The 114,931-nt window shown below is 67.6% G+C and carries 110 protein-coding genes, 2 tRNA genes and 3 pseudogenes (1 of these 115 only partly in view); 65 read left to right on the forward strand and 50 right to left on the reverse strand.

The window, feature by feature from the left end; translation table 11 throughout:
• Positions 1 to 127 precede the first annotated feature (127 nt).
• The 4 genes and pseudogenes from R8G01_01610 (at position 128) to R8G01_01625 (ending at position 3,443) form a co-directional block, all read left to right on the forward strand.
• Positions 128 to 436: a transposase gene (locus tag R8G01_01610; GenBank protein MDW3212666.1), complete on the forward strand. Its 309-nt coding sequence runs from the start codon at positions 128 to 130 to the stop codon at positions 434 to 436.
• Between the two features lie 107 nt (positions 437 to 543).
• Positions 544 to 897, forward strand: a complete 354-nt coding sequence (locus R8G01_01615) for an IS3 family transposase (protein ID MDW3212667.1) — start codon at positions 544 to 546, stop codon at positions 895 to 897.
• Positions 898 to 1,403: 506 nt separating this feature from the next.
• Positions 1,404 to 2,852 carry a group II intron reverse transcriptase/maturase gene (gene ltrA, locus R8G01_01620; GenBank protein MDW3212668.1) on the forward strand — a complete coding sequence of 483 codons (1,449 nt, stop codon included), beginning with the start codon at positions 1,404 to 1,406 and terminating at the stop codon, positions 2,850 to 2,852.
• A 107-nt stretch (positions 2,853 to 2,959) separates the two neighbouring features.
• A pseudogene (locus tag R8G01_01625) lies at positions 2,960 to 3,443 on the forward strand (IS3 family transposase).
• Positions 3,444 to 3,551: 108 nt separating this feature from the next.
• Here R8G01_01625 and R8G01_01630 read toward each other — a convergent pair.
• Positions 3,552 to 4,433, reverse strand: a complete 882-nt coding sequence (locus R8G01_01630) for a PIN domain-containing protein (protein ID MDW3212669.1) — start codon at positions 4,431 to 4,433, stop codon at positions 3,552 to 3,554.
• A 371-nt stretch (positions 4,434 to 4,804) separates the two neighbouring features.
• On the opposite strand from R8G01_01630, the gene R8G01_01635 reads away from it, so the two are divergent.
• The 5 genes and pseudogenes from R8G01_01635 (at position 4,805) to R8G01_01655 (ending at position 8,470) form a co-directional block, all read left to right on the forward strand.
• Entirely contained in the window at positions 4,805 to 5,113 is a 309-nt protein-coding gene (locus R8G01_01635; GenBank protein ID MDW3212670.1) for a transposase, read from the forward strand.
• 44 nt (positions 5,114 to 5,157) lie between these two features.
• Entirely contained in the window at positions 5,158 to 5,583 is a 426-nt protein-coding gene (locus R8G01_01640; protein MDW3212671.1) for a hypothetical protein, read from the forward strand.
• Between the two features lie 506 nt (positions 5,584 to 6,089).
• Entirely contained in the window at positions 6,090 to 7,538 is a 1,449-nt protein-coding gene (gene ltrA / locus R8G01_01645) for a group II intron reverse transcriptase/maturase (GenBank protein ID MDW3212672.1), read from the forward strand.
• A 107-nt stretch (positions 7,539 to 7,645) separates the two neighbouring features.
• Positions 7,646 to 8,122: pseudogene (locus R8G01_01650) on the forward strand (DDE-type integrase/transposase/recombinase).
• A gap of 39 nt (positions 8,123 to 8,161) precedes the next feature.
• Positions 8,162 to 8,470 (forward strand): annotated as a pseudogene (locus R8G01_01655) (GNAT family N-acetyltransferase).
• A 232-nt stretch (positions 8,471 to 8,702) separates the two neighbouring features.
• Here the strand turns inward: R8G01_01655 and R8G01_01660 are convergent.
• A complete protein-coding gene (locus R8G01_01660; protein ID MDW3212673.1) occupies positions 8,703 to 9,377 on the reverse strand; it encodes a hypothetical protein in 675 nt (224 codons plus the stop codon).
• Positions 9,378 to 9,466: 89 nt separating this feature from the next.
• On the opposite strand from R8G01_01660, the gene R8G01_01665 reads away from it, so the two are divergent.
• Positions 9,467 to 11,272, forward strand: coding sequence for a type IV secretory system conjugative DNA transfer family protein (locus tag R8G01_01665; protein ID MDW3212674.1), 1,806 nt, complete (start codon positions 9,467 to 9,469; stop codon positions 11,270 to 11,272).
• A gap of 111 nt (positions 11,273 to 11,383) precedes the next feature.
• Complete coding sequence (locus tag R8G01_01670; GenBank protein MDW3212675.1) at positions 11,384 to 13,006, forward strand: hypothetical protein; 1,623 nt, start codon at positions 11,384 to 11,386, stop codon at positions 13,004 to 13,006.
• A 923-nt stretch (positions 13,007 to 13,929) separates the two neighbouring features.
• Here the strand turns inward: R8G01_01670 and R8G01_01675 are convergent.
• Positions 13,930 to 15,495 carry an amidohydrolase family protein gene (locus tag R8G01_01675; GenBank protein ID MDW3212676.1) on the reverse strand — a complete coding sequence of 522 codons (1,566 nt, stop codon included), beginning with the start codon at positions 15,493 to 15,495 and terminating at the stop codon, positions 13,930 to 13,932.
• A gap of 19 nt (positions 15,496 to 15,514) precedes the next feature.
• On the opposite strand from R8G01_01675, the gene R8G01_01680 reads away from it, so the two are divergent.
• The gene (locus tag R8G01_01680; protein ID MDW3212677.1) at positions 15,515 to 15,973 is read left to right on the forward strand and encodes a VOC family protein; all 459 of its coding nucleotides are present in this window, start codon (positions 15,515 to 15,517) and stop codon (positions 15,971 to 15,973) included.
• A gap of 36 nt (positions 15,974 to 16,009) precedes the next feature.
• Here R8G01_01680 and R8G01_01685 read toward each other — a convergent pair whose 3' ends face one another.
• From R8G01_01685 to R8G01_01705, 5 genes are all read right to left on the reverse strand, one after another.
• On the reverse strand, positions 16,010 to 17,053 hold the full coding sequence (locus R8G01_01685) for an amidohydrolase family protein (protein ID MDW3212678.1): 1,044 nt from the start codon (positions 17,051 to 17,053) through the stop codon (positions 16,010 to 16,012).
• Positions 17,044 to 18,612, reverse strand: a complete 1,569-nt coding sequence (locus tag R8G01_01690) for an amidohydrolase family protein (GenBank protein MDW3212679.1) — start codon at positions 18,610 to 18,612, stop codon at positions 17,044 to 17,046. The genes R8G01_01685 and R8G01_01690 overlap by 10 nt, the downstream gene beginning before the upstream one ends.
• The gene (locus R8G01_01695) at positions 18,609 to 19,961 is read right to left on the reverse strand and encodes an amidohydrolase (GenBank protein MDW3212680.1); all 1,353 of its coding nucleotides are present in this window, start codon (positions 19,959 to 19,961) and stop codon (positions 18,609 to 18,611) included. The genes R8G01_01690 and R8G01_01695 overlap by 4 nt, the downstream gene beginning before the upstream one ends.
• Positions 19,962 to 19,978: 17 nt before the next feature.
• Positions 19,979 to 20,881: an ABC transporter permease gene (locus R8G01_01700; protein ID MDW3212681.1), complete on the reverse strand. Its 903-nt coding sequence runs from the start codon at positions 20,879 to 20,881 to the stop codon at positions 19,979 to 19,981.
• A gap of 79 nt (positions 20,882 to 20,960) precedes the next feature.
• Entirely contained in the window at positions 20,961 to 22,091 is a 1,131-nt protein-coding gene (locus R8G01_01705; GenBank protein ID MDW3212682.1) for an ABC transporter substrate-binding protein, read from the reverse strand.
• 116 nt (positions 22,092 to 22,207) lie between these two features.
• Here R8G01_01705 and R8G01_01710 point away from each other — a divergent pair, with 116 nt between their 5' ends.
• Positions 22,208 to 22,879: a hypothetical protein gene (locus R8G01_01710; GenBank protein ID MDW3212683.1), complete on the forward strand. Its 672-nt coding sequence runs from the start codon at positions 22,208 to 22,210 to the stop codon at positions 22,877 to 22,879.
• Between the two features lie 43 nt (positions 22,880 to 22,922).
• On the opposite strand, the gene R8G01_01715 is transcribed toward R8G01_01710, so the two are convergent.
• From R8G01_01715 to R8G01_01745, 7 genes are all read right to left on the reverse strand, one after another.
• Positions 22,923 to 23,216 (reverse strand): thiamine-binding protein, encoded by a 294-nt coding sequence (locus R8G01_01715; GenBank protein ID MDW3212684.1) that lies wholly within the window; start codon positions 23,214 to 23,216, stop codon positions 22,923 to 22,925.
• A 103-nt stretch (positions 23,217 to 23,319) separates the two neighbouring features.
• On the reverse strand, positions 23,320 to 24,318 hold the full coding sequence (locus tag R8G01_01720; protein MDW3212685.1) for an LLM class flavin-dependent oxidoreductase: 999 nt from the start codon (positions 24,316 to 24,318) through the stop codon (positions 23,320 to 23,322).
• Between the two features lie 9 nt (positions 24,319 to 24,327).
• Positions 24,328 to 25,419 (reverse strand): M20/M25/M40 family metallo-hydrolase, encoded by a 1,092-nt coding sequence (locus R8G01_01725; GenBank protein MDW3212686.1) that lies wholly within the window; start codon positions 25,417 to 25,419, stop codon positions 24,328 to 24,330.
• Positions 25,416 to 26,621, reverse strand: a complete 1,206-nt coding sequence (locus tag R8G01_01730) for a CoA transferase (GenBank protein MDW3212687.1) — start codon at positions 26,619 to 26,621, stop codon at positions 25,416 to 25,418. The genes R8G01_01725 and R8G01_01730 overlap by 4 nt, the downstream gene beginning before the upstream one ends.
• Positions 26,615 to 28,201 carry a methylmalonyl-CoA mutase family protein gene (locus tag R8G01_01735; GenBank protein ID MDW3212688.1) on the reverse strand — a complete coding sequence of 529 codons (1,587 nt, stop codon included), beginning with the start codon at positions 28,199 to 28,201 and terminating at the stop codon, positions 26,615 to 26,617. The genes R8G01_01730 and R8G01_01735 overlap by 7 nt, the downstream gene beginning before the upstream one ends.
• Complete coding sequence (locus tag R8G01_01740) at positions 28,198 to 28,614, reverse strand: cobalamin B12-binding domain-containing protein (GenBank protein ID MDW3212689.1); 417 nt, start codon at positions 28,612 to 28,614, stop codon at positions 28,198 to 28,200. The genes R8G01_01735 and R8G01_01740 overlap by 4 nt, the downstream gene beginning before the upstream one ends.
• On the reverse strand, positions 28,611 to 29,810 hold the full coding sequence (locus R8G01_01745; protein ID MDW3212690.1) for a M20/M25/M40 family metallo-hydrolase: 1,200 nt from the start codon (positions 29,808 to 29,810) through the stop codon (positions 28,611 to 28,613). Before R8G01_01745 ends, R8G01_01740 begins: the two co-directional genes overlap by 4 nt.
• Positions 29,811 to 29,994: 184 nt before the next feature.
• On the opposite strand from R8G01_01745, the gene R8G01_01750 reads away from it, so the two are divergent.
• Together R8G01_01750 and R8G01_01755 are read left to right on the forward strand one after the other, a co-directional pair.
• On the forward strand, positions 29,995 to 31,107 hold the full coding sequence (locus R8G01_01750; GenBank protein ID MDW3212691.1) for an NAD(P)-dependent alcohol dehydrogenase: 1,113 nt from the start codon (positions 29,995 to 29,997) through the stop codon (positions 31,105 to 31,107).
• Between the two features lie 60 nt (positions 31,108 to 31,167).
• Positions 31,168 to 31,983, forward strand: coding sequence for an ABC transporter ATP-binding protein (locus R8G01_01755; GenBank protein MDW3212692.1), 816 nt, complete (start codon positions 31,168 to 31,170; stop codon positions 31,981 to 31,983).
• 51 nt (positions 31,984 to 32,034) lie between these two features.
• Here R8G01_01755 and R8G01_01760 read toward each other — a convergent pair whose 3' ends face one another.
• Positions 32,035 to 33,033, reverse strand: a complete 999-nt coding sequence (locus R8G01_01760) for a hypothetical protein (GenBank protein ID MDW3212693.1) — start codon at positions 33,031 to 33,033, stop codon at positions 32,035 to 32,037.
• A gap of 17 nt (positions 33,034 to 33,050) precedes the next feature.
• The gene (locus R8G01_01765) at positions 33,051 to 33,716 is read right to left on the reverse strand and encodes a GntR family transcriptional regulator (GenBank protein ID MDW3212694.1); all 666 of its coding nucleotides are present in this window, start codon (positions 33,714 to 33,716) and stop codon (positions 33,051 to 33,053) included.
• Between the two features lie 158 nt (positions 33,717 to 33,874).
• On the opposite strand from R8G01_01765, the gene R8G01_01770 reads away from it, so the two are divergent.
• The 9 genes from R8G01_01770 (at position 33,875) to R8G01_01810 (ending at position 43,162) form a co-directional block, all read left to right on the forward strand.
• Entirely contained in the window at positions 33,875 to 35,326 is a 1,452-nt protein-coding gene (locus R8G01_01770) for an aminobutyraldehyde dehydrogenase (GenBank protein MDW3212695.1), read from the forward strand.
• Positions 35,327 to 35,429: 103 nt separating this feature from the next.
• Positions 35,430 to 36,368: a ferritin-like domain-containing protein gene (locus tag R8G01_01775; protein MDW3212696.1), complete on the forward strand. Its 939-nt coding sequence runs from the start codon at positions 35,430 to 35,432 to the stop codon at positions 36,366 to 36,368.
• A 65-nt stretch (positions 36,369 to 36,433) separates the two neighbouring features.
• Positions 36,434 to 37,345, forward strand: a complete 912-nt coding sequence (locus tag R8G01_01780) for a hypothetical protein (GenBank protein ID MDW3212697.1) — start codon at positions 36,434 to 36,436, stop codon at positions 37,343 to 37,345.
• A gap of 8 nt (positions 37,346 to 37,353) precedes the next feature.
• On the forward strand, positions 37,354 to 38,178 hold the full coding sequence (locus R8G01_01785; GenBank protein MDW3212698.1) for a creatininase family protein: 825 nt from the start codon (positions 37,354 to 37,356) through the stop codon (positions 38,176 to 38,178).
• 46 nt (positions 38,179 to 38,224) lie between these two features.
• On the forward strand, positions 38,225 to 39,307 hold the full coding sequence (locus tag R8G01_01790) for a Zn-dependent alcohol dehydrogenase (GenBank protein MDW3212699.1): 1,083 nt from the start codon (positions 38,225 to 38,227) through the stop codon (positions 39,305 to 39,307).
• A gap of 130 nt (positions 39,308 to 39,437) precedes the next feature.
• Positions 39,438 to 40,910 carry an aldehyde dehydrogenase family protein gene (locus tag R8G01_01795; protein ID MDW3212700.1) on the forward strand — a complete coding sequence of 491 codons (1,473 nt, stop codon included), beginning with the start codon at positions 39,438 to 39,440 and terminating at the stop codon, positions 40,908 to 40,910.
• A 42-nt stretch (positions 40,911 to 40,952) separates the two neighbouring features.
• On the forward strand, positions 40,953 to 41,645 hold the full coding sequence (gene tenA / locus R8G01_01800; protein MDW3212701.1) for a thiaminase II: 693 nt from the start codon (positions 40,953 to 40,955) through the stop codon (positions 41,643 to 41,645).
• A gap of 46 nt (positions 41,646 to 41,691) precedes the next feature.
• On the forward strand, positions 41,692 to 42,102 hold the full coding sequence (locus tag R8G01_01805; GenBank protein ID MDW3212702.1) for a RidA family protein: 411 nt from the start codon (positions 41,692 to 41,694) through the stop codon (positions 42,100 to 42,102).
• Positions 42,089 to 43,162 (forward strand): putative sulfate exporter family transporter, encoded by a 1,074-nt coding sequence (locus tag R8G01_01810; GenBank protein MDW3212703.1) that lies wholly within the window; start codon positions 42,089 to 42,091, stop codon positions 43,160 to 43,162. The genes R8G01_01805 and R8G01_01810 overlap by 14 nt, the downstream gene beginning before the upstream one ends.
• Positions 43,163 to 43,801: 639 nt before the next feature.
• Here R8G01_01810 and R8G01_01815 read toward each other — a convergent pair.
• The 3 genes from R8G01_01815 to R8G01_01825 form a co-directional block, all read right to left on the reverse strand.
• Positions 43,802 to 44,254 carry a transposase gene (locus tag R8G01_01815; protein ID MDW3212704.1) on the reverse strand — a complete coding sequence of 151 codons (453 nt, stop codon included), beginning with the start codon at positions 44,252 to 44,254 and terminating at the stop codon, positions 43,802 to 43,804.
• Positions 44,255 to 44,797: 543 nt separating this feature from the next.
• Positions 44,798 to 45,898, reverse strand: coding sequence for a tyrosine-type recombinase/integrase (locus tag R8G01_01820; GenBank protein MDW3212705.1), 1,101 nt, complete (start codon positions 45,896 to 45,898; stop codon positions 44,798 to 44,800).
• 174 nt (positions 45,899 to 46,072) lie between these two features.
• Entirely contained in the window at positions 46,073 to 47,875 is a 1,803-nt protein-coding gene (locus R8G01_01825; GenBank protein MDW3212706.1) for a hypothetical protein, read from the reverse strand.
• Between the two features lie 156 nt (positions 47,876 to 48,031).
• Here R8G01_01825 and R8G01_01830 point away from each other — a divergent pair.
• The 5 genes from R8G01_01830 to R8G01_01850 all read left to right on the forward strand — a co-directional run bounded on the left by R8G01_01830 (position 48,032) and on the right by R8G01_01850 (position 50,610).
• Positions 48,032 to 48,105, forward strand: a tRNA-Gly gene (locus tag R8G01_01830).
• Positions 48,106 to 48,218: 113 nt separating this feature from the next.
• On the forward strand, positions 48,219 to 48,935 hold the full coding sequence (locus tag R8G01_01835) for a DUF2786 domain-containing protein (GenBank protein ID MDW3212707.1): 717 nt from the start codon (positions 48,219 to 48,221) through the stop codon (positions 48,933 to 48,935).
• Positions 48,932 to 49,402, forward strand: coding sequence for a hypothetical protein (locus tag R8G01_01840; protein ID MDW3212708.1), 471 nt, complete (start codon positions 48,932 to 48,934; stop codon positions 49,400 to 49,402). The genes R8G01_01835 and R8G01_01840 overlap by 4 nt, the downstream gene beginning before the upstream one ends.
• A gap of 45 nt (positions 49,403 to 49,447) precedes the next feature.
• The gene (locus tag R8G01_01845; protein MDW3212709.1) at positions 49,448 to 49,777 is read left to right on the forward strand and encodes a hypothetical protein; all 330 of its coding nucleotides are present in this window, start codon (positions 49,448 to 49,450) and stop codon (positions 49,775 to 49,777) included.
• Between the two features lie 185 nt (positions 49,778 to 49,962).
• Entirely contained in the window at positions 49,963 to 50,610 is a 648-nt protein-coding gene (locus tag R8G01_01850; GenBank protein MDW3212710.1) for an SDR family oxidoreductase, read from the forward strand.
• 79 nt (positions 50,611 to 50,689) lie between these two features.
• On the opposite strand, the gene R8G01_01855 is transcribed toward R8G01_01850, so the two are convergent.
• The gene (locus R8G01_01855) at positions 50,690 to 50,887 is read right to left on the reverse strand and encodes a cold-shock protein (protein ID MDW3212711.1); all 198 of its coding nucleotides are present in this window, start codon (positions 50,885 to 50,887) and stop codon (positions 50,690 to 50,692) included.
• Between the two features lie 137 nt (positions 50,888 to 51,024).
• Here R8G01_01855 and R8G01_01860 point away from each other — a divergent pair, with 137 nt between their 5' ends.
• Entirely contained in the window at positions 51,025 to 52,317 is a 1,293-nt protein-coding gene (locus R8G01_01860; protein MDW3212712.1) for a multidrug effflux MFS transporter, read from the forward strand.
• Between the two features lie 92 nt (positions 52,318 to 52,409).
• Positions 52,410 to 53,063, forward strand: a complete 654-nt coding sequence (locus tag R8G01_01865) for a DUF305 domain-containing protein (GenBank protein MDW3212713.1) — start codon at positions 52,410 to 52,412, stop codon at positions 53,061 to 53,063.
• Positions 53,064 to 53,131: 68 nt separating this feature from the next.
• Here the strand turns inward: R8G01_01865 and R8G01_01870 are convergent, their stop codons facing one another.
• The 3 genes from R8G01_01870 to R8G01_01880 form a co-directional block, all read right to left on the reverse strand.
• A complete protein-coding gene (locus R8G01_01870) occupies positions 53,132 to 53,596 on the reverse strand; it encodes a cupredoxin domain-containing protein (GenBank protein MDW3212714.1) in 465 nt (154 codons plus the stop codon).
• Positions 53,597 to 54,052: 456 nt separating this feature from the next.
• Complete coding sequence (locus tag R8G01_01875; GenBank protein ID MDW3212715.1) at positions 54,053 to 54,931, reverse strand: M48 family metalloprotease; 879 nt, start codon at positions 54,929 to 54,931, stop codon at positions 54,053 to 54,055.
• Entirely contained in the window at positions 54,928 to 55,287 is a 360-nt protein-coding gene (locus tag R8G01_01880; GenBank protein MDW3212716.1) for a BlaI/MecI/CopY family transcriptional regulator, read from the reverse strand. Before R8G01_01880 ends, R8G01_01875 begins: the two co-directional genes overlap by 4 nt.
• A gap of 127 nt (positions 55,288 to 55,414) precedes the next feature.
• Here R8G01_01880 and R8G01_01885 point away from each other — a divergent pair, with 127 nt between their 5' ends.
• The 3 genes from R8G01_01885 to R8G01_01895 are packed head-to-tail and all read left to right on the forward strand — an operon-like array spanning position 55,415 to position 59,490.
• Positions 55,415 to 56,911: a CopD family protein gene (locus R8G01_01885; protein MDW3212717.1), complete on the forward strand. Its 1,497-nt coding sequence runs from the start codon at positions 55,415 to 55,417 to the stop codon at positions 56,909 to 56,911.
• A gap of 34 nt (positions 56,912 to 56,945) precedes the next feature.
• On the forward strand, positions 56,946 to 59,096 hold the full coding sequence (locus R8G01_01890; protein ID MDW3212718.1) for a copper-translocating P-type ATPase: 2,151 nt from the start codon (positions 56,946 to 56,948) through the stop codon (positions 59,094 to 59,096).
• Positions 59,083 to 59,490 carry a heavy metal-responsive transcriptional regulator gene (locus R8G01_01895; protein ID MDW3212719.1) on the forward strand — a complete coding sequence of 136 codons (408 nt, stop codon included), beginning with the start codon at positions 59,083 to 59,085 and terminating at the stop codon, positions 59,488 to 59,490. The genes R8G01_01890 and R8G01_01895 overlap by 14 nt, the downstream gene beginning before the upstream one ends.
• Before the next feature lie 33 nt (positions 59,491 to 59,523).
• Here R8G01_01895 and R8G01_01900 read toward each other — a convergent pair whose 3' ends face one another.
• The 4 genes from R8G01_01900 to R8G01_01915 form a co-directional block, all read right to left on the reverse strand.
• Positions 59,524 to 60,924: a hypothetical protein gene (locus R8G01_01900; GenBank protein ID MDW3212720.1), complete on the reverse strand. Its 1,401-nt coding sequence runs from the start codon at positions 60,922 to 60,924 to the stop codon at positions 59,524 to 59,526.
• A 127-nt stretch (positions 60,925 to 61,051) separates the two neighbouring features.
• Positions 61,052 to 62,323, reverse strand: a complete 1,272-nt coding sequence (locus tag R8G01_01905) for a cation:proton antiporter (protein ID MDW3212721.1) — start codon at positions 62,321 to 62,323, stop codon at positions 61,052 to 61,054.
• A gap of 450 nt (positions 62,324 to 62,773) precedes the next feature.
• Positions 62,774 to 63,325, reverse strand: a complete 552-nt coding sequence (locus R8G01_01910; protein MDW3212722.1) for a DUF6036 family nucleotidyltransferase — start codon at positions 63,323 to 63,325, stop codon at positions 62,774 to 62,776.
• Positions 63,322 to 63,678, reverse strand: coding sequence for a helix-turn-helix transcriptional regulator (locus tag R8G01_01915; GenBank protein ID MDW3212723.1), 357 nt, complete (start codon positions 63,676 to 63,678; stop codon positions 63,322 to 63,324). The genes R8G01_01910 and R8G01_01915 overlap by 4 nt, the downstream gene beginning before the upstream one ends.
• A 388-nt stretch (positions 63,679 to 64,066) precedes the next feature.
• Between R8G01_01915 and R8G01_01920 the strand changes: the two genes are divergently transcribed.
• Positions 64,067 to 65,161 (forward strand): serpin family protein, encoded by a 1,095-nt coding sequence (locus tag R8G01_01920; protein MDW3212724.1) that lies wholly within the window; start codon positions 64,067 to 64,069, stop codon positions 65,159 to 65,161.
• 65 nt (positions 65,162 to 65,226) lie between these two features.
• Here R8G01_01920 and R8G01_01925 read toward each other — a convergent pair whose 3' ends face one another.
• Positions 65,227 to 65,508 carry a helix-turn-helix transcriptional regulator gene (locus R8G01_01925; protein ID MDW3212725.1) on the reverse strand — a complete coding sequence of 94 codons (282 nt, stop codon included), beginning with the start codon at positions 65,506 to 65,508 and terminating at the stop codon, positions 65,227 to 65,229.
• Positions 65,509 to 65,661: 153 nt separating this feature from the next.
• Here R8G01_01925 and R8G01_01930 point away from each other — a divergent pair, with 153 nt between their 5' ends.
• Positions 65,662 to 66,006 carry a helix-turn-helix domain-containing protein gene (locus R8G01_01930; protein ID MDW3212726.1) on the forward strand — a complete coding sequence of 115 codons (345 nt, stop codon included), beginning with the start codon at positions 65,662 to 65,664 and terminating at the stop codon, positions 66,004 to 66,006.
• Between the two features lie 79 nt (positions 66,007 to 66,085).
• Complete coding sequence (gene mobF, locus R8G01_01935) at positions 66,086 to 69,547, forward strand: MobF family relaxase (GenBank protein MDW3212727.1); 3,462 nt, start codon at positions 66,086 to 66,088, stop codon at positions 69,545 to 69,547.
• Here mobF and R8G01_01940 read toward each other — a convergent pair.
• Together R8G01_01940 and R8G01_01945 are read right to left on the reverse strand one after the other, a co-directional pair.
• On the reverse strand, positions 69,544 to 70,605 hold the full coding sequence (locus R8G01_01940) for a hypothetical protein (protein ID MDW3212728.1): 1,062 nt from the start codon (positions 70,603 to 70,605) through the stop codon (positions 69,544 to 69,546). The genes mobF and R8G01_01940 overlap by 4 nt on opposite strands.
• Positions 70,606 to 71,270: 665 nt before the next feature.
• Complete coding sequence (locus tag R8G01_01945) at positions 71,271 to 71,744, reverse strand: RNA polymerase sigma factor (GenBank protein MDW3212729.1); 474 nt, start codon at positions 71,742 to 71,744, stop codon at positions 71,271 to 71,273.
• 265 nt (positions 71,745 to 72,009) lie between these two features.
• Between R8G01_01945 and R8G01_01950 the strand changes: the two genes are divergently transcribed.
• Positions 72,010 to 72,462, forward strand: a complete 453-nt coding sequence (locus R8G01_01950) for a hypothetical protein (GenBank protein MDW3212730.1) — start codon at positions 72,010 to 72,012, stop codon at positions 72,460 to 72,462.
• A 171-nt stretch (positions 72,463 to 72,633) separates the two neighbouring features.
• Positions 72,634 to 73,326 (forward strand): hypothetical protein, encoded by a 693-nt coding sequence (locus R8G01_01955; GenBank protein ID MDW3212731.1) that lies wholly within the window; start codon positions 72,634 to 72,636, stop codon positions 73,324 to 73,326.
• Positions 73,327 to 73,353: 27 nt separating this feature from the next.
• Here R8G01_01955 and R8G01_01960 read toward each other — a convergent pair whose 3' ends face one another.
• Positions 73,354 to 74,715: a hypothetical protein gene (locus tag R8G01_01960; protein MDW3212732.1), complete on the reverse strand. Its 1,362-nt coding sequence runs from the start codon at positions 74,713 to 74,715 to the stop codon at positions 73,354 to 73,356.
• Between the two features lie 143 nt (positions 74,716 to 74,858).
• Complete coding sequence (locus R8G01_01965; protein ID MDW3212733.1) at positions 74,859 to 75,311, reverse strand: hypothetical protein; 453 nt, start codon at positions 75,309 to 75,311, stop codon at positions 74,859 to 74,861.
• A gap of 388 nt (positions 75,312 to 75,699) precedes the next feature.
• On the opposite strand from R8G01_01965, the gene R8G01_01970 reads away from it, so the two are divergent.
• Positions 75,700 to 76,848: an IS110 family transposase gene (locus R8G01_01970; protein MDW3212734.1), complete on the forward strand. Its 1,149-nt coding sequence runs from the start codon at positions 75,700 to 75,702 to the stop codon at positions 76,846 to 76,848.
• 182 nt (positions 76,849 to 77,030) lie between these two features.
• Here R8G01_01970 and R8G01_01975 read toward each other — a convergent pair whose 3' ends face one another.
• The 3 genes from R8G01_01975 to R8G01_01985 all read right to left on the reverse strand — a co-directional run bounded on the left by R8G01_01975 (position 77,031) and on the right by R8G01_01985 (position 79,688).
• Complete coding sequence (locus tag R8G01_01975; protein MDW3212735.1) at positions 77,031 to 78,155, reverse strand: site-specific integrase; 1,125 nt, start codon at positions 78,153 to 78,155, stop codon at positions 77,031 to 77,033.
• Between the two features lie 101 nt (positions 78,156 to 78,256).
• Positions 78,257 to 78,330, reverse strand: a tRNA-Pro gene (locus tag R8G01_01980).
• A 26-nt stretch (positions 78,331 to 78,356) separates the two neighbouring features.
• Positions 78,357 to 79,688 (reverse strand): alkaline phosphatase D family protein, encoded by a 1,332-nt coding sequence (locus R8G01_01985; protein ID MDW3212736.1) that lies wholly within the window; start codon positions 79,686 to 79,688, stop codon positions 78,357 to 78,359.
• A gap of 155 nt (positions 79,689 to 79,843) precedes the next feature.
• Between R8G01_01985 and R8G01_01990 the strand changes: the two genes are divergently transcribed.
• From R8G01_01990 to R8G01_02000, 3 genes are read left to right on the forward strand one after another with little or no spacing between them, the layout of a single operon-like run.
• A complete protein-coding gene (locus R8G01_01990) occupies positions 79,844 to 81,094 on the forward strand; it encodes a YncE family protein (protein ID MDW3212737.1) in 1,251 nt (416 codons plus the stop codon).
• Between the two features lie 26 nt (positions 81,095 to 81,120).
• Entirely contained in the window at positions 81,121 to 82,221 is a 1,101-nt protein-coding gene (locus R8G01_01995) for a hypothetical protein (GenBank protein MDW3212738.1), read from the forward strand.
• 10 nt (positions 82,222 to 82,231) lie between these two features.
• The gene (locus R8G01_02000; GenBank protein MDW3212739.1) at positions 82,232 to 82,666 is read left to right on the forward strand and encodes a hypothetical protein; all 435 of its coding nucleotides are present in this window, start codon (positions 82,232 to 82,234) and stop codon (positions 82,664 to 82,666) included.
• Between the two features lie 10 nt (positions 82,667 to 82,676).
• Here R8G01_02000 and R8G01_02005 read toward each other — a convergent pair whose 3' ends face one another.
• Positions 82,677 to 83,900: a saccharopine dehydrogenase gene (locus R8G01_02005; protein ID MDW3212740.1), complete on the reverse strand. Its 1,224-nt coding sequence runs from the start codon at positions 83,898 to 83,900 to the stop codon at positions 82,677 to 82,679.
• Positions 83,901 to 83,979: 79 nt separating this feature from the next.
• On the opposite strand from R8G01_02005, the gene R8G01_02010 reads away from it, so the two are divergent.
• Genes R8G01_02010 through R8G01_02035 form a run of 6 tightly spaced genes read left to right on the forward strand, consistent with a single transcriptional unit; the run spans position 83,980 to position 88,284 of the window.
• Positions 83,980 to 84,198 carry a hypothetical protein gene (locus R8G01_02010; GenBank protein ID MDW3212741.1) on the forward strand — a complete coding sequence of 73 codons (219 nt, stop codon included), beginning with the start codon at positions 83,980 to 83,982 and terminating at the stop codon, positions 84,196 to 84,198.
• Between the two features lie 21 nt (positions 84,199 to 84,219).
• A complete protein-coding gene (gene queG / locus R8G01_02015) occupies positions 84,220 to 85,281 on the forward strand; it encodes a tRNA epoxyqueuosine(34) reductase QueG (GenBank protein ID MDW3212742.1) in 1,062 nt (353 codons plus the stop codon).
• The gene (locus R8G01_02020) at positions 85,278 to 86,408 is read left to right on the forward strand and encodes a glycosyltransferase family 4 protein (GenBank protein MDW3212743.1); all 1,131 of its coding nucleotides are present in this window, start codon (positions 85,278 to 85,280) and stop codon (positions 86,406 to 86,408) included. Before queG ends, R8G01_02020 begins: the two co-directional genes overlap by 4 nt.
• Positions 86,409 to 86,418: 10 nt before the next feature.
• On the forward strand, positions 86,419 to 86,910 hold the full coding sequence (locus R8G01_02025; protein MDW3212744.1) for a hypothetical protein: 492 nt from the start codon (positions 86,419 to 86,421) through the stop codon (positions 86,908 to 86,910).
• Positions 86,903 to 87,337: an SRPBCC family protein gene (locus R8G01_02030; protein ID MDW3212745.1), complete on the forward strand. Its 435-nt coding sequence runs from the start codon at positions 86,903 to 86,905 to the stop codon at positions 87,335 to 87,337. Before R8G01_02025 ends, R8G01_02030 begins: the two co-directional genes overlap by 8 nt.
• Positions 87,334 to 88,284 carry an ROK family protein gene (locus tag R8G01_02035; protein ID MDW3212746.1) on the forward strand — a complete coding sequence of 317 codons (951 nt, stop codon included), beginning with the start codon at positions 87,334 to 87,336 and terminating at the stop codon, positions 88,282 to 88,284. Before R8G01_02030 ends, R8G01_02035 begins: the two co-directional genes overlap by 4 nt.
• Here the strand turns inward: R8G01_02035 and R8G01_02040 are convergent.
• Positions 88,266 to 88,772: an inorganic diphosphatase gene (locus R8G01_02040; GenBank protein ID MDW3212747.1), complete on the reverse strand. Its 507-nt coding sequence runs from the start codon at positions 88,770 to 88,772 to the stop codon at positions 88,266 to 88,268. The two genes, R8G01_02035 and R8G01_02040, sit on opposite strands and share 19 nt — an antisense overlap.
• A 37-nt stretch (positions 88,773 to 88,809) precedes the next feature.
• Between R8G01_02040 and R8G01_02045 the strand changes: the two genes are divergently transcribed.
• The 3 genes from R8G01_02045 (at position 88,810) to R8G01_02055 (ending at position 91,114) form a co-directional block, all read left to right on the forward strand.
• Entirely contained in the window at positions 88,810 to 90,015 is a 1,206-nt protein-coding gene (locus tag R8G01_02045; GenBank protein ID MDW3212748.1) for an aminotransferase class I/II-fold pyridoxal phosphate-dependent enzyme, read from the forward strand.
• A 68-nt stretch (positions 90,016 to 90,083) separates the two neighbouring features.
• Positions 90,084 to 90,716: a hypothetical protein gene (locus tag R8G01_02050; protein ID MDW3212749.1), complete on the forward strand. Its 633-nt coding sequence runs from the start codon at positions 90,084 to 90,086 to the stop codon at positions 90,714 to 90,716.
• A 101-nt stretch (positions 90,717 to 90,817) separates the two neighbouring features.
• Positions 90,818 to 91,114, forward strand: coding sequence for a hypothetical protein (locus tag R8G01_02055; protein ID MDW3212750.1), 297 nt, complete (start codon positions 90,818 to 90,820; stop codon positions 91,112 to 91,114).
• Positions 91,115 to 91,139: 25 nt separating this feature from the next.
• Here R8G01_02055 and glpK read toward each other — a convergent pair whose 3' ends face one another.
• The 3 genes from glpK to R8G01_02070 form a co-directional block, all read right to left on the reverse strand.
• The gene (gene glpK / locus R8G01_02060) at positions 91,140 to 92,639 is read right to left on the reverse strand and encodes a glycerol kinase GlpK (GenBank protein ID MDW3212751.1); all 1,500 of its coding nucleotides are present in this window, start codon (positions 92,637 to 92,639) and stop codon (positions 91,140 to 91,142) included.
• A 22-nt stretch (positions 92,640 to 92,661) separates the two neighbouring features.
• Positions 92,662 to 93,036 (reverse strand): hypothetical protein, encoded by a 375-nt coding sequence (locus tag R8G01_02065; GenBank protein MDW3212752.1) that lies wholly within the window; start codon positions 93,034 to 93,036, stop codon positions 92,662 to 92,664.
• 113 nt (positions 93,037 to 93,149) lie between these two features.
• Entirely contained in the window at positions 93,150 to 94,367 is a 1,218-nt protein-coding gene (locus R8G01_02070) for an IS110 family transposase (GenBank protein MDW3212753.1), read from the reverse strand.
• 246 nt (positions 94,368 to 94,613) lie between these two features.
• Between R8G01_02070 and R8G01_02075 the strand changes: the two genes are divergently transcribed.
• Complete coding sequence (locus tag R8G01_02075; GenBank protein MDW3212754.1) at positions 94,614 to 95,648, forward strand: 6-phosphofructokinase; 1,035 nt, start codon at positions 94,614 to 94,616, stop codon at positions 95,646 to 95,648.
• Between the two features lie 17 nt (positions 95,649 to 95,665).
• On the opposite strand, the gene R8G01_02080 is transcribed toward R8G01_02075, so the two are convergent.
• The 5 genes from R8G01_02080 to R8G01_02100 are packed head-to-tail and all read right to left on the reverse strand — an operon-like array spanning position 95,666 to position 99,523.
• Positions 95,666 to 96,256, reverse strand: a complete 591-nt coding sequence (locus R8G01_02080; protein ID MDW3212755.1) for a GerMN domain-containing protein — start codon at positions 96,254 to 96,256, stop codon at positions 95,666 to 95,668.
• A complete protein-coding gene (locus tag R8G01_02085; protein MDW3212756.1) occupies positions 96,253 to 97,722 on the reverse strand; it encodes a HAMP domain-containing sensor histidine kinase in 1,470 nt (489 codons plus the stop codon). Before R8G01_02085 ends, R8G01_02080 begins: the two co-directional genes overlap by 4 nt.
• Entirely contained in the window at positions 97,719 to 98,399 is a 681-nt protein-coding gene (locus tag R8G01_02090) for a response regulator transcription factor (GenBank protein ID MDW3212757.1), read from the reverse strand. The genes R8G01_02085 and R8G01_02090 overlap by 4 nt, the downstream gene beginning before the upstream one ends.
• 49 nt (positions 98,400 to 98,448) lie before the next feature.
• Positions 98,449 to 99,255 carry an inositol monophosphatase family protein gene (locus tag R8G01_02095; GenBank protein MDW3212758.1) on the reverse strand — a complete coding sequence of 269 codons (807 nt, stop codon included), beginning with the start codon at positions 99,253 to 99,255 and terminating at the stop codon, positions 98,449 to 98,451.
• Positions 99,242 to 99,523, reverse strand: coding sequence for a hypothetical protein (locus R8G01_02100; GenBank protein ID MDW3212759.1), 282 nt, complete (start codon positions 99,521 to 99,523; stop codon positions 99,242 to 99,244). Before R8G01_02100 ends, R8G01_02095 begins: the two co-directional genes overlap by 14 nt.
• A 63-nt stretch (positions 99,524 to 99,586) precedes the next feature.
• Here R8G01_02100 and R8G01_02105 point away from each other — a divergent pair, with 63 nt between their 5' ends.
• Positions 99,587 to 100,324: a polyprenol monophosphomannose synthase gene (locus R8G01_02105; GenBank protein MDW3212760.1), complete on the forward strand. Its 738-nt coding sequence runs from the start codon at positions 99,587 to 99,589 to the stop codon at positions 100,322 to 100,324.
• Positions 100,325 to 100,336: 12 nt separating this feature from the next.
• Here R8G01_02105 and R8G01_02110 read toward each other — a convergent pair whose 3' ends face one another.
• On the reverse strand, positions 100,337 to 101,125 hold the full coding sequence (locus R8G01_02110; protein MDW3212761.1) for an SDR family oxidoreductase: 789 nt from the start codon (positions 101,123 to 101,125) through the stop codon (positions 100,337 to 100,339).
• A 99-nt stretch (positions 101,126 to 101,224) separates the two neighbouring features.
• Here R8G01_02110 and dinB point away from each other — a divergent pair, with 99 nt between their 5' ends.
• On the forward strand, positions 101,225 to 102,517 hold the full coding sequence (gene dinB, locus R8G01_02115; protein MDW3212762.1) for a DNA polymerase IV: 1,293 nt from the start codon (positions 101,225 to 101,227) through the stop codon (positions 102,515 to 102,517).
• A gap of 34 nt (positions 102,518 to 102,551) precedes the next feature.
• Complete coding sequence (locus R8G01_02120; protein MDW3212763.1) at positions 102,552 to 102,872, forward strand: DUF3040 domain-containing protein; 321 nt, start codon at positions 102,552 to 102,554, stop codon at positions 102,870 to 102,872.
• 12 nt (positions 102,873 to 102,884) lie between these two features.
• On the opposite strand, the gene R8G01_02125 is transcribed toward R8G01_02120, so the two are convergent.
• Genes R8G01_02125 through R8G01_02135 form a run of 3 tightly spaced genes read right to left on the reverse strand, consistent with a single transcriptional unit; the run spans position 102,885 to position 107,393 of the window.
• A complete protein-coding gene (locus R8G01_02125; protein ID MDW3212764.1) occupies positions 102,885 to 105,194 on the reverse strand; it encodes a DUF3488 and transglutaminase-like domain-containing protein in 2,310 nt (769 codons plus the stop codon).
• Positions 105,191 to 106,384, reverse strand: a complete 1,194-nt coding sequence (locus R8G01_02130; protein ID MDW3212765.1) for a DUF58 domain-containing protein — start codon at positions 106,382 to 106,384, stop codon at positions 105,191 to 105,193. Before R8G01_02130 ends, R8G01_02125 begins: the two co-directional genes overlap by 4 nt.
• A gap of 49 nt (positions 106,385 to 106,433) precedes the next feature.
• Complete coding sequence (locus R8G01_02135) at positions 106,434 to 107,393, reverse strand: MoxR family ATPase (GenBank protein MDW3212766.1); 960 nt, start codon at positions 107,391 to 107,393, stop codon at positions 106,434 to 106,436.
• Positions 107,394 to 107,453: 60 nt separating this feature from the next.
• Between R8G01_02135 and R8G01_02140 the strand changes: the two genes are divergently transcribed.
• The 9 genes from R8G01_02140 to R8G01_02180 form a co-directional block, all read left to right on the forward strand.
• Positions 107,454 to 108,437: an ROK family protein gene (locus R8G01_02140; GenBank protein MDW3212767.1), complete on the forward strand. Its 984-nt coding sequence runs from the start codon at positions 107,454 to 107,456 to the stop codon at positions 108,435 to 108,437.
• 22 nt (positions 108,438 to 108,459) lie between these two features.
• Positions 108,460 to 109,680, forward strand: coding sequence for an acyl-CoA dehydrogenase family protein (locus tag R8G01_02145; protein MDW3212768.1), 1,221 nt, complete (start codon positions 108,460 to 108,462; stop codon positions 109,678 to 109,680).
• Positions 109,677 to 109,922 (forward strand): hypothetical protein, encoded by a 246-nt coding sequence (locus tag R8G01_02150; protein ID MDW3212769.1) that lies wholly within the window; start codon positions 109,677 to 109,679, stop codon positions 109,920 to 109,922. Before R8G01_02145 ends, R8G01_02150 begins: the two co-directional genes overlap by 4 nt.
• A 118-nt stretch (positions 109,923 to 110,040) precedes the next feature.
• The gene (locus tag R8G01_02155) at positions 110,041 to 110,538 is read left to right on the forward strand and encodes an HNH endonuclease (GenBank protein ID MDW3212770.1); all 498 of its coding nucleotides are present in this window, start codon (positions 110,041 to 110,043) and stop codon (positions 110,536 to 110,538) included.
• A 23-nt stretch (positions 110,539 to 110,561) separates the two neighbouring features.
• Complete coding sequence (locus R8G01_02160) at positions 110,562 to 111,215, forward strand: hypothetical protein (protein ID MDW3212771.1); 654 nt, start codon at positions 110,562 to 110,564, stop codon at positions 111,213 to 111,215.
• Positions 111,216 to 111,522: 307 nt separating this feature from the next.
• Positions 111,523 to 111,864: a division/cell wall cluster transcriptional repressor MraZ gene (locus R8G01_02165; GenBank protein MDW3212772.1), complete on the forward strand. Its 342-nt coding sequence runs from the start codon at positions 111,523 to 111,525 to the stop codon at positions 111,862 to 111,864.
• On the forward strand, positions 111,861 to 112,811 hold the full coding sequence (gene rsmH / locus R8G01_02170) for a 16S rRNA (cytosine(1402)-N(4))-methyltransferase RsmH (protein ID MDW3212773.1): 951 nt from the start codon (positions 111,861 to 111,863) through the stop codon (positions 112,809 to 112,811). The genes R8G01_02165 and rsmH overlap by 4 nt, the downstream gene beginning before the upstream one ends.
• On the forward strand, positions 112,811 to 113,293 hold the full coding sequence (locus R8G01_02175; protein MDW3212774.1) for a hypothetical protein: 483 nt from the start codon (positions 112,811 to 112,813) through the stop codon (positions 113,291 to 113,293). Before rsmH ends, R8G01_02175 begins: the two co-directional genes overlap by 1 nt.
• Before the next feature lie 332 nt (positions 113,294 to 113,625).
• Positions 113,626 to 114,931: the 5' portion of a penicillin-binding protein 2 gene (locus R8G01_02180; protein MDW3212775.1), read on the forward strand. Its footprint extends 506 nt past the window's final position; only the first 1,306 of its 1,812 coding nucleotides appear in the window; its start codon is at positions 113,626 to 113,628; its stop codon lies beyond the right edge, outside the window.

Consider the following 114,931-nt stretch of genomic DNA (forward strand, 5'->3'; position numbering starts at 1 on the left):
TTCGTTCGAACCGTCGGATGGGGTCTCCAAGGGCATGAGCATTGAACCGCCCTGGGTTGTGGTCTGCCCCGGGGATCGCGCGGGCGGTTGTACTTGAATCTCGGGCACTGATGATGAGGAGGTCATCGTGCCAAGGAAGTATCCGGCGGAGTTCCGTCGCAAGGTGTTGGATCTGATCGAGGCCGGCAAGTCGGTCGCTGAGGTCGCTGACCTGCTCGACGTGTCGGGCCAGACGATCTACAACTGGCGGAATCAGGATCAGATCGATCGCGGTCAGCGAGCCGGGGTGACGACGGCGGAGTCGGCCGAACTGGCGGCCGCCCGCAAACGGATCCGCGACCTCGAGACCGAACTCGCCGTGACCCGGCGTGCGAACGAACTGTTGAAGGCGCAGTCGGACCCAAAAGGCGGTGGGAGGTCGTCGCACAGGTCGTGAGCGAGGGTCTCCCGGTCGAGGTGACGTGCCGGGTGGTCGGCGTGTCGGTGTCGGGGTTCTATGCGTGGCGCAACCGCAAGCCCTCAGCGAGGGCGGTCCGTCACGAGATGATCGCCGACGTCATCCGCGAAGTCCACGACGATTCGCGCCAGACCTACGGCGCTCGCCGCGTGCATGCCGAGCTCGTGCTGGGGCGCAAGATGGTCGTGGCGCGTTGCACTGTGGAGCTCGTGATGCGCCGGCTCGGGCTGGCTGGGCTACCGGGGCGGCCGAGATACCGCAGGACCCCGAACACACCGACTGCCGAAGATCTCGTCAACCGAGACTTCGCCCGGACCGAGCCGAACCGCCTCTGGCTGACCGACATCGAGCGCCACGAGGCGCTTCCCAACCGTGTGGTGATGAAAGGACACCACCGTGTGCTCGTCGCAGCGGGCGCACCGAAGCTGAGGGCAGCCTGATCCGGGGAACGCCGGGGAGGGTGGACAGCAGCCCTGACAACGACGGAACGGGCCAGCACTGCCAGATGGTCCGGGTCCGGCAAGCAAGACGGAAAGGCGTACGTGAGGAACCAGCGACTGAACGCTCCTCAAGAGAGCCAGCAGCTCGAACCTGGTGGATCTGGGCTGCGTAGCAACGCGCACCCGCACGATGTGCGGGGAACTCTGCGGTCGGGTGATGTCGCCGGCCGGGAGGCCACGATGAAGGCCTGCGGCGTAGTCGTGGCGATGTTGCAGGGGCATAGCTGGACGCCGACCCCGTCGAACGGTTGGAGAGTGAACGTGGGAACCATCCCGCTGGTCCCTCCCCGCTGCCCAGCCAGGGTGGCGGGTGGGAAGGCCCGTTGCCGGTTGATGCCGGTGGGGTGGGGCGGAGGACCCGTAGTAGTCCGAGGCCGGGAAAGCCGGTCACATGGCGAAGGGGTCCAGCGTGTTCGCAGCAGACAAGCGGAGCGTGGAGGTCGCTGGTGAATACCGGCGCGCCGTGGCCGAGCCTCGAAGAGGCCGAGCTGCGGGTACGCGTGATGCAGACGAAGCTGCACCACTGGGCGAAGGCCGATCCTGGCCGTCGCTTCGATGACTTGTTCAACCTCGTGTATGACCCGGCGTTCCTCACCGTGGGGTGGCGTCGGGTGCGGGGCAACAAGGGCGCACGAACCGCCGGGGTCGACGGAATCGCACCGCGATCGGTCGTTCTCGGTGTCGAGGAACTGCTGACGGGCATCAGGGATGACCTGAAGGCCCGTCGGTTCGTTCCTCAACGGGTGCGGGAAAGGACGATCCCGAAGGGCAACGGCAAGGTCCGTGCCCTGGGGATCCCGACGACCGCAGACCGGATCGTGCAGTCCTCGTTGAAGCTGGTGCTCGAACCGATCTTCGAGGCGGACTTCAAGCCCTGTTCGTATGGCTTCCGTCCGAAGCGCCGAGCTCAAGACGCGATCGCCGAGATCCACTACCTCGCGTCACCGACCCGGAACTACGGGTGGGTGTTCGAGGCGGACATCGAGGCGTGCTTCGACCAGATCGACCACGCGGCCCTCATGGACCGGGTGCGGAATCGGGTCGGGGACAAACGCGTGCTGGGGTTGGTGAAGGCGTTCCTGCGAGCCGGTGTCCTCTCCGAGGACGGCGCCTGGCGGGAGACGATCACCGGCACACCCCAAGGCGGGATCCTCTCGCCGCTGCTGGCCAACATCGCGTTGTCCGTGCTGGACGAGCACTTCACCCAGAAATGGGACGCGCTCGGAGGGGAATGGACGCGTGCCAAGCGCCGTCGCGCCGGGGAACCGGTCATGAGACTCGTCCGCTACGCGGACGACTTCGTGGTCATGGTCCACGGCACCCGCGACGACGCCGAAGCACTCCGCGACGAAGTCAGCTCGGTGTTGGCCCCGATGGGCTTGCGCCTATCAGACGCCAAGACGAGGGTCTGCCACATCGACGAGGGGTTCGACTTCCTGGGATGGCGCATCCAGCGTCGCGCCTGGCGAGGCCGGACCGGCAAGACCGCTGTCTACACCTACCCGTCCAAGAAGAGCCTGCGCTCGATCATGGACAAGGTGCGACAGCTCACCCGCCGAGCGAAACATCGAACGCTCGCAGACCTGCTGCGCCGACTGAACCCGGTGCTGCGGGGCTGGTGCAACTACTTCAGGCACGGCGTGTCATCACGCACCTTCGGCTACCTCGACCACTTCGCCTTCTGGCGGATCGTCGGCTGGCTGAAGAAGCGACACCTCGGCTTGAACATGCACACCCTCATCCGGCGCTACGTCCCCAACTGGGAGATGCGCGCCGGCGGGATCGACATGTTCCGACCGGAAGCGGTCGCCATCGAGCGCTACCGATACCGGGGCACGAAGATCCCGACCCCATGGGACAGCGAGACCACAGGATCACCCGCACCAGCGGCATGAACACGTGGAGAGCCGGATGCAGTGGAAGCTGCACGTCCGGTTCGGAGGGCGGGCCGGAGAAACCCACCCACCGAAAGGTGGACAGGGCGCTCCGGTCCGACCCCTACACCGAACACCGCACACGCGAGGGCAAGGTCTACTGCGCCGTCGTGCTCGACGCGTTCTCGCGCCGCGTGGTCGGCTGGTCGATCGACTCATCCCAGACCGCCAACCTGGTCGTGAACGCATTGGGCATGGCGATCGAGAACCGTCAGGCCGACGGCGTCGTGATCCATAGCGACCACGGCACCCAGCCAGTACACCTCGTGGGCGTTCACCCGCCGCGCGATCGACTCCGGGCTGGTGCCCTCGATGGGTTCGATCGGGGACTGTTACGACAACGGCCAGATGGAATCGTTCTGGGCCCGCATGCAGGTCGAGCTACTGAACCGCAAGCGCTGGAACACCCGGCTCGAGTTGGCGAACGCGATCTTCGAGTACCTTGAGATCTTCCACAACCGGCAACGACGTCACTCGTCACTCGGCATGCTCAGCCCGATCGAGTACGAGCTCCGTCACGCCGACAACCTGGCCCGCGATCAAGCAAGCTGACCGCGCGAAACCCGGGGCACACGAGAGCCTCCATCAAAGCCAGGGCGGTTCAGCCGTCGGCCCTCAAGCGGAATATGTCGTCGACGTGGAGCCTTCCCGTCACGCTGTCTACGGCTCGTCGACATTGGGGATGCCGTTGAACTCCGCCTTTGTCGCGAGTCCGAGGTCGTTCGTGATCAACACCACGACCCTGTCGGGTTGAGATGCCTGAATGGTTAGCGTCGAGGCCAGCACTCGATCGTCGGGCGTGTTCGGGTCCAGCCAGGTCGGAAGCCTGGCGAAATCTGGTTCGACCGGCTCAATCCGTGCTGTGAGGCTGCCTTCGACGGTCACGCCCGCCAAGAGGGATCCGCGGTCGCGAAGCCCCTTGATCCGCTTTGCGGCCTTGGCGGCCGCAGCGCGAACCTCCTGCGATCGGCCGCGGTCCTTCAAGTCATCGAGCTCTCGGATGACGGCCGGCACGAAGACCAACTCGACCGGAACGCGATCGAAGGGCTTTGAGAATCGAGCGAGGTCCGGTTCGCGGAGCAGGCAGTTCGTGTCGATGATTGCGACAACGCCGCGTGTGCGGTCGGGTGCTGCTTGCTCGATGAGGTCGTCGATGGCCGCAGTGTCGCTTGTCGCCTTGTCGACCGCCTCAGCGATTGTCGTCGGGACCGACCAGTCATTGCTGTTCGATCGGTCGAGCCAGCCCCGTACAAGTTTATCGACGTCGCCGATGCGGCCATCGATCTCGGGAAGGGATGCCACGAACAGGAGTCTGAACCGCACGAGCCACCGGTCGTAGCGCACGAGCAGGTCGTGCCGGCGCTGTACAGCTGCTGGGGTGTCGTCGCTCCGGCGTCGATCTACGAACCCGATGAAGCCGACCGGCCAATCCACTCGCTCGATACTCGAGCTCTCAACCACGGCAACGAACGCCTCTCGAATCTCGTTCCACTCGGTGCTGAGCAGGTCTGCGTACGACCGCAAGTTCGAGACATCGCTCATGGATGAAGTCTCCCCCAACGGATCCCGCGAACACAGCATCGACCCGCGGGTGCCGCGAGCTGTTTGACCCGCTCTGTATTGACGGCGACCTCGCCACCAGACGACCGCTCGCGAACGGCACTTACGAGTGTGGCGAACCGACCCATAATGGTCACGAGTTCTGACGCCACTGGCCGCCCGGTCGCAGAATCTGGAGCTGATCGTTCGCGAGCAAGGTGGCGCAGCGCGCGCTGTAACACCCTTCGTTCAGACTGTGGCGATACCTCGCGGAGTGCGGTCGATACCCTCACCTGCTGACGCGCGGGTCTGCTGCATGAATCGGTGACATCTCATCTGGCTTGCTCGAGGAGCGGGCCTGGAAGGATGTTGCTATGCCGAAGCCGTACCCGAAGGAGTTCCGCGACGACGTCGTGAGAGTCGCCCAGAACCGTGAGTCGGGGGTGACGCTCGAGCAGATAGCGAAGGACTTCGGGATCCACCCGATGACCCTGTCGAACTGGCTCTCCCAGACCGCCATCGACGCCGGCACCAAACCCGGCAAGACCACCGCGGACAATGCCGAGTTGCGCGAAGCGAACAAGCGGATCCGTCTGTTGGAGCAAGAGAACGAAGTGCTGCGCCGAGCGGCTGCGTATCTGTCGCAGGCGAACCTGCCGGGAAAAGGATCTACCCGCTCGTGACGGAGCTCGCTGCTGATGGGATCCCCGTCACGGTGACGTGTCGGGTGTTGAAGCTCTGCCGCCAGGACTACTACCGATGGCTCCACGAACCCGTCACCGATGCTCTGCTCGACGAGGCGCACCTCACCAACGCGATCTTCGACGCCCACGTCGACGATCCGGAGTTCGGGTATCGGTTCCTCGCCGACGAGGTCCGCTCAGCCGGCTTTGACGCGTGCGACCGGACGGTGTGGCGGATCTGTCGAGACAACGGCTGGTGGTCGGTGTTCGGCAAGAAGAAGAGCAAAGCGGGCAAGCCGGGCACGCCGGCCCATGACGACCTGGTGAAGCGCGACTTCACCGCAGCGGGTCCTGACGAGTTGTGGCTCACGGACATCGAGCGCCACGAGGCGCTTCCCAACCGTGTGGTGATGAAAGGACACCACCGTGTGCTCGTCGCAGCGGGCGCACCGAAGCTGAGGGCAGCCTGATCCGGGGAACGCCGGGGAGGGTGGACAGCAGCCCTGACAACGACGGAACGGGCCAGCACTGCCAGATGGTCCGGGTCCGGCAAGCAAGACGGAAAGGCGTACGTGAGGAACCAGCGACTGAACGCTCCTCAAGAGAGCCAGCAGCTCGAACCTGGTGGATCTGGGCTGCGTAGCAACGCGCACCCGCACGATGTGCGGGGAACTCTGCGGTCGGGTGATGTCGCCGGCCGGGAGGCCACGATGAAGGCCTGCGGCGTAGTCGTGGCGATGTTGCAGGGGCATAGCTGGACGCCGACCCCGTCGAACGGTTGGAGAGTGAACGTGGGAACCATCCCGCTGGTCCCTCCCCGCTGCCCAGCCAGGGTGGCGGGTGGGAAGGCCCGTTGCCGGTTGATGCCGGTGGGGTGGGGCGGAGGACCCGTAGTAGTCCGAGGCCGGGAAAGCCGGTCACATGGCGAAGGGGTCCAGCGTGTTCGCAGCAGACAAGCGGAGCGTGGAGGTCGCTGGTGAATACCGGCGCGCCGTGGCCGAGCCTCGAAGAGGCCGAGCTGCGGGTACGCGTGATGCAGACGAAGCTGCACCACTGGGCGAAGGCCGATCCTGGCCGTCGCTTCGATGACTTGTTCAACCTCGTGTATGACCCGGCGTTCCTCACCGTGGGGTGGCGTCGGGTGCGGGGCAACAAGGGCGCACGAACCGCCGGGGTCGACGGAATCGCACCGCGATCGGTCGTTCTCGGTGTCGAGGAACTGCTGACGGGCATCAGGGATGACCTGAAGGCCCGTCGGTTCGTTCCTCAACGGGTGCGGGAAAGGACGATCCCGAAGGGCAACGGCAAGGTCCGTGCCCTGGGGATCCCGACGACCGCAGACCGGATCGTGCAGTCCTCGTTGAAGCTGGTGCTCGAACCGATCTTCGAGGCGGACTTCAAGCCCTGTTCGTATGGCTTCCGTCCGAAGCGCCGAGCTCAAGACGCGATCGCCGAGATCCACTACCTCGCGTCACCGACCCGGAACTACGGGTGGGTGTTCGAGGCGGACATCGAGGCGTGCTTCGACCAGATCGACCACGCGGCCCTCATGGACCGGGTGCGGAATCGGGTCGGGGACAAACGCGTGCTGGGGTTGGTGAAGGCGTTCCTGCGAGCCGGTGTCCTCTCCGAGGACGGCGCCTGGCGGGAGACGATCACCGGCACACCCCAAGGCGGGATCCTCTCGCCGCTGCTGGCCAACATCGCGTTGTCCGTGCTGGACGAGCACTTCACCCAGAAATGGGACGCGCTCGGAGGGGAATGGACGCGTGCCAAGCGCCGTCGCGCCGGGGAACCGGTCATGAGACTCGTCCGCTACGCGGACGACTTCGTGGTCATGGTCCACGGCACCCGCGACGACGCCGAAGCACTCCGCGACGAAGTCAGCTCGGTGTTGGCCCCGATGGGCTTGCGCCTATCAGACGCCAAGACGAGGGTCTGCCACATCGACGAGGGGTTCGACTTCCTGGGATGGCGCATCCAGCGTCGCGCCTGGCGAGGCCGGACCGGCAAGACCGCTGTCTACACCTACCCGTCCAAGAAGAGCCTGCGCTCGATCATGGACAAGGTGCGACAGCTCACCCGCCGAGCGAAACATCGAACGCTCGCAGACCTGCTGCGCCGACTGAACCCGGTGCTGCGGGGCTGGTGCAACTACTTCAGGCACGGCGTGTCATCACGCACCTTCGGCTACCTCGACCACTTCGCCTTCTGGCGGATCGTCGGCTGGCTGAAGAAGCGACACCTCGGCTTGAACATGCACACCCTCATCCGGCGCTACGTCCCCAACTGGGAGATGCGCGCCGGCGGGATCGACATGTTCCGACCGGAAGCGGTCGCCATCGAGCGCTACCGATACCGGGGCACGAAGATCCCGACCCCATGGGACAGCGAGACCACAGGATCACCCGCACCAGCGGCATGAACACGTGGAGAGCCGGATGCAGTGGAAGCTGCACGTCCGGTTCGGAGGGCGGGCCGGAGAAACCCACCCACCGAAAGGTGGACAGGGCGCTCCGGTCCGACCCCTACACCGAGCACTGGACGCGGGAGGGCAAGCTCTACATGTGTGCGATCAAAGACGTCTGGTCGAACCGGATTGTTGGCTACTCGATCGACAGCCGCATGAAGGCCCGACTCGCCGTCCAGGCGATCGACAACGCCGCTGCTCGACGCGGCGGTGACGTTGCAGGGTGCATTCTGCATTCGGATCGCGGGTCGCAATTTCGTTCACGAAAGGCGCAGCGAGCGCTGGTCCGCCACGGCATGGTCGGCTCGATGGGCCAGGTCGGCTCCGCAGGCGACAACGCCGCGATGGAATCGTTCTTCTCACTCCTGCAGAAGAACGTCCTCAACCGGCGCGCATGGGCGACTCGTGACGAGCTGCGCATCGAGATCGTCACCTGGATCGAACGCACCTACCACCGCCGGCGACGCCAGCCCCGCCTCGGCCGATTGACCCCGATCGAATACGAGACCATCATGACCCCGACCACCAAAGCCGCCTAACAAACCCCATCTGTCACCGAAACGTGCAGCAGACCCCGCCGAGATTGCTGGATCGCGCGGGCGGAGAGCGAGGCAGGTCTCGTGGGTTACGCGTGGGCATACCCGGTGCGCGAATGCAACTGCTGGATGTACATCGACGACGTCGCAGTACACGCCGACCACCAAGGCAACGGCATCGGAGGCGAGCTGATCGCTGAACTCGTCGCTTGGCTGCTTGAGTCCGGCGCAAGGCGCATCACCGGTCTCGCGATCGACGGACGAATGGCTCAGATCTTTGGTCGGCATCGGATCTCCGCCGCTCCGCCGACGGAAATATGCGAGCAAGAAGAAGTCGATGTTGATCGATGAGCGCTCCCGTCGCTGGGGGAATCGGCCGGTGATGGAGTTGTCCACCGAGGATCAGCGGTCTTGCTCGAACCGACCTTCACCGGCTGTCCGGTGATGCGGCGCCTGGCCCCGAGCCGGTCGAGCGCTTGCGCCGGCGCGATCGAGGAGACCTTGAACGGGCTCGCTGCTCGCCGCCGGACCACGGCGGTGTCACGATTGCCGTTGCGGGGAGGCATGTCTGGGCGTGGTGTTCCTACGCTGCGTCGGCGAGGGCGTGCCAGTCGGCGAGTCGTCGGCGGGTGCGCAGGACCGTTTGGCGTTGGCGCGCGTCGAGCGGGCCGTTGATCAGGCCGAGGCCGGCGGCGGTGACGAGCTCCCAGTTGTCGTCGCTGACGACGCCGTTGTTGACGGCGCCGGCGACGTGGACGAGGTCGAGTCGGCTGAGGGCTTCGTCTTCGGTGCGGGTGCAGCTTGTCGGGGTGTCGACGGTGAGCGCGGGCTGAACCCAGGTGGGGTTGAGTGCTCGCAGGTGGCGTTCGTACCGGTGCCGGGTTCTGGCGACGATCTTGTTGGCGAGGTGGGCAGGCGATTCTCGCTGGTCGATGTCGTGGATCACGAGGAAGGCGAGGCTGATGTACTCCTCGACCGCCTGGCGGCGGCGGATCTGATCGGGGATGGTGGTGACGATCGTGCCGGTCATCCGGGGGAGCAGCGCGGCGATCGCTGCCAACGCGGCGTTCTGGCTTCCGGCCTGCGCCGAGCGGACAAGCCGCAACAGCGCGTGCTCGTCCCCGGCAAGTACGTCGAGGATGGCGGTGCGGACCTTGTCGTCGCGGACGGCGATCGCTTCGGCGATGCGGCGAAGCTGTCTCGTCGCTGGTGTGTTGAGGACGCGCGAGTCGTTGATGAGCTGGTTGGTGGCGGTCATGCCACCAACGTCCGCGCGCGATGTCACGGACTACTACCCGAGTTCACTACCCGACCTGGTCGGGTAGTGAACCGTGAGGCGGTCGGGTGGTGAACGAGCGCCCGTCATCGATGTCCGCACCCGAGACATTGCTCCTGGTAGCGGCATGTGCGGTCGTCGCTTTGGGCGTGGTGGCGTGGAGCGGAGCCGCCCTCGCGGCGATGTTGAACGGCGAGCGCCTCGACGGTGGTTTGGCCGCCGCGATGCGGGCGCTCACCCGGCTGCCCGATCATCTCGGTGACCCGCGGATGGCGTGGCGAGCGCCCGAGGACCGCGCCGCGCTTCCCGGACCGACGTTGTATTGGGCGGCGACAAGCTGCGTGCTGCTGGCGGTGCTCGGTGTCGTGTGGCTCGGGCTCTGGGTGTGGCGTCGCAGCCTGGATCGGGGGCGGGTTCGCCTCGGAGTCGAGACGCGCGCCCGGTTCGCGACGACCCGGGACTTGGCTCCGTTGGTCGTCGAGCGACCGGTGCCGACCGGCCGGTTCGTACTCGGTCGAGTGCACGGCCGGTTCGTCGCGACCGAGGACCGGCACGCGGCGGCGCCGATGCGATCGCGGCGGGTGCGGGTCCGCCAGGGTGACCGTGGTTCAGTCGCAGTGATCGGCCCGTCACGGTCGGGCAAGACCGCCAACGTGATCGCTGGGCTGCTCGACTGGGACGGTCCGGCCGTGGTGGTGAGCATCAAGCGTGACCTGATCGACGCCACCCGCGAAGCCCGCCAAACGAAGGGGGCCACCAAGGTGTTCGACCCGTCTGGAGTATCCGGGCTGCCGCCTCTCGAGTTGGGACGCTGGACACCGCTGCGGGCGGCGCGCAGCCCGCGCGGTGCGCAGAAGGCAGCGTCCGCGCTGGCGGCGTCGATCCCGCGGTCGGGTGTCGACGGGGGAGCGGACTACTGGGTGAAGCAGGCCGAGATCCTCCTGACCGGCCTGCTCGGCGCCGCCGCACTCGCCGACGACCGCACGATGCTGGATGTCGCCCAGTGGGTGTTCACGAAGTCAATCCCGGTCAAGAAGCGGCCCAACGAGATCATCGACATCTTGCGTCGAGCCAAGCAGCGCGGCACGGCCGCCGAGCGGGAGGCGGCGGGCGCGGCGATGCTGCAACTCGACGCGGTGTGGAACCTCGACGAGCGGGTCCGGTCGTCGGTGTACGCCACCGTGCAGACCGTCGTCCAGGCGTGGCTCGACCCCGCCGTGGATCTTTCGTCCACTCTCGACCGGTCCGGGCAGCGGTTCGTCGATCTCGACTGGCTCACGGATCCCGGGCGGGCCAACACGCTCTACCTGGTCGCGCCGCTCGACGACCAGGATCGCCTCGCGCCGGTCCTCGGCGGGCTACTCGGTGACCTCAAGGACCAGGCATATCAGCGCGACGTCGCCGGTGTGGGGCTCGAGCGGCCGCTGCTGATGGTGATCGACGAGGCCGGCAACATGCCACTGGCCTGGTTGCCCGAGGTCGCCGCGACCTGTGCTGGGATCGGGATCCTGCTGGTGACGATCTGGCAGTCGAAGGCGCAGCTCGACGCCGCCTACGGCCGGCTGTCCGACAGTGTGCTGACCAACCATCTCACCAAGGTCGTGTTCTCTGGTTGCTCCGACCCGGCAACGCTCGACTACGTCAGCCGCCTGCTCGGTGACGAGGAGGTGCAGCACCGGTCATTGTCGTACGACCTCGGCGGAGGGTCACGACGCAGCGTCTCCGAGTCGAGCCACCGCGAGGCTCTCACTCCGTTCCACCTGCTGCGCCAGGTCCGCCCCGGCGAGGCGGTCCTGATCCACGGCACCCTGCCGCCGGCCCATTTGATCGCCCGCCGCTGGTGGGAAGAACGCCCGGCCGGCCAGAAGGCAGCCTGACGATCCGACCATGTAGAGGTGTATGCGCTTTGACTGCCCAGCCAGGTCGGGTAGTCGGCCGCCGTGGTGGTCGGGTAGTAGTCCGTGACACTGGGTGTTCAGGGTCGGGCCATGGACATGGCTCACGGAACCCACGAGGAGCGGCTCGCTGCCGCACACGCCACGCTGCGCGAGGGCGTTGCTGCGCTCACGTCGAGCGAGGACTGGCAGAACCTGCTCAAGATGGCGGGCTCGTTCCACCGGTATTCGCCGAACAACCAGATGCTGCTCGCCGTCCAGGGCGCCGATGGGCTGGTGGCGTCGTTCCACACGTGGAAGCAGATCACCGCCGAGGATGGCGAGCCGTGCCGGATCCGCAAGGGCGAGACAGCCCTGCGGGTGTTCGCGCCGATCCGAGCACGCAACCGTGAAGTCGACCCCGAGACCGGGCTACCGACCGATCCCGAGATCGTGGGCTACAAGCTCGTGCCGGTGTTCTGTCAGACCCAGCTGGTGTCGCCACCCGACCTGCCTGCGCAGCCGAAGCTGCTCGGAGGGCAGGGCCTGCCCCCGGAGTTGTGGGAGGCGGTCGCCAGCCAGATCTACGCGGCCGGGTTCACACTGCAACGCGGCCAGATCGACGGCGTGCCCGAGGCGAAGGGAATCACCAAGTTCGTCGAGCGGACGGTGATCGTCCGTGATGACCTGTCGCCACAGCAGGCCCTCAAGACCCAGATCCACGAGCTCGCCCACGTTTTGATGCACGACCCGTCGCTGGGGGAGAACGGTGGCAAGCTGCGCGAGCGTGTTGAGGTCGAAGCCGAGTCGGTCGCGTTCGTGGTGTGCGACATGCTCGGTGTCGACTCGGCCGAGTACTCGATCCCGTACGTGGCATCGTGGGCCGCCGGCGACCCGGACCGCGTCCAAGAGACCGTCCAGTCAGTCCTGACGGCATCCCGCAAGATCGTCGTCGGGATCGAAGCCGAACTCGACGTCGACCTCCGACCGAACCCGATCGCCGACGCGGTCGGCAAACACTCCCCAGCACCGGCTCCCGCGCGAACGACCGAGCCCGCAGCCGCGCCAAGCGTTGCCGTAGCGGCCGACCAGGCATCGCCGGTTGTGCGTCAGGCCGGCCGCGGGACCGCCGACGAGATCATCTACCGACACCTCGAACAGGGCGGCGTCGACTGGAAGCGACTCGCCAACGAGCTGCCAGGCGTCGACGAACACGGCGCCGCTACCCGCAACGCCGACGGCAAACCCGGCGCGCAGGCGATCGTTTTGTCCTACGCCGGTGCATCCGCCGAAGCCAACGTCGCGGTGATGCGCGCCCACGGACTTGATGACCGCGATGTGCGCGCCAACCTCACCGTGTCGTTCCTCGACTCGCTCGGCAGCTACGGGCCGCTCTACCACCCGGACGAAGTGAAAGAAGCCCTCGAAGCTCCGCGACCCGTGAAGTCAGTGGCGCACGAACTAGTCGCCGACCTACTCGTCTCCGCAGGCAAGCACCCCGCCGCAGTACGTCACCTCGTCGAGACCAGCGGTGTCCCCGACAACGTCGTCAGCCTCGTCGAGGAACGCCTCAAGCGTTCCGGCCACCCCTCGACCATCGGCGTCGACCGCCGAGCCGATCGCGGTCTGAAGCTCATCGACGAATGGAGCGGCCCCGATGCGGAGCCCGCCGCGCGACCGGTGCCGGCGGCGACGCCGCCCGTCGCTCCGCCCGAACCTCCGACCCCCGCCGCGTAGCCATCCCCGGGTCGATGGACGCCTGTGACTGGACCCGCGCTGTGGTGCGTGCGGCCCTCTTGACGTTGATGCGGATTCAGCAGGGCCGGTTGAAGTCGTCACTTACGTCGCTCCGATCTGCCTCGATGGCGCCAACGACCTACCGTCATCTCGCGACCAGGGTACGGTTGAATGACGTCGGAATCGGGTGGACTTGGGGTTCGAGTCCCGTCGTCTCCGAACGTTGTGCAGGCACAACGTTCCCCAAGCCAGGCGCAATCCTGGCGGTGGGCCGAGAGGCAGTCAGCGCGGAGCGACGAAGGCGACGCCCTCGCCGAGCAGCGCCCTCGCCGAGCAGGGCCCGCCAGCAGCATCGGTCGCGCTGAGGGATCAAGACCCACTTCACGACCAGGCCGCTGCCCTTGAAGTCGACGAGCCCGAGGAACTCACCGGCCACACGGCGCATCGCCCGCCCATGATCGCGTTCTCCTCAACCTGGGTCGTCGAGTTGAAGCTCCTCGACGTCGCGCAGTCCATCTGAGCACACGCGCAGCCAGCCCCGCATGCGTCGCAGATCTGGTGCCCGGTCTACCTGGTAGCTCTAGTGCGATGATACCCGCATCTTGAGCTGTCAATATGATGGATATGGTGCGGGAGAACATGTTTGGCGAACAGGATCAGCCCAACAGAACTCCGCGGGTCGCCCTCCCGAATCGTGAGCGAAATGCGGTTAGCGACGCACTCGGCACACCATACATCCCACTGTCCAACGTCTGGCTCGGGCCCACGTACGGTTGTCTCGGTGCAACCGGTCGTGGAGCCTGCGTCGCTCCGGTTCGTTCCAGTTTCGTGGCTGCGACCCACGGAGTCAGGGTAGTCATGTGATTGGGCCTTCGCTGCCGAGGTCGTCGAGAGAGTGAGTCTCCCCAGGCGGTGTCGTCGTTTCATCCGTCGGACGCTCCTGGGATCGATCGGGTGTTGAAAATCGACGCCGGCTGATCAATTGGACGCGAGTACCACTCGCCGCTGGTGCGCTCGACGAGGGGACGTACCATGGCGGCCAGCTCGCGGCGGCGGGCGGCCTCTGGCGTAGGGCGATACAGCTCGTCTTCGATCTCATTGATCCTGTCGACGACCTTGTCCTCGTCGACGGTGAGGACCGTTCCCTGCTCTACGACCAGTCGTCCTCCGATCATGACCGCTGTGATGTCACTGTGGTCGGCTCGGTCGATCACCACATCGAGGATGCGGTCGTGGTGGTACCGGGTTCTCGGGAACATCACCCGGCTGGTGTCGATGCAGACCAGGTCCGCTGCCTTGTGGCGCTCGAGGGTGCCGACCCGGCTGCCGAAGCCAGCCGCCTGCGCGCCTTGGCGCGTCGCGGCATCGAGTACCGCGAGCGAGTCGATGCGGTGCTCGTCGAACCGGTCCGGCATCCGCTGCATCGTCGTCCCCGCTCGGATCTCGGCCAGGAAGTCCTCTCGGTCTCCGAGCGAGGCGCCGTCGGTACCGAACGCCAGCGAGCCGCTGGCGGCGAGGATGTCGCGGACTCGGCACAACCCGACAGAGGTCCGCATGTTCGATCCGAAGCAATGGACCATCGTCACGCCGTGGTCGACGGCGATCCGGATGTCGTCGTCGGTGGCCCAGACGAAATGGCTGAACGACACGTCGGGACCGAGCACACCGAGATCGGCCAGTCGTCGAACCGCTGACCCGCCGACGTTGTCGGCGTTCCACATCAACTCCGAACGGGTCTCGAGGACGTGGGAGGTCATCGGTGTGCCGTAGTCGTCAGACAGGCGGCGGCACAACCGGTACAAGTCGTCGGAACACGCCGGTGTCCAATCGGGGGCGGTGATGACGCGAAACCGGCCGTCGCGGCCGTCCCACCGACGGTGCAACTCGCCGAAGATCTCGACCATCTGGTCCGTCGGCCACGCGTAACCCAGCGGTGAGGCGCGGATCTCGGCGGCGATGTCGGGTGGGAACGTGGCCAGCACCTCGTCGTCGCTCATGTGCGCGTAGCGGTTCTGGTCTCGGAACGACACCCCGAGCGCCGTACGCATCCCGATCCGCTCGTAGGCCGCTAGGACCGCTTCGGCTCCGAGCAGGGGCAGGGTCGGGCGGCCGTAGAAGGCGTCGATCGTCGTGGTCTGACCGCCCTTGACCGCCTGGATCAGGCCATAGGTCGCGAGCAGGTCGATGATCTCATGGTCGGTATCGATCATGCTCGAACCGACGTAGAGATTGCCAAGTTCGAAGATCTCGTCGATCAAGCCCGGGGCCGTCCAGCATTCGGTGTGGTAGTGCGCGTTCACGAAACCCGGCACGACCATGGTGTCCGGGCCGCCGATCCGGTCGTCGAACGGGCCCCTCGCCTCCAGGTCGGCGCGTGGGCCGACGTCGGCGACCTCGCCGTCCTCCACGATCAGCGCACCGTCGTCGATGCATCCGATCGACCCGCCGGCGACCACCGGGTTGCCGCACACCAGGATTCTCGTTGTCATCTCGGGGTCCTTTCTCACAGTGGCCAGCGTAAGAGCAGCTGATATCTTAGATCGCGCTGGAGGAATCATGCATATCCGACGTATCCATCATGTTGCCGTCGCGCACGGCGACGACTCCCCGCTGATCGGCGCACTGGTCGACCATGCTGGCCTCACCGTCACCGAAACCGAATACGGGGAGGGCTTCACCGAGCGAATGTGGCCGGTCGGCGCCTCATACGTCCAGACCCTGGAGGCGACGGGCGACGGTATCATCGAACGTTCACTCACCTCCCGCGGCCCGGGTCTGCATCATCTCGCGTTCGAGGTCGACGACGTTGAGGCGGCGGTCGCCGATTTACGCGACGCCGGGGTACGGGTGATCGACGAGGCACCACGGCGTGTGGGTCACACCCTGGTGGCGTTCGTCCACCCGTCGGCGTTCGGCGGGGTCCTGGTCGAACTTGTCGAAGAACTCCCGGCGTCCGACCTGAACTGACCGCGAGCCCACGGCGGGTTCGACATCGGTGTCGATTCAGGCGGCGACGAGCCCCAGCACCCGGGCGAGGTTGTCGCCCATGATCCCATCGAGCTGGTGCTCGGGGATCGGATCCAGCGCGAGCGCCTCGGCTTCGTCGTTCACCGTCATTAGCTTGTGCGCCAACTCGATCGGGTCGTAGAGGAATCCCGGATAGTCCGTGCCGAAGAACAGCTTGCCGAGCGGGACGAAGAATGGCTCCGAGCGATGCAGGAACGAGAACAGGTCGCGGCGGGTGATCGTGGCGATGTGGTAGCTCAGGTCCGCGTAGAAGTTCGGGTGCTTGGTGAGCATGAACATCGCTTCGTCGATCCACGGGATTCCGCAGTGCGCCAGGATCACCACGAGATCACGGAACTCGCGGCCGATGTCGTCGAGCATCGCCGGCCGCGCGTATTCCATGCGGGCGTCGATCCGGGTCGAACCGGCTTGATGCACCATCACCGGGATGCCGAGCTCGGCTGCCTTGGCGAACACCGGGAACGCAACCTCGCGGTCCATTGGCGACCAGTGTTGGTACATGGGATAGAGCTTGACCCCCGACAAGCCGAGCTCGGTGACCGCACGTTCGAGTTCGTTGACCGCGGCACGAACCCCGCGATAGGCCGGATTCACCGATGCGAAGCCGATCAGATGGTCTGGGTCCATCCTCACGCAGGCGGCGATGTAGTCGTTGCACTTGTCGGGGTGCGGTGGACCAGGGACGCCGGTGATCCCGGTCGTGTCCACCGTCCCGATCAGCTCACCGTCGAGGAACTGGGGCGAGACCCCCAGGATCACGATCTTGTCGAATCCTCGGTGAGCGGCCACCGTCTCGGCTGGACCGATCGTCAAGAAGCCACGGTCGAACAACCCGGCGTCGTCCCACTCGGTGTCGGTCGGCATCCGGTGGGACGGGAGATGCCCCTGACTGCGACAGATGCACAGCGAACCTTCGCGCCCGTACCGGGCTGTGAAGTCGGGGTCGGCGGACAAGCTCAGGATGTGGGTGTGGGCGTCGATGCGCATCGCGATGTCGTTCTGTCCTTCGCTCACTGCCACCGGCCGGTGACGTCGGGATCGGTTTGCGGGTTGTACAGATATGCGGGCGCCACCTCGGGGGCGTAGAACCGCTGGTAGAAGTCGACGATGTAGGGGTCGAGGCGAGCCGAGAGGCCGGTGGCCTGGGTGCTCGCTCCCAGCGGGTATAGGCGAGTCGTCGCGTCGACGACCCGATCCCGAAGGTCGGCTTCGTCGACGACGGTCACCTCGCCGTCGCGCATGACGACCCGGCCGTTGATCATTACGGCGTCGATGTCGGCCGCCTCGGTACGGTCGATGATCACGTCGAGCGGTGGGGTGCTCTCGAACCGCCCTGGCGGGAAGAAGACTCGGTCCTTGGCGACGACGAGTAGGTCCGCGAGGTAGCCCGGCTCCAGTGCGCCGATCTGCTCGGGCCAGCCGGTTGCCTCCGCTCCGGCGTGAGCGGCCGACACGAGCAGGTCGCGGCTGTCCAGACGACCGGACCCGAAGACCTCGGGCGTGCGCTGGAGATAGGACGCGAGACGTAGCTCCTGGAAGAAGTCGTCACGCTCGCTGAACGAGATCCCGTCGGTCCCGATGCCGACCTTGCCGCCCGCCGCAAGCAGATCGCGGGTTCGGCAGATGCCGGCCGAGAGTCGCAGGTTTGACCCGGGGTTGTTGGACGCCACCGCTCCCGACTCAGCGAACCGCTTGACGTCGGCATCGGTCACCCACACGAAGTGGGCGAGGCTGGTCCCGCCACGCAGCACCCCGAGCCGGTCGAGTCGTTCGAGTGCCGACATCCCATACCGTTCGAGGTTGTACACCATCTCGGCCCGCGTCTCGAGCGCGTGGGTCGTGAGGGTGGTGTCGTACTCGTCGGCGAGCGCTACGCAGCGGCGGTACAGATCGTCCGAGCACGACGGTGTCCAGTCAGGAGCGACGATCAGATGGATCCGGTCCTCGTGCTGGTGCCATCGAGCAGCGAGCACCTCGAACGATTCGAAGACCTCGTCCACCGGCCAGGCATACCCCATCGTCGAGGCGCGGATCTCCTCCGCGAGTGGGCGTGGGAGGCGGGCGAGAAAATCGTCGTTCGATTCGTGGGCGTAGATGTTCTCGTCCCGGCTCACGAGCCCGAACGCGACCCGGAGTCCCGCGTCTCGGTAGGCCTCAAGCGCCGCGTCGGCCCCGAAGTGGTCCAGGCCTGGCCGGCCGTAGTAGAAGTCGATCGCCGAGGTCTGTCCGCCCTTGATCGCCTGGACCAAACCCCACAACACGATCGTGTAGATGTCGTCGGGTCGGGCGCCGCCATCGGGGTGAACGAGCATCACGTTGGCCCGTTCGAAGATGTGCTCGTACAAGCCGGGTCCGACCGCCAACTCGGAGTGGTAATGGCAGTTCGTGAATCCGGGGAGCACCAGGTGGTCCATCGATCCGAGGATGTCGGCGAACGGGCCGTACCCGTCCATCTGTTCCCGGGTACCGACCGCGAGAACCTTCCGACCCTCGACCACGACCGCCCCGCCGGAGATCTCCCCACGAGGGCCCAACGTCACGACCGGGTCACCGATGACGAGGGTGCGTTCGGTCGTCACGAGCCGGCGCGCACTCGGGCGTTGGCGTACTCGGGCGGCACGACCATGCGTCCCACGACAGCCCGGAAGTGCTCGTTCGCTCTTGCGAGGACCTCTTCCTCGTCGAAACGGGTGAACTCCCGACCGCGCATGACGATCTGGCCGTCGACGATCGTGGTGTCGACACAGGAGCCGTCGGCAGCGAACACGAGGTGCGAGAACAGGTGGCCGGGATGATCGGGCATCAATGGGGTGAAGACCGGGGAGTCCAGGTCGATCAGGATGATGTCGGCGATGCTGCCCGACGTGATCTGGCCCGTGTCGTGTCCGAGTGCCGCCGACCCGTTGCGTGTCGCCATCCTCAGCACATCCGGCGCCTGCTGGAGCGATGCGTCGACCCGGTTTGCTCGATGCACGAGCGATGCCCACTTCATGACCTGGAACAGGTCGCGACTGTTGTTGCATTCGGCAGCGTCGTGTCCGAGGCCGACGTTCAGACCGGCTGCGAGCATTTCTGGTACCCGTGCGACCCCATTGCCGAGCTTGGCGTTCGACACCGGGTTGTGCGAGATGTGTGTGCCGGTTTCGCGCATGAGCGCGATCTCGGCGTCATTGAGCCAGACGCAATGCGCGGCGATGCAATCCGGGCCAAGGATTCCGCAGTCGTACGCGAACTCGGTCGGTCGTCGGCCGAACTTGGTCTGGGAGATCTCGAGTTCGCTGAGGCTCTCATTGAGGTGGATGTGGATCCCAGTGCCCAACTCGTCCGCGAGCTCGCGTGCACCGCGCAGCAAGGCGCGCGACGACAGGGGCAACCATTCGATACCGACCAGCACCTCGACCCGACCGTCGGCGCTCCCGTGCAGGGTGCGGTAGGCGTTGGCGTTGTCGGCCAGGCTGTCGAGGTCGTGTTCGTCGTCGGCAACGTCGTTGCACAGCACGGCACGTATCCCGATCTGTTCCGCGGCGCGCGCGACCGAGGGGAGTTGGCGGTACATGTCGTTCACCGTGGTGGTTCCGGAGCGGAGCGACTCGGCGTAGCTCGCCATCCCGGCCCAGTACGCCGCCTCGGGGTCGAGCGCGCGGATCATCGGATACCAGCATGATTGGAGGTACTCGAACAAGGGGAGATGGTCGGACCATCCCTTACCCAGTGCGGTGTGATAGTGCAGGTCGACCAGGCCGGGGAGCGCGGCCATCCCGTCGCCGTCGATCACGGTCGCGCCCTCGGTGAGCGCCGGGTCGACACTGTCGGTGGTGACGGTGGTGATGCGATTGCCGTCGATGACGATCGAGGCGCCGAACACGACCTCGTCGTCGTCGTTCATCGTGACGACGGTCGTGTTCTCGATGATGATGTGATTCGACATGGTGCTCCTGTTGGCGGCTATTGGTTCTGTTGGTGGGCGCGCGACGCGGCGTACCAGGGGATCGTCAGTCGCTGGAGGATCGACACCAGGGAGAACAGGGTCACGCTGACGAGGGCGGTGACGAAGACCGCTGCGAGGACCAGGTCGGTCCGGAATGAGTTCTTCTGCAAGAGCATGAAGATGCCGAGCCCCTTCTTGGCGCCGACGTATTCGGCGAAGACGGCGCCGACGACGGCGTAGGTGATGCCGATTCGGAGACCGGAGAAGAACGACGGGAGGGCGCTGGGTAGCCTGACGTAGCGGAAGACCTTCCACTTGCTGGCGCCCATCGAGCCGAGCAGGTCCATCGCCTCGGCTTCGGCGGATCGAAAGCCGTCGCTCAGGCTGACGGTGATCGGGAAGAAGGTGACGAGGACGACGACGATGATCTTCGGCAGCAGCCCGAAGCCGAACCAGATGATCATCAGGGGGGCGATTGCGATGATCGGCAAGGTCTGCGATGCGACGAGGACTGGGTAGATGGCGCGGCGTACGGTGATCGAGAAGTCGATCGCGACCGCGAACAGCGAACCGATGATGACCGACAGGCTGAACCCGATGAAGGTCTCCTTGAGTGTCGGTTTCGTGTTCTCCCAGAGTTCGCTCCGAAATGCCCAACCCTGCTCGACCACCCGGCTCAGCGAGGGCAGGGTCGACGGCTTGACGTCGTTGGCGACGACGTACCATTCCCAGATCCCGATCAGGACCGCGACCACTAGGAGTGGCGGGGCGAGGAAGATGATCCCACGCCACATCGCCGAGCCGAGACGTGACCACCAGCTACGGCGTGCGTGGGGTACCAGGTGGTGCGCCTGAGACCGGTCGCTGCCGTCGACGACCGCTTCGGTCTCGGATGTGTCGTCGGTCGAGGTCAAGCTCACGAACGGCTCCTTGGTCGAATCGTCGGGTGGTTCGTCGGGCGGCGCTGCCCGACCAACCACCCGAGGTTGGAAGGGCTGATCAGCAACCCAGATACGTCATGTCGTAGAACGTCGACCAGTCGGGTTCTTCGGCCAGCGTTCCGCCGTCGGGGCCGGCGACGATGCCGGCTTCGTACAGGAACCCGGAGTAACCGGCGAACTGTTCGGCGGTGACGCAACCCCAAGCTCCGTCGTCGTCGAGGTAGTACTCGTCGGCCAGTAGCTGCTGGCTCTGGAACACCAGCTCCGGTTCGGAGAAGACGCCCGGGTTCTCGTCGATCAGGATCTGGGCGGCCTCGTCGGGATTCTCGATCCCGTACTGGTAGCCGCGTCGGGTCGCATCGAGGAACCGTGTGGCGAGATCGGCGTTGTCGGCAAGCCACGCCTCTTGGGCGATGATGATCACGGAGTACTGGTCGGGCAGCCCGTAGTCGGTGTACTCGAAGTACTTCAAGGGTTCGTCGGACAGTTCGGCCTCGATGCCTTCCCAGGTCTTGAACGGGATGACGAAGTCGGCCGAGTCGTTGTAGACGGCCTCATAGGCGGCGGTGTCAAGGATCACGCTCTCGAACTCGCCTTCGCCGCCGGCAGCCTGGATGACCGCGGTCATCACCGGGACTTCGAAGGCTCCGCCGAATCCGGCGTAGAGCTTGCCGTCGAGGTCGGCCGGTGACGCGATGTCGTCACGGTCGGCACGCACGGCGATGGCCTCTGCCGCGTGTTGTACCACCGCGGCCACGGTTGTGATCTCGGCGCCTGCGGGCTTCGACAGAGTGATGCTGTTCTGGAACGAGATCGCGAAGTCGCCTTGGCCCTCGGCGACGATCGTGTCGCCGCTCGATCCGGAGTAGGGGAGGATCTCGAGTTCGATGCCGGCATCGGCGTAGTAGCCGAGTGCGTCGGCGACGTACAGGCCGGTGTGGTTCGTGTTCGGGACCCAGTCGAGCTGGAACGACACCGTCTCCAGTTCGACTGGCTCGCTCGCCCCCTCGCTCATGTCCTCGCTGGATGCCGTCGCCTCATCGGACATCTCGTCGGCGGGTTCGCTGGAGTCGGTCGTCTCGTCGGCGGAGGTGTCGTCGGTCTCGTCGTCGTCGCCACATGCAGCGACGACGAGGCCCAGCAGTAGTGGGGCAGTGACCAGTCGGGTGAGCGTTCTGCGTCGGGTCATGGTGTCTCCTTGGTTGTGTACACGTACGGGCAGATGCTGACGTGTCGTGGGGATCGTCGCCGTCGTGTCTTCCCCACGGGTGAGCGTCGGCCTCCACCACGTGTACGATCTTAGACGTGAGATCTGAGCAGAGCAAGAGCGGCGACATCGTCCATCCGGGAGATCGGCCCGAATCGGGCACCAGCCGCTGGACGATGCTGGCTTCGGTCGCTCGTCCGTGGGTCGCCCGGCGATCCGAGTCGGCGACGTTTCGCGGCATCGTCGACGGGACGCTCGACGACCGCGTGATGCGTACCTGGGTCGAACAGGATTTCCTGTATTTGCAAGTGTATGGCCGGGTTCTGGCTCGATTGGCTTGGTCGGCCCCCGACCGTCACATCGCGACGATCATCGAGGTCGCACACGACGCGATCGGCCGTGAGGTGGATCAGATTCGCGCCCTTGGTCAGCTCTTTGATGCCGAACTCGATGCATGCTCGATGAACGCGGCGTGTAGGGCCTACACCGACTACCTGATCGAGCACAGCGCCGACTACCAGCACGGGATCGTCGCCGTCGCACCGTGCATGATCGGATTCGCCGCCATCGGGATCACATTGGAGCGACCTGACGAGCCCCGCTATCGCCGGTGGATCGACACCTACTCGGTCGGAGACTTCCAACAGACCACCCGTCGTTTCGGTTCCGTGGTCGACGACCTCGACCTCGACGATGCCACGGCGGTCGCGATCTTCGAGGATGGCATGCGCCATGAGGCCGCCATGTGGCGCGGCGCAGGTGGCGACTGACACCTCGTCACCCGGACGTGCGAGCCACGACGCGTCGTCCTCGTCAGTCCCGGAACCTGTCCGTCAACGAGGTCATCGAGATCGGCTCACGGCCGAGGTACACCCGGATCTGGGAGATGACCGATCGGCACCCACCCGCCACGATGGTCTCGTTCATCCGGCGGGCGAGGTCGAACAGTTCGTCGATTTCACCTTCGACCGTCGTCCCCAGGGCACCCACCTCGTAGCCGAGCCCGGAGTCTTGGACGAGCGCGATCGCTGACTCGACGGCGGGGTACACGTCGTCGGGAGTCTCCGCTTTCGGGATGATCTGGATGTTCATTAGTGCATGTGTCATGTCGAAGCTCCTTGTGGTTTGTTCTTGATCAGACTCGTGGGGTGTCCGGCGACGGTGGTCCGGCTCCGACACAGCGTCGCCAACCATGCCGATGTTGTCCGCATCATCCGGTATGGGCGGCATCGAAGCATTCACAAAACGCTTCGATGGTCGCCATCCGGTCGTCGCCGAGCGGGAACACATTGATCGAGTCGACTCCGACCTCGGCGAGTGAGCGCAGTTGGGCTGTCGCGCGTTCTCGCCCTCCCGCCAGGGCCATCTGTTGGACGAAATCGTCCGGCAGTAGCGCAGCGGCGGCCGCTGCTTCTTGGAACTCGCCGCCGGTATAGCTCTCGCGGACCGCGTCACGGATCGCCGGGTCGAGGCCGACCAGGTCGCAGTACTGGGGGGAGGTCTGGGGAAACCACGCTGCGATCGTGCGGGCGCCGGCGATCGCTGCTTGTTCGTCCTCGTCGATGATCCCATAGGCGAAGACGGCGATCTTCGGGCGGGGGCGACCTGCTTGTGTCGCCCCCCGGTCGATGTGTTCGATCGCCCAGCGGACCACGCGCGGCTCCAGGCCGCACAGCAAGATGACACCGTCCGCGATCCGTCCCGAGAGTTCCAGCGTCCGCGGGCCCGTCGCGGAGATGTACACCGGGATGTCGGCCTGGGCGGGAAACCTCAGGTGGGCGTCGACCAACGAGAAGACCTCGGTGTCGACGTCGACGTGTTCGCCCGCCGCGAGGCGACGGATCGCGGCGATCGACGACTCGAGCGTCGTCAACTTGGCGGGCGACCGACCGAGCGCGACGAGTGGGCGGTCGCCGGCGCCGATGCCGAGGATCGATCGACCATTTGAGACCTCGGCGAGGGTGGCGGCCGAGACCGCCGTCAATGCCGGATGTCGGCTGATCGGGTTCGTCACCGCGGTGCCGACGACCAATCGCTGCGTCGCCGAGGCGGCGAGTGCGAGCATCTGGTAGGGGTCGCGAGCATGCAGCGACGAGTCGGTCATCCACAGGTGGTCGAACCCGAGACGTTCGAACTCGCGAGCCATCGACACCAGATCGGCCGGCCGATCCACGCCCTGTAGTACCACGCCCTTGCGGACTTCGCTCATGTTGTCTCCTTATCGATCCCGGAGGTAGCCCGAGACCGTTGCTGCTAGTGCCTGTATTCCGTTCCCGACGAGCGACGGGTCGATCCACTCGTCCAGGGTGTGCTCGCCGGCGCCGACGGTGATCCCGACGGCGATGGATGCCAGTCCCGCCGCGTGGGCGGCGTTCGCATCGGTGCTCGCGGCCGTCAACGCTGCATCGATCCCGATCTCGCCGAGTGCGGTCCGTGCCGCGGTGACGAGTGGGTGATCGGCGTCGATCGCCCCTGCTGGCCGGAAGCCGAGGTCGTGGACCGTGACGTCGAGGTCGCCTCGTTCGCGGGCGATCACCTCGTCGAAGCGGTGGGTCAGCGCGGTGAGGCCCGCGGCCGAGTCGGCCCGGAGATCGACCTCGAACGCCGCCGACGGTGCTCGGACGTTGATCGCCTGACCACCGCTGATATGACCGATGTTGATCGCGGTGCGCCCTCCGGGCGGACGGGGAGTGCGGTCGAGTTCGGCTACCATGCGCGCCACGGTGTGGACCGCACTCTGGACATCGGCGGCCTCCCACGCGTGTCCACCAGGTCCCGCGACCTCGACCCGGAAACGTGCTGATCCGACGCCGATCGTGCAGATCCGCCCCAGCCAGTTACCTTCGATCGCGATTACCGCATCGATCGGTTCGGGCGGTGCACTGACGGCATGTCGAATGCCGAGGAGGTTGCCGGTTCCCTCCTCGCCGACGGTCGCCAACAGCCAGACCGGCGCGTCGACCGACGGGGGGAGGAGGTCGTCGAGCGAATCCAGGGCGGCGACGGCGACGGTGTCGTCACCGACCGATGGTCCCCACCAACGCCCATCGCGTTCGACGATGCCGTGCTCGACGTCGACGCCGAACACCGTGTCGAGGTGTGCAGCGACGACGACCGCGGGACCGTCGCCGGTGCGAATCCGGGCCCACACGTTGCCGACGTCGTCGATGTGCACGGTCGTGGAGCGTTCGTTCCACCAGGTCCGAACGACCGCCGCCCGGTCCTGTTCGCCGAACGACGGAGCCGGAATCGCTGCGAGTTGCCGAGTCCGTGTCAGGACCCGTTCGACGACCTGGTCGGCGGCAATCATCTGGGGCCCGCCAATCGGTCGATCACACCCGGGTCGACGCCGAACGACTCGAGAACCGTTCTGGTGTCGGCGCCGAGGGTGGGCGCGGCGGACAAGGTGGGGCGCTCGTCGTCGAATCGGAACGGAGCATCGACGCCACCTTGTTGGGAGCTGTGCGTCGGTTGGCGCACGATGTCGAGCGCGTCGACCTGGGGTGATGCGAGCACCTCGCCGAGTGATCGGACCGTCGTCGCGGGGAGTCCGGCAGCATCGAAGATCCCGAGCCAGTCCACCACCCGCCGCCGCGAGAGGGCGGTCTCGATCTCGGCGGTGAGCGCATCGCGGTGCCGCAGTCGTGCTGCGTTGTCGGCGTATCGTTCGTCGTCGATCAGGTCCGGGCGGTCGAGCAGGTCGCACAGCAGGGGCCAGAGTCGGTCGCTGCCGGTGCCGGCGATCACGATGTGGCCGTCGCTGGCAGCAAACGCGCCGTAGGGCGAGAACGTCGGCGAATGGCTCCCGAGCAGGGGTGGCTGTTGACCGTTGGCGACCACGTCAGCCATGAACGTGGTGAGCCCGGCAAGTGCGAACTCCAACAGTGACGACGACACCTTGCTCCCGACACCGGTCCGCTGTCGGGTGGTGTGGGCCGCGACGATCGCGAGCGTCGCGGACAGGCCGGCCCCGATGTCGAGGATCGGTGGGCCGACCTTGACCGGGCCGTACTCCGCACTCCCGGTGACCGACATCACGCCGCTCTCGGCTTGCACGATCAGGTCGAATCCACCGCGTTCGGCTTCGGGGCCGGTGTCGCCGAACGCGGAGATCGAGGCGTACACCAGGTGGGGATGCCGGGCGTGGACCTCGTCGTAGCCGAGGCCGTAGGCGTCGAGGCTTCCAGGGCGGGCGTTCTGGACGAAGAAGTCGGCTTCGGCGAGCATGGCCTCGAGGGCAACCGCGCCGTCAGGAGTGCGGAAGTCGAGCAGCACGCTGTGCTTGCCACGATTGATCGATTCGAACAAGGTCGATCCCGTCGCGGTCGCCGTCGCGCCCTGACCTCGATACGAGTCGCCGCCGGGCGGCACCTCGATCTTGAGGATGCGCGCGCCGAGCGCCGCCAGCAGCATGGTGCAGTACGACCCCGACACGAATCGGGTCAGGTCGACCACGGTCGTGCCGCTGAGGGGGAGATCCGACCCGTCGGTCGTCCGCGGTGCGCTCACCATGGGGCCGGCTCCTCGTACTCACCGAACTCGTCGCGCAGGGTCGTGGCGATCTCGCCGATCGTCGCCCCGGCACGTGCGGCGTCGATGAAGTGCCCCATCAGGTTGCTCCCGTCGGCGGCCGCCCGACGGACCCCGTCGATCGCAGCCGCGACCGCTGTGTCGTCGCGGCCCGCCAGGTGGGTTTCGAGGCGCTGGAGCTGACGTTGGTAGCCGCTCTCGTCGAGTTCGAAAAGGTCGAGGTCGGCCTGGTTGTCGTCGTCGGCAAACCGGTTGACGCCGACCTTGACCGTGGTGCCGTCGGCGATCGCCCGCTCGGTCTCGAACGCGCTCGTCGCGATCAGCCGTTGTGGTTCGCCTGCCTCGATCGCGGCGACCGCTCCGCCGGCGGCATCGATGTCGGCGATCAGGTTGCCGGCGCGACGCTCGATCTCGTCGGTGAGCGATTCGACGTAGAACGAGCCGGCGAGGGGGTCGACGGTGTTGGTCACGCCGGACTCGTGGGCCACGATCTGCTGGGTCCGCAGGGCCAGGGTGACCGCGTCGTCGCTGGGGATCGCGAGGGCCTCGTCGTATCCCATGACGTGGATGCTCTGGGCGCCGCCGAGCACCGCTCCGAGGCACTGGATCGTCGAGCGGACGACATTGTTCATCGGCTGCTGTGCGGTCAAGGTCGCACCCGAGCAGCCGGAGAAGAATCGAAGTCGCATCGCTTCGGGCCGTTGGGCACCGAATCGATCCCGGGCGATGGTGGCCCACATCCGTCGTGCTGCGCGCAGCTTCGCGACCTCCTCGAACAGGTCGAGGGTGGTTGCGAAGTGGAACGACAGTCGGGGTGCGAAGTCGTCGAAGGTCATCCCTCGACCGACGAAGTCGTCGCAGTAGGCGATCGCGTCCGCGAGGGTGAACGCGACCTCCTGGACCGCGTCGCACCCGGCTTCGCGGGCGTGGTACCCGGTGATCGAGATCGGGTTGAACCGGGGGAGCTCCGCGGTGCAGAACTCGACCACGTCGCCCACGAGTCGTAGCGACGGCGCCGGCGGGAAGATGAAGGTCTTGCGGGCCAGGAACTCTTTGAGGATGTCGTTCTGGAGGGTCCCCGACAGGTCCGCCCGGGCCACCCCTTGGCGCTCGGCGGCGACCAGGTAGAACGCCAAGATGATGGGGGCCGTCGCGTTGATCGTGAAGTTGACCGACAGGCGGTCGAGGGGGAGGCCGTCGAAGACCGCGGCCATGTCGTCGGCGGTGTCGATCGCCACCCCGACCCGGCCGACCTCGGCTGCGGCATCGGGGTCGCTGGAGTCGAGCCCGAGCTGGGTCGGGAGGTCGAATGCAACCGAGAGCGCGGTCTGGCCCTGATCGAGCAAGAAGCGGTATCGGGCATTGGTGTCGTCGGCCGAGCCGTATCCGGCGTACTGCCGCATCGTCCAGGGACGCTCGCGGTACATCGCCGGGTAGGGGCCACGGGTGAACGGAGGCTGGCCGGGTTCGCCGAGGCGCTCGTTCAGACTGTTCCCAAGGTCGGCGGCGCGGTAGACCGGTTGGACGGGGATCCCCGAATCGGTGGTGCGTTCTGCGGTCATCGCGCCACCTCGGCCCCGGCCGCGAGCGCGACGACGGTGTCGGTCACCTCGTTCAGGTCCGAACCTGCCGGGAAGACCGCGGCGACGCCGAGTTCGAGGAGGCGGTCGATGTCGCGCGGCGGCACGATGCCGCCGACCACGATCGGGATGTCGTCGACGCCGTGGTCCCGGCATGCGGTCATGAGCTCGTCGGTGAGTCGCAGGTGGGCACCGGACAGGATCGAGATCCCGATCACATCGACGTCCTCTTGGGCCGCGGCGCCGGCGATCCGTTCCGCGGTACAGCGCATCCCGAGGTACACGACCTCGCAGCCGCGGTCTCGAAGGGCCAGAGCGATCACCTTCGCGCCGCGATCGTGGCCGTCGAGGCCCGGTTTCGCGACGAGGACCCGGGGCGGGTGGCGAACGGTCACGAACCGGTCGTCCCGCTCAGGGCGAGCGCGGTGAACACGGCGTACACCCTGGTCGCCTCCTCGATGTCTTCGACCGAGAGGTTCTCGTCGGGGCAGTAGACCGGCTCGCCGCCGGGGCCGAAGATCACGGTCGGGATGTCGGCCCCGAAGCTGGCGGTGTCGCCGAGCCACCCAGCGGCCATCAGTTCGGGCTCGGTGTGTCGGACCTGGCGGACCGCCTCGATCATGGTGGTCACGACGGCCGACTCGGGGTCGGCGAGGTACGGGTTCTTGACGTCGACGAGTTCGACCTCGGCGCGGAACCGGTCGTCGCGGGTCCTGGCCGCGTCGAGGCAGCGGTCGATCTCGGCGCGAACCGTTTCGACGCTGACCCCGGGCTGGGGACGGCAGTCGACGCGGATGACGCATTCGTCGGGGATCATCGACGGTCCACCCGGCGGCAGGCCGCCGTAGACGCGGCCGGGCGCCATCATCGTCTCGGCGCCGAACAGGTGGAGGGTGCGGTCGTCGAGCGTCGGCTCGAGGCGCGACTGGTCGAGCTCGACGATCGCGTGGGCGGCGAGCATGTTGGCGTTGATCGCGAGGTGCTTGTGGCAGGTGTGGGCCGATCGTCCCTGGGTCGTGACGTCGAAGTAGTACCGGCCGCGGTGACCGAGGAAGATCTCGTTGTCGGACAGTTCGCCGAGCACGCACAGGTCGGCGGTGTAGTCTTCGAAGTACCTGATGCTGCCGAGCTGGTCGCCCATGTGGTCGCTGACGGCCGCCATCGCCGCGGTGCCGTTGAGGGGCAGTCCGCTGGCTCGGACGGCTTCGATGGCGACGATCTGGCAGGCCAACGCTGCCTTCATGTCCATGATCCCGTGCCCATAGACGTGCCCGTCGATCAGGTCGCCCGAGAACGGATCGGTCTTACTCCATCCGATCGAGACCGGCTTGGTGTCCATGTGTCCGGTCAGGACGACGCGCGGTCCGTCACCGAAGCGGACCTCGCCGATCGCGTTCGGTCGGTCGGGGACCACATCTTGGAGCTCGACCCCGTCGAACCCCGACTCGGCCATCGTGTCGGCGAGCAGTTTCGCGAGCGGACCCTCGTCGCCGAGCACGCTCGGGACTCGACACACCGCTCGGGTGAGTTCGATCGCTCGCTGGGTGTCGACGGCGGCCAGGACCTGTTCCGCGATTTCTGACGGTTGCACGGAGTGCCTCTCTTCCTTGTTGCTGTGGTGTTGGCGGTTGGTGGGAAAGCTCCCGTCGCCACCGCCCGGTCCGAACGTGGGTGCTCGTGCGGTTCGCACGGGAGCGCTAGGTCTGGTATCTTAGATCCCACATGCGCCGTGTCAAACTGTGGCGGATGAATCAGCCGATGAGACGGAGGTACTGATGGAGACGACGACAGCAGCGGTGATCCGTGAGTCCGGAGGGCAGTTCCAGCTCGAAGACCTCGCGCTCGACGACCTGCGTCCCCACGAGATCGTGGTGAGGGTCGCGGGCGCCGGAATCTGCCACACCGACCTCATCTGCCGCGACCAGTGGTTCCCGGTGCCGCTCCCACTCGTGCTGGGTCACGAGGGCTCCGGCGTCGTCGAGGCGGTGGGTTCGGAGGTGACGCGCGTCGCCGAGGGCGACCGTGTGGTGATGAGCATCAACTCGTGCGGGCACTGCGAGTTCTGCCGGACGGCACCCCCTGGGTACTGCGTCCACCACTACGACCTGAACTTCTCGGGCCGGCGGCCCGATGGCTCGGCAACCCTGCGCGACCGCGACGGCACCGACGTCAACGGACACTTCTTCGCCCAGTCGTCGTTCGCGACGCGGGCGGTCGCAACCGAATACAACGTCGTCAAGGTCGACGACGACCTCCCCCTCGAGCTGCTCGGACCCCTCGCCTGCGGCATCCAGACCGGTGCCGGCTCGGTCTTCAACTCGCTCGGGGTGAAGCCGGGTTCGTCGATCGCCGTGTTCGGAACCGGTGCCGTCGGCCTGAGTGCGATCATGGCCGCCGCTGCGCTCGGCGCGACGCGGATCATCGGGGTGGACGTGCACGATTCCCGGCTGGCGACCGCGACCGACCTCGGAGCAACCGATGTCGTCAACGGGTCGACGACGGACTCCGCCGCTGCGATCGCCGAGCTCACCGATGGCCGGGGTGTCGACTACACCCTCGAGACCACGGCGGTCCCCGCCGTCGCTCGACAAGCGGTCGAGTCACTCGCACTCCTCGGGACCTGTGGACTCGTCGGTGTGCCGCCGGCGCGTACCGAGCTGGCACTCGACTATCACAGCGTCCTGTTCGGCAGGTTCGTCCGTGGCATCATCGGTGGCGATGCTCGGGCCCACCTGTTCATCCCGCTCTTGCTCGACCTCTGGCGCCAGGGTTCGTTCCCGTTCGACAAGCTGATCACCACCTATCCGCTCGATCAGATCAACCAGGCCGCCCACGACGCCGAGACCGGTGTGGCCATCAAGCCAGTCATCGTGATGCCGACGGCCTGATCGCCCGATCGGACGCGGCACGAACCACCAAGCACCTCCAGCATCGAGAAAGTGACGACCATGACCATGACCGACACCGATCAGCCCCCGGCGTTCGAGCTCCGCGAGGTCTCGAAGCGCTTCTCGACCAAGAAAGGTCAACTCCCCGTCGTCCGCAGTGTCGAGATGCACGCCCGTCGGGGGGAGTTCATCAGCATCATCGGTCCGAGCGGCTGCGGCAAGAGCACCCTGTTCAAGATGATCGCCGGCCTCGAACAGCCGAGTGACGGCGAGATCAGGGTCGACGGCCATCTCGCGACCGGGCACACCGAAGAGTTCGCCTACATGCCACAGAAGGACCTCCTGTTTCCCTGGCGGACGATCCTCGACAACACGACGATGGGGCTCGAGGTGCAGGGGATGAGCCGATCGGCGGCGCGGGCTAAGGCCCGGCCCCTGTTCGAGACCTTCGGTATCGCTGGATTCGAGGACTCGTACCCGTGGCAGCTGTCCGGCGGGATGCGTCAGCGCGCGGCGCTGCTGCGAACCGTGGTCCAGGACCGCCCGGTGCTCTTGCTCGACGAGCCCTTCGGTGCACTCGATTCACTGACACGGGTCGAGATGCAGGAGTGGTTGACCGAGGTCTGGGAACAGTTCCGATGGACCGTGGTGTTGATCACCCACGACATCCGAGAGGCGGTCTTCCTGTCGGACCGCGTCTATGTCCTGACGGCGCGGCCGGCGGGGGTGCGCGAGGTCCACGAGATCGATCTCGAGCGTCCACGCGACCTCGGCGTCGTCACCGACGCGCGGTTCGCCCAGTTCGAGGCCAGCCTGCTGGAAGCGCTGCGCGAAGAGTCGAGGGTGTCGCACGCACAAGACGACGTCGCACCCTGACCCGGCGTCACCCGCGGTCGACGTGCCTCGACCGACGTCAGGGGACCGACGTCAATGTGTCGACGTGTCGACCGACGTCATGATCGAGGTCGCGTCGACGGCGACGCCGTCGAGGGTCAGGGTCGCGTCGCGCATGACGCAGTCGAGGTGTGCCACGGCGGGGACCGCGCCGCCGTACGCGATCGAGTTGCCGAGTGCGATGTGCGCGGTACCGAGTGCGGACTCGGTTTCCATCGCCACGTCGCAAACACGGCCCGCCGGATTGAGCCCGAGTGACACCTCGGCAAAGTTCGTCATCCGGGGATCGTCACAGCGTTCGAGCATCGCGGTCAGTCGCTCGCTCTCCGGGCCCTCGACGTTCACGAGTCGTCCCTCGTCGAAGGTCAGGACGACCGGTTCCGGCAACGGCCCGACACCCATGAACAACAGGTCGGCGTCGATCACGGCAATGCCGTGGGTCGTCCCCTCGACCGGAGCGGTGCCGGCTTCGATGTCCGGCGGTGCCATATAGCTGCCCGACGTTCGGCAGATGCCGTGCAACACCCGGCCGGGACGGTCGGTGACGATGCCGCTGAGCGAGGTACCGGCGGGCGTTGTGAGGGAGAACTCGGTGGCGGCGTTCCAGCGCTCGCCGACCTGTTCGGCGGCGGCGCGCAGTTCGTCGAAGTCGACCGACATCGGCCCCCCGGGGCGAAAGGTCTCGAGCCGAACGCCGGGCATCGCAAGGTAGCGCACCCCGATGTCGGTCGCGTCGCGTCGCGCCTGGTTCGAGCCGATGAAGACCGAGGTCAGTTCGATCACGGCGTCGCTGTGCTTGATCGCCGCGGCGACGGCGATCGGCACGTCGGACCCGGGGATCACCGCGCGGGGCATCTCGAGGACGACCGGTACCGCCTCGGAGGCATCGATCCCGGTGACCAGCGCATCGACGACTCGACGATCGGTGTCGGAGTCGACCAGCACCGTGACCTGCTCGCCGGCCGCCACACCGAGGCAGCGGTGGAGGGCGTTGTGGATCGCTGGGCCACCAGGATGCGCTGGTGAGGTCATCGTGTGATGCGCCCGGCTCAGCTGCCGTCGGCGAGTGCGAGCGCGAGCACCCGGTCCAGATGGTTCGTGAGCAGCTCGGCGGCGCGGTCTCTGTCGCGTTCTGCGAGTGCATCGACGATCGCGAGGTGCTCGTCGGTCGAGTCCTCGACACTATTGGTCAGCGACCCACTGATCGATCGCATCCGGGCGAGCGGCCCACCGAGCGCTGCGTACGAGCGACTCAGCCATGGGTTGTCGGCGAGGTCGATCAGGCCCGTGTGGAAGTCGCCGATCCGGCGCAGTGCGCCTTGATGGTCGCCGGCGGCCTCGGATGTCGCGCCCTGTGTGGCCAGTGCGCGCAAACCCTCGATCGATTCGAGGGTCGCATGCTCGGCGACTCGGCGCGCGGCGGCGATCTCGAGGACCGCCCTGACCTCCATCAGGTCGCGGGCGTCGGAGTCACGGGTTTCGGCCGCGAAGGTCCCCTTGAACGGGATCGTCTCGACGAGACCTTCCTGCTCGAGGCGGGTGAGTGCGTGGCGGATCGGTGTCTTGGAGATGCCGAGTTGGGAGACCAGCCAGTTCTCCGAGATCGGGGCGCCAGGCGGGAGGCGAAGGTCGGTGATCGCCTGTCGGATCTCGTCGTATGCGGTGTCCTTCAACTGTGATGACTGCAGCGGCGTCAATGCGGCCGGGTTACTCATTCTGGTTCCCTTCTTCGCCCATGGTGGATCGCCCGACCGGCTGGCTCGATCGGCGGTGTGATGGGTCGGTGGTTGTTCGAATGGAGCCAGCCAATCATACAATCCCTGCGTGCCGGGTACGGTATCTTAGATCCCGGCAAACGACACAGGAGTGAAACATGATGGAAACACACCCCACGTTGGCGCTGCCACAGCAGGGGATCTGGTTGGGTGGCGAACTGGTGTCGGCGGGTGGTGCGCCACGCCGACTGGTCGACCCGGCGAGCGGTGCCGTCCTCGCCGAGATCGCCGACGCGGACGTCGCCGATGTCGATCACGCGGTCACCGCGGCGGTTGGTGCCCGCGCTGCGTGGGCCCGGACGACGCCGGCTGACCGAGCGTTGGTCCTCCTTCGCCTCGCCGACCGCATCGAGGCCGACATCGACAATCTGGCCATGCTCGAAGCGGCTAACACCGGTAAGCCGCTGGCGGCAGCGGCCGCGGAGATACCGTTCGCGGTCGACAATCTCCGCTTCTTCGCCGGTGCTGCCCGGACCCCGACGACGCAGGCGGCGGGCGAGTATGTCGCGGGCTACACCTCGATGCTGCGTCGTGAGCCGGTTGGTGTCGTCGCGGCGATTGCCCCGTGGAACTACCCGCTGATGATGGCGATCTGGAAGATCGGGCCCGCCCTCGCGGCGGGGAACCCGGTCGTGCTGAAGCCGGCGGAGTTGACCCCGCTGACCGCGCTGCGCCTCGCCGAGCTCGCCGCCGACGTCGTCCCACCCGGGGTGTTCAGTGTCGTGACCGGCGACGGGGCGACGATCGGTTCGCACCTGGTCGCCCACCCGGAGGTGGCGATGATCACCCTGACCGGTGAGGTCACGACCGGACAGGCGATCGCGACCGCCGCCGCGAACCGGCTTGCCCGAACCCATCTCGAGTTGGGTGGCAAGGCCCCGATGATCGTGTTCGCCGACGCAGACGTGGAGGCGGTGGCGTTGCTGGCAGCGATGTGCGGCTTCGGCAACACGGGTCAGGACTGCACGGCGGCCTGCCGCGTCCTCGTCGCTCCCCAGATCCACGATGCGGTCGTCGAGGCGACCACCGCGGCCGCGGAGGGGGTGGTCGTCGGGGCACCCTTCGACGACGGTGCCGAGATCGGGCCGCTGATCTCCTCCGAGCACCGCGAGCGCGTCGCCGGCTTCGTCGACCGCGCCGTCGCCGCCGGTGCGCGAGCGACGATCGGCGGAGGATCACCCGATCGTGACGGGTGGTACTTCGAGCCGACGGTGCTCGTCGGCGCCGACCACGACGCCGAGATCGTCCAGCGCGAGGTCTTCGGGCCCGTCGTCACGGTGCACCCGGTCGACGAAGGAGACCTGGTCGAGATGGCGCAGGCGGTGCCGTATTCGCTGGCGGCCAGCGTCTGGACCGGTGACGTCGGTCGGGCGATGCGGGTTGCCCGCGACCTCCACGTCGGCACGGTGTGGATCAACGACCACTTTCCCTTGATCTCGGAGATGCCGCACGGTGGATTCGGGTTGTCGGGCCACGGCAAGGATCTGTCGGCGGCATCGGTTGATGCCTATTCCGACCTCAAGCACGTGGTGGTCAATCTCGATCGCTGAATCAGGGGTTCTCGGGGTTGCGCTTGCCGAGGTGACCTCGATGAGCTAGCGTGTGAGATCTCAGATCTTGGACCCGGGTTCTCCCCGGTGAGTGAGGAGCATGATGACGTACACACTGGCACCGGTCGGCAGCGGCCGATCTCACGCGGTACTGGACCTGCCGGACCAGAACCTGCCACTCGAACTCGACGACGGCGTCGCCGGGGTTCGGACCCTGTACCGGCGAGCAAAGGCCGGTGAGTGGAATCCCGCGACCGACATCGACTGGGACCGACTCGACATCTCGAAGTACACCGACGAGCAGCTCTTCGCCGCCCGCCAGTACTGGTCGCGCCGGGCGTGGGGCGAGTACGGCGCGATCTCCGAGAGCCCGGCGCTGCTGCTTCGCTACGTCAAGGAGCGCCGCGAACCCGATCTCGCGATGTTCTGGACGATCCGGACCCAAGAAGAAGTCCGCCACGCCGACGTCTGCCGACGGATGGCTGACCATCTGGGCGGCTACCTCCCCGAACCGGTGAGCAAGGACCTCGAAGGGTCGGTCGCGACCCACGGCGTCCGAGGGATGAGCTTCGATGCCGACACCTCCCTCGAAGCGATCTTCGCCGCCCTGATCTGTTGCGCGGAGGTGATCGCGTACGACGTGTTCCGAGCACTGATCAAGATCACGACGGATCCGGTCGCGAAGCAGATCCTCCAGCTCATCTTCCGTGACGAGGTGCGACATTGCGAGTTCGGGTGGCAGTACATGGACTATCGCGTCCCGAACATGACACCGGCAGAACTCGACGAGGTGCGCGACAAGGTCGTCTGGATGATGGAGGCGGTCGAACTCAAGGGCTACCACTCGGCCTGGTTGGCCCCAGACCCCGACCTGTCCGAGATCGAGGCCGACCGGATCGTGTACGAGGCCGGCCTCGGGGCCACGGTCGAAGAGCTCGAGCTGCCGATCTTGACCGAATCGGTCGCCGGGATCCGCGACCGCATGCGCGGCTGGGGCATCGAGCTCCCACCGTTCCACCATCCCAAGACCGGCACCTTCTGAGCCCGAACCACGGGCGGCACCACCGACCTCGCACCACGAGCCCCACCACCAATCAAGGAATCACGATGACGTCAACGATGATCGCGACCGACCGGCAACACGAGTTCGCGCTCGGCACCGAGCAGCGCTTCCCGCTCGCGCTCGAATCCACACTCCCCGCCATCTGGGACGCGTACGAGCGTTCGCTGGTCGATGTCTGGGACCCAGAGGCTGCGGTCCATTGGGACCGACTCGACGTCGCGGCGTGGGACGCCGACCAACGCGCTGCCGGTGCACTGGTGTGGAGCCATCTCGCGTGGGTCGAGTTTCCGGCCATCGCCGAGTCCGAAGCGACCCTGGTTCGAGCCTGCCTCGACCTCGGCGTCGACATCGACATCAAGTACTGCTTGTCGATGCGGGCGGTGGAACGCGCCCGCTCCACCGACTACGGGCACCTCCTGGCGTCTCGCCTCGATCACTACGAGTCGGGGTCCGACGACTCGGTCCTCGCCGGTCTGCTCGACGACGACCTCGCGCGACGAGTCCTCCACGTCGACACCGATCTCGATGCGTATCTCGCTGCCCACGTCCTCGCCCAGGCGATCGTCGACCTCCGGATGTGGGAGGCCACGGGTCGCCAGGCGGTGGCGCCGATCGCGAACGTCGTCGAGCTGATCGTGCGTGACAAGGCCCGGATGGTGGACGTTGCGGAACTCCATCTCGCCCACACCTTGCCATCACGGGATCAGGCCGATCGTGTGATGATCGCCGGTGTGGTCGAACACGTCATGAACAACGAAGAGGCCGCCGGACGACGCGTGCCTGCCCTGCTCTCCGATGGCCCCCTCCGAGACCGGCTCCTCGCGGCGCACGGCATCGCCTCGTCAGCTGGCCTCGGCGGCGTCACCGACGATGCCCAATCCTCGATCTTCCGTGACGCATCCGGTGAGGTCACCCAGCGGCTGGCCGCGATCGGCGTCGACGTGTCGATCGGGTGAGCGCGCCGATGCCCACCCGACTCGCGGAGCTGACCTGGCCCGAGGTCGAGTCGCTCGCGACTGCAGACGCCGTGGTGATCGTTCCGGTCGGCACGATCGAGCAGCACGGACCTCATCTCCCGCTCGATACCGACAACCGGATCGCGGAGGGGTTCGCGTCCCGCGCCGTGCGGGCGTCGGAGCCATCGACCGTGATCGTCGGCCCGACCGTGCCGTTCGGTCTGAGTGAGCACCTCGCCGACTTCCCGGGTGCGGTGTTTCACTCGACCGACACCCTGATCGCGGTACTGACCGAGGTCTTCGTCGCCCTGGCACGCTCGGGGTTCCGTCGCGTCCTCGCGGTCAACGGCCACGGATCGAACGTCGCTCCCCTCGACCTCGCGTCGCGCGAGGCACTGTTCCGTTGCCCCGACCACCTGTTCGCGTCGGTCTCGTGGTGGGAACTCGCCGATGTCCGCGACGTCGCCGTCGAGCGGGGACCGGCGACCACCGCCAGTCACGCCTGCGCGTTCGAAACCTCCTTGATGATGGCCTTGGCACCCGAGCTGGTCCATCCCGACCGGATGGAGCCCGGGCAGGCGTTCCCGACATCACCCCACATCTGGAGGGACACGCTCGGGCGTCAACCCGACGAGAAATCCAAGCGGCCGATCCATATCACCGAGCCGTGGAGCGGGTGGTCCGACAACGGGGTGCGCGGCGACCCTCGCGGGGCATCCGCGGAACTCGGCGAGGCGATGCTCGATGCCGGGGGTGCCGAACTGGCCGCCGTGGTGTCCGAGCTGCGCGCCCGCGCGATCATGACCGCCCGCTCGGTGTCATCGGACCACTGAGCCGCCGCGGTTCGACGACCATCCCCACCCAACAAGGAGTAGACCCATGAAAGCAGCCGTCTTGCGCTCGGTGCCCGGCACCATCACCATCGAGGATGTCGCGATCGACCGTCCCGGTCCGCGCGAAGTGCTCGTCCGGACGTCGGCAGCCGGTGTCTGTCACAGTGACAAGCACTACCTGACCGGCGCCTACGACACGCCGGTACCGACGGTGATGGGCCACGAGTCGGCCGGCATCGTCGAGGCGGTCGGGGACCAGGTGACCTATGTGCAGCCCGGGGACCATGTCATCACCTCGTTGTCGGTGTTCTGCGGCCACTGCGAGTACTGCTTGAGTGGGCGGATGGCGTTGTGCCCCCACGAGGACACGATGCGACCACCGGGTGCGGCCCCTCGACTGTCGCAGAACGGCGAGGAGATGTACCAATACGCCGACGTCTCGTCGTTCGCCGAGCAGTTGCTGGTGCATGAGCACGCCCTCGTCAAGGTCCACCCGGAGATGCCCCTCGACCGCGCCGCGTTGATCGGTTGTGCGGTCACGACGGGCCTCGGCGCGGTGTTCCGGACCGCTCGGGTCTCGCCCGGTGAGACCGTTGCGGTGATCGGCTGTGGTGGGGTCGGACTGAGCGCGATCCAAGGAGCTCGCATCGCGGGTGCCGGCCGGATCATCGCGATTGACATCGTCGACGCCAAGCTCGACATGGCCAAGACCTTCGGGGCGACCGACGTCGTCAACTCGTCGTCGTCCGATCCGGTCGCGGAGGTGATCGAGATGACCCAAGGTGGTGTCCACCACGGGTTCGATGCGATCGGGCTCGCGTTCACCCCGGGCCAGGCGTTCGGGATGCTGCAGCCAGGTGGGACCGCGACGGTGATCGGCATGATCCCGCTCGGGACCAAGATCGAGCTGCCCGGCGTCGACTTCCTGGCCGAGAAGCGGATCCAGGGATCCTGTATGGGGAGCAACCAGTTCCGGATCGATGCCCCACGATTCGTCGACTTCTACTTCGACGGCCGACTGGATCTCGATTCGCTGGTGACGGGTCGTGTCCCGCTCGACCAGGTCGGTGACGCCCTCGATGCGCTCGGCGGTGGCGAGGTCGCCCGAACCGTCGTGACCTTCGACTGACGGCGCCACCGGAGCCGGTCAACGTGGTGGTGGGTCATCGGTTTCACGAGACGATGTCCATCATCTAAGATCTAAGATGTCAACTTTGGATGGGTCGCCATCGGGCCCAGCTACGTGAAAGGCGAACAGCATGCAACTCCTCGATCCCGTCAACCGGTTCGTCGCCGCCGACCGCGGTGGCCTGATCGGAGGCGAGTGGGTCCCGGGCTCCGGTGGCACCATCGACGTCGAGAACCCCGCGACGGGAACGATCCTGACCTCCGTCGCGAACATGACCGCGACCGATGTCGACGCAGCTGTCGACGCGGCGCGCCGGGCGCTCCCGGTCTGGCGAGGACTCCCACCCACCGAGCGAGCCCAGCTGATGTGGCGGCTCGGTGACCTGATCGCCGAGCGCGCCGACGAACTCGCCCAGCTCGACGCGCTCGACAACGGCAAGACGGTCGGTGACGCGCTCGCCGTCGACCTCCCCCTCACGATCGAGATCTTCCGGTACTACGCCGGGTGGGTGACCAAGATCGAGGGACGCCAACTCCCCATCTCGATCCCCGACTTCCATGCGTACACCCGTCGGGAGCCGATGGGCGTCGTCGGTGCGATCGTGCCGTGGAACTTCCCCCTCCTGATGTGTGCCTACAAGCTCGGACCGGCATTGGCGGCCGGGAACACCGTGGTGCTGAAACCGGCCGAGCAGACCCCCCTGTCGGCGCTCCGTCTCGGCGAGCTCATCATCGAGGCCGGCTTCCCGCCCGGCGTCGTGAACATCATTACTGGCGACGGCCCGACGACCGGCGCCCCACTCGCGGCTCACACGGGGGTCGACAAGGTGTCGTTCACCGGCGACTACCAGACCGGCCGCAAGATCCTCGATGCCTCCCAGGGCAACCTCAAGCGCGTCACCCTCGAACTCGGCGGCAAATCGCCCAACATCGTGTTTCCCGACGCACAACTCGAGGCCGCCGTCGACGGAGCGTTCGGGTCGGTCTTCTTCAACCAGGGTCAGTGCTGCATCGCTGGATCACGCTTGTTCGCGCACGAGGCGATCGCCGACGAACTCGTCGAACGGCTGGTGGCCAAGGCTGAGGGGATCGTGCTGGGCAGCGGGCTCGACGACCGGACTGACATGGGGCCGCTTGTGTCGGCGGTCCAACTCGATCGGGTCCTCGGCCACGTCGAACGAGCCCGACAAGATGGGGCGACGGTACTGACCGGCGGTGAACGCGGCGAGGGGACCCTTGCCGCAGGCCACTTCGTGCGACCGACCGTGGTGACCGACGTCGATTCGTCGATGCCGATCATGAACGACGAGGTGTTCGGCCCGGTCGTCGCGGTCTCCCGGTTCACCGACGAGGCCGACGTGGTCGAGCGCGCCAACGACATCCGGTTCGGCCTCGCAGCGGGCATCTGGACCACTGACGTACGGCGCACCCACCGCGTCGCGGCGGCGCTGCAAGCCGGCACCGTGTGGGTCAACACCTATGGCATGTTCGACGTCGCCGCGCCCTACGGGGGCTACAAGATGAGTGGCTACGGTCGTGAACTCGGCGAGGAGTCGCTCGACGCCTACCTCCAATCCAAGACGGTGTGGGTCAACCTCGCCTGAATGCGACCACCGCTGACGAACCGAATGACGAGGAGTCGACAGATGCCGACCTTTGCTGACCAACTGCGCGCACCGAACGACGACATCTGGAACGCCCTGCTCGCCAACCGGTTCGTCGCCGCGATGGCCGACGGAACCCTTCCCCCCGACGCGTTCCGCTACTACATCGAGCAGAACCTGTACTACCTCCCCGAATATGCACGAGCGATGGGGCTCGGCCTCGCCCGGGCCACCTCCGACGCTGTCATGGCCCGGTTCGCCCGATCGTTGGCCCAGATCGTCGACGTCGAACTCGGCAACAACCAGGCCCTACGTGATGCCGTCGTCGACCTCGGCGCCGGTGACCACGGAGGCGCGCTCGAGATGGCGCCGGCGACCCAGGCGTACACGAACTTCCTGCTGGCGACGGCATCGACCGGCGACGAGGTCGACGTCCTGGCGGCGATCCTGCCGTGTGCGTGGAGTTATCGCGAGATCGCGATCCAGTACCGGGACCCGGTGCAACACCCGGTCTACAGCGATTGGTTGCGGTTCTTCTCGAGCGACGAGTACTCGAACTACCTCGAACGGCTGCTCGACGAACTCGACGACCTCGTCGGCCCAGTCGCACCCGAGCGCTTGTCGCGCCTCGGCCACCTGTTCCGGACCGGGGCGCGCTACGAGCTCGCATTCTGGGAGCAGGGATTCACCCTGTCGACCTGGCCCGACCGGTCCCCGAACAGGTCGGCACGATGAACGGTGTGGCGACCAGCGCGACGCCAGCCAGCGAAAGGACCAACTGATGTACCGCACTCCCGTCGTCCCCCAGGGCGTGACCCCGCCGCTCGGCGCCTACTCGCCCGCGATCTCGCTCGACGTCGGCGACACCCGACTGGTGTTCGTCAGCGGGCAGATCCCGCTCGACCCGAACGGCGTCCTCGTCTCCGACGACATCGAGGATCAGACCCGGTTCGTGTTCGATCAGATCGCGGCGGTGCTCGCCGCAGCTGGTGGGACCCTCGATGACCTCGTCAAGGTGCAGATCTATCTCACCGACATCGGCGAGTATCCAGCGGTGTCCGCGATCCGGAACGAGTATCTCGCGGCGTCGAGACCGGTGAGCACCCTGATCGAAGCACCAACTCTGGTCCACCCGGGCTGCCGGATCGAGATCGATGCGGTGGCCGCTGTCGCGGCCGATGTCAGCGCCTGACGCCCGCCGCAAGTGGCCGGTCACCGCCGTCGGTCACCGGGTTGGGGACCGGTCGCGGGAGGCCGGAACGTCGATCGCCGATGTCGGGCCCGGACTGGTCGTCGCCGTCGCGATCGCACTCCTAGCGGTTGCAGTCCACGACCGCGTCGAGCTCGCGTCCGCCCATGTCGTCAGCGTCGGCCTGGCACTCGTCATCGGCAACCTCGGCCTGCTCCCCGTCGCCGCCCGCCCAGGCCTCGCGTTCGCCTCGAAGCACGTCTTGCGAGTCGGTGTCGTGTTCGTCGGGTTTCGACTCTCGATGTCGGACCTGTTGTCACTCAGTGCCCGCGGGTTGGTGCTGGTGGTCGCGGTCGTCGCGACGAGCTTCATGCTCACCAGGTGGGTTGCGGCGAAGCTGGGCCTCTCCCGGCCGCTCGGCCTGCTCTTGGCGACGGGGACCTCAATCTGTGGGGTGTCCGCGATCGCTGCCGCCGCGCCCGCCGTCCGACCCCGCGATGACGAACTCGCCTACGCGATCGGGCTCGTCACCCTCTGTGGGACGCTGGCGATCGGGCTCGTTCCCGCACTCGGCTCGATCCTCGGGCTCGGTGACTCGACGCTCGGAGCGTGGATCGGCGCCTCGATCCATGATGTCGGACAGGTGGTCGCCGCGGCGTCGACGACCAACGAACGCTCGCTCGAGATCGCCGTGGTCGTCAAGCTCGCCCGCGTCCTCATGCTGGCTCCGGTGCTCGCAGCGCTCACCATCGCCGATCGACGCGATCCCGATCGCGTCGGCGAGGTCGGGCGCGAGCGGACTCCCCTGGTGCCTGGGTTCATCGCCGCGTTCATCGTCGCCGTGGCCATCCGGTCGTCGGGGGTGATGCCGTCCTCGCTGCTCGGCGACATCCGCGACCTCGAGACCATCCTGTTGGCGGCCGGCTTGGCGGGCGCCGCAGCCGGAGTCTCGCTCAACCGCCTCCGGCGCCTCGGGGCGCGTCCGCTCGTGGCCGGTCTCGTCAGTTGGGCCCTCGTCCTGATTGTCACCTTAGTCGGTTCGTCGCTCGCGTTCGGAGCCTGACATCCGCGCTGAGCTTGCCGGCGTGGCGTTGCGTTCGGTCCCCCGCGAGAGGCGCGACCAGATACGCCGACGGAACCCGTCCGGCAGTCGCCGCCGCCACGCACGTGGCCCAACCCGACCTCGCGGCAGTCGAACCTGTACCTCCGCACTCGACCATCGCCGCACGGGAACCACGCTCGCCGGTCCGTGGGGCGTGTTCGTCGATCCGGGCGGTCAACTTGGCCTCGATCAGCCGCTGGAATGCAGCCGCCAAGATGTCGGCGATCGAGTTCGTTAGGGTGCCGTCGGTGCCGAGCAGTCGACTCGACAGATCCGACAGGGCAGACTTGTGGATGGTCATCATGCAGTGTTCCTCTCAGATGCTTGGTCGCTGTTGAAGCGCACGACGGCCATGAGAACCTGGCTATGCCGACGAACTCTTGCACCACGAGTTAGGACTCACTCTCAAGCGCTGCAGCGTCGGCTGCGCAAGCGCGACATCGACACCTGTCCAGCATCCGAGCCACCGCCGACGACCCCGACAACCACCGCGCACTCTTTGCCCGGCACAACCGCGCAGTCTTCGGGCAGCACCGACAGGCTCGCCGCGCCGCGCCTCGAATCCGACCGAACCACCCCTTGACAACCAAGCGGCTTCGTTCAGAGGCACGCATATCGGCATGAGCCGATGACCGATCGGGGAGGGACACACGCCGTCGAGTGGTCGGTGCTGCCTGCTGCATGTCGTCGAAGACGGCGTCGGTGATCCGGCTGATCGTGTCCGGGGGAGATGTCGGTGTCGTAGATCTCCGCGAGGTGCGCCAGGATGTCGCCGGTCGTCATGCCCTTCGCATACAACGAGATCACGTTCCCGCTGAACCCGTCGAGACGACGCTGCCCCTTCGGGATCGTCGCCGGCTCGAAGCTCGCGTTGCGGTCCCGCGATACGTCGAGTCGGACCTTGCCGACCTCGGTTGTCACCGTCTTCGGATACGAGCCGTTGCGAGAGTTGCCGGTGTTGCGCCCATCGGCAGCGTGGCGTTCATAGCCGAGGTGATCGGTCATCTCGACCTCCAACCCGGTCCGCAACTCCTGCTGCACCAGCGCGGTCAAACAGTCCGTCGTCGCCGGTCAACTCGACGCCGTCACGGCGAGCCCGCTCCACGAGCTCGGCCGCCCACTCGCGCATCGCCGGCTCGTCTCCCACCAACCGGACACTACGCGGCGGCCCCGCCCGACCCGACGGGGTCGATCCGTTCGTTGTCGTGATGTCTGTGTTCGTAGTCATCGGAGTGATCCTCTCCAGCCCACCCCTTCCGGTGGTGGACCCCTCAGATCACGTCCCGGTTAAACACCGAATCGGACGGTCCCCCGATCGACCCGTCAGGGTTTGGCACTTATCATGCGACACGCGTGGATGACGCGCGATATGCGTTGCTACGTAGCGGGACCGACGGCGATGGCGCGTGAGCCGTTCGTGGAGGTTGGATCTTGCGAAACAACTGGGCATCCGGGCCAACCGCCCCGGGTGGGGTCACTAGAAACCGCGTCGGCGGCTCCTCCCTTGTGCCTGTCCAGGCGGGGTGACGATGGCTGCGACTGCCATGAAACCCGCGCCAACGCCGCGAGCCGTGGCGCGACGAGGTGTCCCTCTGGCTATGTCCTCGGGGCCGCCGACAGGCGGGCGCCGATCGCGTCGGCGATCTCGCGGTCTCGATCTTCTGCGGCCTTCAGGTACCGCAGGGCGGCGTTGCTGGATTGGTGACCCATCCTGGCCATCACTTCGCGTAGCGAGCCGCCGGCGCTCGCGGCTGCGGTGCCGGCAAGGTGTCGGAGGTCGTGAAAGCGGACCGAGTCGTCGATGCCGGCCTCGCGCTTGGCGCGAACCCAGTACGGGGAGAAGTACCGGCGGAGCAACAGGCTTCCCTTCGCGGACCTGAACACCATCGCCTCGTCACCGGGCTCCACGAACTCATGCATGTGAGCCTCGAGCAGATCGCAGATCACCGGGGGGACCGTGACCGTGCGATACGCGGCAAGCGACTTCGGCGGGCCGAAGGTGGCACCGACACCCTTCGCCGATGTGAGTGCTCGGTCCACGCGGATCGTTCCCGCTTCGAGATCCACGCGCTTCCGGTCGAGTGCTGCCAGCTCGCCGAAGCGAAGCCCGGCAACCGCCGCGGTCCACACCATTGCGCTGAACCTCGGGTCGATCGCCTCCGCCAGTCGCTCGACCTCGTCCCAGTCGAGCAGCGGTCGCTCTGCGATTCGCTCGGTCGAGGCTCCCTTGATAGCGACGGGATTGGAGCGGAGCATTCCGTCCTCGACCGCGGTTGCCATGATCGTTCGGAACATCCGGTACACCTTGGCGACCGTGTTCGCACTCAACCCGGAGCGGTTCATGCGTCCGTGCCACTGGCGTACGTCGTAGGCCGTGATCTCGCCGAGCTGTGCGTGTCGGAACGTCTTCAGGATGTGGTCGAGCTGCGACTCGTACGTCTCACGGGTGCGCGGTCGAAGCTGGCGGTCGGCGAGCCATTGCTTCGCAAACCGCTCGAACGGAACGTCGCCGTTCGCCTGTTCGACGTGAACGCCACGCTTGAGTTCGGTCTCGACCGACGACAGCCACGCGCGTGCCTCCCGCTTTGTGGCGAACGTGGAGTCCGCCGCGACCTGCCGACCGAGGTGGTAGTAGCGCGCTTGGTAGCGGCCGCTCGACGTCTGACGGATCGTGCCGAAAGGGCGTGCTCGTGCCACGAGTTACCTCCAGTGTCCGGAGTTCTAGGCATTTTCTAGGCATAGACGCCGGGTTGCACTCGACGCACCTGAGCCTGTTAGCCAGTCTACCAGGACTTATGGAGTGGAGCGGACGACGGGAATCGAACCCGCATCATCAGCTTGGAAGGCTGGTGGGGCGAATGATCCCGCCGTCTACGAGTCCGTGAACCAGATGCGGTCGATGTCGACGGTTCTTCCTTCGAGGGTGATGGGGTCGAACCGCAGGCGGACGATCTTGCCGTTCCAGTCGGGCATCGTCGAGAGGTCGAGTACGTAGTCGTGGAACTCGCCGTCGTCGACCAGGTCGAAGATCAACAGCTTCCGCCCGTCGTAATCGGCGTCGTCGTCGGTCACGAAGAAGAGTTCGGCAGCCACGTCCTCCGGCCCCGGTTCGGCACGCAGGCGGATGCGCAGCGTCGAGAACTCGGCGGGCAGGTTCAGCGCCGGCGACAGGAAGATCGGGTCGCCGCCCGACGACCGGAACGTCAGGCTCCCATCGGCGACCACGGGGTCGGCGATGTCGAACTCGGGGATCCAACCCTCGAAGTCGTCGCCCGTGTCGAACGTCCAGTCGGGTGCGGTGATCTCCACGTCCTGCACCTCGACCGGGAAGCGCAGCAGGTCGCGGTCGAGGCTGTTCCCGCCGAAGTTGAAACGCGACACGTAGAAGTACATCTGGCCGTCGCTCGTCGAGAAGTTGAGTGACGGGCTGTCGGGGTCGATGATCGCCGGGTACGCATGGACGGTGTCGTTGTCGGGGTCGCCGACCGACGGGTTGATCGGCAAGTCGATGAGCAGCTGGCGCGTCGACCAGGTGACCAGGTCGGGCGACGTCGAGTAGTAGAAGCCCCAGTCGGTACCGCCGGCGCCTGGCGAGGCGGACGCGCCGACCATCACGTACTGCCCGAGCGCCTCGTCGAACACGATGCTCTCGTTGATGCCCCCGCTGAGCTGGGGGAATGCGAGCGGCTCACACTTGTCGTCGTCGGGGTCGACGGGCTCGAGGTACGGGTTCTTCCACACACCGGCGAACTCGTCGCCGTCCCAGAACCGCCACGACGACGGGTCGGCGAGGTCGTCCGTGCGCATCGCGCACACCCACTGTCGCTCCGCCGGCTGATCGCTCACGTTGCCGAACAGGTAGAAGAACCCGTCGGGCCCCTCGATGATGTTGCTGGGCTGCCGGATCCCCGACGGCACCGAGTCGTCGATGTACTCGTACGGCAGCGACGCGATCAGGTGGTTCGGTGGGGGAGCGATGTCGGTGAACGAGTCACCGCCGTCGGTCGAGACGGCCATCGTGAACGACGTGTCGAGGCACGGGAGCCGCTGCCCCGAAGGGCACTGGCCCGGCCGGGCACCCGTGTGGGTGTCGCCGCGATACTCGTTGTGCACGACCGCGTAGATCGTCTCGCCGTCGAACGTGAACGGCGCCCCCATCCACTCGGAGTCGTTGAACTGCGCCGGGTCGGGATCGAAGTCGGACGACATCTGGACCGTCCCGCAATCGGAGGTCAGCTCGTTCAGGTTCGGTCCGACCATGCTGTACGTGTTCCAATGCCCGATCGTCAGGTGCACCTCACCGGCGGCGTCGCGATACGCCCGCGCGGCGATGTCGGGGATGTGCTCGGGCTCGCACTGGTCGGTGGTCCAGTCGAACACGACCTCCTCCGGCCCGGACACCACGATCCGCTGTTCGATGATCGGATCGGGGGAGCGCGGCGCCTGCGTGGTCGTCGGCGCCGGCGCGGTGGTCGGGGCCGTGGTCGGCCGGCTCGTGGTGGTGGGTACGTCGGAGGTGGTCGTTGCGGTCGTTCCGTCGGTGGTGGCCGTGGTCCCGGCCGTTTCGGCGGTGGTCGGGGCCGGACCGGCGTCGTCGCCCCCGGAGCAGGCGGTCAGCGCCAACACCGCTGCTGCAACCCCCGCTGTCTTCGTCCGCCATCGGTCGACCGACATCATGACCTCCCTGTGCCGGGTCCATGATGGCCGATCGCCGATCACGATTCGGGGGTTTCATGCGCCACCACCACGTGCCTCGGTACGTTCACCGGTCGACACAGTCGATCGCCGTGGGAGTGATCGCACAAGTGCCGCTATCGTGTCGGCTGCATTGCGGGTGTAGCTCAATGGTAGAGCCGCAGGTTTCCAACCTGCTGACCGGGGTTCGATTCCCCGTACCCGCTCCATCGGAGCAGAGCCCCGACCTCACGGTCGGGGCTCTCGCATGTGGGGCCCGACGGGTCGGTCCGCACGAGGGTGCCCGCAACCCTGTGGCAGCCCTCTGCGAAGATGTGGTCGCATGACTCCCGACACGCTCGACGCCGGCCTGCTCGCCAAGGTCCGCAAGCTGCTCGCCATGGCCGAGCGGTCGCCGAACCCCAACGAAGCCGACGCGTTCTCACGCAAGGCCGCCGAGCTGATCGCCGCGCACCGGATCGACCCCGAACGGTTGCGGGCCGAGGCCGACGACGCGCTCTCGGTGCTCGAGGTCGCACTCGGTCGCGGTGCCTACGTGCGCGGTCGGCTCGGGCTGCTGCAGGTCATCGCCGAAGCGCACGGTTGCCGGGTCGTGTTCGAGGTGCGCGACCGGGGCACCGTCGCCTTCGTCGCCGGGTTCCGGAGCGACCTTGACACCACCGAGTTGCTCTACAACTCGCTCCACACCCAGGCATCGTCACGGATGGCGGGCGAGAAGCGTGCCACCGGTGCCGCCACGCAGCAATGGCGCCGGTCGTTCCTGTTCGGCTTCGCCGACGAGATCCGCCAGATGCTCGACGCCTCGGCCAGAGAAGCGAAGCGGCACGTGCATCCCGCGTCGTCGTCGCTGCCGGCGCTGCGGGCACGCGATCGGCGTGTCGCCGAGTTCGCCCGGCAGCGGTGGGGCAGGGTCAGTGCCGCCCGTCGGCCCAAGCCGGCCACCGTCACCGGGTTCGAGGCCGGCCGCCGGGCAGCGGCCCGCGCCGACCTCGGTCGCCGGCGCGTGGGTGGCCTCCGGGCGATCGGGCGAGGTGCATGAGCGCCGACATCGGTCGCGAGGCCGTGTACGCCGCCGAGATCTCGGCGTTCGAGGGCACGTCCTTCGAGTCGGTCACGCCGTTCCCGGAGTTGCTCGAACTCGCAGCGCTGATCGTCGCTGCCGACTGGTGGCCGCACAGCGAGATCGAGGTCGTGCCAGCCCGTGCCGATGCCGGGTCGTCGTCCACCCGTCAGCGCACCGGCGCCGCGCCGGTCGTGCGGCTGGCAGCACCACAGATGACGCCGGCCACCGTCGTCCACGAGTTCGCGCATGTGCTCGCGGGTGTCGGCCAGGGCCACGGCGACGTGTTCCGTCGGGCCCACGTCGATCTCGTCGGCTACGCATTCGGCGACGAGCCCGCCGGCTGGCTGCTCGACGGCTACACCGCGATGGGGCTCGAGCCGGGCCGCCGGGCGTGGGAAGCGCCGCCGGTCCGTCGACACGCAGGCGGGCCGGTCGCACTGTGAGCAGGCGTCCCAGATCAACCACCACCAGTCGAGGAGACTGACACCATGGCATTCGGTCAATCATCAGGTCCCGCCGCGGGTTCGCGGCTCGTCAACGAGTTGCTCGAACTGCTCAACGCCGCCGGCCACAGCGACTTCCGCGATGCGCGCGGACCGATGGGGTTCACGCAGCGTCAGGCGGCCGGCAAGTTCACCGTCGACGAGGCACAGGCCTTCATCGACGAGCTGCAAGAGGCCCAGCACCGTGGTGAGATCCCCGACGCCCCGCCCGCTCCCGAACAGCTGTCGCCTGCCGAACAGGCGATCCGCGAGATCTCCGACGCACTGCTCGCCGCCGAACTCCAGCGGCGCGGTTGGATCGTCGTCGAACCCTGACCACCGCGCCCTGACGCTCGCCCGTCCACGGGGCGAGCGTTTCACCACGAGCTCCGACGGGTACGCCGTCGATGTCCGCGACCCCGAGGAGCCCACGTGCGCACCACGACCCCCCATCACGCCACCGGCGCGACCACCCACGCTGCCGGCCACCACGACGCCGCCCACCGGGCGGTGAGCGGATCATGATCGTCTCCATCGTCGGCGGGCACGGCTCGATCGCCCGTCAGCTCACCCGGCTCCTGGTCGCCCGCGGCCACCGTGTGCGCGGAATCGTCCGCAACGACGATCAGTTCGGCGACCTCCGAGCCGATGGGGCCGAGCCCGTGCTCTGCGACCTCGAGCAGGCGACGTCCGGCGACGTCGACGATGCCCTCCGGGGGAGCGACCTCGTGGTGTTCGCCGCCGGTGCCGGGCCCGACAGCGGCCCCGACCGAAAGCAGTCGCTCGACCGTGACGGTGCCATCAAGTCGGTCGACTCCGCCGTCCGGATCGGTGCCGGTCGGTTCGTGATCATCAGCTCGATGGGGGCCGACGAGCCGCCCGACGACGACGAGACGTTCAGTGTCTACCTCCGGGCCAAGGCCGCCGCCGACGACGCCGTGCGTGAGGCGCACATCGACGCGATCGTGGTGCGACCGGGCAGGCTCACTGACGACGATCCCACGCGAACCGTCGACATCGGCGCCAAGGTCGACCGCGGCGAGATCCCGCGTGCCGACGTCGCCGCCGTGCTCGCCGAACTCGTCGAGGTCGCCGACGGGGTCAACACGACGATCGAAGTCGTGTCGGGTTCGCTCCCGATCCGCAACGCCGTCGCCCAGCTCCTCTGAGCCGCCACGGGCGATCGACCCCGAAAACGACGAAAGCCGCCGACCCGGAGGTCGGCGGCTCTCGAACGAGATCAGGTGATCAGGCGGGGCGGACGTTCTGGGCTTCGTCACCCTTGCGGCCCTGGCCGATGTCGAACTCGACCTTCTGGCCTTCGTCGAGGGACTTGTAGCCCTCGCCCGCGATGTTGGAGTGGTGGACGAACACGTCGTCTCCACCCTCGCGTGAGATGAAGCCGAAGCCCTTCTCGCTGTTGAAGAATTTCACTGTGCCTTGCATGGCTCTACTTTCGTTTCGACAGACCAACGTGGGCTGCCGTGCGGCAACCCTACGGGCGAAACGTTCGCAAACCTTGCCGGTGATGACCATTGTCACGTCTCGCCAACGCCGGGGGGCCTGCCGTTAGGGTCGCCACGGTGCACCCCCCAGCATCGCCGGCAACGGCTTCACGCGACGACTTTCCGCTGAGCCGCGGCGAACTCCTGGCCATGATCTCGGCGATCATGGCGCTCACGGCGATGGCGATCGACCTGATGCTGCCGGCGTTCGACGAGATCCGCGAGACCTTCGACCTGCGCGACGGTTCGGCCGACACCGGGCGGGTGGTGACCTACTTCTTCTTCGGGCTCGCCGTCGCCCACCTGGCCTACGGTCCGCTGACCGACCGGTTCGGACGGAAACGGATCCTGTATCTCGGGATGGCGATCTACGTGATCGGCGCGATCGGGTCGGCCGTCGCTCCCACGTTCGGTCTGCTCCTCGCCAGCCGGTTCGTCTGGGGTGTCGGCGCCGCAGGAGCCCGGGTGATCGCCACCGCCATCGTGCGCGACCGATTCGAAGGGGCGGTGATGGCGAAGGCGATGTCGCAGGTGATGGCCGTCTTCGTCCTCGTCCCGGTGTTCGCGCCGGCGATCGGCGCCGGCATCATCACGGTGCTGCCGTGGCAGGCATCGTTCTGGTTCTGCGTCGTGTTCGCCGTTGCCATCGGCCTGTGGACACTGCGGCTGCCCGAGACGCTCGACGAGTCGGACCGACGGCCCCTCAGCGCGGCGTCGACCGGTCGCGGGTTCGTCGAGGTCGCCCGCACCCGTGTCACCGGTGGCTACACGATCGCCTCGGTGTTCCTCCAGGGGATCATGACCGTGTATCTGGCCACGAGCGAGGCGGTCATCAGCGACATCTTCGGGCGTCGCGACCAGTTCCCGATCATCTTCGGCGCGGTCGCGGTCGGCTTCGGACTGACCGCGATCGTCAACGGTCGACTGGTGCAGCGGTTCGGCGTCGACCGTGTCGTCGCCGGGGGATACGCGTGGATGATCTCGCTCAGTGTGCTCCTGGTGATCGAGACCCTCGGTGCCGAGCAGCCCAACTTCTGGGTGTTCATGCCGACGTTGGGGCTGCTGCTCGCTTCGTTCATGTTCCTCATGCCGAACCTCAATTCGGCAGCGATGGATCCCGTCGGCCACCTCGCCGGTACGGCGTCGGCACTCACCGGGGCCGTTCGCCTCGCCGGCGGTGCCGCGCTCGGCACGCTGATCAGCGGCCAGGTCACCGACTCGGTGCGCCCGTTCGCCATCGGTGTGTCGGCGATGGTCGGGTGCTCCGCGCTCACCGTGCTCGTGGTCGTCGTCCGCGAGCGCCGCCGGACTCGACCCGCTGCAGCGCCGGGTGACACGCCCGTCGTCGCCGCCCTCGCCGGCCGGCGCTGAGTCCCCTCATGCGTCGCTGAGGCGTTTCGCTCGGCGCGCTCCCCGGGTACGGCTCGAACGTTCTCGAGACCGCCACATGGTGAGGAGCGACGATGACCGACCAAACCGCACGACCCGACGGCGACACATCCCGTGTCGACCCCGACGACCCGACGCCGACCGACCGCACCGAGCGGCAGGGGCACGACGATGACCCGACGAGTGACGATGGCTCATCGGGTGGGGTCCGGCACTACTGGCGATTCGGCGCCATGATCCTGACGTCGATGGTCGCCATGTTCCTGCTGACCTACGCCAACTCGTACCGACTCGGCGACGCTCGCTGGAGCGAGACCCGCTTCTTCATGACGTTCGTGATGGGTGCGGCGATGGCCGTCATCATGCTCTCGTTCATGCTCGGCATGTACCGGAGCAAGGTCGTGAACGCGGCGATCTTCCTCGGGAGCGCGCTGGTGTTCGTGCTCGCGCTCTGGCTGGTCCGGAGCCAAGCCACCGTCGACGACCAGTCGTACATGCGGGCGATGATCCCGCACCACTCGATCGCGATCCTGACGAGCTCACGAGCCGACATCGACGACGTCCGCGTGCGCGAACTCGCCGATGCGATCATCGAGGCACAGAAGCGTGAGATCGAAGAGATGAACTGGTTGATCGACGACATCGACGAGAACGGCGTCGCCGACACCGAAGCCGATGCCGCCGCCCGGCCGGTCCCCGAGTTCACACCGGCGGACTACGACGACTGACCGCACCCCGAGACACCGGGGACTCGGTGACCGCCGGGTGGACGAACAGCCCACCCGGCGGTCGCCGCTCACGTCACATTGACATCGAGTTGCATGCCGGCCTCCCAGTGGCCGGGCTCGTGGCAACCGATCATCGAGACGCCGCTCGCGCCGAAAGTGTGTGTGACCTCGATGGCCGAGCCCGGTTCGAGCGCGACGGCATGGAGTTCGCCGTGGTCGTCCGTCGGGTCGTCACCGGCTTCCATGTCGGACATGTCGTGGTCGGCGGCCGATCCGCCCGACATCTCCTCATGGTGGGTGAGTTGTTCGGTGAGATCACCGAACACTGCCTCGTGGCGGACGGTGCCATCGTTGCGGAACCGCAACGTGACGGTGTCGCCGGCGGCGACGTCGATGGACGACGGCGTGAAGGCCATGTCGGTCATCACGACCTCGATGACCGTGTCATCGGTGGGGGTCGACGTCGTCGGGCCCGATGCACATGCGGTGGTGCCGACGGCGAGCGCGCCGACGAGCAGATTGAAGGTCTTCATGTTGACTCCTTGAGAACGGTTGATGATGGAACGGTTCAGGAGTGAGTGCGAGGGACGGGAGGCTCAGGCCCGGAGATGATCAAGGGAACCGAAATCGTCTCCGGCTCGGCGTTGGGTTCGGACACGAGCATGACCTCGAGATCCGCCACCCGAAGCGTGATGTCGATCAGACAGGCCATGCTCGCGTGGTGGGGGACCACCACGTCGGATCCTCCGTCGTGTCCGACATGATCTGCCGGCCGGACGTGCGCGGTGCTCATCGATACATCAGCGCTCGCGTGAGCGTGACCTGAGCCCGTGAAGCCGGAGCATGTCAGCGCGCCGATCAGGAGGCCGCCGACGATCGCTGTCGCGGCGACAACGCTCGCGCGCCGCCGTCTGCGCCCCTCGTCGCGGGCGACATATCGGATCATCGCGGCGACGATACCGGTGCACCGGGGCCGTCAGGGGCGCGGGTCATCCCGGACAGACGATGTGGAGGAGGCCGAGACTGTGGTGAAGTTGCACGGCCGCTGCCACGGCCACGATTACCGTCGCCGACGAGAACGTGGCGCGCCAGGCTGCGTGGTGATCGAGGTCCGGCGGTCGGAGCAGGGCCTCGACCCGGGCCGCCACACCGAGCCCGTTGAACCCGAGCGGAAATGCCGCCCGTTCGTCGGCCAGGAGCGCCACGTGGGCGAGGGTCTCGGCGACAATTCGTCGGTCGCCATCGGTCTCGCGAACCGCCGCCTCGTCTGCCCAGCGTTCGAGTTCGAACCGGAGCCGTCGTCGAACTGGCGCCAGCGGTGGAACGATCGCCGCCGCGAGGTCGCCCAGGAGGGCGTACCGGTCGTGTCGGTGCCGTGCATGTGCCCGTTCGTGGGCGACGACGACGGCGAACTGGGTGGGATCCAGCGCGGAGATGAGGCCGGTCGACACGAGAACTCGCCCGCCGGCCCCCGGCATCGTGAACGCGTACGGCACCTCGTCGTCGACGACCTCCATCTCGCCGACGTCGTCGCGTCGCAGACGCCGAGTCGAACGCACCACTCGGATCACGCGCCAGACGGCGATCGTGCTCCACAGGGTTGCAGCGGCTCCGAGCCACGGATCGATGTAGGGATGCACACCGAACATCTCGTGACACCACGCCATGCTGCCGCCGAACGCCGGTGGGTGGGCCACGAAACCCGCTGCGGCGACGAGCGCCGACGGGACTGCGGCGACGAGCGTGATGCCCATGACCGCGGCGAGGAGCGTCGCCGACGCCGCCGGCCGGATTCGTCGGTGTGCGCCCGACGCGAGGACGCCGACGACCACCGCGATCCCGAGCGGTGCCAGCCGGCCGAGACTCACGGAGACTCCGGCCCGAGCAGCCGACGCAGCGCTGCGCGATCGCGTCGGTCGAGTCGACTGACAAAGCCACTCAGTGCCTCGGTGCGGTCTCTCGACGACGCGAGTTCGGTGCGCATGCGCGACGCGACCAGTTCTGACTCGGTGACCGTGGCGGTGTAGGCGAACGCACGGCCACGTCGCTCCCGGTGGGTGAGGCCCTTGTCGTGCAGTCGACTCAGCACCGTCATCACCGTGGTGTACGCGAGCTCGCCGTCGATCTGCCCGAGGACGTCGGTCGGGGTCATGGCCGCGCCGTCACCGTCCCACAGCACGGCCAAGACTTCTCGCTCCAACGCCCCGTCTGCACGTCGCGCCATCAATGACCTCCTGTGATCGGCGACGATTGCAGCCTACGCAGCGACCTTCCGTCGAGCCGGGGAAGTGGGGACCGAACTACGACGATCTGTAGCAGTCGCTGGTCGCTGTCGTTAGTGTGTCGGTTTCATGACAGACCGTCCGATCCTTGCGCGGCTGCGCTTGGCGCTCGCCGGCGCGATGGTGCTGTTCGTCGCGGTGTTCGCCGTGCCCGGAACTGCGTCGGCGCACACCGACTTCGACTCGTCGATGCCCGCCGACGGCAGCACGGTCGAGGGCCCGCTCACGACCGTGACGGTCAACTTCACCAACCCCGCCGTCGAATCGGGCGAGGGCTTCGAGCTGCTCGGCCCCGACGGAGTGATGCGCGAACCGATCTCGCTCGACCCGACCGACGGCACGACGTTCGTCGCGACGTTCGACCCGCCCCTCGACGCGGGCGAGTACGGGTTCCGGTGGGATGTGCAGGCCGGCGATGCACACCCGATTCAGGGGTCGTTCCAGTTCACCGTCGTGGTACCGACCACCTCGGAGGAGGCCGTGCCCGACCCCACGGCGGAGGACGCCGCAACACCCGCGACGACACCCACGACGTCCACAGCGGTCGGCGAGGGCAGCGGCTCGGCCGAACCGGCGTCGCTCGACGAGTTCCTGGAGGTCGGGAACGACACCGGTTCCGTCGTCGGCCGGGTCGGGCGCACGATGTCGACGGCCGGGACGATCTTCGCCGCCGGCGTCATCGCCGCGCTCGTCGCCTTCGTGCGCGGCCGACGCGACGAACTGCGCACCCTCATCGGTTGGGTGCGGCTCGCTGGGCTCGTGATCGTCGCTGGTGCCGTCACCGAGTTCGCAGCGCTCGACGAGACACAATCGGCGGGAGTGGTCGATGTGCTCGGTACCAAACCGGGAACGGCCACACTCCTCAAGCTCGTCGCCGGGGTGCTCATCTTCGTCGGGTTCGGCGATCGAGCGGGGAAGGTCGTCGGCGCGCCTCGCGATCTGTCGTCGGCAGCAGCCGTCGAGCTCGATGGGCGCACCGACATGTCGACCCGAGCCGAGCATCACGCCGACGCCAACTGGACACCGGACTCGACCGCAACGATCGGGCTCGCCGGGCTGGCGCTGGCGCTCGCGTCCTACTGGTTCGACGGACACACCGTCAGCCGTGGCCCGTGGCTCGTGCATGCGCTCGTGAACCTGGTGCACGTCGGCGCGGCGGCGGTCTGGGTCGGCGGCGTGTTCGCCATGACGGCGCTCGTGCTCCTGCGACGTCGACGCACCGAACCGACCGGTCTCGCTGCGATGGTCGTCAGGTTCTCCGGCATCGCAGCAGTGTCGCTCGGCGCGCTCGCCGTGGCCGGCGCGGTGATGACCTGGCTGGTCATCGACGGACCCTCCGACCTGTGGTCGACCGACTGGGGGCAGGTCCTGATCGCCAAGGTCGCGGTCGTCGCCGTGGCCGCGGGCATGGGTGGCTACAACCACTTTTCGTTGCGGCCGGCGCTCGAGCAGCGGCCCGCGGACCCGGCGGTGGTCAGGCACCTCCGGATCTCGCTGTCGATCGAGTCGGCGGCGTTGCTCGGGGTGATCCTGCTGACCGCCGTGCTGGTCGGATCTGCCACTTGACCTTCCAGTCGACTGGAAGGTGTACAACGGGAGCATGACGATGCAAGACACTCATCGTCCGGGTTCCGAACCCGGCGATCACCCGACGGAACACAGCGTGCACGGCCACGACCGACATGCCGGCCACGACCAGCACGCGGGGCACGACCACCACCACGACCACCACGACCACCACGACGGCCACGACAAGCACGCCGGCCACGACCCGGAGATGTTCCGGCGACTCTTCTGGTGGAACGTCGTCCTCGCGATCCCCGTCCTGGTGTTCTCGAAGCAGATCCAGGAGTGGTTCGGGTACTCGATCGACGGGGATTGGGCGGCGTGGCCCGCGCCACTGATCGGCACGGTCATCTTCGTGTGGGGCGGTCAACCCTTCCTGAAGGGGGCGGTGTCGGAGGTCCGCGACCGACAGCCCGGCATGATGCTGCTGATCGCCTTGGCGATCACGGTCGCCTACGTGTCGTCGCTCGCGAGCTCGCTCGGTTGGGGCGACCTGAACTTCTGGTGGGAACTCGCCGCGCTGATTGTCGTCATGCTGCTCGGGCACTGGCAGGAGATGAAGGCGATCGGGCAGGCACAAGGTGCGCTCGCCGCCTTGGCGGAGCTACTGCCCGACACCGCCGAACGAGTCACCGACGTCGGCGTCGAGGACGTCGCGATCGCGGCCCTCGCCGTCGATGACGTCGTGCTCGTGCGGCCGGGCGGCCGGGTGCCCGCCGACGGCGTGATCGTCGACGGCGAGGCGCACTTCGACGAGTCGATGATCACCGGTGAGAGCCGTTCGGTGCACCGTGGCGACGGCGAGCGGGTCGTCGCCGGCACCGTCTCGACCGACTCGTCGGTGCGGGTGCGGATCGACGCCGTCGGTGACGACACGGCGCTGGCGGGCATCCAGCGGCTGGTGAGCGATGCGCAGTCGTCGCAGTCGCGGACGCAGGCGCTGGCCGACCGAGCGGCGGCAGCGCTGTTCTACCTCGCCGCAGGTTCGGCGATCGTCACGATGCTCGTGTGGTCGTTACTGGGGGAGCCGTCCGACGGCGTGATCCGCACCGTCACCGTGCTCGTGATCGCCTGCCCCCACGCGCTCGGCCTGGCGATCCCGCTCGTGATCTCGATCTCGACGGCGAGCGCGGCGAACGCCGGCATCCTCGTGAAGAACCGCTTGGCGCTCGAGCGCATGCGGACCGTCGACGTGGTGCTGTTCGACAAGACCGGCACGCTGACCCGAGGCAACCATGCCGTCGTCGATCACGTGGCCGTCGCCGGGGTCGACGCCGACGAGATGCTGGCGCTCGCGGCTGCGGCCGAGTCCGACAGCGAGCACCCGGTCGCCCGGGCAATCGTCGCTGCCGCCGAAGAACGTGGCCTCGCCGTCGCTGCCGCCGCCGACTTCGCGGCGATCACCGGGCGTGGCGTGACGGCGACCGTGAACGGTACGAGCGTGTCGGTCGGCGGCCCGGCGCTGCTCGAACACCTCGACCTGGCCGAACCGGACGAACTCGCCGACACGACCGACCGGTGGAGCGACGGTGGCGGCTCCGTGCTGTACGTCGTCGCCGACGGCGACGTCATCGGAGCGCTCACCGAAGCCGACGAGATCCGACCCGAATCACGTCTCGCGGTGGACGACCTCCACGATCGGGGGGTGCGGGTCGCGATGATCACGGGCGACGCACGACAGGTCGCCGACGCGGTGGCCCGCGAGTTGGGCATCGACGAGGTGTTCGCCCAGGTGCTCCCCGAGGACAAGGACGCCAAGGTCGCCGAACTGCACGACCGCGGCCTCGCTGTCGCGATGGTCGGCGATGGCGTGAACGACGCACCGGCCCTTGCCCGTGCCAACGTCGGCATCGCGATCGGCGCCGGCACCGACGTGGCCATCGAGTCCGCCGGTGTGGTGCTCGCATCCAGCGACCCGCGATCGGTCACCGGTGTGATCGATCTCTCGCGGGCCAGCTACCGCAAGATGCGGCAGAACCTCGTCTGGGCGACCGCCTACAACCTGCTGGCGATCCCGGTCGCCGCCGGCGTGTTCGAGTTCGCCGGCATCACGATGCCACCCGCTGCGGCGGCCGTGGCGATGAGCCTCTCGACGATCATCGTGGCTGCGAACGCCCAGCTGCTCAGGCGGCTGGACCTGCGTCCGGCGACACTGCGGAACGGAGGCGATCATGCGGATCGGTGAACTCGCATCGCAGGCGGGGGTCAGTACGAAGACGATTCGCTACTACGAGTCGATCGGCCTGCTCGACGAGCCGGAGCGGACCCCGTCGGGCTATCGCGACTACACGGAGGAGGCCGTCGACCGGCTCGGCTTCATCCGGGACGCCCAGGCGAGCGGCCTCACGTTGGCCGAGATCACATCGGTCATCGAACTCAAGAGCGCCGGGGAATCGACCTGCGAGCACACGCGCGACCTCCTCCAACGCCATCTCGCCGACCTCGATGCCCAGATCATGCGGCTGCAGGCGACACGCGACCAGATCGCGCAGTTGACGAGCAGGGCCGAACAGCTCGATCCCGTCGACTGTGTCGACGACCAGCGGTGCCAGGTCATCGCCACCGGAACCGGCACGTAGCAGACGACCTGACCGCCCGGTCGGGCAGAAGGCTCAGGGGAGTCCACCGTCACAGAGCATCGGGTTCGGTCGCACCTGTGCGCCGATCGACCAGATCTGTCCGTCGATCGGCGCCCGGAAGAACAACCCCAGTTCGTCGGACTCGATGAAGAGTTGGTCGATGGTGTCGTGCTCGTCGGTGAGCGACATCTCCTCCATCGGATCGTCGCAGCGTGGTGCGTACACCGTCGCGTGCAGTTCGGCGGCGTCGGCGGCCGTCATCCCGATCCTCAATCCGTCGGGGGTGGTCGCGGTCGCGGGTGCTCCGGTCGGCGTCCACTCGGGGAGGACGAACCGGGCTTCGTCGTCGTCGCCGGTCTCGATGTCGAACGGGCGGGCCAGCTCGTACGAGGCGAAGAAGAGTTCGTTGCCACCCTGGAAGTCGACGCGGAGTTCGCCCCACTGCGCCGTTGCGAGCGTGCCGAGGCCCGGTTGGAAGGTCGGGTCGCTGACGAAGTCGGGCGGGCCGAGCACATCGGTGAGGATCGCCACGGTCTCGCCCATCGGGGCGTCGAATGCCACCAGTCCGAGCCCGTCGGCTGCGAGCACCAGGCCATCGTCGATCGGCGCGGCCGTGGTCGGCGCGGCCGTGGCCGGCGCGGTGGTGTCGGGCGGTTCGGTGGTCGCGGTCGTGGACGAGGGAGGCGGCGGCGGGGGAGGCGGGGCGATCGTGTCGGTCGCGTCGGCTTGATCCTCGGTTGCCGGCTCGCTGGTGGTCGGGGAGGTCTCGTCGCCGACGTCGAGGTCGCCGATGCCCAACTCCTCTGGGGTCCCGAAACCGGCGGCAGCGAAGTCGTCGACCGTGTCGGCCACGGCGGCGATCACCGTTGAATCGACGAGCTGTTCGTCGACCTCGAACAGGCCGCCGCAGAACGAGCACGGCGCCGCGAAGTCGAATCGCAGCTCGTCGACGGCGATTTCACCGACGGTGGCGAGGTACCCGCAGAACCGGATCGTGACCGTCTGGCTGGGCTCGATCTCGCCACGGCGCGGCACGGTCCCGCAGTCCACCAGATCGCTGCCCGCTCGCTCGAACGTGCCGTCGAAACGGTCATCCAGACGCGTGGCCCAGATCGTCTGGTTGTACTCGCGGTGGTTCTCGACCTCGAGGTACAGGGTCGCCTCGATGCCGCTCGTGTTGACCGGATCGCCCGTCTCGGGACGATCGATCGTGGACCCGACGTATCGAACGGTCATCGCATCGTCGACCAGGGTGGTTCCGGTCGGGATGGGCGCCCCCAACGCGCAGCCGACCCGGTCGAAATCGTCGGTCTCGCAGCGCTCCTCGATCGAGAGCGGCAGCTCCAGCCCGGTGCCGTCGCCGGCCGGGTCGTCACCGCCGCCGCATCCCGCCATCACCAGTAGCGCACACGCGCTGAACTTACCGAGTTTCATCCTGCTCCTCGCCGGGTCGAGCCGCCATTGCTGGTCCCAACTGTCTCAGATGTGCATGCATGGCACCGAACCGACCAAGCCCAGGTGGACGACCGAACGGAGCGACCGGGCCCACTGCGTTCGGTGATCAGACGGCGGATTCGAGGGCGGTGTCCGGGTGGCGTCGTGCGTCGAGGCGAGCGAGAACCGGGGTGGCAGCGACGCCGTGCACGACGATCGAGACAAGGATGGTCATCACCGCGATCGCCCACACGACGCTCGCAGCCGGGAATCGCTCCTCGTTGACCGCGTGGGCGAGGTAGTAGATCGTGCCCATGCCGCGGATGCCGAAGAACGCGATGGCGCTCCGGGCGGCGGCGCCGTGCGGGCTTCCGATGAGTCCGATCCAGCCGGCCAGCGGGCGAACGACGATCACGATCGCGACCGCGAGGGCGAATCCGGCCGGCGTCAGCGACCTCAGCGCACCGTCGACCGCAGCACCGCCGAGGAGGAGCAGGAACAGGATGGACGCCAGCTGCTCGAGGGTCTCAGCGAACTCGTGGAGACGTTCGTGGTAGTCGTGGTCGAGTTCGGAACGGCGGATCACGACGGCAGCGACGAACACCGCCAGGAATCCGTAGCCGTGCACCAACTCACAGATGCCGTACACGGCGAGTGTCGCCCCGAGCGCGACGAAACCCTGTTGCGTGCGGGCGAGCGCGTACTGCGACCGGCGGTTGAACATCGCCCAACCGATCAACCGGCCGAGCACCACGCCGGTCAGCAGGCCGACCGACAGTTTGACGACGACATCGTCGATGACCCACCCCACGAACCAGCTGCCGCCGGCGGCGATCGCGATCGCGAGGTTCGTGATCGGGAACGCGAGGCCATCGTTCAATCCGGCCTCCGAGGTGAGCGCGAAGCGGACCTCGTCGTCGGCGTCGTCGGCATCGCCGTCGGCGCCGGGTCCAGCCAGTTGGACCTCGGACGCGAGCACCGGGTCGGTGGGGGCGAGCACCGCGCCGAGCAGGATCGCCGTGGCGACCGGCAGGCCGATCACGCTGCCGGCCAGTACGGCGATCGCCACGACCGTGAGCGGCATCGTCACTGCCAGGAGCCGCCACGTCGTGGCCCAGGACCGCCACCCGGGGGAGCGGCGCAGTTTCAGACCCGCACCCATGAGCGACACGATCACGACGAACTCGGTGAGGCGCTCGGCGGCCACATCGTCGGCATACGGGCGTGGCCCGTCGAGCGACAGGGGCAGCGAGAAGATCAGCATGCCGATCCCGACGATCACGATCGGGAGCGAGACGGGTAGCCGCGCGATTGCGTTCGGCAGCACGGCCGCACCGAGCACGGCGATCCCCAACACGGCGAGCAATAGCGGATAGGCGCCCATACGACGCCGACCCATACCCGCATTCACACCACGGCACGCCTCGGTGTTGCCGGGGCGAACGGAGCGAACCGGGTTCGCTCCGTTCGGCGGCGTCGAGTCGTCGGGATGGGGAGATTCGAACTCCCGACCCCCTGCTCCCAAAGCCGAAAATGACCAACATCAGCCAGTTTCGAGATGTATCAATCGATGCCGAAATGTGTCAATGAACTGGGGTGATGCGCGGACGGGCTGACACCGTCCGGACCGGTTGAAACAGCCTGGCGCACCCTGGATTGATACATCTCTGATACATCGATTTCGTCGTCAGCGACGTCTGCGACCCCCTGCACGGCCAGATCGGGACGCGGCCTCGCGGCTCGCGATGTATCAGATTGCATCGATGTATCAGATCCGTCGGCGCGACCGCCTGTCAGATGGCGGGTTCGCCGAGTCGACCAGTCGGGCTGACCTACCAATCGACTCGGCTCAGCTGTCGGGTCGATGAAGCCCTCGGCGGAGTTCGTTGAGTTCGGGGAGAGCCTCGCGGTCCTTCGCTCTGTCGGCGCTGATCTTCGATTCGATGATGTCGTCGAGCGAGGCGACGGGAATGCGCAACTCGCCCGTCGGGGCGAACGTGGCACGCGCTCGAAGCGTGTCGTATGAGACTGATTCGCCGGCCGCATCGGGGATGCCGCTCAGGAAGTCGACGCTGCCGCTGTCAGTTCGCCAGGTCGAGGCAGCGGTCCGAGCGAAGAAGTCCGGATGCAACAGTTGCTGGGACAGTTCGACTGCTGCCGCGTCGTCGACACCTTCGATTCGCAGGCGCGGGTTGCCCATCTGTCTGAGTGCGTCGCAGACCCGTCGGTGATTCTCGACTGTCTGGTGGGCCACGCAATCAACATCTCGGGTCGCACGTTGGGCACCCCACAGAATCGCCGCGCTGCCGCCGACGACGACGTACTCGACGCCGTGATCGTCGAGCGCCTGGAAGATCTTCGTCTCGTCGAGCTCGCCGTACTCGTCGGCCGGTTCGGTCACGTCGCCAGGAGGCCCTCATCGCGGAGTTCAGCTGCGAACGCTTCGAGGTCGGCAGCGGTTCGCAACTCCCGGCCGTCGTTCGTCCGCGTGACATCGTCGGCCGTTGGGCCTTCTTGGGCTTCGAACCGGTGGCCGATCGCTTCTCGCGACGCGGGCAGTCCAACCGGCTGGGCCCGGAGTTCTCGGCCGCACGCGTGGAGCAGTCGGTTCAACGTCTCAACGCCAGGGTCGACCAACCCGTTCTCGTACCTCGAGATGGTCGGCTTCGAGCTGCCCGCGCGCTCAGCGAGCTCGGCCATCGTCAGGCCAGCGGCTTGCCTGGCCTCCCGAATCAGCTCTGCTGCCACGCCCATGATGGGATGTTATCAGATCACACAACCGCCGGGTCGTTGCGGGGCTGAAGGGTCGACCGGTCAGTTCTCGGTCGAGCTTTCCGAACCCGGGAACTGGAAGGCCACGACTAACGTCAAAATCGTGATGCGCAGACGTATGGGAATCGGAGTGCTCGCTGCCATGGTGCTCGTCGCAGCCTGTGGAGGCGACGACGTCGCGGATCGAACGCCTGAGTCGGTTGCCGATTCGCACCCGGACGGGCCGGCTGATGAGCAGTCCACGGTCGTAACGACCGAGCCCTCTGAAGACATATCTGACGAAGCGTTGCCGCTGCGGTTCGGTGCGTTGTCAGAGCGGTCGGTCGATGGTGGAGCGGATGGTCGGAACGCGACGGCAGCCATCGCAGGGATGAACGAGTTCGCCGTCGACCTCTATCGCGTCGTGGCCGCCGACGAAGCTGGAAACACGGTGGTGAGCCCGTACAGCGTCACCTTCGCGCTCGGGATGATCTACGCGGGCGCCCGAGGGCAGACCGCAACGGAGATGGCTGACGTCCTCCACGTTGGCGACCTGGAACCGGAAGCGTGGCACGAAGGCATCAACGCGTACGACCTCACGTTGGATGCACGCACGGTCGGAAGCCCCACGGTGTGGACCGCTGCCAACAAAGTGTGGACGAAGCCGGGTCTCGCGTTGCTCGACGACTACCTGGACGTGCTGACCGGCGCGTACGGCTCGCCTCTGGCGGAGGCTGACTTCGGTGCCGACCCAGAGGCGATGCGCAATCTGGTCAACGGCTGGGTCGAGGAACGAACGAACGACCTGATCCCAGAGCTGTTCCCGCCTGCGTCGTTCGACGGGTCGACGCAGATGGTGTTGGTCAATGCCGTTGCGCTGGATGCGCCATGGGAGTTTCCGTTCGATCCGGCAGCGACGCGCACGGAGCCGTTCACGCGCGCCGACGGCTCGACGGTGAACGTACCGATGATGCACTACGACGAGTTCCTGCCGTCGGCGTGGACGGAGGACGCCCTGGCGGTGGAGGTGCCCTATGGAGGTGGTGCACTGTCGATGGTGGTCATCGTCCCGAACGACCTCGCTGCATTCGAATCCGAGTTGACGACCGAGTCACTCGCTGCGGTGATCGATGGCATCACCGACGGCGGTATCCATCTGTCATTGCCGAAGTGGACCGCTCGCACCCACGTACAACTCAACGACGTTCTGACCGGGTTGGGTATGCCGGCAGCGTTCGGTGGCGGCGCTGACTTCTCCGGCATGACGGAGGGTGGCGGACTCTTCCTCGACCAGGTCGAACACGAAGCGGTCGTCGAGGTCGACGAGCAAGGCACACGCGCCGCCGCCGCGACCGGAGGTGAGATGGCGGACTCGCACGGACCCACGATCGAGGTCAACCGCCCCTTCCTGTACCTGATCCGTGACCGAGGCGCAGGAACGATCCTCTTCATCGGTCGCGTCACCGACCCGGCCGTGGTTCCCTGAAGAACGGGTTGGACCAGGCACTGGGCGGACGGTGAACTCCGGTCCCTGGAAGAAGCGTGCGTCCGTCAACTTGACCGCGAGAACGCCACGGTGACCTTCAGATCCAACGCTCCGGCGACCTTCTGGAGGCTCGTGAGCGTCGCGCCGGTTCCCCCGGCTTCGAGTCGAGCGACGGCGGCTTGGCTCGTCCCCATCCGTGCTGCCAGCTCGCGTTGAGTGAGGCCGGCCGCTTCTCGGGCGGTGCGCACTTGGTCGCCGACCTCGATGGCGAGTCGCGTGGCGTCGTAGGTCTGATCGAACTCGGCTCGCTCGTCGGCGGTCAGAGCGGCGAGGTGTCGTCGCTTCACGTCATCAATCGTTGTTTGCTTCATCAGAAGTCCTCCTCGATCGGGTCGAAAGTTCAACGGACCGGTTGACATCAAAGATGATGTCACGTGCTGCGAGGCGTTCGCAGGATTGTCATGCAACGAAAGCGGCGGTCGTGGTGCTTTCACGTCGTGATGGACTCTGCTCGATGTGACCGTTGTGGGAGCGCCGGCCTCGCGCCGGATCTGCTCACCGTCGCCGAGGTCGTCGTCGTCCTGCGGATCAGCCGGACGAAGGTCTACGAACTCGCCGCTGAGTGGCGGACGACCGACGGTCACTCTGGCATTCGGTCGGCCTTCGTCGGTGGACAGATCCGATTCCCACGGCTCGCGATCGAGGAGATCGTCGGCGGACCACTGACATGGCCTCCGGTCATCGTCGACGCGTTCGCTGACGATCCCGACCCGACAGCCCGGCCAACGCTGACCGGACCGACGGCCGCCCGTCGCGCCGCACCTCGCCGACTCCGCCAGGTCTGAGGCCTCCCATGCACGACACCTCACGTCAACCATCACACTTCAAGAACAGACAAGTGCCCGCGGGCGGGGGAGGGGCGCCGTGCTGCGGGTGACGACGCTCTACGCATCATCGGCTGCGGCGTCGGCCGGCTACTACACGCAGTACCTGACCGACGCGCCCGGCGAGCAGCCCGGCATCTGGTGCGGCAGGCAGGCCGACCTGCTCGGGCTCGGCGGCCCGGTGAACGGCGAACAGCTGCAGGCGCTACTCGAGGGCCGTGACCCAGTTTCTGGGACACCGCTCGGGATGTCGCTCGTCGACCGGGTGACAAAAGATGGCGGCACGGTGCGCGCCGTCGCTGGGTTCGATGCGACGTTCTCGGCGCCGAAGTCGGTGAGTGTGCTGTGGGCGCTCACCTGTGACGCCGGCTACCTCGAAGCGCACGACGCCGCGGTGACCGCAGCGCTCGGTTACCTGGAACGGTTCGGATCGACCACCAGGATCCGATCGAACGGTCGCCGGCTGCACCCTGACTCGCAGGGCTTGATCATGGCGACATTCCGTCAGTCGACGTCACGGGCCGACGACCCACAACTCCACACCCACGCCGTCATCTCAGCAAAGGTCCAAACCGCTGAGGGCCGATGGCTCGCACTCGACGCCCGGTTCCTCAAGAAGCACCAGCGGATGCTCGGTGGCCTCTATCAGTCGGTGTTGCGATCGGAACTCGCCAACCGCTTCGGGGTCGCGTGGCAGCCGATCGAGAACGGGCAGGCCGAGATCGCCGGCATGCCAGCACAACTGTTGGAGCAGTTCTCGAAGCGCACCGTCGAGGTCGAGCACGCGCTCGACGACAAGCTCGACGACTTCCGCCAACGGGAGGGACGCGACCCGACCAGCATCGAACGAGCAGCACTCACACGCCAAGCCGCCGTCGACACCCGCAGCCGCAAGACGGGTCACGGTGTCCCGGATCTGCAGACACGGTGGCAACGCGAGGCCAACCGTCTCGGGTGGTCCGCCGAAGATGTCGATCGCCTCGTGTCGAAGCCGAGCCTCGATGAAGCACATGCACCGGCTGTCACCGTCGCCGGTGTCGTCGATCAGCTCTCCGCTCGCGGGTCGACGTGGGCGCGAGCCGACGTCATGCGCACGATCTGTGATCTCCAACCGGCTGTGCCGAACATGTCAGCCGACCGATGGCTCGCCGCACTCGAACGAGCGAGTGACCGGATCATCGACGAGTGCGCTCAACTCGACCCGGAGGTCATGAACCGTCAACGAGCGTCCGACGGTCGATCGGAGTGGCTCGAACCGATCGCAGCGAATCTGACGTCCGACATGATCCTCGACGAGGAAGCCCGCGTATTCGCGTGGGCGCTCGACGCCGAGATTAACCAGCCGCAACCATCGGACACCGTCGACACGACCGGGCTCGACGTACTCCAAGCCGACGTCGCAGCAGCAGTCGCCGGCCACGACCGGCTCGTCCTCGCCGTCGGGCCGGCAGGGACCGGCAAGACCACCACCCTGCGAGCCGCCGCCAACGACATCTGGCGAGCCGACCGCATCGTGTTCGGCCTCGCACCATCTGCCAAAGCAGCTCGCGTACTCGAACGCGAGACCGGCATCCCCTCGGACACCGTCCACAAGCTCCTGTACGAACATCTCCAAACCGAGCGGCCGCCGAACGCCCGCTACCAACTCCCACCCGGAGCGACCGTCATCGTCGACGAAGCCGGCATGCTCGGAACCGCCAGCCTCGCCCAGCTCGCAGCGCTGGCCGAGCAGCACCGGTGGCGAGTCGTGCTGATCGGCGACCCACACCAGCTCCAAGCGGTCGGACGCGGCGGCATGTTCCACGAACTCTGCGCGACCGGCCGCACGCTCGAACTCCAGAAGATCCACCGGTTCACGAACGCTTGGGAGGCCGCCGCGTCCCTCCAACTGCGACACGGCGATCCCGACGCGATCGACACCTACATCGACCAAGGCCGCATCTGTGCCGGCCCCTTCGACGAGCACATCGACGCCATCGCCGGCGCCTGGATGTTCTTCGACGGCAACGGCGACTCAGTCGCGATCACAGCATCGACGAACGAGCACGTCGACCGAATCAACCAAGCCATCCAGCGTCGCCGGTTCGCCGGCCACCGAATCGACCCAGCCGACACGGCCGTCATCGCCGACGGCGCCATCGCCCACGTAGGCGACCGTGTCGTCACACGACGGAACGACCGGACACTCACCACCACGACCGGTGAACCGGTCCGCAACCGCGACCACTGGACCGTGTCGGCAATTCACCCCGACGGATCGATGACCGTTGACTCTCAGCTGGATGCAGGAACGGTCACACTGCCGGTCGAGTACGTACATCAGCACGTTCAACTCGGCTACGCCGCCACCGAACACGGCAACCAAGGCGACACCGTCACCATCGGCATCGAACTCGCCACCCCAGCCACCAGCCGACGCGGCCTCTACGTCGGCGCCACGCGAGGTCGAACGCTCAACATGATCCACGTCGTCACCGAAACCAGCGACCGTGAGGAAGCGAGGTCGGTCCTGCGCGGAATCCTGGCCAACGACCGAGTGGACCTCCCAGCGCTCGCCCAGCGCCGAGAGCTCGCGCAGGCGGTTCCTGCGACATCACCGTCAACCATCCAGCCGAGGTGTGAGATCCCGCCGTGGTTCAACGACGTTCGACAACGCCTCGTCGACGAGATGAACGACTCGATTCGCGCGATCGAAGCCCGCAATGCCGATCGAGCACTTCGTCGAGAGGCAGCCGACGAGGCCCGCGACCTGCTTCCGGCCGCAGCCGCGGATGCCGGCCCGTTCGAAGCGGCCGCTCGTGCCGCAAGCGACGACCGCTACGACGCATGGCGCGATGTCGAGGCGGCGACGCAAGTCGCGGGCGCGGCGGGCCCGCTCCACAGAAGGAGAGATCGGGCAGCGCTGGCCGACGCCAAACTGCGCCTCGACCGGGCCGAGCAAGCCGTTGCGAGTGCGGAAGAACGGGCCCGGCCAACTCGAGAACGAGTGAACGCCCTTCGTCAAACGATCAAAGACGAGTACGACCGCACGGGCGACATCCTGCACCAGTGGGCCGACCATGACGGGCGCATCGACCGCTCACGGCGGACCGTTGAAGCACTCGATACCTGGCAGCACTGGGCAGCCGGCGACGATCTCGCACTCGACCAAGTCGTCGCAACGCTTGAAGTGCTTCGCAGTGAGCGCGACAGCCTCCTCGCAAGTCTCGGAGAAGAACTGAACCTGTGGCTCCAGACTCAGCCCCAGGCAGTCCAGTCGAACGTGCGCATCAGCATCGTCTGGCAAAGGCTCCAGAGATTGAGTTGCCGGGGTGACTGGACGACTTCCGCTGCGGGCCAGGTGTGCATCGCGCCGGGATCATCTCGTGTCCCGGTCGGGCCGAACTCGGTCACCCTTCGCCTGCTCGGCCGGGTGATTGAGTGTCCAAGTTGTGTGGCTGGCCGGAGCGTGAGGGGTGCGCGCGTGGGTCCGTTGGGACGCGATCAGCCAGCCGGTGGTTAGCGCTCGAACGGCTCGAGTGCCGCAACGATGGTTCGTAGGCCATCCGGGCTGCGGTAGGGAAGCTCGGGTGTCGGCGGGCTGAGGCAGTTGTAGCAGAAGGCAGGGTTCACCCTGATGTAGAGGTCATCGACCTCGACGGTCGCCATCCACACGTTCGGCTCGCCAGCGGGGCACTCTCCGGACGTGAGTTCGCCCCACCCATCACGCATTCCGTCGGCGGGTGGGCTGAAGAACTCGTCGGGGATGTGTCGACCGAGCAGCAGCGACGTGCCGGGGCCTTCGATGGGTTCGGTCACGGTGCACGGGGAGTCAAACAGCTCGGCGGTCACGGCGAGCATCTGGTCGGGTTCACTTCCAGATGGCACCGCGGAGAGATCAAACACTTGGATCCGGGCGCCGTCGTAGTCGAGATCGACCATCCCGTCTTGGGTGTACGACCTATACAGCTCCATCGGCGGGAACCCGGGCGGCATGAACGCCCCACCGACCCACCACGGGATGAACGTTGCTTGTTCGAGACCGACCAAACGGTCTTCGTCGATGCCGTCTGGAACAGCGACCGGGCGAAGCATCCGCTCGTGCTGGACGCCGGCCAAGCGAGCGGCCTCGACCGCTGCGCCCGATGAGCTGTCGAATTGCAGCACCGAGACGGCGCCGACCAACGTCCCGGCACGCCAGCCGTGCACCGCGGATGTGTCGGTTGCGGACGCTGCACCTATTGCCTCGGCACCGGGACCGACCGCTTCTGCAAGCGTGCCGATCGGGTCCGCGTTGCAGCAGTCGAGCCCGTAGTAGCGGATCACACCGGCAAACCCGTCGGCCGTCAGAGCCCGGACAGCGAGTTCCTCGGAGGGGAACGACAAGACCAAGCTGTTGACGAACGTCTCGGGCGCCTCGAGTTGGATGAAGCAGCTCTCGATCGCCCCGCCGGCTTCCACAACGAGATCGAGAAACGCGTCGCTGTCGCCCTCGGTGCCCAGCCCGCCACCGCAGTGACTGTCATCGCCGATCGTGGCCCCGTCCGGGCCGTCGGGGAGATGCAGGATCATTCCCGACATCAACTCAACATCTACAGCGTCTGGTGTTGATCGAGGGTCTGAATCCGCCTCGTCTCCGCGGCCAGGTCCCGCTCGGAGTGATGCGACGAATCGGTCGAGTTCATCGCGATCGAATCCGGTAGCGACCACCATCGCGAACGCATCATCGAACACAGACGTGTACCGAGCCTGGTCGTCAGTGATCTCCACGAACCATTCGACCCCGCCCATGACCCGGAGTTCACCCGCAGGATCCATCTGATCGACGTTGCCGAAACCGACGACCACGCCACCATCAGCACCAACACTTGGATCCCGAAACCGTTGACTCAAGTTGCCATCAGTGACCTCGGTCGCGTCAATGACCCAACCGTCAGGCACGTCGGTCGCGACAACGTTCTGTCCCTCAACGATCGACCCCAACGGCAACAACTCAACCGGCGACGTTGTCGCTGTAACCGTCGTCGATGGTGGGCCCGCCGGAGCGGATTCGCCGTCGCGTGCAACGACCGCGAGCACAACCACGAGCCCTCCAATCAGCGCCACGGTCACTGCGGCCACCAGTCCGACACGAACCCGCCGCCTCCGCGACAGGTCTTCCCCGGCAGCGGCCATCGCGTCGTCGACCACCGACTCAGGATCGCGAAACGGTCCTCGCTGTGCGAGACGTTCCAGCTCATCAACGATCATGGCGTGACCCCCTCGTGAAGACGAAGTTCCCGGCGGGCACGAGCAGCGATCTGCCGTACCGCAGGCGAACGAAGATCGAGCAGTGCGGCGATCTGCTCGAAACTGCGACCCTCGACGTAGTGCATGAACAACACGGCCCTGGACCGCGGATCAAGCTTCGTGAGATGGGAAAGATCCGACGGATACGCATCGCGAGCGCTCTGTGCGTCGATTTCAGCCCGCACTCGAACGAGTGCCAAGCGCCGACGACCGAGGCGACGACGCTCGTTCGCTGCCCGGTTCACGATCGATCGACGCAGGTACGCCTCGACGTCATCGACCTGAGCGAAGCGGTCACCGCTCAACGCAGTGACGATCACATCGTGGACCAGATCGTCCGGCGACATGTCGGGCGAACCCACAACCGCCGCGAATCGGCGCAGCGACGGGTACACGGCCAACAGCCGCTCCCGTTCTGCACTCCGCGTCAAGCCCTGCATCACTACTCAAGACACCGCACAGCCCCCGATCGTGACACCAAATCATGATCGCCGCGCACAGCCTGGAGAATCGGAGTCCCGGCACATCCGCTCAGGAACACTCAAGTTCCCCCGGCTACAAGGCCAACGGCTGCCGCCAGTTCGGCGAGGCGAGCGTGATTTCCGGGCACCACAGTTGGGCCGAAGCGTGCGGGTCATCCCGGAACCGACGACGGATTGTCGGGCGGCGATACCGAGCGGTTTGGACGATGGTCCAATGCTTGCGGAGCGCGCCAAGATCGGGCAATCTGCTCGGGTGCCGGACCCAAACAACTACTGGCTGACGGTCTACGCCGAACCACCGCTCGATCGTTTGGAACGGCTGCCAGACGACGCCGTGTTCGCCTGGCTCAATCGCGAGATGCACCGTGTCGGGTCGAAGATCGACTGGACCCGTTTCGCAGATTCTCGTCGTCATTGGTTTGTGTCGTCGGCCGACGAACTACGGGCAGTGCTGGACGAATTCCTTGCGGCTCTGCCCGCCGGGGACCACGTCGACCACGGTGGAGATGCGTTGTCGCCGTTCGACGTACGCATCGAAGGTGCGGAGCTCGCCAGCGTTGTCCAGGCTCTGCTCGCGATTCCTGAGCACCACTACTTCGTCGCGGCGGACCGCTCGTGGGTTGCTGCATTCACGATGGAAGGCGACGTCGACCTCGCGTTCCTGTGAGCGCTTCCGAACTGCCCATGTGCGCTTCTCCTCGCGGGACGAATCGGCGACGCGGCCGAGTGATTACCGGGTGCGCTGCTCGGGCCGAAGCGTGCGGGTAGCGAGAGCCCGACCGGCGGGCTACGGCGCTCGCGCTATGTGCGTCGCTACCCGAACTGTTGTTGCGCGCGTGTGCCGGATCCCGAGCGGGTTGCTGCGGTCCTCCTGGGCGATGATCCGCATGCCTTCGATCAGATGCGTAGCGTGGATTCGGTGAGAGTGGCCGTCGGAGTGGCGTTGACCCTGATGCTCATCGGCTGTGGGGACGGAACGGATCGGCCCGACTCGGACATATCGCCGGATCCACCCACAGGAACGAACGAGGAGGACGAGCCGTGGCCAACCTTGCCGGACGGACCGCCCGACACGTCCGCCACAGCGTTGGCCGCGCTCGACGTGCTGCGGGAATCCTGGGTGTGGGACGAGATGGGCGCGCCCGAGGACGCCAAAGTGTTGTTCCACCAAGTCGACGATCAGATCGCTCTGATCACGTTCCGGGTTGACCCAGAAATCTCGTTCGAGGGCTGGTTGCCGAATCATGTCGCCGCTGACGTTCCCGTGTACAACATCGGTCTCCCACGTCCGAACCGGCCCGATTGCTCGTTCCAATACGACGGCGGAGAACAGCGTGTCGCACGGGTCTACCCATATGTGATCGAGATCGGCATCACGTTTGCCGCTGTCGTGAATCTGGCCGACGGTTGCGTGGCCAGCATCGATTTCCCAGAGCCTCCGAAACCGAACGCCGACCCCCAGCGTGGCGACTTCACAGTCCGTTACAGCAATGGCTACGAGAGCGAGGAGCCGACCGGACCCGGCGACTGACAAGGGTCGAGGGGCACCGTCTGGGATTCACGGTTCCGGGCAGATGATGGCTTCGCTGACTCGCCAGGTCGTACCGCCGTCGCCGGTGAGCTTGATCACCGCCTGGGAGCGGCCCTCCGCGTCAACGAGGTTGGCGATCGGGTCGAAGGGGGTGGCGACGAGCTGGAGTTCGGCGATGTCGCTGCGCTCACCAGCCGCTCGTGTGAACCAATCCGTGACCGCCTCGGCGATGCTGGGGAAGGTGGCACCGTCGTCGTACTGCTCAACGCTTGGCTCGCTCGACTGGCTCGTGCAGTCGAGCGAATCGGTCGGAACCGAGCCTTCTGCGAGGGCGTTTGCGCCGGTGGTGGCGAGCGTGAAGCACGCCTCGAGGAGCGGGACGTCGGCGGTCGCATCGGTGCGGAGGTAGATCTCGACGATCATCACTCCGTCGACGTTCGGGACGAGCAGGCCCTGTCCGGTCTGTGACGCCGCGGGCACCATGTCGCCGGTGCCGCCGGGTGGGTTGATCCACCACCAGGGCTCGATCACGTCGTCGGCCACTGCCTCGCCTCCGACCGTGACGATCTCACCCGGGGTTGCCGACAAGTCGGCCCGATCGAGCCGGCACGAGCCCAGCGGGTGTGTCGGCGCGTCCACACCGGCCGCCGACACGGTCAGGCCCTCGACGGCCGGGGTCCCGCCGGACTGCGCCATCGCAGTTTCGATCGCATCCGCCCACACCTCGCCGACGACGCGGTCGGACAGTTGTGCGCGCTCGACGCCGTATGGGAACGAGGTCGACAAGCCGTCGGCGTGGACGAACTCGACGAAGTAGCGCGTGCCCTCGCTCAGTCCGTCGAACGAGGTCTCCTGATCGACAGCACGGGCAGCGTCCACGAGGCGTGCGATCACCTCCGGGTCGTCGATCGTCGCGAAGCGTGTCGTGCCGTCGTACTCGCTGTTGATACCGATCGCGACCACTTCGTCGTCGAGCGCATTGGTCAGCGAGAGCGAGTCAGGGGATCGGAACACCGCGACCTTGCCGCGGGACACGGTGGCAAGTGCCTCGTCGACGCGCCGCGTGCCGAACCGGCGGACCTCGCTCCCGTCGGGGATGCCGGTCGCGAACACCCCATCGCCGAGCTGCTCCGCAGCGACGTAGCAGTCCCACGGCCCGTCGACCGTCCCGACGACCTCGCCGAGCTCACTCTCCTCGGGTGCCGGGCTGTTCCAGTCAGGCCGATACCAAACACCGTCGACCACGAGTCCGCCAGCACAGTCCGCGGCGGCGCCACTGGACGATCCGAGCGCACCGCCGTCGTCGCCGTCGCCGCCGTCGCCGCCGCATGCCGTGAGCCCGAGGGTCGCCGCGAGCAGGGAGCCGATCAGGAGACGTGAGCGCCGCATAAACATCTGACGTCCGACGATACGCCGTTGTTCCCGAACGACCGCAGGACCATCGGGTCGGGTCGTCGTCACCCACCACTGTCGATATGCGCTGTGAGTATCACCTGGCCGGTCGGCTGAGGTCGGCCAGGGTGGGTGCCGGCCTACTCGTCGATACCTCTCGCATCTACCCCGATCTCGATCTGCGCAACGGACCAGTTGTCCAGGCCGAGACTGATCCGCTCACGATCTCTCGTAAACATCGCCGCCAAGATGTCGTCGCACGGCGATGAGTCGTCGAGGCAGCCCCTGTCGATCGTCGCCTCACTCCATCCGGAAAGCTGGTCGTGATACGCCTCGATCAGCGAATCTGGAGTGTAGAGGTCGGTATCGACCGACGCGACGATTCGAGCACTGCTGCGGTCGTCGCCGAACAGGCACGTATCACCGCTGCAGTAGCTCCCGTGTTCTTCGCTGATCACGTCGACGCCGTCGAGGTTCGGCAGTTCGTCGAGGATCGCGCGGTTCTCGTCTTCGTACCCTCCGGCGCATCCGACGAGTACAAGCGTCGAGCATGCTGCGAAGAGAAGGCTGCAGCCTCTACGCATAGCTGTCACGGTATCCGTCAGAGCTCGCGATGATGCCGGGGCTGCCGGGGACTACTCGCAGTACGGACGTAGTCTGCATCGGCTCAGATCCGGCACACCGATCGGTCGCTCGCACCCACGCGATAATCCCGAGCCGAGAACCTCACCCAAGCGAGGGATATCCGGCCTCTTGTCATAGTTGACGGTGATCCGGGGGCTCGGCCAGCCTTTGGGTCGGGGTTCTGGATGGTTCGCTCGGTATTCCGGCTGCCCGACGCGTTGTAGCGCGGCGTGGCTCTGCTTTCGGCTTGCGGCCTGAACCTCGAGACGGGGTCGTGGCTGAAGAGAGGTCTGCACAGCTCAAAGAGGCGTTGCCCTGCTCCGTCGCACAACCTGCAACGAGAGAAGGGAATCTGTGATGTTGAACGAAGTCGTGATCGGTCTCGATCCGCACAAGGTGTCGAACACGATCGTCGTGTTGGAACGCGACGAGACGTTGTTAACGAGACGCCGATTTGTCCATGACGACGACGGCCTGGCCGCGATGTTCGCGGCGGTGGCCGAGTTCCCGAAGCGGGTCTGGGCGGTCGAGGGTGCGAATGGGATGGGCCGCAACATCGCCCAACGGCTTGTCGCCGCGGGTGAGACGGTGATCGATGTGCCGGCGAAGTTGTCGACTCGGGTGAGGGTGTATTCGACCGGGCACGGCACCAAGACCGATCACACCGACGCGGTCGCGATCGCTCGTGCTGCGATCCACTCCAAGCATCTGCGTCGGGTGCAGCCTGACGGTCCGAACGTGGCGTTGAAACTGTTGTCGGATCGACGCACCGAACTCGTGCGGTCACGCACCTCCGCGGTGTGCCGGCTGCACAGGTTCTTGCGCGAACTGATCTCGGGTGGGGCGCGACTGTCACTGTCAGCTGAGCATGCGTTTGACCTGCTCACAGCACTTGAGGTCGACAACGTCGCCGATCAGATGCGGGTTGAGCTCGCGATGGAGTTGATCGACGACATCGCCCGGCTGGATCTGAAGATCGATGAGATCACCAAGCGCATCAACGCCACCGTGAAGGCGTCGGGCACCACGTTGACGCGGGTGTATGGGGTCGGGCCGATCAACGCTGCGTTGATTCTCGGTGAGGTCGAAGACGTCTCCCGTTTCGCCACCCGTGATCACTTCGCGAGCTACTGCGGGACCGCCCCGATCGCAGTGTCATCCGGTGATGTGAACCGGCATCGACTGTCACGTTCCGGGAACCGTCAACTCAACCGAGCCATCCACATGGCTGCGGTCACCCAGATCAGATTCGACACCCCCGGACGGGACTACTACCGCCGCAAGATCGCCGAAGGCAAGAGCCGCCTCGAAGCACTCCGCTGTCTGAAACGACGTGTGACCGACGCCGTGTGGCGCCAACTCCAAGTCGACCGGCAAGACGACCAAACCCAAGACGACACCTGGCCACGCCGGCCATCGACACGACAAGGTGAACCGTCGTATCGGTCACCAGCGACACTGCGGATGAACGGCAAGCCGATGCAACCACGACCGACCCCGGTCTAACCTCGGCGTCGGGTTCGGGGTGTGGCCGCAACGAAGAATCAGCCTCGAGGTGCGAGCTGATCACGCGGACGGCACACGCCAACAGACGTCCTCATATGCCCACCCCGAACCCACCTCTTGACAGAGAGGAGCCGAAGTGTTGGAGGTCGGCGGGAGAAGGGGGCGCTGCATAATCACGCCATTCAGGGTCGCCTGAGTCGTTCGACGACGGCCGCCTGGCTGTTCGGCAGGGCATGGGCGTAGGTGTTCATCAGCATTTCGGGACTGTGGCCGAGCAGGTCGGCGATAGCCCTCAATTCGCCGAGGTCGCTGGCACCTTGAACCATGTGAGACGCCGCCGTGTGGCGGAGGCCGTGGGACGTCAGCCGAGGCAAGCCGATGTTGTCGACGATCCTCGCCAGCGCGCGGTCGTAGGAGCGGGGGAGCACCAACCCGCCCTGCCGCGTCGTGATGATGAGGTTGTTGTCCTCCCACTCGCTGCCGGCCGCGAGCCGCTCGGCTGCCTGTTCGGCTCGGCGCTTGGCGAACACGCGCATCGTGTCGTCGTCGATCGGGATCGTGCGCCTCGATCGTTCGTTCTTGGCGTTTCCCCACGCAGCACCGGTGTTCGTCGCGACCAGGCTCTCGTCGATCCGTAACGTGCTCGCCTTCGTGTCGACGTCGTCCCATCGCAACGCGAGCACCTCGCTGCGACGCAGCCCGTAGAGCACGCCGATGCGGAAGGCGATCGCCCAGCGATGGTCGGCGGTCACGGCGAGGAAGCGGTCGACCTGTTCGGCGGTCCACGCCACGGTCTCCTTCTCCTTCACCGGCTTCGCCACCACACGAGGCAGACCAACTCGAGCAGCAGGGGAGCGCGGGATCAAACCCTCGTCGACCGCCTCGGACAACGCCGCCCGCAGCACTGTGCGACAGATCTGCACACTGCGCTTCGACAAACGGCCACCGGCGGCGAGCGCGTCGATCCACCGTGCGACGTCCGCTCGATCCAGCGTCGCAAGCGGGATCGCACCCAACCCGTTCTCGATGTGGGGGATCGCCCACTCGTACTGCTGCTGCGCCTTCTCGGTGATGTCGGTCCGGCCGGCGACGTAGCGGCGAACCAACCAACTCACGGTGCCTCGTTCGGTCGAGCGGTCGTCTGCCTTCATCGACCGGGCAGCGGTCGTCGCGGAGCGTTGCGACGGGTACGTCCCGACCTGACGAGGCCGGTGCTTGCCGGTCACCGTGTCGATGCCGTCGACGCGCACGACCCACTTGTCGCGCTGTTTGCGGACCGTCGGCTGCCCCGTTGCCTTCCACCCCATGTCGTCTCCGAGCACTCGTCGTGCCTCAGAGTCTGATACATCGCTGATACATCGTCAACCCGGCGACTCGATCGCCGGTGGAAGACACCAGCTAGATCCAGTCGGGATGGGGAGATTCGAACTCCCGACCCCCTGCTCCCAAAGCAGGTGCGCTACCAGGCTGCGCCACATCCCGTGATTCGGGCGAAAGCGTACCGGGCGTCAGCCGTCGCGGTGGAGGGTGATCGTGTGCCGCTCGCCGTCGGCGGTGACGAACGTGGTCACGAACTGGTTCGGCGTGACGTCGCACACCAGATAGCCGTGGCGATCGAGATCGAGATGGTCGATGCCCGGGTTCAGCCGCTGCAACCAGCGTCGCACGAGACCCGACGGCACCGGAAGTCGCAGGGCGTCGCGCACGGCCTCGGCATAGGTGGTGCCGCTGATCGATGGTGACGTGAACTCGTGCGCGACGGCACCGTCGCCGTCCGACAGTGTCCGTGACCAGCCCGAATGCAGGTCGCCGGACAGGACGACCGAGCGTCCGGCTGCGGCCCGGAGCTTCCCGTACAGCCGTTCACGGTCGGCCTCGTAGCCATCCCACTGGTCGGGGTTGACGACACGTCGCCAGGGCGCCCACCGCAGTGCCGGCCGGGCGGCGAGCGTCATCGGGCCCACCTGGACCTGATTCGCGACGACGAACCAGGGAGCGGCCGAAGTCGCCGCCGCGCCGTCGATCGATCGCCACTGCTCCTCGTCGAGCAGCGAACCCGGGGCACCGTCCTCGGGGCCCGGCCCGTCGACCTCGTTGGGGCGACGTCCGGCGAGTCGGCTGTCGACCAGCAGCAGGTCGACCAGTCCCCGGATGAGCCAGCGTCGATGCAGCCCGTCGGTGTCGCTCATCCGGCGGGTCGGCATCCACTCCATCCACGCCTGCTGACCGGCTCGCCGCCGTTCGGTCTCACCCGGATCGGGCGCATTGTCGACCACCTCGTGGTCGTCCCACACGACGTTCATCGGGACGTCGGCGAGCAGGCGTCGCAACGACGGGTTCGACCGGTGCTGCCGGTAGCGCCGCCGATAGTCGTCGAGCGAGCGGCAGTCCCAAGGAGGGTCGGTGGCGACGCCCTCGGTTGGCATCTCGCCGATCTCGTAGATCGAGTCGCCGAGGTGGAGGAGCAGATCGGGCGTCTCGTCCGCGATCGCATCGAACAGCTCGAAGCCGGGCCACCCCCAACGCGAGCAGCAGGCGACGGCGAACCGGAACCGGTCGGCGTTCTCGGGGAGGGTGCGGGTCCGGCCGCTGATCGTCGCATCGCCGCAGGTGAACGCGAACTCGTAGTCGGTCGCTGGTTCGAGTTCGTCGACGATGACGCGGACGGTGTGGTCGGCCGACGAGGTCGCGTCGACGCGGCCGGACCGGACCACGACGCCGTCGGACGAGGCGAGCTCCCAATCGACCACGGCAGGCCCGGCGCCGACACTGTGCGCCCGGGTCCACAACACGACCGAGGTAGCGTCGACGTCGCCGCTCGCGACACCGGAGGCGAACACGTCACCTGCGACGTCGGCTGGTGAGGAAGGCCGGGTGGTGTCGATGCCACGTGTCTACCCCGTGGATCGCCGCCCGAACCGCCCGCACCGCAGTAGCCCCGGGTAGCCGCACTACGATCGCGCCCATCGATCGCCGACTCGTCGTCCTCGGGCCTTTGGCAGCCTTGGCCCTCGGGCTCGTCGTGCTCGCATCGACCCGTGACACCGAGTCGAAGCGCATCGTCGACCCGGCCCCGACCGCAGAACTCCTCGCGGCGACCGCTTCGGCGAGCGTGCCACCGGGTGGCCCGTTGCCGTCGACGGCCCCCGGCGAGACCGCCGCACCGGCCATCGGCTCCACCACGACCACCTCGACGACGTCCACCGTGCCGGTCACCCTGGCGCCCGACGACGGCAAGACGTCGAGCGAACGCACTCTGGTCGACGCGTTCACCGTGCAGGACGACGACCTGCAACCGAAGTCGATCGTCGCGTCGGGCGACGGGCTGTTCTTCGCGCAGAACATGATGTACCGCCACAACGTCGCGGTCTACGACCGTTCGGGAGCCAAGGTCGGCGCGATCCCCGACGACGTCGTCCCCGCCGACTTCGGGCTCGATTCGTCGGCCCAATTGCAGGGATCACCGGTCGAGGCGGCCTTCACGCCCGACGGCCGGTACGTCTACGTGTCGAACTACAAGATGTTCGGGAGTGGCTACAACCCGGTCGCCGACGACAGCTGCGACCGGGGGAGTTGGGACGACAGCTACGTCTACAAGATCGACGTCGCCACGCTGGAGATCGTCGCGATCGTGCCGACGGGCGCCGTCCCGAAGTTCCTCCAGGTGACGCCCGACGGCACCAAGCTCGTCGTGTCCAACTGGTGCGGCTTCGACGTGTCGATCATCGACACGGCGTCCGACACCGAGCTCGGCCGCGTCGACGTCGGACGCCACCCGCGCGGCATCGCGATCGACAGCGACAGCGAGGTCGCGTACGTCACCGTGATGGGCGAGGCCCGCATCGACGTGATCGGGCTCCAGTCGCTCACCGTGATCCGCTCGATCGAGGACGCCGCCGGCTCGACGCCGCGCCACCTCGTTCTGTCCGACGACGACCGGTACCTGTACGTCTCGAACCACAGGATGAACTCGGTCCGCAAGATCGACCTCCAGGCGAACTCCGTCGTCGGCACGGCGAGCACCGGCACCGAGACCCGCACGATGGCGCTGTCCGACGACGGCGAGAGCCTGTACGTCGTCAACTACCAGGACGGCACGGTCAGCAAGGTCCGCACGAGCGACATGGAGATCCTGCAGACCGTGTACTCGGGTGTGCACCCCGTCGGCATCACCTACGACGCCGACACCCGCCAGATCTGGGTGGCCAACTACGCCGGCAGCCTCCGCGTCTTCACCGACGAATAGGCGAGCCGCCGCTACCGTCACGCGCCATGGCCGACGCACTCAAGGACCACGTCGATGCCGGCGTCGTCGACGACTTGGCCCGTCGCTTCTCGGCGGCCGACAGCGGATTCGATGCGGACGGATTCTGCGAGCGCACCACCCCGCACCTGGACGGCCTGGAACTCAAGGCCCGGGTCGAGCTGATCGCCCGCGAGCTGTGGCGCTCGCTCGGCGACCGTGACCCGGCCGAGTCGCTGTCGGTGCTGGTCGACGTGGCGCGGGCCGAACCGCACGTCGAAGGATGGGCCGCCTGGCCCCTGGCGACCGTGGTCGAGCTGTTCGGACCGGCGTGTCCGAGCGAAGCGCTCGCCGCGATGGAACACGTGACCCAGCGGATGAGCTGCGAGTTCGCCGTGCGCCCGTTCCTGCGCGACCACTACGACGAGACGTACCGCACACTGGCCGAGTTCACCGACCACCCCGACGAGCGGGTCCGCCGACTCCCGTCGGAAGGCACACGGCCGCGGCTCCCGTGGGGCATGAAGGTCCAGCGGCTCGTCGACGACCCTCGGCCCGGCCTCGCACTGCTGCACCGGCTCCGCCACGACCCGTCGGAGACGGTGCGTCGCTCGGTCGCCAACCACCTCAACGACGTCGCCAAGGATCGGCCCGAACTCGTCGTCGAGACGGTCGCCGACTGGATGGGGGAGCCCGAGACCGACCGTCGGATGGTCGCTCACGGCCTCCGCACGCTGGTCAAACGCGGCGACCCGGGCGCGCTGTCGGTGTTGGGCTTCACCACCGAGCCGGAGGTCGAGGTCGAACGGTTCGACGTGACCCCGGCCGCGATCGAGATGGGCGCGCGCATCACCCTCGCCGCCGACCTGAGGTCGACGTCCGCAGGGCCGCAACGGCTCGTCGTCGACTTCGTGATCCACCACGTCAACGCCTCGGGCGCGACGTCGCCCAAGGTGTTCAAGTGGACGACCGTCGAACTCGGGGCGGGGGAGCGTCGCTCGTTGGGCAAGCGCCGGTTGATCCGGCAGGCATCGACCCGGACCTATCGGGCCGGCACCCACCGCGTGGAACTCCAGGTCGCCGGTCGGGTGCTCGCTGCGACGGCGTTCGACATCAGGCTCGGCGAATAGCGTGCAGCGGGTGGAGCGGTCGTTCTTCCATCAGGTGCAGGACGTGTTCGAGGGGTTCGTCTCCGACGTCCCGGGAGCACTGCACGCGACCGCCCACCAACGGGGCATCAAGGTCTGGTACGACGACGCGACCCGCGAGCACTACGAGGCGCAGCTGATCCGACTCGACGGTGAGGCAGCGCTCGAGGTCGGCTTCCACGTCGAGTACCCGAAGGTCGGCCAGAACGAGGTCGTGCTCGCCCGTCTGCTCGACGAGGAGGCGACCTGGCGGCGCGACCTGGGCGACGAACCCGAGGCCGGTCCGTTCCTCGGTGCCGATCGGTGGCGGCGGATCTCGGAGACGTGGGAGGTGCCCGACCCCGACGACGTCGACGCGGCGATCGAGGTAGCGGCACGACTCGCCGACTACGTCACCGCGATCGAACCGCTGCGGCGCGAGGCCTGAACGGCCGGATTCAGGACGTCTCGACGACGTCGAAGGTGAGGCCCGCGTGCTCGACGAGCCGCTCGATCAGCATGTCGCCGAACGCGGTCGCCGGTGTCCAGAACCCGCCCGGTGTGGTCGTGCGACGAACATCGAGAAACGCCAGCGCCGCTTCGGCGAGCATCTTCGCGGTCGATCCGTAGCCGGGGTCGCGGTCGCCGGTCACCTTGGTGACGATCGTGCGCCCGTCGGCCGTCGTGCCGTACAGCCGGACGTCGAAGAAGCCGGCCTCCTGCGCCTCGGGGCTCGGGCCCTCACCCGGCTCGGGCAGCACCATGCCGAGCAGCTTGCGGCCGGGGCCGAACGCCGCCATGCCGGCGAACGCACCCATGCCGCCCGTGACGGCGGCCGCCTTCATCGCGCCGACCGGTCCGCCGCCGACCAGCATCGCCTCGTCGTACTCGAACCCGTCGCCCCACGGGCGCCCCAACAGCGCATGTGTGCGCTGGACGACCCTGGTGTTGGTCGCCGCCATGATGAACGGCGCCGCCCACTGGCCCGACGCCTCGTCGCGCTGCGGCACGGTCACGTTCGGCTGCTTCGGGCCTTCCCGCATGCCTTCCGGGGCCAACGCGTACGGATTGCCGAGGATCTTGCGGAGCGCCGGGTCGTTGCGGGCCTCCTCGATCATGTTGAGACCGCTGGCGATCGTGCCGCCGCTGGCGCCGCCCTTCATCGCCTTCACCCGCAGCGCGACCGAGGTGCACGGCGCCCCGAACTCGGCGAGGGCCTGCTGCTGGGTGAACCACACACCCAGGTCGGACGGGATCGAGTCGAACCCGCAGGCGTGCACGATGCGGGCGCCACTGACCTCGGCATCGGCCTGGTGGGCGTCGATCATCGCCCGCATCCAGTGCGGCTCGCCGGTGAGGTCGCAGTAGTCGGTGCCGGCCGCGGCGACGGCGGCCACGAGGGGAGAGCCGTACAGGGCGTACGGGCCCACGGTGGACACGATCACCCGGGTCGACTCGGCGAGCGAGCGCATGGCGTCGGCATCGGCGGCATCGGCGACGATCCGGTCGCACAGGGCATCGGTCTCGGCCGCGACGTGGCCGAGCTTCTCGGCGCTGCGCCCGGCGATCGCCCACCGGACGCCGCCGTCGTTGCCGATCCGGTCGACGAGATGCCGGGTCAGGATCTGCCCGACGAAGCTGGTCGCACCGAAGATGACGAGGTCGTACTGGCGATCGGGCATACCCGAGTGTGTCACGGGATCGGACCGAGATGCGCCGCGCCCGGAAAGTGTGTAACACCCCTCGTGCACCATGGGACGCATGAACGAGATGAACGAGCAGCGCCTCACGATCTCCTGCGACGACTGCTCGATGCAGTGCACGTCGGCATGTGACGACTGCGTCGTCACCTTCGTCATGGGAGACACGACCCCGGCCGAGCACGAGCCGTTGATCCTCGACCTCGAACAGGCCCGCGTGGTGCGGATGTTCAGTCGAGCCGGTTTGATCCCCGATCTGAAGTTCCAAGAGGCCGGCTGATCGGCCCGTAGCCTGGGGTGGGTGCGCCGGCCCCAACCGCTCCCGACGTGGGAGGAGATCACCGAGATCGCAGCCGAACACGGCATCGCGCATCTCGGTGTCGCTCCTGCCGACGTGCTCGAGCGGGCCCGGGCCGCCCTGCTCGACCGGAAAGACGCCGGGCTCCACGCCGACATGGGGTTCACCTACCGGAACCCGGAGCGGTCCACCGAACCGCGACGGGCGGTCGAGCACGCCCGCAGCATCATCGTCGCCGCCCGGCCGTACCGAGCGGTCGACGAACCCGACCGTCCGGCCGGCGCGCAGGCCCGAGTCGGTCGCTACGCGTGGGTCGACCACTACGCGCCGCTCCGGACAGGACTGCGAGCGATCGTCACCCGGATCCGCCGGGCCGACCACCGGGCCGTCGCGTTCGCCGACGACAACTCGGTCGTCGACCGCGAGGTCGCCTACCTCGGCGGGCTCGGCTGGTTCGGCAAGAACGCCAACATCCTGATTCCGGGCGCCGGCAGCTTCTTCGTGCTCGGCTCGGTCATCACCACCGCCGAGTATCCGGTGAGCGAGCCGGTCGCCGACGGATGCGGCACCTGCCGTCGCTGCCTCGACGGGTGCCCGACCGGGGCGATCGTCGCCCCGGGCGTCGTCGACGCGAACAAGTGCCTCGCGTGGCTCGCCCAGCGGCCCGGCACGTTCCCGATCGAGTTCCGCGAAGCGCTCGGCGACCGCCTGTACGGCTGCGACGACTGCCAGGAGGTCTGTCCGCCGTCGGTCCGCCTCGGCGAGAAGCACCGCGTCGACCTCACCGCCTCGGCCGGCGAGCCGGTGCAGGCGTGGGTCGACGTGCTCGACCTGCTCGACGCCACCGACGACGAACTGATCGACCGCTACGGCCGCTGGTACCTGGCCGAACGCAACCCGGTCTGGTGGCGACGCAACGCCCTGGTCGTGCTCGGCAACGTCGGCGACCCCGACGACCGGCGCACGCAGCGAACCCTCGCCCGGTACCGCGGCTCCGACGACGAGATGCTGCGCGAGCACGCCGAGTGGGCCACGACCCAGCTCTCGGCCCGGGCGGCCGTGTGAAACACCTGCTCGTCACCAACGACTACCCACCCAAGATCGGCGGCATCCAGAACCTGCTGTGGGAGTGGTGGCGTCGACTGCCGCCCGAACAGTTCGCGGTGCTCACCAGCCCGTACGCCGGTGCGGCCGAGTTCGACGCCGAGCAGGCCTACCGCATCGAACGTGTCCGCGAGCCCTTGCTGCTGCCGCATCCGCTGATGGTCAAGCGGGTCGACGAACTCGCGGCCGACTTCGGCGCCGAGCTGATCGTGCTCGACCCGGCCGTCCCGCTGGGGCTGATCGGTCCGTCGCTCGACCTGCCCTACGACGTGGTGCTCCACGGCGCCGAGGTCACCGTGCCCGGACGTCTGCCCGGTGCCAAACAGGCGCTCGGTCACGTGCTGCGCAACGCCCGCCATGTCATCGCTGCCGGTCGGTACTCGCTCGACGAGGCCAACCTCGCCGCCGGCCGCGATCTCCCGGCCACCGTCGTCCCGCCCGGCGTCGACGTCGAGCGGTTCCGCGTGCTCACCGAGTCGCAACGTGCCGACGCTCGCCGCCATCTCGGCCTGCCGATCGACGCCCAGATCATCGCCGGCGTGTCCCGACTCGTGCCGCGCAAGGGGTTCGACACCGCGATCCGGGCCGCCGCCCGCATGCGCAGCACGCACCCCGACCTCGTGCTCGCGATCGCCGGCACCGGTCGCGACGAATCCCGATTGCAGCAACTCGCCGAGGAGCTCGAGGCACCGGTCACGTTCCTCGGCCGCGTCGCCCACGACGACCTCCCACTCGTGTTCGGCTGCGCCGACATCTTCACGATGCTCTGCCGCAACCGGTGGGGCGGGCTCGAACAGGAGGGGTTCGGCATCGTGTTCGTCGAGGCAGCCGCGTGCGGCGTGCCACAGGTCGCCGGCAACAGCGGGGGAGCGGCCGAGGCGGTCGAGCACGACCACACCGGCATCATCGTCGACGACCCCGGTGGAGACCGGGCGGTCGACGACACCGTCGATGCGTTCACCCGACTGCTGGCCGACGACGCGCTCCGCCGTCGGATGGGCGCCGTCGCCCGCGAACGTGCGGTCGAACACTTCTCGTACGACGTGTTGTCGGCCCGGCTGGGCGCAGCTCTGGGTGTGAACCCGTAACCTGGGGCACGTGGAGATCAACGACGCGATCATCCGGGCGAACCTGGTCCTGACCGCGATCTTCACCGCCACCGCTGCGTACGCGGCGGCCGTGTTCTCCACACCGAGCCAATGGGTCGGTGCCGTCACGGCGATGGTGCTGTTCGCGATCGGTGTGTTCGCGTTCATCTGGTCGTACTGGAACGCCGTCCAGCGGAGCCGGACCGACGAGATCTCGGTCACCCAGCTCTATCTGCTGATGGGCGACGCGATCCCGGCACCCGTGCGCCGCACGATGAACCTCACACTGCTCGTCCAGGTCGCCGTGGCGATCTCGACCACGCTGGCACGTCCCGACGGACCCGACGGCAACCCCGGTTCGTCGCTCGCGGTCGGATTCCTGGTGCCCATGCTCGGCTTCGGCCTCAACGGTCTGTGGGCCGCGTCGCACGGCAACTTCGCCACGCGCACGAACCTCCCCCCTTCGCAGAAAGAAATCAGGCAGAATGCAGACCATGGCTGAGACCGCGACCGAGAAGATCACCATTGCGGCGCCCCACGAGCAGGTGTGGGAGATCGCCACCGATCTCGAGCGATACCCCGAATGGGCGCACGATGTGAAAGACGTCGTCATCACCAGCCGCGACGACGACGGTCGGCCACACCAGGTCGAGTTCCGCACGTCGGCACTCGGACGGAGCACCCACTACACCCTCGAATACGACTACTCCCAGGCGCCCGGTGCGCTCGCGTGGACCATGGTCAAAGGCGACATCCAACGCTCGATCGAAGGCGCCTACCGGTTCACGCCGACCGACGACGGCGGCACCGAGGTGCAGTACGACCTCGCGATCGAACTCGTCGTGCCGTTGCCCGGCTTCGTCAAGCGTCGGGCCGAGCGCCGGATCCTCAACGCGATCAAAGAGCTCAAAGCGTTCGCCGAGGCGTGAACGGTCGGACCGTCGGCATCGATGTCGGCGGCACCAAGTGCCTCGGCGTCGCCCTCGACGGCAACGGCGAGATCATCGCGGAAGACCGGCGGCCGACACCCCGCGGCGGCGGGAGCCTCCCCAAACTGATCGACACGTTGGCCGAACTCGCCGGCGCCCTCGGCCCGTACGACCAGCTCGGCGTCGGCGTGCCGGGCCTCGTGACCCACCAGGGTGTCCTACGCGCCGCTCCCAACCTCGACGGTGTCGCCGACTTCGACGTCGCCGGCTTGCTCGGCGAGCGGGTCGGTCACCACGTGTTCGTCGACAACGACGCCACCTGCGCCGCGGTGTCCGAATGGATGTACGGCGCGGGCGAGGGTGCGACCGACATGGTGCTCGTCACGTTGGGCACCGGCATCGGCGGCGGACTCGTCGCCGGCGGCAGACTCCAGCGCGGCAACCACGGATTCGCCGGTGAGTTCGGCCACATGGTCGTCGACCCCGACGGACCACCGTGCCCGTGCGGCCGCCGAGGCTGCTGGGAGCGCTATGCCTCCGGCTCCGGTCTCGCCCGCCTGGCGCGCGAAGCGGCGATCGGCCGCCGGGTCAGCCGCGTGCTCGAGATCGCCGATGGCGACCCCGAGGCCGTGCGGGGCGAGATGGTGCAGCAGGCAGCCCGCGAGGGTGACGCCGACGCCCTCGCGGTGATCGACGACTTCGGTCGGTGGGTCGCGCTCGGCCTCGTCAACCTCACCAACGTGCTCGACCCCGAACGGTTCGTGCTCGGTGGCGGCCTCGCCGCCGGCGCCGACCTGTACCTCGACCCGATCCGCAAGTGGTTCCGCGAGTTGATCTACCAGCCCGAGCTGCGGCCGATGCCCGAGGTCGCGTTCGCCCGCTGGAACGAGCGAGCCGGCGCCGTGGGCGCCGGTCTGCTGTACTCGGTTCACGAGTCGGCGACGTAGTTCGCCCTCGCCTGCTTGATCTCTTCCCAGGCGGCATCGCGTCCGGCCATGCCTTCGGCCGATGCGTACTTGTTCGGTTCGAGCGCCTTGTAGACCTCGAAGAAGTGGCGGATCTCAGCTCGCAGCTGCGGCGTGAGGTCGTCGATGTCGTTGACGTTGGCCCAGCGAGGCTCCTTGGGCGGCACGCAGATCAGCTTGGCGTCCTCGCCGGCCTCGTCGGTCATGTAGAGCACGCCGACGGGGCGAGCCTCGACCCACACGCCGGGATACACCGGGTCCTCGAGCAGCACGAGGGCGTCGAGCGGGTCGCCGTCGCCCGCCAACGTGTCGGGAAGAAACCCGTAGTCGGCCGGGTACGTGGTGGCGGTGAACAGCCGACGATCGAGGTACACCCGCCCGTCGTGGTGGTCGATCTCGTACTTGTTCCGACTCCCGCGCGGGATCTCGATCACCACGAAGATGCAATCTGGGGACGGTTCCTTACCCATCGCGGCATCATTCCACACCCCGGGTAGCGTGCGCAGTATGGAGTTTCGGCGCATCGAGAACTTGCCCCCGTACGTCTTCACGATCATCAACAGTCTGAAGATCGAGGCACGCCGGGCCGGTAACGATGTGATCGACCTCGGGTTCGGCAACCCCGACATCCCGTCACCCGACATCGCGGTCGAAAAGCTCGCCGAAGCGGCACGCAACCCGAGGAACCACCGCTACTCGATCAGCCGCGGCCTGCCGAAGCTGCGCGAGGCGATGGCGAACTACTACAAGAACACGTGGGACGTCGACATCGATCCCGAGCTCGAGATCACCAACACGATCGGCTCGAAGGAGGGCTTCAGCCACCTGATGTGGGTGCTCCTCGACCGCGGCGACGCCGCGATCGTGCCGACGCCGAGCTACCCGATCCACATGTACGGCCCGCTGTTCGCCGGTGCCGACCTGCGCCAGGTGCCGATCCGCGGCCTGACGCATCCCGACGAACGCGACGACTTCACCGAGAATTTCTTCGAGAGCCTGCACACGGCGTACGACGTCGGCTGGCCGAAGCCCCGGGTGCTCGTCATCTCGTTCCCGCACAACCCGACCGGTGCCTGCGTCGACCTGCCGTTCATGCAGCGGGTGGTCGATTTCTGTCGCGAGCGCGACATGATCGTCGTGCACGACTTCGCCTACGCCGATGTGGGCTTCGACGGCGTCCAGCCGCCCAGCATCCTCCAGGCCGAGGGTGCCAAAGACGTGGCGGTCGAGCTGTACTCGATGACCAAGAGCTTCTCGATGGCGGGGTGGCGGAGCGCCTTCCTGCTCGGCAACGCCGAGGTCGTCCAGGCGCTCGTCAAGCTCAAGAGCTATCTCGACTACGGCATGTTCCAGCCGGTCCAGATCGCATCGACCGTGACGCTCAACGAGGCGGCCGACTACCCCAAGGAGATCTGCGCCACCTACGAGAGTCGCTGCGACGCGCTGATCGACGGCCTCGGCCGGATCGGGTGGGACGTCCCGAAGCCGGGCGGCACCATGTTCGTGTGGGCGCCGATCCCCGAGGCGTACGCCGAGATGGACTCGGTCGAGTTCTGCTCGATGGTCGTCAACGAATGCGACGTCGCGCTGTCGCCGGGTGTCGGTTTCGGCCCCGGTGGTGAGGGCTACGCCCGATTCGCGCTGATCGAGAACGAGCAGCGCATCCAGCAGGCCGTCCGCAACCTGCGCCGCGGGCTGACCAAGCTGGGCTGAGGCGAGTTCTCCCAAGCCGTCACCGGCTCGTCACGCTCCCGTCACACGCCATGTCTACGCTCGATCCCGTGCACACCGTCGTCGTCCGCGTCTGGCTGCCCGACCGCCCCGGTGCCCTCGGGCAGGTCGCCAGCCGCATCGGCTCCGTCCGGGGTGACGTCCTCGCGATCGAGATCCTCGAGGTCGGCGGGGGCCGCGTCATCGACGAACTCGTCGTCGCGCTGCCCGACGCATCGCTCGTCGATCTGATGATGAACGAGGTGCATGCGATCGACGGCGTGTCGGTCGAACACGTCCGCGAGACGAGCGACGGCCACGTCGACGCCAGCGTCCTGTCGCTGTCGGCTGCGGCCGAGCTGGCCGAGAGCGATCCCGAAGACCGGGTGGAGCGTTTCCTCGACGGCGTCGGCCGGCTCACCGAGCCGACGTGGATGATGGTGGCGCACGACGGTGAGGTGGTCGCCTCCCGCGGCGACGACGTGCCGACGGCCGAGTGGGTCACATCGCTCCTGGCCGGCAGCAGCCACCTCGGCGACCCGCACGCCACGTCGAGCGACATGTTCTGGAGCGATCTGCCGCGGTCGCGCATGTGGGTCGCGGCCGGACGCGAGGGGCGAACGGTCCACGATCGCGAACGGGTTCGCCTCGACCTGTTCGCCCGGGTCGCGGATTCGTTGATGATCGGTGTCCCGGTTCGCTGACCGCGCCGGAGCGAAACGACCCATTGCCACAGCACTCGCGCAGGAGTACGTTGCGAGATGCGGCGTTGCCGCACGACCACACACTCATACGGGGGTTTGAGATGAAGAAGGCCACCATCTGTGCCGCGCTCGCGGCCACGATCACGATCGGATTCGGCGGAGCCGTGTCCGCAGGCGAATACAACGGCAAGGGCGAGCCGGTGCCGGGCGGGGTCAACGGGCGATCCGAGTGTTCGTACTCGGGTCGCGACATCGACGATGCGGTCGAGGGCAACCCGCCGGGCTTCGACGACGACGCCATCGCGATCCGCGGCGCGCAGAGCTACGGACAGTACGTGAGTCAGGGGCTGAAGGGCGTGGTGCCGAGTCCCGGTCAGGCCTGTCGCGGCAACCACTGATCGGCCCGCAGGGAGCTCGCGACGCTCAGTGCTCGACCCAGCCGCGACTGCGTTCGACGGCTCGGAGCCACTGGGCGTACGCCAGGTCGGTGAACGTGCGGTCGGGCTCGGGCTCGAACGTGGCGTCGAGTTGCCACGCGTCTTGGATCGCCTCCAGATTCGGCCACACACCTTCGGCGAGGCCGGCGAGGTAGGCCGCGCCCAGCGCGGTCGTCTCCTGGTCGGACGGGCGGCGCACGGTCACACCGAGCTGGTCGGACTGCATCTGCAGCATGAAGTCCATGACCGATGCCCCGCCGTCGACGCGCAGTTCGGCGAGCGGCGTACCGCTCGCAGCGGTCATCGCGTCGACCACGTCGCGGGTCTGGTACGTCATCGACTCGACGACGGCTCGCACGAGATGGGCGCGGGTGGTGCCACGGGTGATCCCGACGATCGTGCCGCGCGCGTACGGGTCCCACCACGGTGAGCCCAGCCCGGTGAATGCGGGCACGATCACGACGCCGCCCGAGTCGGGCACGCTCTCGGCGAGCGGGCCGGTCTCCGCGGCGTCGTCGATGACGTCGAGGCCGTCGCGCAGCCACTGGATCGCGGCGCCGGTGACGAAGATCGCCCCTTCGAGTGCGTACGCGACCGTGCCGTCGGCGAGTTCCCACGCGATGGTGGTCAACATGCCCTCGGTCGGCGGCGGACACGAGTCGCCGACGTTGAGGAGGACGAAGCTGCCGGTGCCGTACGTGTTCTTCGCCATGCCGGGTTCGAAGCAGGCCTGACCGAACAGGGCCGCCTGCTGGTCGCCGGCGACACCGCTCACCGGGATGCCGGCCGGTGCACCGCATCGATCGGAGGTGACACCGAACCGTCCGCTCGACGGTCGGACCTCGGGGAGGGCCTCGAGCGGCACCCCGAGCAGGTCGCACATCTCCGGGCTCCACTCCCGCACGCCGATGTCGAACAGCATGGTGCGGCTGGCGTTGGTCACGTCGGTGACGAAGGCGTCGCCGCCGGTCAGGTTCCAGATCAGCCAGGTGTCGATCGTGCCGAGGGCCAGGTCGGGCCCGGTCGGGATCTCGCGTTCGCGCAGGAGCCACTCGAACTTCGTGCCGCTGAAGTACGGGTCGAGCACGAGCCCGGTCGTGCGTCGGACGAGATCGAGGTGACCGGCGGCTTCGAGCTCGTCACATCGGGCCGCTGTGCGTCGGTCTTGCCACACGATCGCCGTGCCGTACGGTTCGCCGGTCGTGCGGTCCCAGGCCAGGACGGTCTCGCGCTGGTTGGTGATGCCGATCGCGGCGACGTGCTCGCGACCGACCTGCTCGATCACGTCGTTCAGGGTGGCGACGACCGCCTGCCAGATCTCGGTCGCGTCGTGCTCGACCCAGCCGGGCTCCGGGTAGTGCTGCTCGAACTCGCGGTACGAGGCCACGGTGTCGCGTTCGTCGACGAAGACGGCCCGACTCCGCACGCCGGTGGTCCCGGCGTCGATCGCGATGACACAGGTGTCTGAGGAGAACTCGCTGCTCACGGCCACACCGTACCCGAGGACCTCAGCGACGCTTGCGTCCGCCACCGCCGGGGCGACCCGACCCGCCACCGCCCGTGCGCTTCGTCGGAGCCGGCCGCGCTCGCGCCACCGGAGCGGTGCTGCCGGCGGCATCGGCGTCGTTGCGGTCGCGTCGTGGTGGACGCGGTTCGGCGCGGAGTTCCTTGAGTGACTTGCGCTGGTAGCCGAGCTTGGCGAGTACGTAGCCGAACGCCAGATAGAGCGGGCCCGACGCCAGCAGACCGCCGATGATGCCGACCAGCCCGCCGTCGCGGAAGAACAGCACGAAGAGGACGGCCATGATGCCGACGTACAGCAACCACTCGCGAACGAGTCGCTGCCACGGAACGGGTCGGTTCGCATCCCAGGCCACGCCCATTCCTACCATCTCTGCGTCCGCTCGATGAAGTGACGGTGCGTTCCCCGGACGGAGCCGTTGAAAGCGTTTGCGGTCGGAGGTCGGCCGCCTAGACATCCCACGGGCGGTAGGTGTCAAGCGGCGAGGTTGAGCCGGTGGGCCCAGGCGGTGTGTTCGTCGTAGATGGTGTGGTGGCGGAGGCAGCCGTGGAGAATGCCGACGAGGCGGTTGGCGAGGGCGCGTAGTGCTCGGTGGTGGGTGTCGCCGGCGGCTCGGCGGGCGTCGTAGAACAAGCGGGCTCCGGGGCTGGCGGTGAGTGTTGCGAAGGCCCACTGGTAGCAAGCGTCGGCGAGGCGCCGGTTGCGGGCGTAGCGGGCGAGCACGACGTGATGTTTGCCCGAGGCGCGGGTGATGGGTGACATGCCGGAGTAGTTCTTGCGAGACTTGGCGTCTGCATAGCGGTTCGGGTCGTCCCCGAACTCGGCGAGCACCCGGGCGCCGAGCGTCATCCCCAATCCTGGCAGGGAACGGATGACCTTGGCGTCCGGGTGTTGTTCAAAACGGTCGGCCAGCTCGGCCTCGAGGCGGTCGACCTGGATCTGCATCTCGACGATCACCGCCACGAGAGCGGCAACGCTGGCGCCCATCGCGTCAGTGACCAGAGCGGGTGCTTCGAGCTGCTCAGTGCGGAGCGCGGTCTGGATCTCGACGCTGCGTTCGTCGATGCGCCGTTGCCGACCACCGCGACGCAAAGCAGCGGCGATCTTCGAGCGTGACAGCAGCTTGCCGGTCATCGGGGTCGGCGCGATCGTCAACACCGCGAGAGCATCGCGTCCGGCCAGTTCATCGAATGCTTCCAGAGCTGCCGGGTAGAACTCGCGCAACGTGGAACGCAGCTGGTTGGTGTGGCGTTGCCGGCTCCAGATCATCGTCTGATGCGCCCGGGCGAGCACTTTGACGGCTTCGGCCAGTTCGCTGTCGCCGGCCACCGGCCGGTGATTGTGAGCGTCGGTGCGGGCCAGGTCGGCGAGCACCTTGGCGTCACCGGGGTCGGACTTGGCGCCCGACGTCGAGTGCCGTTCGCGATAGCGCGACGTCGACATCGGATTCACCGCCAGCACCGTGTACCCGGCAGCCACCAGGGCGCCGATGAACAACCCCCTGTCGGTTTCGGTCGCGACGATCACATCGGCCGGGTCGTCGACGCGACCGGCCACCAACTCGTGGAACCGGGCGACACCCTCCACACCTTCGGGCAGCCGGCCGCCGCCGAGCCGTTGGCCGTTGTCGTCCTCGACGAACACGTCGTGATGGTCCTCAGCCCAGTCCAGGCCGACGAACACCTGCCTCATCGGTCACCTCCTTGTTCAATCGGTTATCGTTCGAGCCCGAGGCGACCAGCAGCTCCCTAATGGTTCAGTGCTCGCAGCACGTCATCCCACCAGCCATCACGAGTCGACCTCACCAACCGACCGGCGCACGATCTAGGCGTAGAGCTCGAGGCTCTGGCTCCAAAAGTGCTGACCGACCGGCGGCTCGGAACCATCCTGACCGATCACACGGCTTCGGACGATCGATCCCCATTAGGATCGAAACCTGTGCGTGTCGGAGTGCTGACCGGTGGGGGCGACTGCCCGGGCCTCAATGCGGTGCTGCGCGCCATCGTTCGGAAGGGCGAGCGAGTGTTCGGCGACGAGATCGTCGGGTTCTGCGACGCCTGGGACGGCGTGATGGAGCGGCGCACGATGCCGCTCACGGTCGAGTCGATGCGCGGCATGCTGCCGCGTGGTGGCACCGTGCTCGGCACCCGCCGGGGGAGCCCGTTCGATCACGCCAACGGCGTCGACCTCGTCGAAGCGACGATGTCCGACATGGGCATCGATGCGCTGATCGTGGTCGGCGGCAACGGGTCGCTCAGCGTCGCCTGCAAACTCCACACCGAGCGTGGTCTGCCGATCATCGGTGTCCCCAAGACGATCGACAACGACATCGAGGGCACCGAGGCGACCTTCGGGTTCAACACCGCCGTACAGATCGCGACCGATGCGATCGACCGGCTGCACACCACCGCCGAGTCCCATGACCGCGTCATGGTGGTCGAGGTGATGGGTCGTCACTCCGGCTGGATCGCGACGCACGCCGGGATCGCCGGCGGCGCGACCGTCGTCTTGATCCCCGAGCGGCCGTTCGACATCGAAGAGGTCTGCGACCGCATCACCCGTCGGCACCAGCGCGGTCGGTTCGCGTCGATCGTCGTCGTCGCCGAAGGCGCAACGCCGCGGGCCGGCACGCTCGAGATGGCCGAGGGCGAGATCGATCGGTTCGGTCACATTCGGCTCGGCGGCATCGGTCAGATGGTCGCCCAGGAGATCGGCGAGCGGACCGGGTTCGAGACCCGCCCCGTGCTGCTCGGTCACGTCCAACGCGGCGGCACCCCGACCGCATACGACCGAGTGCTGTCCACCCGGTTCGGTGTCGCCGCGATCGACGCCGTCCATCGTCAGGCTTGGGGCAACATGGTGGCCCTGCAGGCCGACCGCATCACCGATACACCGCTGTCCGAGGTCGTCGGCCGAACTCGGCCCGTCGACATCTCGCTGTTCGAAGACGTCGCCCAGATCTTCTTCGCCTGAGTCGCGGGCCCTGCTGATCAGGCGCCCGACGGCAGGCCCGGGAACGCCGGTTGCGACGACTGTGCGAAGTTCGGGTAGTCGTAGATGCTGAGCGTGCTGGCCGTGTTGCCGCCGACTGGACGTGGCCACGAGACCGGATTGCCGTCGACGGTGATCTGCACGCGTTCGACGCCGTCGAGTTCGGCCGCGGTGTAGACGATCTGCGCGAGCGCCCGCGAGAGCGGCTGGCCGGTGAGTTCGGTCAGTTCGTCGCTGACGTCGAGGAACAGGATCGTGCCCTGCTTGAACGTGTCGAGCAGTTCGAGGTTGGCCGGCAGGAAGGTGGTGTACTGCTGGTCGAGTTCGTCTTCGTTGGGGCCGGCGAACAAGATCTCGATGAGGTCCTGGCGTGACACGGCGTCGCGGGGCACCGAACGCAACAGGCGCTCCTCGCCGGGAGCTCCGAGGTAGATCCGGTCGGGGCCCTCGGCCTGGCTCCCGGTGGCCGCCTGGGCGGGCACCAGCGTGCGCTCGTCGGCCGGCAGGTCGCGGGGCGCGGCGTCGGGGCTGAGACCACAGCCGGCGATGGCGAGCGCCGACGCGAGCAGGGCGATGATCCGGCGGCTCATTCGTCGAGCTCCTCGGCATCGAGTTCGATCACGAAGCGTGCCCCCGGCTCTCCGTCGAGGCGATCCTCGACCCACACCTTGCCGCCGTGCATCCGGACGTGTTCGTCGACCAGCGAGAGGCCGAGACCGGCCCCGTCGTTGCCGGCCCGACGGCCGGCGACGCCGCCGCGGGCGAACCGTTCGAAGACGAGGGCCCGCTCGGACTCGGGCACGCCGGCGCCGTGGTCCTCGACCGCGATGCGGACCTTGGTGACCGGCTGGTCGTCGGCGTCGACGAGCCGGATCGAGACCTCCGGCTTGCCGTCGCCGTGCACGCGGGTGTTGTCGATCAGGTTGGCGATCACCCGGGCGAGGCGCCGTCGGTCGCCGTTGATCAAGACCATCTCGGCCCGCTCGGACACGTCGACCGGCGCGTCGGGCACGCTGCTGATCCGCACCGCCTGGCGCACGAACTCGGCGACCAGCAACTCCTCGAGGTGGAGGCGGACGGCGCCGGCGTCGAAGCGGCTGATCTCGAGGAGATCCTCGACGAGGCCCTGGAAGCGCACCACGTCGCTCTTGAGCAGGTCGAGCGCCGCCTGTGCCCGCTCGGGCATCTCGTCGCGTCGGGCGTCCATGACCTCGACCGACGCCGACAGCGTCATCAACGGCGACCTCAGCTCGTGGCTGACGTCGGACGCGAATCTGGCGTCGCGGTCGATCCGGTTCTCGAGCGCGGTCGCCATGTCGTTGAACGAGTTCGCGAGCACGCTCAGGTCGGGATCTTCGGTCAGTTCGAGCCGGGTGTCGAGCCGGCCGCCGGCGATCGCCTTGGCGGCTTGCGCGGCGACGCCGACGGGTCTGACCGCACGCCGGGCGGCGAACGACCCGGCGACCACCCCGAGCGCGGTGGTGATGATCGTGCCGAGGATCAGCGACAGCCGTACCGACTGCAGCGTCGCGTTGACGTCTTCGAGACTGAAGTACTCGAAGTAGGCCGACGACGGAGGGAGGCGGTATCCGACGGCCAGGTACAGCCCGCCGTCGATCTCGACGATCATCCGAGAGGGCACGCCGTCGGTGACGACCCGGTCACGGAACTCGTCGGGGAGCTGGGTCTCGTCGAACGACGTGCGACCGGGGGTCCACGCGCCGTTGTACAGCACGAGCGGGCGCTCGACCCCGAACCCGTCGACGAGTCGGTCGATCGTCGCCTGGGCGGTGTCGGGGTTGGAGCGGAGCAGCTCGGCCGCGTTGGTGGCGTTGCGGCGCGCGACCTCGCGTGCCGCTTCGTCCTGCTGCTGGACGACGCTCGACCGGGCGAGGCCGTACGTCACGAAGGCGAGGACCATCGAGAGCATGAGAGCACCCAGCGTGAAGATCAGCAGGATGCGTCGACGCAACCCCCACTTGCGGCGCGGCAGCGGATCGCGGAACGTGCGGGTGTCGGGAACGACCGCCGGGATATCTGCGGTCGTGCTGGTCACGTCTGGAGCCGGTAGCCCAGGCCACGCACGGTGACGACGTGACGCGGGTTGGCCGCGTCCGCCTCGACCTTGGTGCGGAGTCGCCGCACGTGGACGTCGACGAGCCGGCCGTCACCGAAGTAGTCGTAGCCCCACACCTTGTCGAGCAGCGCCTCTCGACTGAAGACCTTGCCGGGATTCTCGGCGAGTTCGCACAGCAGGCGGAACTCGGTCTTGGTGAGATGCACCTCTTCGCCGCCGCGCAGCACCTTGCCTTCTTCGGGGATCAGTTCGAGATCGCCGAACACGAGTCGTTCGTGGCTGGGGGAGGTCGGACGGATCCGGCGCAGCAGCGCCCGGATACGGGCCGAGAGTTCTTTGGCGGCGAACGGCTTGGTCAGGTAGTCGTCGGCACCGGCTTCGAGGCCGGCGACGATGTCGTGGGTGTCGTTGCGGGCCGTGACCATCACGACCGGCACGTCGCTGGTCCGGCGGATCGTGCGGCACAGCTCGAAGCCGTCGATGCCCGGCAGCATGATGTCGATCAACACGACGTCGGGCGTGGCAGCGTTGAACAGACCGATCGCCTGCTCGCCGCTCCCGGCCTCGTCGACCGTCCAACCCTCGTCTTCGAGGGCGAGTTTCACCGCGGAGCGGATGCGCTCGTCGTCTTCCACGGCCAGGATGCGGGTACCCACGCCCCCCATGATGCCGCATCCGGACCGCGAAGTGCGATCAATGCGCTGGTCAGGACGTTTGCAAAGCGTTCAAGAACGCTCGATGCACACCCGGCGCGGCGACCAGCATCTCGTCGTGTCGTGCAGGGCCACCCGAGAAGTCGCTCGTGATCGCGCCGGCTTCGCGGGCGATCAGCTCACCGGCGGCGGCATCCCACGAGTTCAGTTGGAGCTCGTAGTAGACGTCGAGGCGGCCGCACGCGACCATGCACAGGTCGAAGGCGGCGGAGCCCAGGCGCCGCATGTCGCGGACCTGCGCGATGAGGGTCGCCAAGCGTTCGGCCTGCTGTCGACGCTGCTCTGGCTGGTAACCGAACCCGGTGCCGACGAGGGCGAGCGAGAGGTCGGTCTCGGTGCTCGCCCCGATCGACCGACCGTTGAGGGTCGCCCCGTGGCCGAGTGCTGCGCTGAACAGTTCGTCGAGGGGCGGCACGAACACGGCACCGGCGATCATCTCGCCGTCGAGCGCCACGGCGACCGAGTTGGACCATGCCGGTTGGTCGTAGACGTAGTTGGTCGTGCCGTCGATCGGGTCGATGAACCAGGAGTACCCGCTGGTGCCCGGGTCGGCGGTGCCTTCCTCGCCGACGATCGCGTCGTCGGGACGCGCCTCGCGGATCCGCTCGACGACGAACGCTTCGGCGGCTCGGTCGAACTCGGTGGCGATGTCGGTCGTCGACGACTTGGTGGTCCCCGGCAGTTGCGCCGCACCGATCCGACGGTCACGACCCGCGAGGGCGATGTCGCCGGCGCCTCGTGCGAGTTCGGCGCACAGCGCCCGGAGTTCGATGAGTTCGTCGGCGTCAGCGTGGCGCATGGCCGGCCTGTTCGCGATCGGAGAACTCGCGCCATTCGCCCATGGCTCGCAGTGCGAGCACGCCGACGATCGCCATGCCGCCGGCGCACACGACGGCGCCGATCAGGAGGCCGATGCCCTTGGCCACGCCGCAGTCGCCGTCGCACTGGAGATCGACCAGCGCGTACCCGATCAGGCCGCCGGCGAGACCGCCGAGGAGGATCACGACGAAGGCGATGACGCGGGCGGCGACGGGTGGGATCGCCGAGAGTGGGCGTTGGTCGGACACGTTCCCAGCCTACGAGCGGGGCGTCGCGGCCGGGCAGGTCATCCAGGCCATAGAGTCGGCGCCGTGCACGTGGTGGTCGTCGTTCCGACGTACAACGAGGTCGACAACATCGACCCGCTGTGTCGTCGCCTGCGCGCGGCCCTGCCCGATGCCGACGTGCTGATCGTCGACGACGGCAGCCCCGACGGGACCGCGGCGGCGGCGCGGACACTGGCGCTCGAGCTCGGTCGGATCGAGGTCGTCGACCAACCGGGCAAGGGCGGGTTGGGCGCCGCGTACCGAGCCGGATTCCGGACGGCGCTGGCCACCGGTGCCGACGTCTGCGTGCAGCTCGACGCCGACCTGTCGCACGATCCGGCGGTGCTGCCGGCACTCGTCGCCAATGTCGAACACGGTGCCGACCTCGCGATCGGGAGCCGCTACGTACCCGGAGGGCTGACGATCGATTGGCCGTGGCAGCGGCGGGCGCTGTCGCGCTGGGGAAACCGATACGCGGCCGGCGTCCTCGGGTTGGCGGTCAACGACACCACCTCCGGATTCCGGGCGTACTCGGCAGAGGCTCTCCGTGCGATGGACTTCGAAACGGTGACCGCCGACGGCTACGGCTTCCAGGTGGAGATGACCCACCGCCTCGTCGGCGCAGGTGGCCGGATCGTCGAGTTCCCGATCACGTTCAGCGAGCGGGTGGCGGGGGAGTCGAAGCTCGACAAGGGGATCATCGGCGAGGCGCTCGGTCTGGTGATGCGGCTGTGGCTCGGCGACCTGCGCGGCCGTCGCGAGCGTCGCCGCCAGGGCGGCTGACCGACCGAGCGCTCAGCCCGACGGGTCGCCGCCGCCGCCGATCTTGCGCTGAAGCCGTCGCATCCCACCCAGCCATCTTTCGAGATCCTCGTCCTTGCGGTGCATCCACTCCTGGGCGATCGGGTCGGTCAGGATCAGGAACCGCTCCTCGTCGAACGCGTCGACCACGTAGCCCGCAACCTCGTCGGCGGTCTTGAGGGGCCCGGCGGCGTTCTTGGCGAAGTCCGACGAGGTGTCGAGCATCGGCGTGTCGACGCCGAGCGGCGCGAGGAGGAAGAACTGCACGCCGCGGTCGTGATACGTGATCGACAACCACTCGGCGAGCCCGACGACGGCGTGTTTGGTCGATGCGTACGTCGCCGCGCCGTGGGTGGTCAGGATGCCGGCCATCGACGCCGTGTGCTGGATGTAGCCCTCGCCGCGCTCGAGCATCGCCGGGAGCGCGGCGCGCACCGCGTGCACGTGGGCCATGACGTTGACCCGCCACTGGAGGTCCCACGGGTCGATCGGCCCCTCGAGGAAGTCCTCGTCGTTCGCGATCCCGGCGTTGTTGCACAGCACGTCGATGCGACCGAACTGGGCCTCTGCCGCTCGCACCATCGCCGTGACCTCGTCGGCGACGCCCAGGTCGCAGGCGTGGGCGATCCCGCCGACCGACGCGGCGACGGTTGCGGCGGCAGCGGCGTTCCGGTCGACGACCATGATCCCGGCCGCTCCCTCGGCGTGGAACCGCTCGCACATCGCCTTGCCGATCCCGCTCGCGCCACCGGTGACCACCACGTACTTCCCGTCGAGTTGCATCCGGCCATCGTGGCATCGTCCGGTCGGTGACACGGTGCCGAAGGACGGGCAGGCGCGACCGCCACGGAGCGTCGTGGACGACGGCGTACGGTGGAGGCCGTGACGACAGACGGGCGCACCAGGACGATCCTGCACGTCGACATGGATGCGTTCTTCGTGTCGGTGGAGCTGCGCGAGCGGCCCGACCTCGTGGGGCAGCCGGTCGTCGTGGGCGGCACCGGCAACCGGGGCGTCGTCGCCGCGGCGTCGTACGAGGCCCGCCGCTACGACGTGCACTCGGCGTTGCCGTCGGCCGTCGCCCGGCGGCGTTGCCCGCACGCGGTGTTCCTGCCCGGCAACCACGAGCTGTACTCCGAGGTCAGCAGGCAGGTGCACGAGATCTTCGGGCGCTACACGCCGCTGATCGAACCGCTGTCGCTCGACGAGGCGTTCCTCGACGTCAGCGGCGCCACCCGACTGTTCGGCGAGGGGGTGCAGATCGCCCAGCGGATCCGGGCCGACGTCCGCAACGAACTCGACCTCGGATGCTCGGTCGGTGTCGCACCGAACAAGTTTCTCGCCAAGCTCGCATCGGTCGAGGCCAAGCCGCGAGCCCTGCCCGACCGCATCGATCCGGGCAGGGGAGTCGTCGAGGTCAGACCTGGCGCCGAACTCGACTTCCTGCACCCGCTGCCGGTCAAACGGCTCTGGGGCGTCGGCCCCGTGACCCTGGAGAAGCTCGAGCGGCTGGGTATCAGAACCGTCGGTGACCTCGCGCGGCTCGACGAACGAACGGTGGTCAACGCGCTCGGCCGAGCGAGCGGAACGCACCTGCTCGCACTGTCGAACGGGTTCGACGAGCGCCCCGTCGAGGTCGACCGCGACCCGAAGTCGATCGGCCACGAAGAGACCTATCCGCACGACATCCACGGCGTCGAGGACCTCGAGCGTGAACTCGTCCGCCTGTCCGACGCCGTGTCGGGCCGGCTCCGTCGGCACGGCTCCGGGGCGAGAACCCTCACGTTGAAGGTCCGGTTCGCCGGGTTCCGAACGGTGACGAGATCGCTCACGCTCGACTCGTCGGTCGACACCGGCCCCGAGATCGTCGCCGCCCTGAAACCGTTGCTCCGGGCGCTCGACCTGTCGCCGGGCGTCCGGCTGCTCGGGGTGTCGGCGAGCAACTTCGCGCCGCCGTCCCAGCAGATGAGCCTCCTCGACGACGCCCCGGAACCCAGCAGGACCGCCGGCACGATCGACGAGATCCGCGACCGGTTCGGCTCGACCGCGATCGGCCCGGCCAGCTCGATCAGCGGTCGAGGAATCCGTGTCGTGCGCAAAGGTGCGCAGCAATGGGGGCCCGATCAGCAACCCTCGAAATCGGGGAACCCGGAGGAAAACCGTCGAGCGCGTTGAGGAACGGCGCCGGACGTGCGATGATTTCTGGTGCATGCCGCTGTCTGAAGACGAACAACGGATTCTCCGTCAGATCGAGCAGGAGCTCGAATCCGACCCGACCTTCTCCGAGCGCGGCTATCGGGTGTCCCGTCGACGGCTCGTCATGCTCGCCGCGGGCCTCGCCGCCGGGTTGGTGCTGACGGTCGCCGGGCTGGCGATCAGCTTCTGGCTCGCCTTCATCGGCTTCGTCGCCGTGCTGGTCATGGCGGTCAAGCTCGAAGCCGAGGTCCGGGTGGTCGGTCGCGAGAAGCTCGGCAACCTGCCGATCAACGCCTGGCTCGCCGGTGCCGGCCGCCAGCGCCCCTCCGACTGACCCGTCGAGCGTTCAGCGCCAGTCGACGAAGTAGTGCTTGACGCGCTGCGGGAACGTCATGGTGTCACCGGCGATGCGGTCGACCTGGTTCGACCACAGTTCGCAGTCGTGTCGCAGCGTCGACCCGTATGCGCCCGGGTGCTCCAGATCGATCGAGCCCGGCGGGGCGTACCCGACCTGATCGACGATTGCTGCCAGCGACGCCATCGGGCGTGCGGCCACCGGGAGGTACGTCGCCGTCGCTTCGGCCCACTCGCGTGCGGTCCACGCCGGTGATCCACCGACGCCGGCCAGTTGAGCGGCCTGCTGCGCCCGGAACCACGCGGCACTGACCCGCTGGGCCGGCGCGAGCGAACGGGTGGCGCGACGGTTCCACCGACGAGCGATCGCCGGCATCGCGAGCGCGAGGCCGAGCGCGGTGAGGATCAACAACGTCGTCCAGGGGACCGCGATGCCGTCGTCGGCCGCTGATCCCGCTCCGTCGGTGACCTCGCCGCCGAACGTGCCGCCACCGTCGGGCAACCGTGGGATCTCACCGTCGAGCGGTGGCAGGGTGGTCGCTGTGGTGCCGTCACCGACCGTCGTCGGTGGTGCGACGACCGTCGAGGGCGTGGTGGGCAGGGGATCGCCCGTGCCGACCTCGTCGTCGCCGCCGGTGCCCTGTCCCGACGTGTCCTGATCGGGACCGACGTCGGTGTAGCTCTCGGCGCCGGGGGCGCCGCGACCCGGTGTCGGCTCGAACAGCACCCAACCGATGCCGTCGAACCACAGCTCGGGCCACGCGTGGGCGTTCTTGCCGAGCACGCTGTACCAGCCCTCGTCGTTGATCACGCCCGGCGTGAACCCGACGGCGACACGGGACGGGATCCCGAGGGTTCGGGCCATGGCTGCGAACGTGGCGGAGAACTGTTCGCAGTAGCCGACGCGCTGCTGCAGGAAGCTCTCGATCGCATTCGAACCGTGACCGGCCTGCACCTCGAGGCTGTACTCGAACTGGGAGCGGAACCACTGCTGCAGTGCGAACGCCTGGTCGTACGGTGTCTGGGCGTCGGCGGTGACGGCGCGAGCGAGTTCCTCGACGATCTCGGGTAGGTCGTCCGGCAGTTCGGTGAAGATGGGGTCGGGAGGATTGTTGACCGACGTGGAGCGCAGCAGGTCCTTGTCGAGGACCGGCGAGGATGACACGACGGTGAACAGATCGCCGGCCTGCATGTCGTCTGGGGCCAGCAGCGTGCTGGTGTCACGGTTCAGGTTGAGGCTCAGCTCGGACCCGCCGGAGAACCCGCTGGCCTGGAACGGATCGGGTGCGGCGGGCACCAGCTGGCCCCCCAGCGACAGCACCTGGATCTGCTGGCGGATCCGCTCGCCGTCGCCCGATCCGAAGCTGCCGTCGACGCGTTCGAGGCTGCGCCGTGGCAACCGGAACCGCCGGCCGTCAAACTCGGGCAGCGTGGTCACACGCCAGTACGACGCGGCATCGGCGTTCACCCGGAACAGTTCGACGTTGTCGCGGTTGGTGAGCCGTGAACGGATGTCGACGAGCGGGCTGATGAGGGTCGTGTCGCCGCCGCCACGCCCCCGCGTCTCGTAGAGCGGCTCTGCCTGGGCGCCGGGGATGCGCGGACCGACGACGCCGGCGAGGAGCGCGATCGCGGCAGCGGAGGCGACCGCGGCCGGCACGGCGAGCGACGGGGCCCGCCGGCTGGTGAGTTCGATCCGGCGCGAGCGGTCGTGCATCGAGCGCAGCGCCGCGACCGCGATGATCCCTGCCGCGATCAGGAGCGCAGTCGCGACGATCCGGAGGCGAGGACTACCGAGGGCGGCGATGAACACGAACAGCACACCGCCCGGCACGAGGGCCTCGCCTCGGGCCTCGGCGCGGAATGCGAACGAGTCGGCCATCACGACGGTGATGACGATGGCGAACCCGGCGAGCGTCGCCCACCCGACGTCGTAGCCCACCGGGGCGATGGCGGTCTGGAACTGTTCTCTGACCAGGTCGATGTCGAGATCGATGCGGGCGCGTGCCGCCTCGCCGGGCAGGCCGAAGTCGAGCGACCCGCCGTAGCGGAGCGCGAGCAGCACCCAGAGCAGCAGCAGGATCATCACGGGGATCGCCAGCCAGCCGGGCACGCGGGCCCGTCGCATCACGAACGACACACCGTGGCCGAGCACGACGAGCAGTCCGAGCTCGACCATGAACTCCCAGCCGGAGAAGACCCGGGCGAAACCGACGGCGACGGCGAGGGAGTAGAGCGTGATCGCCGCGGTCGCGGCGAGGTCGCGGTCGATCGAAGCGCGATGTTCGTTCGCCGCGGTCATGCCGGCACCTCGTCGAGCGGCTCGTCGTGGGTGATCCGGTGCAAGGTGCTGGTGCCGGCGAGACGGGCCCATTCGTCGCGGAACCGGACGAGCGTCGACGCGTCGACGGTGAGCCGTCCGCCGCGCTGGCCGGGGAGCCGTCCGGCGGTGAACACGCCGATCCGGGTGAGGGTGGGGTCGACCAGTCGCGCGGTGCGGCGCCAGGCGTCGGTCGCCGGTGACGACGTGACCACGATGACGAGACCGAGACCCTCTCCCGGGTCGCGTTCGAGTTCGCCGAGCGCCGGTCCGATCTCGATCGGAGCGAGCAGCTGCAACGTGTGCGCTGCCACCTCGGGGCCACGGAGGTCGATGCCACCGCCGGTGACGAACCTCGTCGTGAGACCCACCCGGTCGGCACTGATCGCCAGGCTGCCGGCGATCGTGATCGCCCGCTCGAAGACGTCGGCGTCGGCATCGTTGACCGGTGCCGGGTACGCGTCGCCGTCGCGGTCGAGCACGATGATGCAACGGCGCACGCCCTGGGCTTCGTGCTGTCGGACCTTGAGCTCCTCGGATCGGGCCGACGCCTTCCAGTGGATCGAACGGGGTTCGTCGCCGACCACGTAGTCGCGGAGGCTGTGGAACTCGCCGGGTCCGACCCGCTGCGACAGCGCGAGCAGGTGCCGACCGAGCACGCCGTGGCCGAGCGCCGGCATCGGTAGCTCGAACGTCTGCGGGGCGACGGTCAACTCGGTGGCCCCGACGGCGATCCGGTCGAACGTCGCCAGCCCGAGCAGGTCGCGTCGCTCGAGCACCGCCGGCCCGACCTCGAGCACGCCACGTCGGCTGGCCGGCACTCGGTAGCCGGCGGTGACCTGGTCACCCGAGCGGAGCGGCGCGACCGTCATGTGGGCGGTGTTGCTGGTGCCGACCGGTTCGGTCAGGTCGACGCGCGGTGACCTGAGGCCGGCCCGGTTCTCGATCAGGAGGTCGACGCGGCCGGTGTCGCCGACGGTCAGCACCGAGGGGTGGGCCCATCGGGTGATCGCGAGCTCGGGCTGATGGAGCCGGACGATCAGCACCGCGACGATGACCGTGAGCCCGAGCCCGGCACCGATGACGAACAACTCGATGATGCCGAACACGCGGCCGATGACCAGCGCGGCGATTGCGCCCATCGCAATGGTCCACCCCTGGCGGGTCGGCATCAGTCGAGAACCCTCCCGTCGGCTCGGAGCTTCCCGGTGGCAGCCATGTTCAACGTGCGACGGGGACGGGAACGTCGGCCAGCAGTTCGCGCACTGCGTCCTCGGAGGTCGACCGTGCGTTGCTCCCGGCCTTGAGCACGAGACGGTGGGCGAGCACGGCGGTGGCGACGGCCTTGACGTCGTCGGGGGTCCCGTAGTCACGGCCCTGGGCCGCGGCGAACCCGCGGGTGGCAGCGGCCAACTGGAGCGTCGCGCGCGGCGACAACCCCAACTCGATCGCGCTGTGGCGACGACTCGCCTCGGCGATGTCGACCATGTACGACTTGAGCGCGCTGGCGAGGTACACCGTGCGCACCGTGGCGATCATGTTCAGGACCTCGGCGGCGGTCACGACCGGCTGCAACTCGCGGAGCAGATCGCCGCTGTTCTCGCCGTCGAGGATCGCGATCTCGGCCGTGCGGCCCGGATAGCCGATCGCGATCCGGAGCAGGAACCGGTCGAGCTGGCTCTCGGGCAGTCGGTAGGTGCCCTCCTGCTCGACCGGGTTCTGCGTGGCGATCACCATGAACGGCGGGGACAGCTGGTGGCTGGTGCCGTCGACGCTGACCTGGCGTTCCTCCATCGCCTCGAGCAGCGCCGACTGCGTCTTGGGTGACGCACGGTTGATCTCGTCGGCCAGCACGATGTTGGCGAACAGTGGGCCGCGCTGGAACCGGAACTGTTCGGTCGAGCGCTCGTAGATGCTGACGCCGACGAGGTCGGTCGGCAGCAGGTCGGGCGTGAACTGCACCCGCTTCCAGCTGCAGTCGACCGACGCCGCGAGCGCCTTGGCCAACGAGGTCTTGCCGACCCCCGGGACGTCCTCGATCAGCACATGGCCCTCGGAGAGGAGACCGATCAGCGCGAACTCGATCGCTTCTCGTTTGCCCTGCACGATCGTGGCGATGTTGTTCGCGATGCTGTCGAACAGCGTCGAGAACGTGGTCGTCGCTTCTGCTGTACCCGTCACGATCCGGAAGGGTAGACGCTGGCGCGACGTCGTGCGCCGCGCCACGGTACGGTGCCCACCGTGAGTGATGGCTTCGTCGCGATCGACCTGGGCCCGAGTCGGCTGGCCGCCGGCATCGTCGACCTCGATGGCGAGGTCGTCGTGCGCGACCGCCTGGCCACGCCGGCCCGCAACGTCTGGCCCGCGCTCACCCAACTCGTCAAGCGGGTGCTCGCCGCCAACCCGACCGACACGAGCCCGATCTGGGTCGGCGTCACGTGCCCGGGTCCGATCGATCGGGGCACGGGGGCGATGAAGCCGGTCGGGATGCCGACCTGGCACGACTTCCCGCTGCGCCGCGAGCTCAGCACGATCACCGGCCTCCCGGTCGACGTCGAGACCGCAGGTCGTGGCCTGGCGCTGGCCGAACTCTGGCAGGGCGAGGCATCGCTCCTGCCACCGGCCGAGCAGCAGTTCGCCACCCTCGTGCTCGGCGACGTCACCGACGGTGCGCTCGTCGTGAACGGTCGTCTCGCCGAAGGGCTCACCGGCAACCTCGGGCAGTTCGGACACCTGATCGTCGAACCCGAGGGCATGCCGTGCGACTGCGGTGCCATCGGTTGTCTGACTCCCTACGCCAGCGTCCGCGGGATCGAGTCGAGCATCAACCGTGATCTCCGACGAACCCCCGCGGCCATCGTCGAACGCACCGGCATCATGACGGCACGTGCGTGCGCGTCGATCGCGGCGATGCTCGACGTTGCCGACATCGTCGTCGGCGGGGTCGTGCCCTCGGTGTTCGGTACCCCGTTCTTCGACGCGCTCGCGAAAGAACTCGATCAGCGGTCCGGGCTCGCTCATCTGGGCGAACTGCGGGTCCGTGGGGTCGGGAGCGCCAAGGTCGGTCCGCTGGTCGCGGCCGCGGCGGTGGCGCGGCATGCGCAGCTCACGCGGGTCGACGAGACACCGCCGGAGACCCGCCCGGCGCCGCTCGTGCTGCCCGTCGTCGACGCGCCACCGACCGGCGGTGTCGGTGCGGTGACGCTGCGTTCTACCGAGGAGTAACCCCGGCGATAAGGTCGACGCCATGCAGCCGACTTACTCCGCCGACGCCGAGGCGTACCGCCAGAAGGTGCAGGCGTTCCTCGCCGAGAAGCTCCCCTCGAACTGGACCGGAATGGGTCAACTCGAAGGCGATGCGCTCACCACCTTCGTCACCGACTGGCGCCACACGCTCTACGAGGCCGGGTACCTGGCCCCGGGATGGCCCGTCGAGTACGGCGGTGCCGGTCTGTCGGCCCTCGAACAGGTGATCCTGGCCGAGGAGTTCGCCAAGGCCGGGGTGCCGATGGGTGGACCCAACGACGCCTTCAGCATCCAGATGCTCGGGAACACGCTGCTCCAGGTCGGATCCGACGAGCAGAAGGCGTACTACCTGCCACGCATCCTCTCCGGTGAGGACACCTGGTGCCAGGGGTACAGCGAGCCCAACGCCGGTTCCGACCTCGGCAACGTCGGCCTCAAGGCCGTGCTCGACGGTGACGTGTGGGTCCTCAATGGTCAGAAGATCTGGACCTCGGCCGGCCACCTCGCCGACCACATCTTCACCCTCGCCCGCACCGACCCCGACGCCCCGAAGCACAAGGGCATCTCGTTCATGCTCGTCGACATGCGTCAGCCGGGCATCGAAGTGCGTCCGATCAAGATGATCTCGGGCGAGAGCGAGTTCAACGAGGTCTTCTACACCGACGCCACGGTCCCGAAGGACAACATCGTCGGCGGCGTCAACAACGGGTGGAGCGTCGCGATGGCACTGCTCGGTTACGAGCGGGGCGAGGCAGCGGCCACGCAGCCGATCCACTTCCAGGCCGAGGTCGACCGCCTGTTCCTGCTCGCCAAGGAGCGCGGCGTCGCCGACGACCCGGTCATCCGGCAGCAGCTGGCGTGGGCATACTCACAGGTCCAGATCATGCGCTACAACGGCATGCGGGTACTCACCCAGTTCCTCGCCGGCCACCACCCGGGCCCCGATGCGGCGATCGGCAAGCTGTTCTGGAGCGAGTACCACCGCAAGGTCACCGAGCTGGCGGTCTCGATCTACGGCGCCGACGGCATGGTCGTCGAAGGTCGGGAGCCCTCGTCGGCGTTCGGTTCCGACGATGCCGGTGTCGAGAACTCGACCGGGTCCTGGGTCAACACGTTCCTCAACGCCCGTGCCGGCACGATCTACGCCGGGTCGTCCGAGGTGCAGCGGAACATCATCGGCGAGATGGTGCTCGGACTGCCCAAGGAGCCTCGGCCCCAGTGATCCGCGTCGCGGTCGCCGTGCTGCGCCGACCGTCGCTGTGGCCCACCGCAGCGCGTGTGGCGCGCCGAACGGCGACACGCGGGTGGTGGAAGCGAGCTCCCTTCCTGCCGGTGCCGTCGGGTGACTACCTCCGGTTCCGGATGGTGACCCAATACGGCGACGCCGACCGTCAACCCGACGCCGACGACGCGCTCGCGTACCTCGAATGGTGCCGCGACTGGGACCGGTCGCTCCACCGCTGACCAGCGCCGTCGACACGGTGTCGTGATCGCCGTCGGGCACCCCGGAGAAACCTGACGCACCCAGCCCGGCCGGGGGGTTGTAACTTGCCCACATGTTGCGTCGGGGAGCCCGGGGGTGATGCAGCGTTCGCTCGTGCTCAATGCGAGTTTCGAGCCGCTGAGCGTCGTGTCGTCCCGGCGCGCCGTCTGTCTGCTGCTCGCCGAGAAGGCCGAACTGCTCGAGGCCGACGAGTTCGTGTTGCGCTCCGAACGTCTCACGCTGCCCAGCCCGGCCGTGATCCGGCTCTGCTACATGGTCAGGGCGCCGCGGCGGCGGGTCGCGTCGGTGTCGAGGCGGGCGGTGTTCGTCCGCGACGAGTACCGCTGTCAGTACTGCGGTGACAGCGCCGACTCGATCGACCACGTCGTGCCACGATCGCGCGGCGGCTCCGACGAGTGGGACAACCTGGCCGCGGCGTGTCGGGCCTGCAATTCGAGCAAACGCAACCGAACGCCGGCGGAGGCGGGGATGCGGCTGCTGCGTCCCTGTCGGGCGCCTCGGTCGTCGACGTGGACGATCGTCGGCGTCGCCGGCATCCCCGAGACCTGGAAGCCGTACCTCGCGCTGGCCGGCTGATCGGCGTCGCTAGCGTTGATCGGGTGGTCAGCGTGCTGGAGCAGGTCGGAACCGTCGGTGAACTGCACGGACTCGATCCCTTCGCCGGTGACGAACCGGTCGACCCGGCGGTGTGGTGGTGTCGGCCGACCGACGACGCGATCGTGCTCGGGTCACGTCAACGCGACGACCTCGTCGACGAGGCAGCCTGTCGTCGGGCCGGGCTGGCGGTCGTGCATCGCCGGTCGGGCGGGGGAGCGGTCGTCATGCGTCGTTCGACGACCCTGTGGATCGACGTCGTGCTCCCCGCCGGATTCGCGCCCGACGACGTTCGGGGTTCGATGGAGTGGATCGGTGGACATTGGCGTGATGTCCTGACGCCGATCGTCGGCGCGCCGCTCGCGGTGCATCAGGGTGGCATGGAGTGCTCGGTGTGGTCCGACCTGGTGTGCTTCTCCGGGGTGGGCCCCGGCGAGGTGCTGCTCGGGTCGGACAAGCTGGTCGGGCTGAGTCAGCGACGGACCCGACGCGGCATCCGGATCCAGGGCCTGGTCTACGGCGCCTCGGTGGCAGGGGAGTACCCGCACGTGCTGCGTGGCGCGCTGCCCTCCGAACCACCGGCCGGCCAGGCGTGGCACGCCGGACTCGACGGTGCCCGTGTCGCCGCCGAACTCGCCGATCGAATCACGCCCGTGTAATTCGCGCGCAGCGCGCGCAGTACTGCGATCCGGTCCCCGGACCCCGGACCGGTCAGTGAGCAGCGAGTACGGGGCAAATAGGGGGTAATTGGGTCGATTAGGTTGACTTTGGTGACCGCGCAGCGTCATACTTGCCGCCACGGGAGGTGCTCATGGCTCTCGGGTGAGGCAGCAGGTCCATGGGCTCTGATCGTTGGAAGGTCTGGCACGAACCGTGTTCGTCGGCGAATACGACCGCAGTGTTGACGGCAACGGCCGTCTGGCTCTGCCGTCGACCTTTCGGGACCTGCTCGGTGATCGCTGTTACGTGACCATCGACCCGGGTGGCTTCGTCGCCATCACGACCGTGGCCAACTTCGAAGAGGACGCCGCCAAGCTGCTCGACGAGGTCCGCAACGGCATCCGCCCAGAATCGACACTGCGCAACTTCGGTGTGAACTCGTCGATCGCTGCCATCGACAAGCAGGGCCGGATCACGCTCGACGAACCGAGCCGCAGGCACGCCGGGATCCAGCCGGGTTCGCAGGCCATGCTCGCCGGTGCGATCAGCAAGCTCGAGGTCTGGCGCCCGTCCCGGTACGCCACGATCCGCGGCGAGGACGCGGTCGTCGAGCCGTCACGGGTCTGGCCCGACGAGGAGGACGCATGAGCGACTTCGACCACGTCCCCGTGATGCGCCAGGAGATCGTCGACGCTCTCGCTCCGACGCCACCCGGCGTCATGGTCGACGCGACCCTCGGGGGTGGGGGCCACAGCGAGGCGTTCCTCGAGGCTCGCGACGACGTCCGGATCCTCGGTCTCGACCGCGACCAGGACGCGCTCGACTTCGCGACCCGACGGCTGGAACCGTTCGGCGAGCGCGTGATGACCCACCGGTGCCGCTTCGACCAGCTGCGCGAGGCGTTGGACGCACACGACGTCGACGGGATCACCGGTGCGCTGTTCGACCTCGGCGTGTCGTCACCGCAGCTCGACCGGCCCGAGCGCGGGTTCTCGTATCGGCACGACGGCCCGCTCGACATGCGCATGGACGGCGACGCGCCCTGGTCGGCCGACGACGTCGTGAACGGCTACGCCGAAGCCGATCTGTCCCGCGTCATCCACCGCTACGGCGACGAGCGGTTCGCACGGCGCATCGCCGCGGCGATCGTCGCCGCGCGTCCGATCGAGTCGACGACCCGACTCGCCGAGGTGATCACCAGCGCGATCCCGGCACCGGCGCGACGTACGGGTGGCCACCCCGCCAAGCGCACGTTCCAAGCCATCCGGATCGAAGTCAACGGCGAACTCGACGCGTTGCCCGACGCTCTCGACCAGGCGATCGAGGCCCTCGTGCCCGGTGGACGGCTCGCCGTGCTCTCGTACCACTCCGGCGAGGACCGGATCGCCAAGGAGCGGATCCGTGCCGCGGAGACCGGCGGATGCGAGTGCCCGCCGGAGCTGCCGTGCGTGTGCGGAGCCGTCAAGACCGTACGGATCGTGCGCGGGGTCCCGAAGCGGCCCGGCGCCGAGGAACAGAGCCGGAATCGTCGAGCCAGCTCCGCCCGCCTGCGGGTCGCGGAGAAGCTCGACACGAGCAGCGAGAGCGTCGTCTGATGGCGTTCCCCCTGCTCCAGCCCGGCCTGCCCAAACGGGCCAACTCGACCGGCAAGAAGCCGGCGCTGTCGGTCGTGCCCGCACGGCGGCGCGTCGCCTGGTTCGCGGTCACGCTGACGGTGCTGGTGTCTGCCGTGATGATGGCGGCCGTCGGCCTCCACACGCGGATCGCCGAACGCCAACTCGAGATCGACGAACTCGAACGCGGGGTGCGCAGCGCCCAGGAAGACTTCGACGTCCTGCGGTCGCAGCGTGCGGAGCTGCGATCGCCGACGCGGATCTCCGCCAAGGCGAGCGAGCTCGGGATGGTCGTCGGTTCCGAGAGCGAGTTCGTCGCCGTCGACCCGATGACCCTCGCGATCACGATCGCCCGGACCGGCCAGGTGCCGGTCGACGACCAGATCCTCGTCGGATCCGATCAACAATTGGAGCCGCTCGATCAGTTCCGACTGGTCAAGGAAGTCAGCGCCGAAGCCCCATGAGCCGTCGTACCCCGCCGCCCCGGCCCGTCCGACGCAAGGCACCCCAGGTCCGCCGCACCGCCACGCCGCCGCGCCGGGGGAGTTCCTCGGCGACGGCGACCCGCACGAGGTCGACCGGTTCGTCGACCCGTCGCTCGCCCGCGTCCGCATCGCGCTCGGGGAACTCGTCGCGTTCGAGCGCATCGTCGCGTTCGGGCTCGGCACACTCGCGGACATCGGCTCGTTCCGCGTCGGCCCGGCGCTCCGCTCCGCCGCAGCGCGCCCGGCGCGAGGTGACGCGTCGGGAGCAGCCCAGCTCGGCGAGTCGCCGTCACTCGGGCATCCGGCGGTCGGTGAAGCGCCGTGTCGTGGCGCCGAAGCACGCCGCTCGACGTCCGAGCGCCAGGCTCGGTGTCGGGACGCCCTCGACGCGACTCCGTCTGCTGCTGGTGATGCTCCTCGCGGTGCTCGGGACCGTCCTGTTCAAGGTGGCGAAGATCCAGAGCGCCGGCGGGGAGTCCTTCCGCATCGCCGGCGCCGAACAGTGGGAGCGAGTCCGTCCGCTCGCCTCGGATCGCGGCACGATCTTCGACCGCAACGGTGAGGAACTGGCCATGTCGGTGCCCGCCTACTCGATCAGCATCAACCCGAAACTCGTCGTCGACGAGGCCGGGACGGCCCGCGTGCTCCAGAGCATGCTCGGCCTCGACGACGTCGAGGCCCAGGAACTGTACGAGGCGATGGTCGCCAAGGAGACCGGGTTCAAGTACGTGCAGCGCGAGGTCGACGTCGCCACCGGCGAGCAGATCGCCAACCTGCGTCTCACCGGTGTCAACGTCGACGCCGAGGACAAGCGCGTGCTGCCCGGTGGCGACACCGGCCGGAGCGTCATCGGTCGGACCGACATCGACGGCGTCGGCACGGCGGGCCTCGAGGAACAGTACGACGCGCTGCTCACCGGCACCCCCGGCTCGCTGCGCAAGGAGATCGCGCCCGGTGGGCGGTCGATCCCCGGCAGCGAGCAGATCATCTCGACCCCGGTCCCGGGCAACGACATCATCCTGACGATCGACCGCTCGATCCAGTTCGCGGCGGAAGAGGCGCTGCTCGAGCGCGTCGGCGAACTCGACGCCAAGTCCGGCACGATCATCATCATGGACACCGACACCGGTGACGTCTACGGGATGGCGTCGGTGCAGCGCAACGACGAGGACGTCGTCGAGATCACCAGCGGCAACTACGCCGCCGTCGCCGCGTACGAACCCGGCTCGGTCGCCAAGGTCGTCACCATCGCGGCGAGCCTCAACCAGGCGGTCGTCGAGCCGCACAGCACGTTCGTCGTTCCATGGCGCAAGGAGTACGCGGACGACCTGCTCACCGATTCCCACCAGCACCCCGACGAACTGATGACCGTCGAGGACATCCTCGTCGAGTCGTCGAACATCGGCACGATCATGGTCCAGCAGGCGCTCGGCGGCGACGACTGGGAGATGGCCCGCCGCACGCACTGGGAGTACCTGCGCAGCTTCGGGTTCGGTGAGAAGACCGCGCTGGACTTCCCCGACGAGTCGAAGGGCATCCTGAAGCACTGGACCGATCTGTGGGGCTCCGAACGCGTCACCGTTTCGTACGGCCAGGGGTTCGCCGCATCGTCGATCC

The organism is Ilumatobacteraceae bacterium, assembly GCA_033344875.1.
Lineage (GTDB): Bacteria > Actinomycetota > Acidimicrobiia > Acidimicrobiales > Ilumatobacteraceae > Ilumatobacter.

Excerpts from the sequence above, each read along its gene's own strand:
- R8G01_01975 (MDW3212735.1), bottom strand. The coding sequence starts at position 78,155 with ATGGGGTGGAAGGCAACGGGGCAGCCGACGGTCCGCAAACAGCGCGAC.
- R8G01_02095 (MDW3212758.1), bottom strand. The coding sequence starts at position 99,255 with ATGCGCCACGCTGACGCCGACGAACTCATCGAACTCCGGGCGCTGTGC.
- R8G01_02065 (MDW3212752.1), bottom strand. The coding sequence starts at position 93,036 with ATGGGCGTGGCCTGGGATGCGAACCGACCCGTTCCGTGGCAGCGACTC.
- R8G01_01715 (MDW3212684.1), bottom strand. The coding sequence starts at position 23,216 with ATGACACATGCACTAATGAACATCCAGATCATCCCGAAAGCGGAGACT.
- R8G01_01960 (MDW3212732.1), bottom strand. The coding sequence starts at position 74,715 with ATGCGGCGCTCACGTCTCCTGATCGGCTCCCTGCTCGCGGCGACCCTC.
- tenA (MDW3212701.1), top strand. The coding sequence starts at position 40,953 with ATGCCGACCTTTGCTGACCAACTGCGCGCACCGAACGACGACATCTGG.
- R8G01_01735 (MDW3212688.1), bottom strand. The coding sequence starts at position 28,201 with ATGACCGCAGAACGCACCACCGATTCGGGGATCCCCGTCCAACCGGTC.
- R8G01_01900 (MDW3212720.1), bottom strand. The coding sequence starts at position 60,924 with ATGAAACTCGGTAAGTTCAGCGCGTGTGCGCTACTGGTGATGGCGGGA.
- R8G01_01855 (MDW3212711.1), bottom strand. The coding sequence starts at position 50,887 with ATGCAAGGCACAGTGAAATTCTTCAACAGCGAGAAGGGCTTCGGCTTC.
- R8G01_01970 (MDW3212734.1), top strand. The coding sequence starts at position 75,700 with ATGTTGAACGAAGTCGTGATCGGTCTCGATCCGCACAAGGTGTCGAAC.
- R8G01_02010 (MDW3212741.1), top strand. The coding sequence starts at position 83,980 with ATGAACGAGATGAACGAGCAGCGCCTCACGATCTCCTGCGACGACTGC.
- R8G01_02175 (MDW3212774.1), top strand. The coding sequence starts at position 112,811 with ATGGCGTTCCCCCTGCTCCAGCCCGGCCTGCCCAAACGGGCCAACTCG.
- R8G01_02040 (MDW3212747.1), bottom strand. The coding sequence starts at position 88,772 with ATGGGTAAGGAACCGTCCCCAGATTGCATCTTCGTGGTGATCGAGATC.
- R8G01_01795 (MDW3212700.1), top strand. The coding sequence starts at position 39,438 with ATGCAACTCCTCGATCCCGTCAACCGGTTCGTCGCCGCCGACCGCGGT.
- R8G01_01635 (MDW3212670.1), top strand. The coding sequence starts at position 4,805 with ATGCCGAAGCCGTACCCGAAGGAGTTCCGCGACGACGTCGTGAGAGTC.
- R8G01_01805 (MDW3212702.1), top strand. The coding sequence starts at position 41,692 with ATGTACCGCACTCCCGTCGTCCCCCAGGGCGTGACCCCGCCGCTCGGC.
- R8G01_01940 (MDW3212728.1), bottom strand. The coding sequence starts at position 70,605 with ATGTCGGGAATGATCCTGCATCTCCCCGACGGCCCGGACGGGGCCACG.
- R8G01_02005 (MDW3212740.1), bottom strand. The coding sequence starts at position 83,900 with ATGCCCGATCGCCAGTACGACCTCGTCATCTTCGGTGCGACCAGCTTC.
- R8G01_02125 (MDW3212764.1), bottom strand. The coding sequence starts at position 105,194 with ATGACCGCGGCGAACGAACATCGCGCTTCGATCGACCGCGACCTCGCC.
- R8G01_01845 (MDW3212709.1), top strand. The coding sequence starts at position 49,448 with ATGGCATTCGGTCAATCATCAGGTCCCGCCGCGGGTTCGCGGCTCGTC.
- R8G01_01840 (MDW3212708.1), top strand. The coding sequence starts at position 48,932 with ATGAGCGCCGACATCGGTCGCGAGGCCGTGTACGCCGCCGAGATCTCG.
- R8G01_01775 (MDW3212696.1), top strand. The coding sequence starts at position 35,430 with ATGACGTACACACTGGCACCGGTCGGCAGCGGCCGATCTCACGCGGTA.
- R8G01_01790 (MDW3212699.1), top strand. The coding sequence starts at position 38,225 with ATGAAAGCAGCCGTCTTGCGCTCGGTGCCCGGCACCATCACCATCGAG.
- R8G01_01825 (MDW3212706.1), bottom strand. The coding sequence starts at position 47,875 with ATGTCGGTCGACCGATGGCGGACGAAGACAGCGGGGGTTGCAGCAGCG.
- R8G01_01675 (MDW3212676.1), bottom strand. The coding sequence starts at position 15,495 with ATGACAACGAGAATCCTGGTGTGCGGCAACCCGGTGGTCGCCGGCGGG.
- R8G01_01880 (MDW3212716.1), bottom strand. The coding sequence starts at position 55,287 with ATGGCGCGACGTGCAGACGGGGCGTTGGAGCGAGAAGTCTTGGCCGTG.
- R8G01_01770 (MDW3212695.1), top strand. The coding sequence starts at position 33,875 with ATGATGGAAACACACCCCACGTTGGCGCTGCCACAGCAGGGGATCTGG.
- R8G01_02155 (MDW3212770.1), top strand. The coding sequence starts at position 110,041 with ATGCAGCGTTCGCTCGTGCTCAATGCGAGTTTCGAGCCGCTGAGCGTC.
- R8G01_01705 (MDW3212682.1), bottom strand. The coding sequence starts at position 22,091 with ATGACCCGACGCAGAACGCTCACCCGACTGGTCACTGCCCCACTACTG.
- R8G01_02045 (MDW3212748.1), top strand. The coding sequence starts at position 88,810 with ATGGAGTTTCGGCGCATCGAGAACTTGCCCCCGTACGTCTTCACGATC.
- R8G01_01785 (MDW3212698.1), top strand. The coding sequence starts at position 37,354 with ATGCCCACCCGACTCGCGGAGCTGACCTGGCCCGAGGTCGAGTCGCTC.
- R8G01_01930 (MDW3212726.1), top strand. The coding sequence starts at position 65,662 with ATGGACTCTGCTCGATGTGACCGTTGTGGGAGCGCCGGCCTCGCGCCG.
- R8G01_01660 (MDW3212673.1), bottom strand. The coding sequence starts at position 9,377 with ATGACCGCCACCAACCAGCTCATCAACGACTCGCGCGTCCTCAACACA.
- R8G01_01870 (MDW3212714.1), bottom strand. The coding sequence starts at position 53,596 with ATGAAGACCTTCAATCTGCTCGTCGGCGCGCTCGCCGTCGGCACCACC.
- R8G01_01850 (MDW3212710.1), top strand. The coding sequence starts at position 49,963 with ATGATCGTCTCCATCGTCGGCGGGCACGGCTCGATCGCCCGTCAGCTC.
- R8G01_01895 (MDW3212719.1), top strand. The coding sequence starts at position 59,083 with ATGCGGATCGGTGAACTCGCATCGCAGGCGGGGGTCAGTACGAAGACG.
- R8G01_01760 (MDW3212693.1), bottom strand. The coding sequence starts at position 33,033 with ATGACCTCACCAGCGCATCCTGGTGGCCCAGCGATCCACAACGCCCTC.
- R8G01_02110 (MDW3212761.1), bottom strand. The coding sequence starts at position 101,125 with ATGCAACTCGACGGGAAGTACGTGGTGGTCACCGGTGGCGCGAGCGGG.
- R8G01_02070 (MDW3212753.1), bottom strand. The coding sequence starts at position 94,367 with ATGAGGCAGGTGTTCGTCGGCCTGGACTGGGCTGAGGACCATCACGAC.
- R8G01_01695 (MDW3212680.1), bottom strand. The coding sequence starts at position 19,961 with ATGTCGAATCACATCATCATCGAGAACACGACCGTCGTCACGATGAAC.
- R8G01_02030 (MDW3212745.1), top strand. The coding sequence starts at position 86,903 with ATGGCTGAGACCGCGACCGAGAAGATCACCATTGCGGCGCCCCACGAG.
- R8G01_01765 (MDW3212694.1), bottom strand. The coding sequence starts at position 33,716 with ATGAGTAACCCGGCCGCATTGACGCCGCTGCAGTCATCACAGTTGAAG.
- R8G01_01995 (MDW3212738.1), top strand. The coding sequence starts at position 81,121 with ATGGCCGACGCACTCAAGGACCACGTCGATGCCGGCGTCGTCGACGAC.
- R8G01_01835 (MDW3212707.1), top strand. The coding sequence starts at position 48,219 with ATGACTCCCGACACGCTCGACGCCGGCCTGCTCGCCAAGGTCCGCAAG.
- R8G01_02120 (MDW3212763.1), top strand. The coding sequence starts at position 102,552 with ATGCCGCTGTCTGAAGACGAACAACGGATTCTCCGTCAGATCGAGCAG.
- R8G01_01810 (MDW3212703.1), top strand. The coding sequence starts at position 42,089 with ATGTCAGCGCCTGACGCCCGCCGCAAGTGGCCGGTCACCGCCGTCGGT.
- R8G01_01670 (MDW3212675.1), top strand. The coding sequence starts at position 11,384 with ATGGACATGGCTCACGGAACCCACGAGGAGCGGCTCGCTGCCGCACAC.
- R8G01_01950 (MDW3212730.1), top strand. The coding sequence starts at position 72,010 with ATGCTTGCGGAGCGCGCCAAGATCGGGCAATCTGCTCGGGTGCCGGAC.
- R8G01_02055 (MDW3212750.1), top strand. The coding sequence starts at position 90,818 with ATGAAGAAGGCCACCATCTGTGCCGCGCTCGCGGCCACGATCACGATC.
- R8G01_01915 (MDW3212723.1), bottom strand. The coding sequence starts at position 63,678 with ATGGGCGTGGCAGCAGAGCTGATTCGGGAGGCCAGGCAAGCCGCTGGC.
- R8G01_01730 (MDW3212687.1), bottom strand. The coding sequence starts at position 26,621 with ATGGTGAGCGCACCGCGGACGACCGACGGGTCGGATCTCCCCCTCAGC.
- R8G01_01720 (MDW3212685.1), bottom strand. The coding sequence starts at position 24,318 with ATGAGCGAAGTCCGCAAGGGCGTGGTACTACAGGGCGTGGATCGGCCG.
- R8G01_01725 (MDW3212686.1), bottom strand. The coding sequence starts at position 25,419 with ATGATTGCCGCCGACCAGGTCGTCGAACGGGTCCTGACACGGACTCGG.
- R8G01_01890 (MDW3212718.1), top strand. The coding sequence starts at position 56,946 with ATGACGATGCAAGACACTCATCGTCCGGGTTCCGAACCCGGCGATCAC.
- R8G01_01920 (MDW3212724.1), top strand. The coding sequence starts at position 64,067 with ATGAACGAGTTCGCCGTCGACCTCTATCGCGTCGTGGCCGCCGACGAA.
- R8G01_01865 (MDW3212713.1), top strand. The coding sequence starts at position 52,410 with ATGACCGACCAAACCGCACGACCCGACGGCGACACATCCCGTGTCGAC.
- R8G01_02080 (MDW3212755.1), bottom strand. The coding sequence starts at position 96,256 with ATGAGCCGCCGGATCATCGCCCTGCTCGCGTCGGCGCTCGCCATCGCC.
- R8G01_01905 (MDW3212721.1), bottom strand. The coding sequence starts at position 62,323 with ATGGGTCGGCGTCGTATGGGCGCCTATCCGCTATTGCTCGCCGTGTTG.
- rsmH (MDW3212773.1), top strand. The coding sequence starts at position 111,861 with ATGAGCGACTTCGACCACGTCCCCGTGATGCGCCAGGAGATCGTCGAC.
- R8G01_01755 (MDW3212692.1), top strand. The coding sequence starts at position 31,168 with ATGACCATGACCGACACCGATCAGCCCCCGGCGTTCGAGCTCCGCGAG.
- R8G01_01630 (MDW3212669.1), bottom strand. The coding sequence starts at position 4,433 with ATGAGCGATGTCTCGAACTTGCGGTCGTACGCAGACCTGCTCAGCACC.
- R8G01_02145 (MDW3212768.1), top strand. The coding sequence starts at position 108,460 with ATGCAGCCGACTTACTCCGCCGACGCCGAGGCGTACCGCCAGAAGGTG.
- R8G01_02130 (MDW3212765.1), bottom strand. The coding sequence starts at position 106,384 with ATGCCGACCCGCCAGGGGTGGACCATTGCGATGGGCGCAATCGCCGCG.
- R8G01_01750 (MDW3212691.1), top strand. The coding sequence starts at position 29,995 with ATGGAGACGACGACAGCAGCGGTGATCCGTGAGTCCGGAGGGCAGTTC.
- R8G01_01615 (MDW3212667.1), top strand. The coding sequence starts at position 544 with ATGATCGCCGACGTCATCCGCGAAGTCCACGACGATTCGCGCCAGACC.
- R8G01_01885 (MDW3212717.1), top strand. The coding sequence starts at position 55,415 with ATGACAGACCGTCCGATCCTTGCGCGGCTGCGCTTGGCGCTCGCCGGC.
- R8G01_01780 (MDW3212697.1), top strand. The coding sequence starts at position 36,434 with ATGACGTCAACGATGATCGCGACCGACCGGCAACACGAGTTCGCGCTC.